Origin of the sequence: Nitrosovibrio tenuis (assembly GCF_900109785.1) — a bacterium.
Taxonomy (GTDB): domain Bacteria; phylum Pseudomonadota; class Gammaproteobacteria; order Burkholderiales; family Nitrosomonadaceae; genus Nitrosospira; species Nitrosospira tenuis_A.
Genome location: NZ_FOBH01000003.1, coordinates 288,358 through 403,700, shown reverse-complemented (window position 1 = coordinate 403,700; position 115,343 = coordinate 288,358). Strand labels below are relative to the sequence as shown.

The 115,343-nt window shown below is 52.1% G+C and carries 107 protein-coding genes, 1 tRNA gene and 1 pseudogene (2 of these 109 only partly in view); 49 read left to right on the top strand and 60 right to left on the bottom strand.

Annotated elements, in window-relative coordinates:
• From acpP to BMX00_RS06585, 7 genes are all read right to left on the bottom strand, one after another.
• Positions 1-96, bottom strand: partial view of an acyl carrier protein gene (gene acpP, locus BMX00_RS06615; protein ID WP_090828191.1) — the beginning only. It extends 141 nt beyond the left edge of the window; 96 of the gene's 237 nt are visible here — the first part of the coding sequence; the start codon lies at positions 94-96; the stop codon falls past the left edge of the window.
• Between the two features lie 205 nt (positions 97-301).
• Positions 302-1,045 carry a 3-oxoacyl-ACP reductase FabG gene (gene fabG, locus BMX00_RS06610; RefSeq protein WP_090828190.1) on the bottom strand — a complete coding sequence of 248 codons (744 nt, stop codon included), beginning with the start codon at positions 1,043-1,045 and terminating at the stop codon, positions 302-304.
• A gap of 71 nt (positions 1,046-1,116) precedes the next feature.
• Positions 1,117-2,076 carry an ACP S-malonyltransferase gene (gene fabD / locus BMX00_RS06605; RefSeq protein WP_090828189.1) on the bottom strand — a complete coding sequence of 320 codons (960 nt, stop codon included), beginning with the start codon at positions 2,074-2,076 and terminating at the stop codon, positions 1,117-1,119.
• Positions 2,077-2,233: 157 nt separating this feature from the next.
• Positions 2,234-3,193 (bottom strand): beta-ketoacyl-ACP synthase III, encoded by a 960-nt coding sequence (locus BMX00_RS06600; RefSeq protein ID WP_090828188.1) that lies wholly within the window; start codon positions 3,191-3,193, stop codon positions 2,234-2,236.
• A complete protein-coding gene (plsX, locus tag BMX00_RS06595; RefSeq protein WP_090828187.1) occupies positions 3,190-4,251 on the bottom strand; it encodes a phosphate acyltransferase PlsX in 1,062 nt (353 codons plus the stop codon). Before plsX ends, BMX00_RS06600 begins: the two co-directional genes overlap by 4 nt.
• Positions 4,252-4,314: 63 nt before the next feature.
• Positions 4,315-4,494 carry a 50S ribosomal protein L32 gene (gene rpmF / locus BMX00_RS06590; RefSeq protein ID WP_090828186.1) on the bottom strand — a complete coding sequence of 60 codons (180 nt, stop codon included), beginning with the start codon at positions 4,492-4,494 and terminating at the stop codon, positions 4,315-4,317.
• A 22-nt stretch (positions 4,495-4,516) separates the two neighbouring features.
• Positions 4,517-5,017 (bottom strand): YceD family protein, encoded by a 501-nt coding sequence (locus BMX00_RS06585; protein WP_090828185.1) that lies wholly within the window; start codon positions 5,015-5,017, stop codon positions 4,517-4,519.
• Positions 5,018-5,672: 655 nt separating this feature from the next.
• On the opposite strand from BMX00_RS06585, the gene BMX00_RS06580 reads away from it, so the two are divergent.
• Positions 5,673-6,269: a Maf family nucleotide pyrophosphatase gene (locus BMX00_RS06580; protein ID WP_177171786.1), complete on the top strand. Its 597-nt coding sequence runs from the start codon at positions 5,673-5,675 to the stop codon at positions 6,267-6,269.
• Positions 6,266-6,970 carry an SAM-dependent methyltransferase gene (locus tag BMX00_RS06575; protein WP_090828184.1) on the top strand — a complete coding sequence of 235 codons (705 nt, stop codon included), beginning with the start codon at positions 6,266-6,268 and terminating at the stop codon, positions 6,968-6,970. Before BMX00_RS06580 ends, BMX00_RS06575 begins: the two co-directional genes overlap by 4 nt.
• 59 nt (positions 6,971-7,029) lie before the next feature.
• On the opposite strand, the gene BMX00_RS06570 is transcribed toward BMX00_RS06575, so the two are convergent.
• Together BMX00_RS06570 and BMX00_RS06565 are read right to left on the bottom strand one after the other, a co-directional pair.
• On the bottom strand, positions 7,030-7,980 hold the full coding sequence (locus tag BMX00_RS06570) for a S49 family peptidase (protein WP_090828183.1): 951 nt from the start codon (positions 7,978-7,980) through the stop codon (positions 7,030-7,032).
• Positions 7,981-8,151: 171 nt separating this feature from the next.
• Positions 8,152-9,162, bottom strand: a complete 1,011-nt coding sequence (locus tag BMX00_RS06565; protein ID WP_425433872.1) for an RluA family pseudouridine synthase — start codon at positions 9,160-9,162, stop codon at positions 8,152-8,154.
• Between the two features lie 423 nt (positions 9,163-9,585).
• Here BMX00_RS06565 and BMX00_RS06560 point away from each other — a divergent pair, with 423 nt between their 5' ends.
• Positions 9,586-12,315: an Rne/Rng family ribonuclease gene (locus BMX00_RS06560; RefSeq protein ID WP_090828181.1), complete on the top strand. Its 2,730-nt coding sequence runs from the start codon at positions 9,586-9,588 to the stop codon at positions 12,313-12,315.
• Between the two features lie 94 nt (positions 12,316-12,409).
• Here the strand turns inward: BMX00_RS06560 and BMX00_RS06555 are convergent, their stop codons facing one another.
• The 5 genes from BMX00_RS06555 to glnE all read right to left on the bottom strand — a co-directional run bounded on the left by BMX00_RS06555 (position 12,410) and on the right by glnE (position 18,781).
• The gene (locus BMX00_RS06555) at positions 12,410-12,898 is read right to left on the bottom strand and encodes a low molecular weight protein-tyrosine-phosphatase (RefSeq protein WP_281245895.1); all 489 of its coding nucleotides are present in this window, start codon (positions 12,896-12,898) and stop codon (positions 12,410-12,412) included.
• Between the two features lie 173 nt (positions 12,899-13,071).
• The gene (locus BMX00_RS06550; protein ID WP_090828179.1) at positions 13,072-14,448 is read right to left on the bottom strand and encodes a phosphomannomutase/phosphoglucomutase; all 1,377 of its coding nucleotides are present in this window, start codon (positions 14,446-14,448) and stop codon (positions 13,072-13,074) included.
• A gap of 184 nt (positions 14,449-14,632) precedes the next feature.
• Entirely contained in the window at positions 14,633-14,839 is a 207-nt protein-coding gene (locus tag BMX00_RS06545; RefSeq protein WP_090828178.1) for a zinc-finger domain-containing protein, read from the bottom strand.
• 30 nt (positions 14,840-14,869) lie between these two features.
• A complete protein-coding gene (locus BMX00_RS06540; protein WP_090828177.1) occupies positions 14,870-15,790 on the bottom strand; it encodes a branched-chain amino acid transaminase in 921 nt (306 codons plus the stop codon).
• A 162-nt stretch (positions 15,791-15,952) separates the two neighbouring features.
• On the bottom strand, positions 15,953-18,781 hold the full coding sequence (gene glnE, locus BMX00_RS06535) for a bifunctional [glutamate--ammonia ligase]-adenylyl-L-tyrosine phosphorylase/[glutamate--ammonia-ligase] adenylyltransferase (RefSeq protein ID WP_090828248.1): 2,829 nt from the start codon (positions 18,779-18,781) through the stop codon (positions 15,953-15,955).
• A gap of 308 nt (positions 18,782-19,089) precedes the next feature.
• Between glnE and BMX00_RS06530 the strand changes: the two genes are divergently transcribed.
• The 3 genes from BMX00_RS06530 to tldD all read left to right on the top strand — a co-directional run bounded on the left by BMX00_RS06530 (position 19,090) and on the right by tldD (position 25,534).
• Entirely contained in the window at positions 19,090-22,914 is a 3,825-nt protein-coding gene (locus BMX00_RS06530; RefSeq protein WP_245727829.1) for a YhdP family protein, read from the top strand.
• A gap of 250 nt (positions 22,915-23,164) precedes the next feature.
• Positions 23,165-24,040, top strand: coding sequence for a carbon-nitrogen hydrolase family protein (locus BMX00_RS06520; RefSeq protein WP_090828247.1), 876 nt, complete (start codon positions 23,165-23,167; stop codon positions 24,038-24,040).
• A 33-nt stretch (positions 24,041-24,073) separates the two neighbouring features.
• Positions 24,074-25,534, top strand: coding sequence for a metalloprotease TldD (gene tldD, locus BMX00_RS06515; protein ID WP_090828174.1), 1,461 nt, complete (start codon positions 24,074-24,076; stop codon positions 25,532-25,534).
• A 105-nt stretch (positions 25,535-25,639) separates the two neighbouring features.
• Here tldD and BMX00_RS06510 read toward each other — a convergent pair whose 3' ends face one another.
• The 4 genes from BMX00_RS06510 to BMX00_RS06495 all read right to left on the bottom strand — a co-directional run bounded on the left by BMX00_RS06510 (position 25,640) and on the right by BMX00_RS06495 (position 27,475).
• Complete coding sequence (locus BMX00_RS06510; RefSeq protein ID WP_090828173.1) at positions 25,640-26,056, bottom strand: RDD family protein; 417 nt, start codon at positions 26,054-26,056, stop codon at positions 25,640-25,642.
• Positions 26,057-26,169: 113 nt separating this feature from the next.
• Entirely contained in the window at positions 26,170-26,559 is a 390-nt protein-coding gene (locus BMX00_RS06505) for a DUF3106 domain-containing protein (RefSeq protein ID WP_245727827.1), read from the bottom strand.
• The gene (locus BMX00_RS06500) at positions 26,541-26,906 is read right to left on the bottom strand and encodes a DUF3619 family protein (RefSeq protein WP_090828172.1); all 366 of its coding nucleotides are present in this window, start codon (positions 26,904-26,906) and stop codon (positions 26,541-26,543) included. The genes BMX00_RS06505 and BMX00_RS06500 overlap by 19 nt, the downstream gene beginning before the upstream one ends.
• Positions 26,903-27,475 (bottom strand): RNA polymerase sigma factor, encoded by a 573-nt coding sequence (locus BMX00_RS06495; RefSeq protein WP_090828171.1) that lies wholly within the window; start codon positions 27,473-27,475, stop codon positions 26,903-26,905. The genes BMX00_RS06500 and BMX00_RS06495 overlap by 4 nt, the downstream gene beginning before the upstream one ends.
• A 704-nt stretch (positions 27,476-28,179) precedes the next feature.
• Here BMX00_RS06495 and BMX00_RS06490 point away from each other — a divergent pair.
• The 6 genes from BMX00_RS06490 to BMX00_RS06465 all read left to right on the top strand — a co-directional run bounded on the left by BMX00_RS06490 (position 28,180) and on the right by BMX00_RS06465 (position 32,131).
• Positions 28,180-28,740: a TlpA family protein disulfide reductase gene (locus BMX00_RS06490; RefSeq protein WP_245727825.1), complete on the top strand. Its 561-nt coding sequence runs from the start codon at positions 28,180-28,182 to the stop codon at positions 28,738-28,740.
• Between the two features lie 5 nt (positions 28,741-28,745).
• Positions 28,746-29,387 carry an energy transducer TonB gene (locus BMX00_RS06485; RefSeq protein ID WP_090828244.1) on the top strand — a complete coding sequence of 214 codons (642 nt, stop codon included), beginning with the start codon at positions 28,746-28,748 and terminating at the stop codon, positions 29,385-29,387.
• 4 nt (positions 29,388-29,391) lie between these two features.
• Positions 29,392-30,144, top strand: a complete 753-nt coding sequence (locus BMX00_RS06480) for a MotA/TolQ/ExbB proton channel family protein (RefSeq protein WP_090828170.1) — start codon at positions 29,392-29,394, stop codon at positions 30,142-30,144.
• Positions 30,144-30,566: an ExbD/TolR family protein gene (locus BMX00_RS06475; protein WP_090828169.1), complete on the top strand. Its 423-nt coding sequence runs from the start codon at positions 30,144-30,146 to the stop codon at positions 30,564-30,566. Before BMX00_RS06480 ends, BMX00_RS06475 begins: the two co-directional genes overlap by 1 nt.
• Before the next feature lie 76 nt (positions 30,567-30,642).
• Positions 30,643-31,239 carry a FecR domain-containing protein gene (locus BMX00_RS06470; protein WP_245727823.1) on the top strand — a complete coding sequence of 199 codons (597 nt, stop codon included), beginning with the start codon at positions 30,643-30,645 and terminating at the stop codon, positions 31,237-31,239.
• A 187-nt stretch (positions 31,240-31,426) separates the two neighbouring features.
• Positions 31,427-32,131: a type 1 glutamine amidotransferase gene (locus BMX00_RS06465; RefSeq protein WP_090828242.1), complete on the top strand. Its 705-nt coding sequence runs from the start codon at positions 31,427-31,429 to the stop codon at positions 32,129-32,131.
• A 94-nt stretch (positions 32,132-32,225) separates the two neighbouring features.
• Here BMX00_RS06465 and BMX00_RS06460 read toward each other — a convergent pair whose 3' ends face one another.
• The 5 genes from BMX00_RS06460 to BMX00_RS06440 form a co-directional block, all read right to left on the bottom strand.
• Positions 32,226-32,711, bottom strand: a complete 486-nt coding sequence (locus BMX00_RS06460) for a YajQ family cyclic di-GMP-binding protein (protein WP_090828168.1) — start codon at positions 32,709-32,711, stop codon at positions 32,226-32,228.
• 121 nt (positions 32,712-32,832) lie between these two features.
• Positions 32,833-34,077 carry an argininosuccinate synthase gene (locus tag BMX00_RS06455; protein WP_090828167.1) on the bottom strand — a complete coding sequence of 415 codons (1,245 nt, stop codon included), beginning with the start codon at positions 34,075-34,077 and terminating at the stop codon, positions 32,833-32,835.
• Positions 34,078-34,134: 57 nt separating this feature from the next.
• On the bottom strand, positions 34,135-35,055 hold the full coding sequence (gene argF, locus BMX00_RS06450) for an ornithine carbamoyltransferase (protein ID WP_090828166.1): 921 nt from the start codon (positions 35,053-35,055) through the stop codon (positions 34,135-34,137).
• Positions 35,056-35,538: 483 nt separating this feature from the next.
• Positions 35,539-36,711 (bottom strand): aspartate aminotransferase family protein, encoded by a 1,173-nt coding sequence (locus tag BMX00_RS06445; protein ID WP_090828165.1) that lies wholly within the window; start codon positions 36,709-36,711, stop codon positions 35,539-35,541.
• A 202-nt stretch (positions 36,712-36,913) separates the two neighbouring features.
• The gene (locus BMX00_RS06440) at positions 36,914-38,902 is read right to left on the bottom strand and encodes an aminotransferase class I/II-fold pyridoxal phosphate-dependent enzyme (protein WP_090828164.1); all 1,989 of its coding nucleotides are present in this window, start codon (positions 38,900-38,902) and stop codon (positions 36,914-36,916) included.
• 360 nt (positions 38,903-39,262) lie between these two features.
• On the opposite strand from BMX00_RS06440, the gene BMX00_RS06435 reads away from it, so the two are divergent.
• Together BMX00_RS06435 and BMX00_RS06430 are read left to right on the top strand one after the other, a co-directional pair.
• Entirely contained in the window at positions 39,263-40,660 is a 1,398-nt protein-coding gene (locus BMX00_RS06435; protein ID WP_090828163.1) for an NfeD family protein, read from the top strand.
• 15 nt (positions 40,661-40,675) lie between these two features.
• A complete protein-coding gene (locus BMX00_RS06430) occupies positions 40,676-41,434 on the top strand; it encodes a slipin family protein (protein WP_090828162.1) in 759 nt (252 codons plus the stop codon).
• 145 nt (positions 41,435-41,579) lie between these two features.
• Here BMX00_RS06430 and rpsT read toward each other — a convergent pair whose 3' ends face one another.
• Entirely contained in the window at positions 41,580-41,843 is a 264-nt protein-coding gene (gene rpsT / locus BMX00_RS06425) for a 30S ribosomal protein S20 (protein ID WP_090828161.1), read from the bottom strand.
• A 447-nt stretch (positions 41,844-42,290) separates the two neighbouring features.
• Here rpsT and murJ point away from each other — a divergent pair, with 447 nt between their 5' ends.
• A complete protein-coding gene (gene murJ / locus BMX00_RS06420) occupies positions 42,291-43,829 on the top strand; it encodes a murein biosynthesis integral membrane protein MurJ (RefSeq protein ID WP_090828160.1) in 1,539 nt (512 codons plus the stop codon).
• A 314-nt stretch (positions 43,830-44,143) separates the two neighbouring features.
• Here the strand turns inward: murJ and BMX00_RS14860 are convergent, their stop codons facing one another.
• Positions 44,144-44,473 (bottom strand): hypothetical protein, encoded by a 330-nt coding sequence (locus BMX00_RS14860; protein WP_245727820.1) that lies wholly within the window; start codon positions 44,471-44,473, stop codon positions 44,144-44,146.
• A gap of 52 nt (positions 44,474-44,525) precedes the next feature.
• Between BMX00_RS14860 and BMX00_RS14855 the strand changes: the two are divergent.
• Positions 44,526-45,155, top strand: a pseudogene (locus BMX00_RS14855) (MlaA family lipoprotein); the annotation flags it as partial.
• 168 nt (positions 45,156-45,323) lie between these two features.
• Here BMX00_RS14855 and htpX read toward each other — a convergent pair.
• The 5 genes from htpX to xseA all read right to left on the bottom strand — a co-directional run bounded on the left by htpX (position 45,324) and on the right by xseA (position 50,113).
• Positions 45,324-46,202: a protease HtpX gene (gene htpX, locus BMX00_RS06410; protein WP_090828158.1), complete on the bottom strand. Its 879-nt coding sequence runs from the start codon at positions 46,200-46,202 to the stop codon at positions 45,324-45,326.
• A 129-nt stretch (positions 46,203-46,331) separates the two neighbouring features.
• On the bottom strand, positions 46,332-46,823 hold the full coding sequence (locus BMX00_RS06405; RefSeq protein WP_090828157.1) for a disulfide bond formation protein B: 492 nt from the start codon (positions 46,821-46,823) through the stop codon (positions 46,332-46,334).
• Between the two features lie 2 nt (positions 46,824-46,825).
• The gene (locus BMX00_RS06400) at positions 46,826-48,028 is read right to left on the bottom strand and encodes a THUMP domain-containing class I SAM-dependent RNA methyltransferase (protein WP_090828156.1); all 1,203 of its coding nucleotides are present in this window, start codon (positions 48,026-48,028) and stop codon (positions 46,826-46,828) included.
• A 42-nt stretch (positions 48,029-48,070) separates the two neighbouring features.
• The gene (locus BMX00_RS06395; RefSeq protein WP_090828155.1) at positions 48,071-48,445 is read right to left on the bottom strand and encodes a DUF423 domain-containing protein; all 375 of its coding nucleotides are present in this window, start codon (positions 48,443-48,445) and stop codon (positions 48,071-48,073) included.
• A gap of 285 nt (positions 48,446-48,730) precedes the next feature.
• Positions 48,731-50,113, bottom strand: a complete 1,383-nt coding sequence (gene xseA, locus BMX00_RS06390; RefSeq protein ID WP_177171785.1) for an exodeoxyribonuclease VII large subunit — start codon at positions 50,111-50,113, stop codon at positions 48,731-48,733.
• 300 nt (positions 50,114-50,413) lie between these two features.
• Between xseA and BMX00_RS06385 the strand changes: the two genes are divergently transcribed.
• The 4 genes from BMX00_RS06385 (at position 50,414) to BMX00_RS06370 (ending at position 52,777) form a co-directional block, all read left to right on the top strand.
• Entirely contained in the window at positions 50,414-51,022 is a 609-nt protein-coding gene (locus tag BMX00_RS06385; protein WP_090828154.1) for a MotA/TolQ/ExbB proton channel family protein, read from the top strand.
• Between the two features lie 62 nt (positions 51,023-51,084).
• On the top strand, positions 51,085-51,501 hold the full coding sequence (locus tag BMX00_RS06380) for an ExbD/TolR family protein (protein WP_090828153.1): 417 nt from the start codon (positions 51,085-51,087) through the stop codon (positions 51,499-51,501).
• 71 nt (positions 51,502-51,572) lie between these two features.
• Positions 51,573-51,755 (top strand): Trm112 family protein, encoded by a 183-nt coding sequence (locus tag BMX00_RS06375; protein ID WP_090828240.1) that lies wholly within the window; start codon positions 51,573-51,575, stop codon positions 51,753-51,755.
• 65 nt (positions 51,756-51,820) lie between these two features.
• Complete coding sequence (locus BMX00_RS06370; protein ID WP_090828152.1) at positions 51,821-52,777, top strand: ADP-ribosylglycohydrolase family protein; 957 nt, start codon at positions 51,821-51,823, stop codon at positions 52,775-52,777.
• A gap of 224 nt (positions 52,778-53,001) precedes the next feature.
• Here the strand turns inward: BMX00_RS06370 and BMX00_RS06365 are convergent, their stop codons facing one another.
• On the bottom strand, positions 53,002-53,229 hold the full coding sequence (locus BMX00_RS06365) for a sulfurtransferase TusA family protein (RefSeq protein WP_090828151.1): 228 nt from the start codon (positions 53,227-53,229) through the stop codon (positions 53,002-53,004).
• Positions 53,230-53,732: 503 nt separating this feature from the next.
• Here BMX00_RS06365 and argJ point away from each other — a divergent pair.
• Complete coding sequence (gene argJ / locus BMX00_RS06360; protein ID WP_090828150.1) at positions 53,733-54,971, top strand: bifunctional glutamate N-acetyltransferase/amino-acid acetyltransferase ArgJ; 1,239 nt, start codon at positions 53,733-53,735, stop codon at positions 54,969-54,971.
• Between the two features lie 142 nt (positions 54,972-55,113).
• On the opposite strand, the gene BMX00_RS06355 is transcribed toward argJ, so the two are convergent.
• Positions 55,114-55,647: an EF-hand domain-containing protein gene (locus tag BMX00_RS06355; RefSeq protein WP_245727809.1), complete on the bottom strand. Its 534-nt coding sequence runs from the start codon at positions 55,645-55,647 to the stop codon at positions 55,114-55,116.
• A 313-nt stretch (positions 55,648-55,960) separates the two neighbouring features.
• Between BMX00_RS06355 and BMX00_RS06350 the strand changes: the two genes are divergently transcribed.
• On the top strand, positions 55,961-56,833 hold the full coding sequence (locus BMX00_RS06350) for an ATP-binding protein (RefSeq protein WP_090828238.1): 873 nt from the start codon (positions 55,961-55,963) through the stop codon (positions 56,831-56,833).
• Between the two features lie 19 nt (positions 56,834-56,852).
• The gene (locus BMX00_RS06345; protein WP_090828149.1) at positions 56,853-57,824 is read left to right on the top strand and encodes a Nudix family hydrolase; all 972 of its coding nucleotides are present in this window, start codon (positions 56,853-56,855) and stop codon (positions 57,822-57,824) included.
• A 34-nt stretch (positions 57,825-57,858) separates the two neighbouring features.
• On the opposite strand, the gene yacG is transcribed toward BMX00_RS06345, so the two are convergent.
• Complete coding sequence (gene yacG / locus BMX00_RS06340; protein ID WP_090828148.1) at positions 57,859-58,092, bottom strand: DNA gyrase inhibitor YacG; 234 nt, start codon at positions 58,090-58,092, stop codon at positions 57,859-57,861.
• 423 nt (positions 58,093-58,515) lie between these two features.
• Here yacG and petA point away from each other — a divergent pair, with 423 nt between their 5' ends.
• From petA to BMX00_RS06310, 6 genes are all read left to right on the top strand, one after another.
• Positions 58,516-59,118 (top strand): ubiquinol-cytochrome c reductase iron-sulfur subunit, encoded by a 603-nt coding sequence (gene petA / locus BMX00_RS06335; RefSeq protein ID WP_090828147.1) that lies wholly within the window; start codon positions 58,516-58,518, stop codon positions 59,116-59,118.
• Positions 59,119-60,366, top strand: coding sequence for a cytochrome b (locus tag BMX00_RS06330; protein WP_090828146.1), 1,248 nt, complete (start codon positions 59,119-59,121; stop codon positions 60,364-60,366). It abuts the gene before it with no gap.
• Complete coding sequence (locus BMX00_RS06325) at positions 60,363-61,100, top strand: cytochrome c1 (protein WP_090828145.1); 738 nt, start codon at positions 60,363-60,365, stop codon at positions 61,098-61,100. The genes BMX00_RS06330 and BMX00_RS06325 overlap by 4 nt, the downstream gene beginning before the upstream one ends.
• A 61-nt stretch (positions 61,101-61,161) precedes the next feature.
• Complete coding sequence (locus BMX00_RS06320; protein ID WP_090828144.1) at positions 61,162-61,761, top strand: glutathione S-transferase N-terminal domain-containing protein; 600 nt, start codon at positions 61,162-61,164, stop codon at positions 61,759-61,761.
• Complete coding sequence (locus tag BMX00_RS06315; RefSeq protein WP_090828143.1) at positions 61,758-62,189, top strand: ClpXP protease specificity-enhancing factor; 432 nt, start codon at positions 61,758-61,760, stop codon at positions 62,187-62,189. Before BMX00_RS06320 ends, BMX00_RS06315 begins: the two co-directional genes overlap by 4 nt.
• 70 nt (positions 62,190-62,259) lie before the next feature.
• A tRNA-Thr gene (locus tag BMX00_RS06310) sits at positions 62,260-62,332 on the top strand.
• Positions 62,333-62,495: 163 nt separating this feature from the next.
• Here the strand turns inward: BMX00_RS06310 and BMX00_RS06305 are convergent.
• From BMX00_RS06305 to BMX00_RS06270, 8 genes are all read right to left on the bottom strand, one after another.
• Entirely contained in the window at positions 62,496-62,846 is a 351-nt protein-coding gene (locus tag BMX00_RS06305) for a hypothetical protein (RefSeq protein ID WP_090828142.1), read from the bottom strand.
• A gap of 2 nt (positions 62,847-62,848) precedes the next feature.
• Positions 62,849-63,253, bottom strand: coding sequence for a hypothetical protein (locus tag BMX00_RS06300; protein ID WP_090828141.1), 405 nt, complete (start codon positions 63,251-63,253; stop codon positions 62,849-62,851).
• 10 nt (positions 63,254-63,263) lie between these two features.
• Positions 63,264-64,643: a hypothetical protein gene (locus BMX00_RS06295; protein WP_090828140.1), complete on the bottom strand. Its 1,380-nt coding sequence runs from the start codon at positions 64,641-64,643 to the stop codon at positions 63,264-63,266.
• Positions 64,644-64,771: 128 nt separating this feature from the next.
• On the bottom strand, positions 64,772-65,728 hold the full coding sequence (gene kwaB / locus BMX00_RS06290) for an anti-phage protein KwaB (protein ID WP_090828139.1): 957 nt from the start codon (positions 65,726-65,728) through the stop codon (positions 64,772-64,774).
• The gene (kwaA, locus tag BMX00_RS06285; RefSeq protein WP_090828138.1) at positions 65,725-66,315 is read right to left on the bottom strand and encodes an anti-phage protein KwaA; all 591 of its coding nucleotides are present in this window, start codon (positions 66,313-66,315) and stop codon (positions 65,725-65,727) included. Before kwaA ends, kwaB begins: the two co-directional genes overlap by 4 nt.
• A 64-nt stretch (positions 66,316-66,379) precedes the next feature.
• The gene (locus BMX00_RS06280) at positions 66,380-67,207 is read right to left on the bottom strand and encodes a DUF7946 domain-containing protein (RefSeq protein WP_090828137.1); all 828 of its coding nucleotides are present in this window, start codon (positions 67,205-67,207) and stop codon (positions 66,380-66,382) included.
• A gap of 307 nt (positions 67,208-67,514) precedes the next feature.
• Positions 67,515-69,455, bottom strand: a complete 1,941-nt coding sequence (locus BMX00_RS06275; RefSeq protein WP_090828136.1) for a replication endonuclease — start codon at positions 69,453-69,455, stop codon at positions 67,515-67,517.
• Positions 69,452-69,655, bottom strand: coding sequence for a helix-turn-helix transcriptional regulator (locus BMX00_RS06270; RefSeq protein ID WP_090828135.1), 204 nt, complete (start codon positions 69,653-69,655; stop codon positions 69,452-69,454). The genes BMX00_RS06275 and BMX00_RS06270 overlap by 4 nt, the downstream gene beginning before the upstream one ends.
• 392 nt (positions 69,656-70,047) lie before the next feature.
• Here BMX00_RS06270 and BMX00_RS06265 point away from each other — a divergent pair, with 392 nt between their 5' ends.
• On the top strand, positions 70,048-70,332 hold the full coding sequence (locus BMX00_RS06265) for a DUF8087 domain-containing protein (RefSeq protein WP_090828134.1): 285 nt from the start codon (positions 70,048-70,050) through the stop codon (positions 70,330-70,332).
• Positions 70,333-70,539: 207 nt separating this feature from the next.
• Here BMX00_RS06265 and BMX00_RS06260 read toward each other — a convergent pair whose 3' ends face one another.
• From BMX00_RS06260 to BMX00_RS06180, 14 genes are all read right to left on the bottom strand, one after another.
• Positions 70,540-70,890, bottom strand: a complete 351-nt coding sequence (locus BMX00_RS06260; RefSeq protein WP_090828133.1) for an HVO_A0114 family putative DNA-binding protein — start codon at positions 70,888-70,890, stop codon at positions 70,540-70,542.
• A complete protein-coding gene (locus tag BMX00_RS06255; RefSeq protein WP_090828132.1) occupies positions 70,875-71,249 on the bottom strand; it encodes a toxin-antitoxin system TumE family protein in 375 nt (124 codons plus the stop codon). Before BMX00_RS06255 ends, BMX00_RS06260 begins: the two co-directional genes overlap by 16 nt.
• 15 nt (positions 71,250-71,264) lie before the next feature.
• Complete coding sequence (locus BMX00_RS06250) at positions 71,265-72,464, bottom strand: tyrosine-type recombinase/integrase (protein ID WP_245727799.1); 1,200 nt, start codon at positions 72,462-72,464, stop codon at positions 71,265-71,267.
• A 297-nt stretch (positions 72,465-72,761) separates the two neighbouring features.
• Positions 72,762-73,073 (bottom strand): hypothetical protein, encoded by a 312-nt coding sequence (locus tag BMX00_RS06245; protein ID WP_143053051.1) that lies wholly within the window; start codon positions 73,071-73,073, stop codon positions 72,762-72,764.
• Between the two features lie 95 nt (positions 73,074-73,168).
• Complete coding sequence (locus tag BMX00_RS06240) at positions 73,169-74,047, bottom strand: GGDEF domain-containing response regulator (RefSeq protein ID WP_090828129.1); 879 nt, start codon at positions 74,045-74,047, stop codon at positions 73,169-73,171.
• Positions 74,044-77,373, bottom strand: a complete 3,330-nt coding sequence (locus BMX00_RS06235; protein ID WP_090828128.1) for a response regulator — start codon at positions 77,371-77,373, stop codon at positions 74,044-74,046. Before BMX00_RS06235 ends, BMX00_RS06240 begins: the two co-directional genes overlap by 4 nt.
• Before the next feature lie 1,079 nt (positions 77,374-78,452).
• Positions 78,453-78,650, bottom strand: a complete 198-nt coding sequence (locus tag BMX00_RS06220; RefSeq protein WP_090828237.1) for a YegP family protein — start codon at positions 78,648-78,650, stop codon at positions 78,453-78,455.
• 575 nt (positions 78,651-79,225) lie between these two features.
• Positions 79,226-79,624, bottom strand: a complete 399-nt coding sequence (locus BMX00_RS06215) for a hypothetical protein (RefSeq protein ID WP_090828125.1) — start codon at positions 79,622-79,624, stop codon at positions 79,226-79,228.
• A gap of 617 nt (positions 79,625-80,241) precedes the next feature.
• Positions 80,242-80,562 carry a hypothetical protein gene (locus BMX00_RS06210; protein WP_090828124.1) on the bottom strand — a complete coding sequence of 107 codons (321 nt, stop codon included), beginning with the start codon at positions 80,560-80,562 and terminating at the stop codon, positions 80,242-80,244.
• 179 nt (positions 80,563-80,741) lie between these two features.
• Positions 80,742-83,144, bottom strand: a complete 2,403-nt coding sequence (ppsA, locus tag BMX00_RS06205; protein ID WP_090828123.1) for a phosphoenolpyruvate synthase — start codon at positions 83,142-83,144, stop codon at positions 80,742-80,744.
• Between the two features lie 39 nt (positions 83,145-83,183).
• Entirely contained in the window at positions 83,184-83,801 is a 618-nt protein-coding gene (locus BMX00_RS06200) for a hypothetical protein (protein ID WP_090828122.1), read from the bottom strand.
• A gap of 396 nt (positions 83,802-84,197) precedes the next feature.
• Positions 84,198-86,609, bottom strand: a complete 2,412-nt coding sequence (locus tag BMX00_RS06190) for a phosphoketolase family protein (protein WP_245727796.1) — start codon at positions 86,607-86,609, stop codon at positions 84,198-84,200.
• Positions 86,610-86,681: 72 nt separating this feature from the next.
• Positions 86,682-87,806 (bottom strand): acetate/propionate family kinase, encoded by a 1,125-nt coding sequence (locus BMX00_RS06185; protein ID WP_090828119.1) that lies wholly within the window; start codon positions 87,804-87,806, stop codon positions 86,682-86,684.
• The gene (locus BMX00_RS06180) at positions 87,803-88,738 is read right to left on the bottom strand and encodes a universal stress protein (protein ID WP_090828236.1); all 936 of its coding nucleotides are present in this window, start codon (positions 88,736-88,738) and stop codon (positions 87,803-87,805) included. Before BMX00_RS06180 ends, BMX00_RS06185 begins: the two co-directional genes overlap by 4 nt.
• Before the next feature lie 269 nt (positions 88,739-89,007).
• On the opposite strand from BMX00_RS06180, the gene BMX00_RS06175 reads away from it, so the two are divergent.
• The 9 genes from BMX00_RS06175 (at position 89,008) to BMX00_RS06135 (ending at position 97,672) form a co-directional block, all read left to right on the top strand.
• The gene (locus BMX00_RS06175) at positions 89,008-89,889 is read left to right on the top strand and encodes a Tim44 domain-containing protein (RefSeq protein ID WP_090828118.1); all 882 of its coding nucleotides are present in this window, start codon (positions 89,008-89,010) and stop codon (positions 89,887-89,889) included.
• 18 nt (positions 89,890-89,907) lie between these two features.
• Positions 89,908-90,483 (top strand): ubiquinone biosynthesis accessory factor UbiJ, encoded by a 576-nt coding sequence (locus tag BMX00_RS06170; RefSeq protein WP_090828117.1) that lies wholly within the window; start codon positions 89,908-89,910, stop codon positions 90,481-90,483.
• A gap of 171 nt (positions 90,484-90,654) precedes the next feature.
• The gene (gene ubiB, locus BMX00_RS06165) at positions 90,655-92,169 is read left to right on the top strand and encodes a ubiquinone biosynthesis regulatory protein kinase UbiB (RefSeq protein ID WP_090828116.1); all 1,515 of its coding nucleotides are present in this window, start codon (positions 90,655-90,657) and stop codon (positions 92,167-92,169) included.
• A gap of 319 nt (positions 92,170-92,488) precedes the next feature.
• A complete protein-coding gene (locus BMX00_RS06160; protein ID WP_090828115.1) occupies positions 92,489-93,574 on the top strand; it encodes an ABC transporter ATP-binding protein in 1,086 nt (361 codons plus the stop codon).
• An 82-nt stretch (positions 93,575-93,656) separates the two neighbouring features.
• The gene (locus BMX00_RS06155; protein ID WP_245727849.1) at positions 93,657-94,553 is read left to right on the top strand and encodes an ABC transporter permease; all 897 of its coding nucleotides are present in this window, start codon (positions 93,657-93,659) and stop codon (positions 94,551-94,553) included.
• A 1-nt stretch (position 94,554) separates the two neighbouring features.
• Positions 94,555-95,349, top strand: a complete 795-nt coding sequence (locus tag BMX00_RS06150; RefSeq protein WP_090828114.1) for an ABC transporter permease — start codon at positions 94,555-94,557, stop codon at positions 95,347-95,349.
• Between the two features lie 34 nt (positions 95,350-95,383).
• A complete protein-coding gene (locus BMX00_RS06145; RefSeq protein WP_090828113.1) occupies positions 95,384-96,514 on the top strand; it encodes a polyamine ABC transporter substrate-binding protein in 1,131 nt (376 codons plus the stop codon).
• Between the two features lie 127 nt (positions 96,515-96,641).
• Complete coding sequence (locus BMX00_RS06140; RefSeq protein WP_090828112.1) at positions 96,642-96,953, top strand: (2Fe-2S) ferredoxin domain-containing protein; 312 nt, start codon at positions 96,642-96,644, stop codon at positions 96,951-96,953.
• A gap of 2 nt (positions 96,954-96,955) precedes the next feature.
• Positions 96,956-97,672 carry an alpha/beta hydrolase gene (locus BMX00_RS06135; protein WP_245727794.1) on the top strand — a complete coding sequence of 239 codons (717 nt, stop codon included), beginning with the start codon at positions 96,956-96,958 and terminating at the stop codon, positions 97,670-97,672.
• A gap of 501 nt (positions 97,673-98,173) precedes the next feature.
• Here the strand turns inward: BMX00_RS06135 and BMX00_RS06130 are convergent.
• Positions 98,174-98,575, bottom strand: coding sequence for a beta/gamma crystallin domain-containing protein (locus BMX00_RS06130; protein WP_245727792.1), 402 nt, complete (start codon positions 98,573-98,575; stop codon positions 98,174-98,176).
• 470 nt (positions 98,576-99,045) lie between these two features.
• Between BMX00_RS06130 and BMX00_RS06120 the strand changes: the two genes are divergently transcribed.
• Both BMX00_RS06120 and BMX00_RS14555 read left to right on the top strand, forming a co-directional pair.
• Positions 99,046-99,249: a DUF2905 domain-containing protein gene (locus tag BMX00_RS06120; protein ID WP_090828109.1), complete on the top strand. Its 204-nt coding sequence runs from the start codon at positions 99,046-99,048 to the stop codon at positions 99,247-99,249.
• A gap of 36 nt (positions 99,250-99,285) precedes the next feature.
• Positions 99,286-99,426 carry a hypothetical protein gene (locus BMX00_RS14555; protein WP_218141506.1) on the top strand — a complete coding sequence of 47 codons (141 nt, stop codon included), beginning with the start codon at positions 99,286-99,288 and terminating at the stop codon, positions 99,424-99,426.
• 184 nt (positions 99,427-99,610) lie between these two features.
• Here the strand turns inward: BMX00_RS14555 and BMX00_RS06115 are convergent, their stop codons facing one another.
• Positions 99,611-102,688, bottom strand: coding sequence for a transglycosylase domain-containing protein (locus BMX00_RS06115; RefSeq protein ID WP_090828108.1), 3,078 nt, complete (start codon positions 102,686-102,688; stop codon positions 99,611-99,613).
• A 324-nt stretch (positions 102,689-103,012) separates the two neighbouring features.
• Between BMX00_RS06115 and BMX00_RS06105 the strand changes: the two genes are divergently transcribed.
• The 4 genes from BMX00_RS06105 to BMX00_RS06090 all read left to right on the top strand — a co-directional run bounded on the left by BMX00_RS06105 (position 103,013) and on the right by BMX00_RS06090 (position 107,327).
• Positions 103,013-103,822, top strand: coding sequence for a carotenoid biosynthesis protein (locus BMX00_RS06105; RefSeq protein WP_090828106.1), 810 nt, complete (start codon positions 103,013-103,015; stop codon positions 103,820-103,822).
• Positions 103,823-103,933: 111 nt separating this feature from the next.
• Positions 103,934-104,239: a c-type cytochrome gene (locus BMX00_RS06100; RefSeq protein ID WP_090828105.1), complete on the top strand. Its 306-nt coding sequence runs from the start codon at positions 103,934-103,936 to the stop codon at positions 104,237-104,239.
• A 137-nt stretch (positions 104,240-104,376) separates the two neighbouring features.
• Positions 104,377-104,865, top strand: coding sequence for a DUF1499 domain-containing protein (locus BMX00_RS06095; RefSeq protein WP_090828104.1), 489 nt, complete (start codon positions 104,377-104,379; stop codon positions 104,863-104,865).
• Between the two features lie 68 nt (positions 104,866-104,933).
• Positions 104,934-107,327 (top strand): penicillin acylase family protein, encoded by a 2,394-nt coding sequence (locus tag BMX00_RS06090; protein ID WP_090828103.1) that lies wholly within the window; start codon positions 104,934-104,936, stop codon positions 107,325-107,327.
• A gap of 57 nt (positions 107,328-107,384) precedes the next feature.
• On the opposite strand, the gene BMX00_RS06085 is transcribed toward BMX00_RS06090, so the two are convergent.
• Positions 107,385-107,936, bottom strand: a complete 552-nt coding sequence (locus tag BMX00_RS06085) for a macro domain-containing protein (RefSeq protein ID WP_090828102.1) — start codon at positions 107,934-107,936, stop codon at positions 107,385-107,387.
• 347 nt (positions 107,937-108,283) lie between these two features.
• Between BMX00_RS06085 and BMX00_RS06080 the strand changes: the two genes are divergently transcribed.
• The 4 genes from BMX00_RS06080 (at position 108,284) to BMX00_RS06065 (ending at position 113,385) form a co-directional block, all read left to right on the top strand.
• Positions 108,284-109,543, top strand: coding sequence for a PQQ-dependent sugar dehydrogenase (locus BMX00_RS06080; protein WP_177171783.1), 1,260 nt, complete (start codon positions 108,284-108,286; stop codon positions 109,541-109,543).
• A gap of 458 nt (positions 109,544-110,001) precedes the next feature.
• A complete protein-coding gene (locus BMX00_RS06075) occupies positions 110,002-111,042 on the top strand; it encodes a phytoene/squalene synthase family protein (protein ID WP_090828100.1) in 1,041 nt (346 codons plus the stop codon).
• A 222-nt stretch (positions 111,043-111,264) separates the two neighbouring features.
• The gene (locus BMX00_RS06070; protein WP_090828099.1) at positions 111,265-112,917 is read left to right on the top strand and encodes an MFS transporter; all 1,653 of its coding nucleotides are present in this window, start codon (positions 111,265-111,267) and stop codon (positions 112,915-112,917) included.
• A 222-nt stretch (positions 112,918-113,139) separates the two neighbouring features.
• Positions 113,140-113,385, top strand: coding sequence for a hypothetical protein (locus BMX00_RS06065; RefSeq protein WP_245727789.1), 246 nt, complete (start codon positions 113,140-113,142; stop codon positions 113,383-113,385).
• Positions 113,386-113,491: 106 nt separating this feature from the next.
• Here BMX00_RS06065 and BMX00_RS06060 read toward each other — a convergent pair whose 3' ends face one another.
• Together BMX00_RS06060 and BMX00_RS06055 are read right to left on the bottom strand one after the other, a co-directional pair.
• Positions 113,492-113,938 (bottom strand): hypothetical protein, encoded by a 447-nt coding sequence (locus BMX00_RS06060; RefSeq protein ID WP_090828097.1) that lies wholly within the window; start codon positions 113,936-113,938, stop codon positions 113,492-113,494.
• A 363-nt stretch (positions 113,939-114,301) separates the two neighbouring features.
• Positions 114,302-115,343, bottom strand: partial view of an ABC transporter permease gene (locus BMX00_RS06055; protein ID WP_090828096.1) — the 3' portion only. Its footprint extends 158 nt past the window's final position; only the last 1,042 of its 1,200 coding nucleotides appear in the window; the start codon falls outside the window, past its right edge; it ends in the stop codon at positions 114,302-114,304.

Genomic DNA, 115,343 nt, shown 5'->3' with positions numbered 1-115,343 from the left:
GTCATCTACAAAGGAGGATTCATTCTTGACTTCGGCCTCATTCACTCCCAGTTGTTCAGCCACAATTTTTTTTATACGCTGATCTACATTTTCCATCTAACTACCTCTTCTCCGGTAAGAAAAATGCCGCCATTCTAACAAGTTTTCCATATTAATAAAATCGAAACCGCCCAGGGTGAAAACGGGAAAAGCAACGAAGAGCCATCCGGGGTAAATCGTTCCTGGAAATAGCTGCCGGGAACGGACTTGCGGACGTGCGAGATGCTGGGGCTCGTTCAGAGATTTCGCAAACAGTTATTGATTAATCCATATGCATGCCGCCATTCACATGAAGCGTCGCGCCAGTGATGTAGCCTGCGGCTGGCGAAGCAATGAATGCAACGACTGAAGCGACCTCTTCGGGACGGCCCAATCTTCCCACCGGCACATGCTGGATCAGGTTTTGCTGCTGCTGACTGGTGAGGGAACGCGTCATATCGGTCTCTATGAATCCGGGTGCAACACAGTTGACGGTAATGTTGCGGCTGCCCACTTCACGCGCCAGGGATTTACTGAAGCCGAATATTCCAGCTTTGGCGGCCGCGTAATTGGCCTGTCCCATATTGCCGATAGAGCCGACTACGGAAGAAATATTGATGATACGCCCGTAACGGGCTTTCATCATGGGGCGCAGTACACCTCGGCTCAAGCGAAATACCGATTTGAGATCGGTTTCAAGGATATCATCCCATTCCTCATCTTTCATCCGGATAAGGAAATTATCGCGAGTAATGCCGGCATTATTCACCAGTATGGCGATATCCCCAAACTCGTCATGCACCGCTTTAAGAATGCTTTCAATCCCAGCGGCATCATTAACGTTCAGCGTCATGCCGCTACCCTTGATTTCGGTCTCCTTCAGGTAACGACTGATGGTTTCGGCGCCCTCCTGGGTGGTGGCGGTGCCAACAACTGTGGCGCCCTGTCTGCCCAGTTCAAGGGCAATGGCGCGGCCAATGCCGCGGCTGGCGCCCGTTACGAGTGCTACTTGATTTTGCAATGCCATTCCCCAATACTTCGATCATTAATCACACAAATAAAAACTCTGAAAACTCTACAAATAAAAACCACCGAATATCATTCCCTCGGCACTAATATACTGCTGGCACTCCGGATCGCCGCGCCGTCTGTCATTGCCAGGCTCTGCAAATTTGCGGAGATACGTTTGTTAAGTCCGGAAAGTACTTTACCCGGGCCGCATTCCACCATATGAGTTACCCCTGCGGCAGCAAAAAAACGGATGATTTCGGTCCATCGCACGGGACTGAACAATTGCTTGATCAGAACCTTCTTTATAGTTTCGGGATCTTCATGCTGTTGCACATCCGCGTTTTGCAATAATGGAATTTTGGGTGTGCCGAGTGTCACCCCCTGCAATCGCTCACGCATCCTTTCGGCCGCCTGCCTCATCAAGGAACAATGCGAAGGAATACTCACGGGCAACATTATAGCCCGCTGGGCACCCTTCGATTTCGCCATCTCCATTCCCCGCAGCACAGCATCCTTATGGCCTGCAATAACGATTTGACCAGGTGAGTTGAAATTGGCCGGTTCCAGCAATTGGCCATTTGAAGAATGAGTGACCTCGTCGCAGATTGCTCGCACCACCTCATCCTCGAGTCCGAGAATTGCGGCCATGGCGCCCGTACCTTCCGGCACTCCCTCCTGCATCACTTCGGCGCGAAAACGTACAAGCGCCAGCGCATCCTCGAAAGCGAGCGCCCCGGACGCCACCAATGCAGTGTATTCCCCTAGACTATGACCGGCCATGAATACCGGGCTTACGTTTCCCAAGGTGTTCCAGGCGCGATAAACCGCAACGCCAGCCATCAGCATTAACGGCTGGGTATTCACGGTCAGATTAAGCCTGTCCGCCGGACCATCGTGAACCATTGCCCAGAAATCTTCTCCGAGAATGTCGGAGGCTTCAGCGAATGTTTCGCGCACCACGGGAAAATCGGCGTATCCATCCATCATTCCCATCGATTGCGACCCTTGGCCAGGAAAGATACAGGCAAATTTTTCAGGGAGATTCATCAATGCCGCGTTATCAGTTCATCAAAGTAAATTCTCAATCAGCCTTCACATATGGGAAGCCGATGACGAAAATGGAAGCGTGGACGGTGAGCCGTTCGCGCAAACAGGGCTTAAAAAAATCGAAACGAATCTCCAAATTGCCGGGACGCAACATTTATCACCATCGGATCAATACCGCACCCCAGGTGAATCCGCCGCCCACGCCCTCCAATAGCACATTCTGGCCTGTCTTGATCCGCCCGTCGCGAACGGCAATATCCAGCGCAAGCGGAATGGATGCCGCGGAAGTATTGCCTTGCCCGTCCAAGGTGGCGACCACTTTCTCCATAGGCAAACCTAATTTTTTGGCGGTGGAGCATATGATCCGGATATTGGCCTGATGCGGAATCAGCCAGTCGATATCAGATATCTGTAAGTTATTTTCGACAAGAACCTCATATACCACTTCTTCCAGAACCTTTACCGCAAATTTGAAAACTGTATTGCCTTCCATCACCACGAATGGATTACCTTGCGCCTTCCCGCCGCAGAAATTCCCGGGCGCTGCCAAAATGCTGCTGTAACTTCCGTCAGCATGCAGGTGGCTAGAAATTATTCCCGGCTGGTCGCTTCGGGTCAGTATCACCGCGCCCGCCCCGTCGCCAAACAGTACGCACGTGCTACGGTCTGTCCAGTCGAGAATGCGCGAATATATTTCAGTGCCAACCACCAGCGCCGTACGGCACCTGCCAGCACGAATATACAAATCCGCTGTAGCCAGGGCGTAAATGAAACCGCTGCATACTGCCTGCACGTCGAACGCAGGGCAACCCTTGACGCCAAGCTTATTCTGAAGAATGCAGGCAGTGCTGGGAAAAATCATATCGGGTGTCGTCGTGGCGACGATAATCAAATCGATCTCTGCGGGGGAAATTCCCCCCGCCTTCATCGCTTCCCGGCTGGCATTGAGTGCCAGATCACTTGCCATCTCGCTATCGGCTGCGATATGCCGCTGCACAATACCGGTGCGGCTGCGTATCCACTCGTCACTGGTATTCACCATGCGCTCAAGATCATGGTTAGTTAGGATTTTTTCCGGCAGGTAGCCACCTGTTCCAATGATTTTGGAATACATCATGCGGGACGCTCTTCCGCCAGGGGCCGATGATAGGAAGACGAATTTTTGAAATGATGAGGCAATTGCGCCACACGTTCGCTGATATGGCGCAGCATCCCGCCGCGTACCTCATCCACCGCTCGCGCGATCGCAAAACCAAACGCAAGACTGTCAGCCGATCCGTGGCTTTTAATGACGATGCCACGCAACCCCAGCAGACTTGCACCGTTGTAACGGCGGTGATCGATCCGGCGTTTGAACGCTTTGATAACCGGAATTGCGATGAGGCTAGCAAATCTGGTGAGGAGATTGCGTCTGAATTCCTCCCGCAGAAAAATGGAAAGCATCTGCGCAACCCCTTCTGAAGTTTTCAGCGCAACATTTCCGACGAACCCGTCACATACCACTACGTCAGTCGTTCCTTTATAAATGTCATTTCCCTCGATATTTCCATAAAAATTCAAGCCGCTGTCACGCAGCAGCTCCGCCGCCTGTTTAACTACTTCATTGCCCTTGATCTCTTCCTCGCCTATGTTCAATAAGCCGACGCTGGGCTTCTCCTTATTTTCCACAGACGATACCAGTGTCGCTCCCATGACGCCGAATTGAAGCAGATGCTCCGCCGTGCAGTCCACATTGGCGCCCAGATCGAGCACGTAAGTATGTCCTCTGATCGTGGGCAATACTACGGCAAGAGCCGGACGATCGATGCCAGGGAGCGTCTTGAGTACAAACCGCGCGGTTGCGATCAATGCGCCAGTATTGCCCGCGCTGACACATGCTTGAGCTTCGCCGCTCTTGACAAGATTAATAGCAACGCGCATCGAGGAATTTTTTTTACCGCGCAATGCCAGGGCGGGCGACTCATCCATCCCGATAACTTCGCTTGCCGCCTGAACCCTCATCCTGGGACTGGGCGCAAACTTGTGCGAGCGCAACTCCAACTCGATAACATCAGGCAGGCCTACAAGAATGATGTCGGTTTCGGAATGACTCTGGAGATAATTGATGGCTGCGGGAACAGTTACACGAGGGCCATGATCGCCACCCATGCAATCTACGGCTACAGTAATATTCAATTTTGGCGCCCTTGAGGCCGGGATAAGCTGAAAACCCTGATCTCCGGAAGGATGAGGCTAAATTCAATCTCCTTTTGTTTTGATAACCTTCCTGCCGCGGTAAAAACCATTCGGGCTGATGTGATGGCGCAAGTGCACCTCGCCGCTGCCGGGCTCTACCGTCAACGGAGGATTGGTCAGCGAATCATGCGAACGATGCATGCCACGTTTTGATGGGGATTTTTTATTTTGTTGAACTGCCATAATCAACTCCTCAATATATAATTTAATGCAGTTTTTTTAATGCCGCCAGCGCGGCAAAATGCGGTTTTTGCTCTGCTGTACTAACGTTGTGCTGACTCCCGATCGAGCATTCGCTCTCATCATGACGCGGTGAGATTGGCAGGCTCAGTATTATTTCATCCTCAATCAGAGCAAAAACATCCAGGTCGGGCTCAGCCAGAATACCATCAACCGATTCATCTTCATCAAGAGAAGTGAGTTCCTGTTCATTCTCTGCCAATAGCAGCTCCGTTCGAAGATCCAGCATATGCCCGAGCTCGTCCAAACAACGCTGGCATCGCAGTTTTATCAATCCCTGAACGGAAATCTGCAAGATCGGCTTGGCATTCCTGTTTAGTGCGCCAGTGATCTCATACCGTAACTCGCCAGAATTTTCGGCCAGGTAATCCTGGAGACGCCCTAGGCCGGAAAGGGCTATTTTACCATGCTGCGCCCCGGCATTACGGGCAAAATCAAGGGCATCGATGATGGGTCGTACAGACATATGTGAATCTTAATGATAAATTGCGGTCGCGTTTATATATTATGGGTATATAAAGTGTTTGCAATATATATTTGTTTGCGAGTCCGTATGCGAGTGTGCGAGCGGCATTATGGTGGTGCCCGTCTGGGCGAACCCTTTTAGAGCAACCACCGATCGATACTTTTGACAAGAATTTCGGGCAAATCATTTATAGCAGTGCGGAGTTGCCAATTGAGGATAACCGGGTCAAGGGAACCGCTAAAGGATCGCCAAGGGGATGCCACGGGATAATCACATGGATCTATTACAGATCCAGCAACCTCGTACGCAACCTCACGGCGGCAGGCTGCTGCCGGAGTCCCTGCTGAGCTTCTGTCCGCCTCTTGTTGTCAGACTCTTCTTTTCAGCCTGTTAGTGAAGTTGATCTGACGTCCGCTTCTTCTGCTTCCCTGCAAACCTCCGGGCGGGCGGGATCTTGTTGCCACCCCTGCTGATAAAATATCAGCAATTCAGAAACATCTTGATCATTCTTCCGTGCGCACCATGCTTCTAAATTGATAAGTAATCGAAATTTGTATTAAAATTTCAGGGGCATTCAGGGGCACCGCACGGCGCGCATCATATATTTTTTACTCTCCAGTGTCAAAAACCTGTCTACAGAAAACCTTGGAAAACTTTGAAAACTCAAGAAATTGCTCAGCAGCTTGTTTTGGGGTCCAGTTCCGTTTATCGCCATGAATTACTCCGCCGTCTGCAAATGCCCTTTGAAGTATTTAGCCCGGAAATAGATGAGACTCCTCTGGTAAACGAGCGCCCCGACGCCACTGCTCTTCGTCTGGCGACCGCCAAGGCTCGTGCCGTTGCCGCGGTTTATCCGGACGCCCTGGTTATCGGTGCTGATCAAGCAGCGGTGCTAGAAGGCATTCAGCTTGGCAAGCCGTTGAACCATATGAATGCGACCAGGCAGCTACATGCCATACGCGGAAAAAAGGTCACGTTTTATACAGCACTGAGCCTTTTCAATGGCCGTAAGGGCCGCATTCAGGCGCGACTTGTCGCCTCTGAGGTCAAATTCCGCCATTTCACCGATCGTCAAATCGAAAATTATCTTCAAAAGGAACAGCCTTATCACTGCGCGGGTAGTTCCAAATCCGAGGGATTGGGTATTGTATTGATCGAGCGCGTAGTGAGCGACGATCCGAGTGCGTTGGTTGGACTGCCGTTGATTGCGCTGGTTGAGATGCTTGCCAGCGAAGGTGTAGAGATAGTGTGACCACGGGAACGCTCTATCTTATTCCAGCTCCACTGGGCGAAGGCAATATTGACTGGACGACCACCATCGCGGTGCGTCAATGCATAGCAAAGCTTGATCATTATATTGTCGAGCATCCCAAAACCGCCAGGCGATTCCTCAAACAAGCCGGGTGTATAGCATTGCAAAGTATTAGTATGCAGACATTGGATGAGCATACGCACATCAAGGAATTTGAAGGTCTACTCGAACCTCTGCTTGCGGGACGCGATATCGGGCTACTATCTGAAGCCGGTTGCCCGGCTGTAGCGGACCCAGGCGCGGGTTTAATCCGTCTCGCTCATAAAAAAAATATTCGGGTCGTGCCGCTGGTAGGCCCTTCCGCCATATTATTGGCTCTCATGGCATCGGGATTGAATGGTCAGCGCTTTGTATTCCACGGCTACCTTCCCATCGATCAAAGCAAGCGCGTCAATAAAATTATCGAGCTGGAGAAAGCATCGATAATCCGTGATCAGACGCAAGTATTCATTGAAACACCCTACCGCAATCAAAAACTGCTCGAGTGCATCATCTCTACCAGCCGTGATGATACGTCGCTCTGCATTTCTTCCAACCTCACTCTGGAGAGCGAGTCCGTTTCCACCCAAACAGTTAAGGAATGGCGGCGCGCTTTGCCGGATCTAAATAATAAACCCACTATTTTTTTATTACATGGATAGAAACTTCCAAAGCACACGGGAGATAATTTTCGTTTGGCGCACCGCAAAAGGTGAACTTTTTACCGCAGCGCCAATCCGATTCCCGAGCTAACCAGCACTTCCGCCGCCACAGCACCCAAACGTTTTGCGAAGCGCTCTGCGAACCCTTCACGGGTGGTGTAATCCACGATGTGCTCCGCCTTGATAACTTCGCGGGCCACATAATCCGCACTTCCCATCGCATCGGCAAGTCCAAGCTCAACGCTTCTCTCACCGGTCCACATAATCCCGCTGAATATCTGCGGGTCTTCTTTCAAGCGTTGACCTCTACCTTGCCGCACGACCTCCATAAATTGCTGGTGAATCTCGCCCAACATCTTCTTGGCGTACTTCTCCTGTTCAGGATTGATGGGGGAAAAAGGATCAAGAAAAGCTTTGTTCTCACCCGCAGTCAGCAGCCGTCGCTCGACACCAAGCTTTTCCATGGCACCGGTAAACCCAAATCCATTCATGAGCACACCGATGGAACCGACCATGCTGGCCTTGTCCACAAATATTCTATCGGCGGCTGCAGCAACGTAATAACCACCGGAGGCACAAATGTCTTCGACCACAGCGTAAAGCGGGATGTCGGGATATTCTGCGCGCAGGCGCCTGATTTCATCGTTGATATAGCCTGACTGCACCGGGCTGCCCCCTGGACTGTTAATGCGCAATATCACACCCTGGGTTTTCTTGTCCTTGAACGCATGCTGCAAGCCCGCATTAATGTTCTCCGCACTGCTAATGGTATCGGGAGAGATAACACCCCGCAGATCGACCAGGGCAGTATGTTTGCCGGAAATGGATATTTCGCTTTGGGAGAACCACCCTAACCAATAAAAAAGCAATATAAATAGATAGATAAATGTCAGGGATTTGAAAAATATACTCCAGTGACGCGCTCTGCGTTGTTCATGCAAAGAAGAGAGCGCCAGTTTTTCGAGTACCCGCTTTTCCCAACTTTCGTCGCGATTTTCTGAATCAGCCATTTATTAATCCTTCGAATGAAATAAAGCGCACTCGCGGCGATATCACTCTGCAGAAACCGCGAGCCTTTCTTCGCCTGCGAAGCCTCTCTTTGAATAAGCCGCAGTCTTAATAGGGCCGCGGCAGAAGGCCTGCCAGAAGGAATTCGCCACAGCCAATGGGATTATGTAGCGCTATGGATGAGATGGTCCACCTTCGGCCTCCAATCCTTGTAAAAACTCCTGCAAATCTTCCGGTAGTGGTGCTTCTAAGCAAAGGATTTTGCCTGTCGAGGGGTGCAATACCGTGGCTATGGAAGCATGCAGAAACATGCGTTCCAGGCGCGGCAGGGAGGTCCGCCTTGCCAATTCCTTGTTTAGCGCAAAATCCCCGTACTTGTCGTCGCCTGCTATGGGAAAGCCCAGATGAGCAAGATGAACGCGAATTTGATGAGTGCGTCCGGTTTTTAGTTCCGCTTGCAGCAGACTGAAATTCCGCCAGGCCTTTTTCAATGTAAAAACCGTGTGAGCAGTCATTCCGTCCTGTTCTTCACCGCGACTTGCAACCGCAACCCGTCGTTCCCCGGCAGGCGTCACATATTTATTGAGCGGCAGCTTCACGCTCTGTCTGGCGTTGCGCCAGATACCCTTCACCAGCGTTAAATATTCCTTTTTCATCGTGCCTGCCCGTATCTGCCTATGCAGTTCGACCAGTGCTGAGCGGTTTTTAGCGAGAAGTAAAACCCCGGAAGTTTCCCTGTCAAGGCGGTGAACCAATTCCAGGAATTTCCATTCGGGATGCTGAGCACGCAGTTGCTCGATAACACCCAAGCTTATGCCGCTGCCACCGTGAACCGCGACACCGGAAGGTTTGTTGACTACCAGGAGAGCTTCGTCCTGAAACAGCACTTCAAATGAAATGAACCGGCCCCTGGCTGCTGCGTTTCGTTTAGGCGACAGATCCCTTTCGATCATTTTTACGGGGGGAATGCGTACAATATCACCCCGCTGGAGATGATGCCCTGCTTCGACGCGTTTACTGTTAAGCCGCACCTGCCCACTGCGCAGTAGCTGATAGATGTGGCTTTTGGGAACGGTCTTCAGGCGTTTGATCAGGAAATTGTCGATGCGCTGACCATTACTGTCCTCGGCTATTGTTTCTTTAACAGCCGCCCGCGAAGGAAATTCTTTGCCCAAATCCTTAATTCTACTTATACTTGTCAACTCGGAGTTCCAGCCTATCCTTTATCCGGTGCGCGAACCAGCAGCACTGTTGATGAGATTTATCCGGCAGTGGCAAGAGCCAACCCCGAAATCTGGTTAACGTCGCTCACCAATAAAGTAGCGATAGTAATTGATTTGCGCGCTCAAAGCACACGTAGATTTCAGTTTCAGTTTCGTAGCGTCCAGTTGCGGATAGCCATAGTCGAAGCTTGATTGAAACTTGATTTTTCGGCCCTGCTTAGAAAAGCAGGGCCCTATTGACAAGCCAGAGAGATAGTCATTCTTTTACAGCAGCCCTGGATACCATGATCAAGTTGCCTGACTAAAAAGTTCTCGTATACGCGCTGGGATATGTTTCCTCGTGCGTAGGCTGTCTGCCCGTGACCAGAGCGCGGGAGGCATAAAATGAAACGCATGCTATTTAATGCGACACAGCCGGAAGAACTGCGTGTCGCTATTGTCGATGGTCAAAAGCTTATTGATCTCGACATTGAATCGTCCGGCAAGGAACAACGCAAGGGCAACATCTATAAAGGTGTAATTACCCGGATTGAGCCCAGCCTTGAAGCGGCTTTTATTGAGTATGGCGGTGAACGCCATGGTTTCCTCCCCTTCAAGGAGATTTCCCGTTCTTATTTCCGCGAAAGCTCAGATCCGGCCCGGGCGCGCATTCAAGATGCGCTTCGTGAGGGCCAGGAGCTTATTGTCCAGGTGGACAAGGATGAACGCGGGACCAAGGGCGCGGCGCTCACAACCTATATATCGCTGGCCGGTCGCTATCTGGTTCTGATGCCCAACAACCCCCGCGGCGGAGGTGTGTCGCGTCGCATAGAGGGTGAGGACCGCGCGGAACTGCGCGACATCATGGCACAGCTCAGTATTCCTGCCGGCATGAGCATCATCGCGCGCACCGCTGGGATAGGCCGCAGTGAAGAAGAGTTGCAGTGGGATCTGAATTATCTTCTACAGCTGTGGCGTGCAATCGAGGACGCTTCCAACAGCCAAAGTGGCGCTTTCCTGATTTATCAGGAAAGCAGTCTGGTCATACGCGCCATACGTGATTACTTTCATCAGGAGATTGGCGAAATCCTGATCGATACGGAAAGTATCTACGAGCAGGCGTGCCAGTTCATGAGTCATGTCATGCCGGCCAATGTGGGCCGCGTCAAGCTCTATCGCGACGATGTACCGTTATTTTCCCGTTTTCAGATCGAGCACCAGATCGAAACGGCTTATTCACGCCAAGTTACATTGCCTTCAGGCGGCGCCATTGTTATCGATCATACCGAAGCCCTGGTGTCGGTCGATGTGAATTCCGCGCGAGCCACCCGGGGTTCCGATATCGAGCAAACAGCTCTCAACACCAATCTGGAAGCGGCCGATGAAATTGCGCGGCAACTCCGTTTGCGTGATTTGGGCGGGCTCGTAGTGATTGATTTTATCGACATGGAAATCGCCCGCAACCAGCGTGAGGTGGAGAATCGGCTGCATGACTCATTACGTTACGATCGGGCGCGCGTACAAATGGGCAAGATTTCCCGTTTCGGCTTACTGGAATTATCGCGCCAGCGCTTGCGGCCGTCTTTGGGTGAAAGCAGTTATATTTCCTGCCCGCGTTGCCACGGCACCGGCCATATTCGTGGCACCGATTCTTCGGCCTTGCACATCCTCAGGATCATTCAGGAGGAGGCAATGAAGGAGAACACCGCCGTGCTCCACGTCCAACTGCCTGTTGATGTCGCGACATATTTGTTAAATGAAAAACGCGCTGAAATTCATGCCATCGAAGCGCGGTTAAAGGTCAATGTGGTATTGATCCCTAATGTTTATTTCGAAACGCCAAACTACAGCATCAATCGTTTGCGTCACGACGACGTGAAGCTGGCGGAAGTTCAAGCCAGCTATCAAAGGGTTGAAAAACCAGCAGAAGAAGCCGCTCTTCCATCAGTGGGGCCGGAAGTCAAACCGGTGCGCCAACAAGCCGCTGTACGAGGCATTACCCCATCACAACCTGCCCCGATACGTGAGCAAAAGGCGTATCAGCAACCTGAGCCGACATCCTTTCTGGACAGAATATTTGGCTGGTTCAAGCAAATGGGAGGTGAAGAAAAGGCGCAGCCGGAACAGGCCGCGAGCCACCCCGCCCGGTCTGAGCGCGGACGCCCCCGGCGCGACCGGGGTGATCGCGCCGAGCGGAGCACCGAAGCGAGCGGTGGGCTAGCTCATGCAGAAGCTTCACCTCAACGTTTGGAAAAGCGTGGTGAACCCAAGCCTCAGAGCGAACGAACCGCTCCAAAAAAGCAGTCGCGTGCATCGCGCGATGGAAAAATCAGGGCTGAAGTCAAATTACCAGGGGAGGGAGAACAGCCTGGGACTGAAGAAATTCCTCATCAAGAGGATGGCTCGCGCCGGCGGCGCCGTGGTGGAAGGCAGCGTGAACGAGGCGACCGCCCAGAGCGTGCTTTGCGTGAAAATAAACAAATGGATGCGAAACAACCCCATCCGCAGCAAACAACGAGCGAGCTAATGCATGAAGAAAAAAATGTGCAAAGTGCCGTAGCAGAACCTGTTCCGGCTTTGATACAAGAGACGCCGGCTCTTGTTCTGACTTCCTCCCCTCAAACAGCAGAGGTGACTCCGGAATCGGGTGCTGCCGCCCCTTCCGAGTTATTGCATGCGCATGAAGTCTTGCCATCAGCGGCGCCGATGAGACCAGCCGCAGCATCCGAAGTGCCGGAAGCCGCAAGCAGTGCGCTGTCTGCTCAGCTGCCTGCTGATTTGCCTGCTCATCTGCTTAGTGAGGAAATAACCTCTGAAAAATTGATTTCCTCCCCTGTTCCCGCCACGACAATAACTGCCCAAGTGGAAGTTTCAGGAACAGATGAGGAGTCAGGGGACTTACTGCCCGCAAGTCAGCATCAGGACGTTCAACAACCTCAGCCATCGGCTGGAATCGAGGTACCCGACCTGGCGGTAACTGGACTGGTAATGGTTGAGACTCTTCCCGAAAGGATAAAGCCAAGTGACACCGAGGCTGGAGCAGAATCGATATTACCGCAACGGCGAAAACGACCAGCGCCTGTGCCAGTGGTAGAGCACGACGAACCAATGGTACAAATCGAAACTCATAAGTAAAATTGTTCTTTGCAAAACAAAGCGGGGCGATTGGGCCCGGCTTCTTATTGACCCCGCTTCTTGTTCCTGCTCTAGTTTATTTTACAAAATATAGTTATCTTCTGTTTCGAATGTGATCAAGCAACCCCTTTCCGGCCGCTTCCACCAAATTCAGCACATGCTCAAAACCTTGATGCCCTCCGAAATAAGGATCAGGTACTTCTTTCACTCCTTCGAAATTATTGCTGTACTGCATGAATAAGCCTAGCTTGTGGCTGTATTGAGGCGGGCATTCCTCTTCAAGTATCTTCAGGTTCGGCTTATCCATTGCCAATATATAATGGAAAACCTCGAAATCCTTTTCATGTACGCGCCGGGCACGCAACCCCTCTGTGTCATAGCCTCGCCTCATTGCGGCTTTCTGAGCCCTTTCATCGGGAGGTGCGCCAACGTGATAGTCATGTGTCCCCGCCGAATCGACGTAAATCTCTTTCTCAAGACCAGCGGCCTGGACTTGATGCCTAAACACCGCCTCTGCAGTAGGTGAACGGCAGATGTTGCCCATGCAAACAAACAAAACACTTGTTTTGATATTTTCTTCCAATTTCGCTTTATTCCAAGTTACGTCATCTGCAGACCAGCGTTCGCCTCGCCAGGGTTAAGGCAAAGCCTCAAGTACCTTGAGTACGTTGAATATCTTGAATCTTATAATCCCTCCCGGCCGTGCATATTGAAGAGGTGCCAAATAGGGCAGAGGGCAGGAAGGGTCTAAAGCATCTAATATGGCAGGACCGCATCCGGTTTCGCCTGCAGGATAACTCTGCTGAAGTCTCGCTGTATATGCTTCAGTGCGGCTTCGTTGTCCGCCTCAAAACGCAGCACGATCACCGGCATTGTATTGGATGAGCGGGCCAAACCGAAACCCTCCTTATATTCCACCCTCAACCCATCAGTGGTAATAATGCGTTCAGGGTTATCAAAATGGGCATTTTGCTGTAATTGCGCGATCAATGCGTAATTTTCGCCCTCTTTCAACCTGATCTGCAACTCGGGTGTACTGATCGCATCAGGAATGGCATGCAGAACGCCATCGATATCCTTTTTCGGACTGAGTAGTTCGAGCAGGCGCGCACCTGCGTAAAGTCCGTCATCGAATCCGTACCAGCGCTCTTTAAAAAAAATGTGACCGCTCATCTCGCCAGCCAGCAGCGCACCGGTTTCCTTCAACTTACCCTTGATAAATGAATGTCCGGTTTTCCACATGATGGGCTCACCGCCGTGCCGCTCGATCCAAGGCGCCAGATTGCGCGTACATTTCACATCAAAAATTATCCGGCCGCCTGGATTTCTGGATAACACATCGGCAGCGAAGAGCATTAACTGTCGATCGGGATAAATAATGGCGCCATTCTTCGTGACTACGCCTACGCGATCCCCGTCACCGTCAAAAGCCAGACCGATTTCAGCGTCCGTAGTTTTCACTGCGTGAATCAGATCTTGTAGGTTTTCAGGTACTGACGGGTCGGGATGATGATTCGGAAAATTGCCATCGACATCGCAATAAAGTTCGAGGACCTCGCACCCCAGTCTGCGATATAAGGTTGGCGCATACATGCCCGGAACACCGTTACCGCAATCGACTGCGATTTTCATCGGACGTGCCAGCCTGATATCGCTGGTTATGCGCTGGAGGTATCTTTCAGCAATGTCGTGCTTGCGATAACTGCCGTTACCATACGCAAGGTCATTATTTTCGATACGCAGACGCAAGCTCTGGATTGCCTCCGCCGCAAGCGTTTCACCGCCCAGCACCATTTTAAGGCCATTGTATTCCGGCGGATTATGGCTGCCTGTAACCATTACACCGGAGTATTCACATAGTGTATGGGCTGCAAAATAGAGCATGGGTGTAGCGACCACACCGACATCTATCACATCAATGCCGCTTTTCTGTAAACCCTTCGCCAGTGCCAGTGCCAGTTCCGGACCCGATAATCTGCCGTCGCGCCCTATCGCAACCGATTGGATCCCACGAACCCGTGCTTCCGTACCGATCGCGTGACCAATGGCCTCAACAATTTCAACAGTCAGCGTTTTCCCAAATATGCCCCGGATATCGTAGGCCTTGAAAATTTCCTGAGGTGGCTTGCGCATGAGAAAGTATGAGAATGAATATAGAGATGCTTAACAATAACTCAACGAGGGCTTTGCGCATTCCCATCCTATTCCCACCCTATTCCCACCCAAGTAAGCGCTGAAAGCTGCGTCAAGATGGACATGGGGTTGTTTTTGGGATGTCTTGGAAAGCTCTTGATTGCCCCGATTATAATTGTTCTGTTTAGTGATGCCCAACCATCGCGCCGCCCTTGAGTATGTAGCGCGTACCGCAGTATGGACACATAGCCTCGCCCGTATTTTCTATTGGAAGGTAAACTTTCGGGTGCGAATTCCACAATAACATCGATGGCATGGGACAATGTAACGGCAAATCGTCACTGCTGACTTCGATTTGGCGACTCTTGTTATCGGTAGCTTGGTTCTGCATCGGCTGGTTCCTCAAATGTACCCCATCAAATCAGACATAGGTGAGCCAGGAGGCGTGTTTCTCAGCCTTGCCGCTCACACAGTCAAAAAACATGGCCTGCAGTCTCGCAGTAATCGGACCGCGCTCGCCGTTGCCGATGCGCCGATTATCGAGCTCTCGAATCGGCGTAACCTCCGCTGCCGTACCGGTGAAAAAAGCCTCGTCAGCACAATAGACCTCGTCACGAGTGATTCGCTTCTCTATTACCGGGACGCCGATCTCTCCCGCGAGTTCTATGATGGAAGCGCGGGTAATCCCTTCCAGACAGGACGTCATGTCCGGCGTATAAAGCTTGCCGTGCTTGATTATGAATATATTTTCGCCCGCCCCCTCCGCCACATACCCGTCAACGTCTAATAGCAGTGCTTCATCATAGCCATCATGGGCAACTTCCTGATGAGCCAGAATCGAATTGGCGTAGGTGGTGACCGACTTGGCGCGGCACATGTTGACATTGACATGATGACGCGAGAATGAGGATGTCTTAACTCGAATTCCTTTTTCCAATCCCTCCGACCCCAGGTAGGCGCCCCATGGCCAGGCTGCGATGGCCATATGCACCGAAAGCGTTGTTGCCGAAATACCCATGGCTTCCGAACCGTAAAACGCAATCGGCCGGATATAACAGGAGTCAAGCTTGTTCTGCTTAACCATATCGCATTGCGCTTGCATCAGCGTATCCTTGTCATAAGGCATTCTCATCATGAAGATATGCGCCGAATTGAACAAGCGGTCGGTATGGTCCTGAAGACGAAAAATAGCGGGACCCCGAGGCGTCCGATAGGCCCGCAGCCCTTCAAAAACTCCGAGCCCATAATGCAGAGTATGGGTAAGCACATGGGTGGTTGCCTCGCGCCACGGAATTATTTTTCCATCGCTCCAGATCACCCCGTCGCGGTCAGCCATTGACATTTAGAACACCCCGGAGAGAATTTAAACCGCTTATTCTAGCAAATTTCCATGCGAAAAATTAAACGTTCTCCGCGCCTACAGGGCTGGCCGTGACCAAAAGGATAAAAGACGAGAATTGTGATTTCTCACTCCTCCCAATGCCTGCCGCCCGATCCCAAGCAATCAATTGCCGGATTCAGATTGGTAGGCTTGTACACCAGTTTGTACACCAAATACCTCATCCCATAATTGCATCACAGCGGTAATGCCGCTTCGCAGATAATCTGCTTCGATTCGCGCAAATTTTTGCAATTTGCCCTGCGTGGGCGGGATACCTGTCACCTCCGAATCGCCACTCAATCTTAACCGATGTTGGATGCGCCGGAATTCCCTGTAAGCGTTGAGCGCCCGTTCCGCGATTTCACCATGAACAAGGCCCAATTTTGCAGAAAGCTTCAGTAGCGCGATGTTGCCTATATTATGTGTCAATTCCGGATAATTGCATGCATGGCCCAGGATCAGATACTGCACGATGAATTCAACATCAATGATGCCACCACGGTCATGCTTTACATCGAATAGTCCGCTAGAGTTAGGATGAGCTTCAAGCATTTTTTGCCGCATCATCAAAACCTCTTGTTTCAGGCGGGGCAAATCGCGCCGCTGGCAGAGGACATCTTTACGCGTCCTCTCGAATGCGTCTCCCACGTGTCTATCTCCCGCCACGAAACGAGCCCGCGTTAACGCCTGATGCTCCCAGACCCAAGCCTGATTTCGCTGGTATTGATCAAAGGCCTCGATGGAACTCACCAGCAAACCGCTGCTGCCATTGGGGCGCAGTCGCAGATCGGTTTCGTATAACACTCCGGCCGAAGTGTAGCTGGTAAGCCAAGAGTTGATGCGCTGGCTCAGTCTTGCATATATCTCCGGTGCATCGGGATGGACGTCGTCATAAAGAAAAATGATGTCAAGATCAGACGCATAACCTAATTCCTTCCCGCCCAATTTCCCGTAGCCTATAATGGCGAACGCAGGCTCATGCCGGTGCTTGCGCCTCAACCCCGACCAGGCAAGGTGGCGTACCCGGTCCAGTATCAGATCGGCCAAGTCAGTCAGGTGGTCGCTCAATGTTTCGAGTGGCAACAGCCCTTCCACATCCCGTGCCAGCAACTGAAATACCTGAGCATGGTGAAAATGCCGCAGCACATCCATTTGCTGCTCAATATCCTTACCACCGGGGCCGCCGGCCTCATCCAGCTCCTGGGTCAGCCTTGCCCTTGCGCGAGACCAGTCCGGCATGCTCTGGAAATCGCTGGGGTTAAGCAATTCATCCAGCAAGATGGGGTGACTGCTCAGATATTCGCTGGCCCATTGACTTGTGCTGGCAAGCTTCGCCATCCTTTCCAGCGCTTGAGGATGCTCTCGCAATAACGCCAGATAGGCTGCCCGCCGGCTTATGCTTTCCAGTAATTGCAGTAAATGCTCCAGGGTAACGTCCGCAGCCGGGAATTTGGCCGCCGCTTCAATCAGAGCGGGGACGAGCGCATCGATACGTTTTTTGCTCGATTCGGGCAGCTGCCGATAACGGGTGCCGGCGTAAAAATCCTGCAGGCGCTGGATAATTTTTTGCGGGCTGGAATATCCCATCCTGATCAGTTGTGCGGCCGTGGCTTCGGCTTCTATCCCATCCTGGGGTCCCTCCTGCGATTTCGCTTGCCCCAACCATGCGAACGCATCCAGCGTTTGGGATTCCTGCGGAGTAGCGAAAATATGTTCAAAGTACCGGGTGATATTACGGCGGTGACTATCGAGCTGGTGCAAAAAACCGGCATAGGTAGCAAAACCCATAGCGGTCGCTATCAATACCTGATCCGTAGGGTTTTCCGGCAACATCTGAGTTTGTTGGTCGTCCAGATACTGCAAGCGATGCTCAAGAGTGCGAAGAAAACGGTAAGCGTCCGAAAGTTCCGCCACTGCTTCATGCGATAACTGCTGTTTCTCCCCCAGACGCTGCAATACAGCCAGCGTGGAACGGATGCGCAGGTCGGGATCGCGCCCGCCGCGGATCAGTTGAAATACCTGCGCGATAAATTCGACCTCGCGGATGCCCCCTGGCCCCAGCTTGATATTTTGGTAGATTTCCCTGCGCTTGACCTCCTGCCGGATTTGCGAATGGAGGCCACGCATGGACTCATAGGCACCAAAGTCAAGATACTTTCGATATATAAACGGCCGCGTTATTTCCATCAGCTCAGATGCCTCCGCATCAGGACCAGTTATTGCCCGGCTCTTGATCCAGGCATAGCGTTCCCACTCACGCCCCTGAGTCAAAAAATACTCTTCCAGCATAGCGAAGCTCATGACCAGCGGACCGCTTTCACCATAGGGACGCAGCCGCATATCCACCCGAAAAACATATCCATCCGGCGTCATCTCGTTGAGGCTTGCAATCAGTCTTCGTCCAAGTCGCACAAAAAAATCATGGTTTGCTATGGATCGGTATCCGCTGGTCTCACCGTCTTCCGGATAGACGAAAATCAGGTCCACATCCGATGATACGTTGAGTTCACATCCCCCCAACTTGCCCATGGCGATTACCAGCATTTCCTGCGGAGATTTACTCACGGCACCGGTAGGCCAGCCGTAGCGGCGTTGATCGGTGAGCCACATCTTCTGGCGATCCAGAGCGAAACCGATACTGACTTCGGCCAGATCGGTCATGGTTCCCATAACCTCGGCGAGGCTTGCCAATCCCCCCAGATCTCGTGTCGCCAGGCGCAGCATTGCTTTTTTACGCAGTCTGCGTAGCACAGCCTGCAGGCCTGCCTCATCTGTTGAGGCAAGGGCGTTTGCGCTCAGAAAGGCCTCCATTTCCTCTCTAAGCAACGGACGATGCAAGTTCTGCCCCAGCTCAGCCGATAATTCAGGTTCGCTTTCCAGCAAACGTTGCACATAACGGCTGAACGGCAGAATCGAGCGGATAATTTCTTCCGCAGAAGTATGTTCATGCATGGTTAAGAATTCGGAGTTAAAATAGATCGAAGAACTGCTCTTTCGAAGGCATGCACGCATCCTTACCTGTTCTGTACTGTTCCCGGAACGAAGTACAGCGGGCGGTATCTAAAAACTTTTTGCTCAGGCGCCCGGACTCTGAAAATCAGCGAACTCCTCAAGAGGAGATTCGTTTAGGAAACCCCTAAACTTTGCTGCCTACCTTATTCCCATCAAGGCTATTTTACGCTTGCATCGTGTCCTATCACGGGAAAACCAAATCATCCCAAGTATAAAACTGGAACTCTTTATTGAACTTATCAGTAATTTTGTCGCTTGCACACCGAGGCAGTACTTTCGCCCGATGGTTTACATGGGCTTTGATTTTCCTTGCAGCATGTTTTTCTCTGCTGCTGTTGTCGCTCCGCTACTGGTTGTTACCGGATATCGAACGATATCGCGAAAACATCGCATCTGCGATCAGCGACGCCTCTGGGCAATATGTCACCATAGGAGAAATTAGCGCGAACTGGGATGGCTTTCGTCCCCACATGATGCTGGGCATGATTCGGGTGCATGATAAGGAAGGTAATACAACCCTGCTGTTGCACCGACTGAAGGGTACGCTCTCATGGCGCTCGATATTACACGGTAATTTTCATTTTCGAGAAATGGAGATCGAACGCCCCGATCTGGTCGTGCGGCGCGATACCAAGGGCGTGATCCATGTCGCGGGTTTTGCTCTTGACCCGAAGGTGACTGAAAACGAGAACGGCTTTTCCGACTGGCTATTGCGCCAAAGGCGCGTTACGATCAATAACGCCAGTATTCTGTGGCACGACGACCTGCGGGCTGCGCCAGAGCTGGAACTGCTGGTCAACCTGCGCCTTGAAAACCACGAAAATCACCATCGCTTCGGCATACGCGCCATTCCTGCTGCCGGGCTCGCCGCACAGATGGATATGAGGGGGGATTTTACCGGCGACTCGCTAAGCGTTCCTGAACAATGGCGTGGCCGGCTGTTTGTCCAAATCGGCCACGCGGATATCGCAGCCTGGTACGCCTGGTTACCGGTCCCCCAGCAAATCAACTTACGCCGCGGAATCGGGGCCCTGCGTATGTGGGTGGGAATAGATGGGACGGATATCAAAAAAATGACGGCTGACATGCGCTTGCAAGATGTCAAAGCCCAGCTGGCGGAAAACCTGCCGGAATTGGACCTCACCCGATTGAAGGGTAGAGTCGGATGGCAAAAAACAAATGACGAAAAGAGTGAGGGCGCTAATTGGTATGCGCGAAAATTGCTTACCGCGATTCGCGGAAAACGGGAATTGGAGCCGGTCAGTTTTTCGCTGCAGATTATGCCAACCCATGGTGAGAAGGCTGGTAGCGGAAAATTGAGCGTCGATAGCCTGGATTTAAAAATCCTTGGGGATTTGGCGGAATACCTGCCAATCAACCAACCTTTGCGCGAGCAACTCAGCGCAGTATCGCCGCGTGGAGAAATACAATCTATGCGCGCCCACTGGAATGGTGAATGGTCAACACCTCTGCACTTCAATGCAAGAGGGAAATTTACCAATCTAAGTATGAGAAAATCTCAATATCTGCCGTCATTCAGCGGTATTACGGGAAACATGGATGTTACCGAAAAAGGGGGCTCGCTGAATCTCAACTCTGAACACATCAAACTTGAAGTTCCTGATGCCCTCCATGAACCGCTGATGCTGAACACCCTTACCGGCCAGGCAAGCTGGAGCCTGTCCCCAGACAAGTCTGTCGCATTCAAGTTCAGCAATATTTATTTTTCCAATAGCCATGCCGCCGGGTTAGCGTATGGAACTTACCATAAAGAACCGAATGTTCCCGACAAAATCGATCTCGTCGGTCATCTGACCCATGCGGACGCACGCTATCTGGCGGATCATATCCCAAGTGGAATCGGGGGTTCTTCCAGAGAATGGTTTGAGAAGTCGGTGCTTGAGGGAAAATTTACCGATATCCGGCTCCATCTCAAGGGAAATCCAGCTGAACTTCCTTTCTCCCGTGATGGCACATCCATTTTCAAGGTACAAGCGAAAGCATCGGGCGTCGCACTGGATAACCTTCCGGGCTGGCCTAAAATAGAAAACATCTCGGGGAATTTACAGTTGCACGGCAGCCGTATTGAGTTTGACGTGTCCAGCGCAGATACCTTCGGCACTCAATTAAGCAAGGTCAAGTTGCACATCGCGGACATGGCTGCCCCCGAGGCAGTACTGCGAGGCCAGATTGAAGCAGATGGCGCTACTCAGCAATTCCTGAAGGTCGCCGCCAAATATGCGGGCGATGACTACGGTATGGTTCTTCAGGATAATATAAAAATTGCAGGAAACGGCAGGCTGCTATTGAAGCTTGATATCCCTTTGTCTGACGCCGGGCCTCCCAGGCTGGCGGGAAACTATGAGTTCATCGATAATCAACTTGATCCCGGCCCAGGCATGCCTAGCCTGAACAACATCAATGGCATCCTGGCTTTTGGAGATTCGAAGATCAGGATAGAAAATTTGACCGGCCGGCTCCTCGGTGGACCGTTGGTCATCAACTCCGCTGACACGCCGGATGGAAGTTTTCATCTTTCCGCCGCTGGCAAGATTAACCTCGATAACCTGAATGAACAGACGCCGAGCAGGAACGCCGATTCCTTACAATTATGGAAACGGTATTTGCGCGGCAGTACCACCTGGCGAGCATCCGTTCGCATGCGCGACAAGCTGGTAAACATGTCCATCGAATCATCACTTCAGGGTATTACCTCGAATTTTCCCGAACCATTTTCCAAGACCGCCGCGGACGTCGTCCTCACGCGTGTTGAGAGAAAAGCAATGGGCCCGGGCAGAGATGAGGTAACCCTGAGCTATGACGGACGGATCGCTGCAAGATTCAAGCGTTTCCAAACCGATGCGGGCAATTACCGCATGGAGCGCGGTGTAGTAAATTTCGGCACAGCAACGATGCCTTCGTCCGCAAAGGCGGGCCTAACCGTAGGTGGCACGCTGCCACTACTCGATCTGGATCAGTGGCTCGGCTTTCTCAAGCAGCTCAATCCTGAAGTCGAGTCTTCACCCGGTTTGACCGGTATCAATGTCCAGGTGGGAGCACTCGACTTTCTGGGGAGACGGCTCAATGATGTCACGCTGAATGCCAGCAAGGAGAATGGATCATGGTATTGCGGCGTCATTGCTGAAGAAATTAACGGTAATATTATGTGGGACCCGTCGGCCAATGGCAGAGTCGTGGCACGATTGAACAGGTTGATAATTCCCTCTGCTTCCCCCAAGCCAGGCATTGCCACGCAAACGCGGCAGCAGGAAAAAGACCTGCCTGCACTGGACGTGATGGCAGATAATTTTGTCTTCGGTGAGAAGCAATTAGGTCAGTTGGAACTGATAGCAAGTCCCCATGCAAGGAATTGGCGCATCGAAAAACTGCATATATCCAATCCTGACAGCTCCATCGCCGTAAAAGGAGTGTGGCAAAATCAGGCTACACCTCCTCGCGTACAAGCCGCTCTTACGCTGGAATCAAATGATATCGGGAAATTTCTTGCGCGTCTCGGCCATCCTGATCGCGTCAAACGCGGCAGCGGCAGGCTGGAGGGCTCATTGTCGTGGTATGGCAGCCCGCAATCACTAGATTATCCCACGCTGTCCGGCAGCTTTAAAATAAACGCCAGGCGAGGGCAATTTCCTAAATTTGAGCCAGGGATTGGTAGGCTATTCGGCATTTTTGATTTGAGGACGCTGCCAAGAAGGATTACCTTGGATTTTCATGATGTTTTCAGTGAGGGCTTCGGCTTTAACGACATCTCTGGCGACATTAAAATTGCCCGGGGCATAGCAGTTACCGACGACCTGAAAATCGAAGGGCCCGCTGCAAAGGTCATCATGAAGGGGGAAATAAATCTGGAAGCAGAAACTCAAAACCTGCAAATGCTGGTCACGCCTTCACTCGGATTGGCTACCCCCGTGGTGGGTGTCGCCTCCATGATTGTAAGCAAGACATTGCAAAATGCCACTACGTCCAATGAATATAATATTACCGGTACCTGGGCTGATCCGGTGGTAACTAAAACATCGGAAAATAGAAAAGACTCGGCGGGACAGGAACAATAATCCACTGATTCATGATACCGCGAGACCGGCCACAACCTGCATCCATGAATTTGGGTAAAACTTTCGGCTTGAGCGCACTGCTTGCGGAGATCAAGCAAAAGCGAGAACAAAAACGCAAACCTTGGGGTCTACTTCTATTCAGCTTTGAAATTTATTGTTACATGGCGCTTCAGGTTACTGATTCTCTGCAGATCAGGATCCCGATACCCCGGCGCGGATGCCGTACTCATGAAAATCAGGAATGCTAATTATGCGAGGTAACTCAATCAATCATGCCCCGGCCGCATCGGCAGACACGCAAAATGCCCCAGTAAACGGCTCTATCCGTGTCGCTGCCATTCAAATGACTGCAGGCCCGGATATTCCTCGTAACCTGGAAGAAGCCCGGCGGCTGCTCGAAATGGCCGCCTCTCAAGGAGCGAGACTGGCGGCGCTTCCAGAATATTTTTGTTTAATGGGAATGAGAGATGCTGATAGAGTAGCCGCGCGCGAACAGAATAAGTATGGACCCATACAGGAATTCCTCAGCGATACAGCCAAATGCCTCGGCATCTGGCTGATTGGGGGTTCGGTTCCACTGGCATCTTCAAGGCCGGACAAGGTGAGGAATAGTTGCCTCGTGTATGACGATCAAGGCCAGCAGGTTGCGCGCTATGACAAAATACATTTGTTCGGCCTGGAGCTTGGCGATGAACGCTATGCCGAGGAAGAAACCATTGAGGCAGGCTGCGGCGTGGTTTCACTGGAATCGCCTTTTGGGCGCATTGGTCTGTCCATTTGCTACGACTTGCGTTTTCCCGAGCTTTACCGTTCCATGGGAAGGGTGGACATCATTTTCGCCCCTGCCGCATTTACCGCGACCACCGGCAAGGCACACTGGGAAACGCTGATCCGTGCCCGCGCTATTGAAAATCTCGCGTATGTGGTGGCGCCCGCTCAGGCTGGTCATCATCTTAATGGGCGTGAAACTCATGGCGACAGCATGATTGTGGATCCGTGGGGAATTGTGCTCGACCGGCTTCCAAGTGGATCCGGAGTGGTAATCGCGGACATAAATCCTGAATATCAAGCCAGCTTGCGCGATAGCTTGCCAGCATTGAATCATCGAATCCTGCGTCACTGTTGAGTCTTAACCGTCACTTTTCTCGACCTAAATATTATGATTACAGAACAAATCATCCAGCCTAACGATCTCTTCGCCACGGCCAACCGCTGTCTATTAGCGCCGTATGAGATTGATACGACCGGGTTACAGCATGTGTTCGGGCAAATACTTGCACACCGGATCGAATATGCCGACATCTATTTTCAATATAACCGCGCCGAAGGCTGGGCTCTGGAGGAAGGCATCGTCAAATCCGGGAGCTTCAACATCGAGCAAGGTGTGGGAGTGCGCGCGGTAAGCGGCGACAAGACCGCATTCGCTTATTCTGATGACATCAGCATGCCAGCGCTGGTCTCCGCGGCGCATGCCACGCGTGCCATTGCCCGCCACGGCATAACACAACCGGTCCAGGCGGCCAGGCGCAGCAAAGGTCGCGAACTTTATTTGCCCCACGATCCCATTGCCAGCCTTAAAGATACCGAGAAGGTTGCGCTGCTTGAAAAACTTGAAGGCTATGCCCGCGCTCTTGACAAGCGCGTTATCCAGGTCATGGCCTCTCTTGCCGGAGAATATGAGGTCGTTCTGGTCGCGCGCAGCGATGGGCTCGTGGCAGCTGATGTGCGGCCTCTGGTGAGAGTTTCATTGCAAGTCATTGCGGAGGAGAACGGTAATCGCGAGCAAGGCATGGCGGGGGGAGGCGGACGCTTCGATTATGCATATTTCACTGATGACGTTTTACGCGATTACGCCGCAAAGGCAGTGCATCAGGCCGTCATCAACCTCTCGGCAAAACCAGCGCCGGCCGGCACCATGACAGTTGTACTGGGCGCCGGTTGGCCGGGAATTCTACTGCATGAGGCCATCGGGCATGGGCTGGAAGGGGATTTTAACCGCAAAGGCAGCTCTGCATTTTCGGGCCGCGTCGGGGAGCGCGTGGCGGCTGAAGGCGTAACGGTAGTGGATGATGGCACGCTTGCACGGCGGCGCGGTTCGCTCAATATCGATGACGAGGGAAATCCCACACAGTGTACAGTATTGATTGAAAATGGCGTGCTCAAGGGTTATTTGCAGGATAGTCTGAACGCACGGCTGATGAATGTGCCGGTAACGGGCAACGCAAGACGTGAATCCTTTGCCCATATACCAATGCCGCGCATGACCAACACCTATATGTTAAATGGCGACAAGAGTCCCGAAGAAATCATTGCTTCAGTGAAGCATGGCTTGTATGCAGTGAACTTTGGTGGCGGCCAAGTGGATATTACCAGTGGAAAATTCGTCTTTTCCGCTGCTGAAGCTTATATGATCGAAAATGGAAAAATTTCTTATCCAGTAAAAGGCGCCACTCTGATTGGAAACGGCCCCGATGTACTGACGCGGGTGTCAATGATTGGCAATGATATGTCACTCGACCCCGGCGTGGGCACTTGCGGAAAAGAAGGTCAGAGTGTGCCGGTAGGAGTTGGCCAGCCGACCCTCCGCATAGATGGGTTAACGGTAGGGGGAACCGCGTAGGGAACCGCCGAATCCTGGAGAACGTGAATAAGTCAGAGTCAGCGTTTTATCAGAGTCAGCATTTTATTATTGGGGCCGCGTCGAGCGGCCCTTTCTTTTGAATTTTCATACCTTAACATTCACGACTTTGGTGCCCGCCAGCCTGTCATGCAGGAATAGGCCATCGCGGTCGAACAATGCCCAGAGAAATCCGCAGCCAAGCAAGAAAATACCGATCACTGCAAATAAATAGCGGGCAAGCGCCTGCTTCAAATAAATGCGCTGGCCACCAGCACTGGTCACGCGAAGTTTCCAGGTTTGCATTGGCAGCGTTTGTCCGCCATGGGTCCAGAACCAGGTGAAATAGATACCTGCAACGACGAGGAGATAAAGCTGAAACGCGGGGCGAAAAAAAACAGAACTTGTGTCCCGGAACACGAGGTGAAAGATAAAACTGGCAATAAACAGAACTGCGACCAAGATCAGCGATTCATAAATCATGCTAAGCATCATCCGCCAGAATCCAGGTGCGAACGCTTTCATCAGATTACCAAAACCCGGCTGGTAATCAATTGAAGCACTTTTCCGTTTGAAAATAACTCGACGGGGCCGAACAACAGAGAGCCGAGCAACCTCTGGCACATATTCATGACCGTCTACTGCCCACTCTGGGCTTCATACTTTTGCCCATATTCGCGCCATTTCTGCTTTATTTCATCACGTTTGTCTGGGGGCAATTTTTTTATCGTCTTATATTTTTCACGTACTATTTCGCGCTGCTCGGGAGTGAGCGAATACCAATCCCGCATCTGCAATTGCGTGCGGTGTTGTTCGGAAGCTGTCATCCCTGGATACCGTTTGGCAATGCCCAGCCATTTTTTTCTTTTTGCAGCGTCCATATTGTTCCACTCTTGCGCAAGCGGAGCCAGGACTTCTCTTTGCTGAGGCTTCAACTGCTCCCATGATGGCTGAGGGGCTTCAGCCGAAGCATGAGCGGATAGTGCCAAGCATAGATAGAGCGCTACTGTTACGAACCGTCTAGCCATGCATCGAACTCATTGTCGAGATAGGCGTTTACGGGCAGTTCATCAACGAGAAGCATTATATCGATTTCCTCGTTCTCATCACCCTGCTGAAGAGTCTGCCAGTAGGTCGCACTCGCGATAGCAAATAGCAAGGCTATCAGGGATAGCAGCTTGCGGGTTCCGAAGTGCCAATCATGTCCATGCGCGGAAGCGCCCTGGCCAACGCTCACTAGCGCTTCCGCCACCTGATAATGTTCAAGGGAAGCTCTGCGCGCCAATTGTAGCCGGTTTAACGTGCTTTGCTTCATGTCGTCCAGGCCACGATCCAGCAGTTGCGCAACCTTCCGTTCAAATTCCGATTCGCTCATAAGTCAATTCCTTCTTTTTTCAATGCTATAGCAAGGGTATGGGTTGCGCGCGAGCAGTGCGTTTTCACGCTTCCCTCGGAACATCCCATAATCCTTGCAGTTTCGGTGACGTCCATTTCCTCCCAGTAACGCAGCAGGAAGGCCTCCCGTTGACGCGGGGGAAGGGCCTCAATAGCTTTCTCGATCAGATTGATAAGTTGTGATTGTTCTAATTGCTTATGCGGGCTATGGAAATTCGACGCACCTTCCGCCTGTAAAGTTTCCAGTGGATCGTATTCTTCATTTTCGCTCTCCGGGTGGGCGGGCGTGAACGATGAAAACAAGGTAGTCCATAAAGATCGGGTTTTCTGCCGTCGATAGAAATCCCGTATAGTATTTTGCAGAATGCGCTGAAACAAGAGGGGCCATTCTTCCGGTGGCCTGGCAGCATATTTCTCGACAAGTTTCGTCATGGAATCCTGAACAATATCGAGCGCTAAATGTTCATCGCGCACCGCGAACAATGCCTGTTTATAGGCACGCCGTTCGGTTTCAATCAGAAAATTGGAAAGTTCCTGTTGGGTAGCCAGGACAATTGCCTATAGAAAGCGACAACTTTGATAGAGGACCAGACGTGATGAATTTTCTCAGCCCAGCAATATTAACAAATTTTGTTGATTCGCCGGAATAGCTTGCTAGCAGCGGCAGCGGCGCAACCAAACGTCAAGGGGAATTAAAGAAGGTTCGCAAATAAAACTTGCAAGGGCAAGTCGACCAATTGCGCCACGGATCAGTAAACAATATGAGCCTGCCTGTATCCCGGGTATTGATTGGTGAGAACCAAACGCTTGAATTCGAGTCATCCCCTGAAATTATATTTCGAGATCCGAATTATATTTCCAGATCCCTTCGCCTGCGACAATTTGTCGCATTGTATGAATCGTTTTTCCCCTCTACTATTATGGTCTTTCAGTTCTTTGAGGACCCGGCCAGGGAGCCGCCCGGAACACGGCAACGCCTTCCCCCCCGAAAGTTGCGGGCGTGGCAACACAAGTGTACCGCGCAGATACCACGGTAAGCGGTCGAGGCATTTTCTCCCCGCCCGATCCGACTTCGTTATAAAAAAGTGCTAAACAATACTATATATATATGACGGTTAGTGCTAAAATTCTAATGCGAGTGATTCTTAATTAGATTTACAATTACTAGTGTTCAGTATCCTCAAGGCACGCCCCTGCAGATCCGGTATTCGGCAAAATCTTCGTTAAGAGACTTATTGAGAAACAACCGCGCAATGCAGCTTATTATCAACGCTATTACCACAAGGACACGCGTGTTCGGCCAGTTTGGCATGACGGACGTGGTTGCCCGCTGCTTATTTTTTATGCTGATGCTGGGGTGTATAAACACTACCATTGCGGCAGAAAGCATTCGTCCTTTTACGCTAGGGAGTCTTGCCCAGGTTCTGGGGTCCCGCGAGGGCAAACCTTTCATTCTGGTTTTGTGGTCGCTTGAATGCCAATATTGTCCGACCGAGCTGAAAACGCTAAGCGAGCTCAAGCGCAGCCATCCCAAACTTGATGTGGTGCTGATCGCGACCGATACAGTAAGCGATATCCCGCAATTGGCATCCCGGATGGAAAGCTACGGGATGAGCAAGGTTGAGCAATGGGTTTTCGCAGAGGATGTACCCGAGCGTTTGCGTATGGAAATCGATGGTCGCTGGTATGGCGAGGTGCCACGGACCTATTTTTACGATCGTAAGCATCAACGCGAGGTCAAGACCGGCCTGGTCAACAGGAAATTTTTTGAAGACTGGCTGGCTCGGAATATTGTTTCCGGACCGGGAAGTTAATGGAAATGATAATCAAGCGTAATCCTACCTTCCTGCCCGGCCTCATGTTTGTCATTGCGGCCCATGGCGCGCTATTCTATTTCCTGCTCAAGCAGCAATTCATAGCTCCGCCGAAGCAGTTGGAAACGCTACTGGTCAATTTTATCCCGGCAGCCAGACCGAAGGAAGAGCCCAAACCTGAACCTCCTGTACCACCCAAATCTCAACCGGTTAAAAAACCTCAGTCGCGTCAGTTGGTTGCTGAAACGCCGGCGATATCCGAAAGCGAGCCGGTCGCACTACCGCCTCAGCCTGAACCGGAGCCGGAACCCGTCGCAGTGGCGGAACCGCCCCCCGCACAGATGCCAGCGGGGCCTATTACGCTTTCCTCCGAGTTATCCGTTGCCTGCCCTGAATTAAACGCGCCTGCTTACCCAGCCCTTTCGCGGCGGCTTGGCGAAGAAGGCAAGCTGATGCTACGGGTGGAACTGGATGAAAAAGGTCGCGTTAATGTAGCACAGGTCATAAATAGCAGTGGTTTCAAACGTCTTGACGAAGCCGCGATGGCTGCGGTGAAGACCTGGCGCTGCAATCCGCCCGTACGTAATGGCCAGCCGGTGCGAGCCGTTGCACTGCAACCCTTCAATTTTGTACTGCAAGGAGATTGATCTCATGGAACAAGGCCTCGGATTCTCACATTTCCTGACTCAGCTCGATGGAGTGGGTACCGCTGTACTGGCATTACTGCTCGCACTCTCGGTGGCAAGCTGGTACCTCATACTCACCAAGGGTCTTAACAATTTTCTGGCAGGACGGCGGGCGGACGCTTTTCTCAAGCGTTTCTGGAGCGCAAACTCGTTGCAGGAAGTAAACTCGACGCTAAAGGAAGGCGCTGACGATAATGCGTTTGCACAGCTTGCGCGACTGGCTATGAATGCTGCAGCGGACTCTGAAAAACATGGTTTACAGAAACTTGCCGCAGCCGGCGGGGCAAGCGAGTTCATTACACGCGTCCTGCGCAACGGCCTCGACCAAGAGGCTACCCGGGTTGAAAATGGTCTCACGGTGATAGCCTCAGCTGGTTCGGCTGCTCCTTATATAGGCCTGTTTGGTACGGTGTGGGGCATTTATCATGCGCTGGTTCAAATCGGCCTCTCCGGGCAGGGCACCCTGGACAAAGTTGCAGGCCCGGTGGGTGAAGCCCTGATCATGACGGCGCTCGGATTGGCCGTGGCCATACCCGCAGTGTTGGCCTATAACACGTTTGTACGCCGCAACCGCATCTGGCTGGCTCGCCTGGACGCCTTTGCACATGATCTCTTTGTGTTGGTGGCCGTTGGGTCCAAAACGAATAGCTCGGCTGGGGATGAACGGGCACTTCGGGTCGTTTCCCCGGTGATCACCCCGAGCGAAAGGAGATCATAATGGCATTCGGCAGCATGGATAGCGGCAATAATCGTCAGACCCCGACGGCTGAAATCAATGTAGTGCCGCTGGTCGATGTCATGCTGGTGCTGCTGGTGATATTCATCATTACGGCCCCTTTGCTTACGCACTCGGTTAAAATCGATCTGCCAAAGGCAGCAAGCAGCCCGAACATCACTCAGCCGGATCATATCGAGTTCGCCCTTCGCGATGACGCCAGCCTTTACTGGAATGGCGAACCGGTCACCATGGACCAGTTGGCGCCGCGCTTTGCCGCATCCGTAAAGGAAAACCCGGACATCGAGCTTCATATACGCGCCGATAAACATGTTCATTATGAATATGTGGCGCGCGCCATGTCGATTGCGGCAAAAGCCGGGCTCGTAAAAATTGGATTTGTTACCGATCCTTCCCAACAGTAGCCATTATGTAGCGCTCTGTAGCGACGCGACTTTAGTTTTCCTCACCGGAAATTGATCGCCTGCGGAAACCTGATGAATGCCTGATGGTCTGATTGTGTATCGCTTACGCTTTCGCATGCCGATGCATTCACCCAAAACTCCCACTCCCCCCAGCACATCGAAAACGCACGCCTTCAGTTGGTCGCGTTTTTTTGTGCATTGTTCCATAGTCGTTGCGGCCGTGTCTTTAGGCTTCGCGTCATGGTTCATCGCGAAGCCGACGGCGACCCGGCTTCACCAAACGATACCGGGACAGCGCCTGACCATAACGGCAACACCGGACATCGACATCAGCCTTGATACCGACAGCACCGTTACTGTCACCAATACCGAGCCTCCACGAATCGAATTGCTGCGGGGAAATGCTTACTTTGACATCAAAAGTAAAAGCGCCGACAAACTGCAAGTGAAGGTAGGTACAACGTACATCAAGGATATCGGCACACGTTTCAGTATCAGGAAGCAGGCAGACGGCGGCAGCGTCGCGGTGGCCGAGGGGCAGGTTGAAATTCAGGTGGAGGCTGGAACGTATCTGGTCAGCTCGCGTGAGCGGGCGGATTTTGACGGCACGCGCGTCACCGGGCATAAAATGATTGCCGAAGCAGAGGTGGCTCCCTGGCGAGTCAATAAATAGCGTATCACCTTCCTACGCTGCCACAGTCCCGTGCCTATGGATCATTCTGCACACAGCTGCTCGGTCCCATGCGTACCTTCTGATTTCCGATGCCCTGGCTCAGCATTTGTTTTTTAGCTGCGGTATTGCCGGAAGCAAAGTGCGTTCCCAAGCCTATTACAAAAAGTTAATCTGGAAGGTAAGACGCATGAAACCGGTGGCAATCTTTAGGCATTTTCCCATTGAAGGTCCGGGTTATTTCGCCACCTTTCTTGATCTCCATTCCATTCCATGGCAGCTCGTCAAAATCGATGCGGGCGAGGAAGTGCCTTCAACCCTCGATCCATTCAGCGGACTGGTGTTCATGGGTGGACCCATGAGCGTAAATGACGATTTGCCGTGGATCGCGCCAGCGCTTGAATTGATCCGTCAGGCGGTGGTGAACAATGTTCCGGTGCTGGGTCATTGTCTCGGTGGCCAATTGATGGCGAAGGCGTTGGGAGGAACTGTAAGTAACGGTCCAGTCAGGGAAATCGGCTGGGGTGAAGTCAGTGTCGCCGGTAATCCCATCGCGCGCACATGGTTCGGCGAGTTTTTAAACTTCAATGCCTTTCATTGGCATGGCGAGGTCTTCACTATTCCAGAAGACGCAACCCATCTGCTTTCCAGCCCTTATTGCAAAAATCAGGCGTTCGCGCTGGACATCCATTTGGCGCTGCAATGCCACGTCGAGATGACGGATGAAATGGTGAGAACCTGGTGCGCTATCGGGGCTGAAGAAATCGCCACGAACCTTGGTCCATCGGTACAGTCCGTGGAGGCGATACAGGCGAATTTAGCCGAGCGAGTGCCGGCATTGAACAAGGTTGCTGGTCGCTTGTACGAGAAATGGATTTCCGGACTAGAGAGTTGAAAGACTCCTGTCTTCCCGCTTCCGCTGAAAAGACGAGGGGTTCTTATTTGAAACCCGGCTGATGAGGCGTCCGTCGCAGACTAGAGGCTGCGAGTCAGTCCCGAAAATTCTGGAACTGGAGCGGAAATTCGGTGATGGATTTTTTAACCAGCTGTATGGCTTCCTGTAAAGTATCGCGCTTCGCCCCGGAAACGCGCACCGCGTCCCCCTGTATGCCGCCCTGAACCTTGAGTTTGCTATCCTTGATGAGCCTGATAATCTTCTTTGCCAACTCGCTTTCAACCCCTGTTTTAATCGTGACCTGTTGTTTGACCTTGTTTCCGCTGATTTTTTCTACTTGCCCCTTGTCCAGGCATCGTACGTCAACGTTACGCTTGGCAAGCTTGACCATGAGGATGTCCAGTATTTGGCCCAGCTTGAATTCATCATCTGCAAAAACGGTCAGGATGTAATCCGCCTGCTCCACGCGCGCATCCGATCCTTTGAAATCAAAGCGCGTGTTGACTTCCTTGTTTACCTGGTCAACCGCATTTCTGACTTCTTGTTTATCCACTTCCGAAACGATGTCGAATGACGGCATGGGCACTCTCCTGAATCACTTGGTCTAGCCTGGATCAACTTGGACTAACCTGGACTAACCTGGACTAACTTGGATTAACTTGGACTAACTTGGACTAAAGGACACCTCTATCTCGTTAGCGCTATTTATTTCGCTTTTTCAAGTTGGCGGCAATACGCATCCGTAGCGCATTCAGCTTGATGAATCCTTCCGCATCAGCCTGGTTATACGCGCCTTTGTCGTCCTCAAAGGTGGCAATGTGAGGATCGAACAGCGAATCTGTTTTTGAATCACGCCCGACCACAATAACGTTGCCTTTGTAGAGTTTCACGCGTACCCAGCCGTTCACATGCGCCTGGGATGCGTCAATCATCGTCTGCATCATCCTGCGCTCGGGGCTCCACCAATAACCGTTGTAAATCAGCTCGGCATAACGCGGCATCCACTCATCCTTCAGGTGAGCCACTTCCCGGTCGAGCGTGATGGATTCGATTGCCCGGTGAGCGCGCAACATGATCGCGCCACCAGGCGTCTCGTAACATCCCCTGGATTTCATGCCCACATAGCGGTTCTCGACAAGATCGAGACGTCCCACCCCATGCCTGCCGCCCAACTGATTGAGCTTGGCGAGAACGCGAGCGGGTGGAAGTTTCTTTCCGTTCAGGGCCACAATGTCACCCTGCTTGAATTCAAGATCGAGGTATTCCGCCTGGTCGGGTGCCTTTTCCGGGGAAACGCTCCATCGCCACATTGATTCTTCAGGTTCCTGCGCAGGGTCTTCCAGGATGCGCCCCTCGTAGGAAATATGCAGCAGATTGGCATCCATGCTATAAGGTGAACCGCCCTTTTTCTTCATTTCCACCGGAATGCCATGCTGTTCCGCGTATTTCAGGAGCTTTTCCCGGGAAGTAAGATCCCACTCACGCCATGGCGCAATGACCCGTATATCGGGTTGCAACGCGTAATAGCCAAGCTCAAAGCGCACCTGATCATTGCCCTTGCCAGTGGCCCCATGTGCGACCGCATCTGCTTTAGTTTTTCGGGCGATCTCGATCTGGCGTTTGGCAATCAGCGGACGTGCGATACTGGTACCCAGCAGATATTCGCCTTCATAAATGGTATTGGCACGAAACATGGGAAAAACAAAATCGCGTACGAATTCTTCGCGCAGATCTTCGATGAAGATTTCCTTCACTCCCAACTGCCGGGCCTTGGCGCGCGCCGGCTCGACTTCCTCCCCCTGACCAATGTCCGCGGTGAAAGTGACGATCTCACACTGGTAAGTATCCTGTAACCATTTCAGAATGACGGAGGTATCCAAGCCGCCGGAAAATGCCAGAACGACTTTCTTGACTTCAGCGCCATCGGCTTTTTTTGCTTTTCTCATGTTTGACTCATTGATAAAAATGCATGAACTGCGTACTTTGGGATATAGCTTTACGTTTTATGCTCTTATCTTTCCCAACAATAAATATTCGATAAGCGCCTTCTGTGTATGCAGCCGGTTCTCGGCTTCTTCCCATACGATCGATTGCGGACCATCAATGACCTCCGCTGCCACTTCTTCCCCCCGATGAGCGGGCAGGCAGTGCATGAACAGCGTATCCGCCTTGGCACAAGCCATCATTTCCGGATCAACCCGAAAATTGGCAAAATGTTTTTTTCGCTCCTCGGTTTCCGATTCGAAGCCCATACTGGTCCAAACATCGGTAGTAACGAGATCTGCGTCCTTCACCGCGTCATGCGGATCGGAAAATTCCTCATAATGATCGGTGCCATAAAGTCCGGCACGTTCCGGCTCGACTTCATAACCGGGCGGCGTTGAGACGTGGACGTTGAAATCGAACACTTCGGCCGCCTGGAGCCAGGTATTGCAAACGTTGTTCGAATCGCCTATCCAGGCGATGGTCTTGCCTGAGATGTCCCCGCGTTGCTCAATAAAGGTAAAAATATCACCCATGATCTGGCAGGGGTGGTATTCGTCGGTCAATCCATTGATCACAGGGACCCGTGAATGGGCAGCGAAACGCCTGATAATGTCATGTTCATAAGTACGAATCATGACTATATCCACCATTCGGGAAATGACACGGGCCGCATCTTCCACAGGTTCGCCACGCCCCAGTTGAGTATCCCGTGTCGAGAGATAGATCGCCGCGCCCCCCAGTTGGTGCATGCCCGCTTCAAACGACAATCGCGTACGCGTTGAATGTTTATCGAAAATCATTGCCAGGGTGCGGTCTTCCAATGGCCAATAGCGCCGGTAGTGCTTGAACTCATGTTTGATCCAGCGCGTGCGCTCGAATAGATACTCGAATTCCTCCCGGCAAAAATCGTTAAACTGTAAAAAATGCTTGATTTGCATAAATTCGTGAACTAACGATCGATGAGCCCGCTTCTACAAAACATGAATCGAGAAAAATGCTTCACGATCCGCTTTCGGCGATTGGACGCTGCTTCAATCTAAATCCGGCAGTTGGACGGGGTGGAGTGTGCAGTTTTTGGGATGCAGGGCAAGGCGCAACCACGCGGAATGGCACGACCGCGCGGGACGGAGCAGTGCCTTCCGCAGGAAGATGCGACCCCGCAGTGGGATGCCGGGCGCCCCAGTATCCATAAGCGCGGCCGCGGCATCCCCGCCGCTGCCCGATTCCCCCTTCGTGGGGCCCCTCGGGCAACGCTTTGGGGCGCTCCCATTCCAAGGAGTTGCAACGCAGCCATGTGACTCAAAAACGTACTATCCATCCTGTAGCGAACTCACCAAAAAGGTGAAGGCCAAATATTATAAAAATCCTTGTGGCTCACAGTCCTAAACTGAAAAATGAGCGGTCAACTGTCGGATTTAGGTTCAGGCCAGCAGAAACTTCCTGATTAAGGCAGACAACATATTTACTACCTGCTCTGCCTCGCTTCGTTGCATGACAAGGGGCGGTAACAGGCGCACCACCCTGTCCGAGGTCACATTGATCAGGAGTCCTTGTCTTAAGGCCTCCCGTACCAGGTCACCACAGGGCCTGGAAAGTTCAATGCCTATCATCAATCCCTGGCCTCGAATTTGGTTGATATCCGGCAGGCCTGCCAGTTGCGCTTTAAACATCATACGCATGAAATCGCCCAGTTCCAGCGCGTTTCTCAGCAGATCCTCTTCCTCGATTACCTCGAGCGTCGTCAGCGCAGCGGTACAGGCCAGCGGATTTCCCCCAAACGTGGAGGCATGGTTACCGGGCTTGAATACGTCCGCTGCAATGCCCTTCGCAAGACACGCACCGATGGGCACACCTGAGCCCAGGCCTTTCGCCAGGGTTATCACATCGGGAACGATGCCGCTGTGCTGGAAAGCGAACCATTTGCCGCTCCGACCTATCCCGCACTGCACCTCGTCGAGCATAAGCAACCAGCCATTCTGATCACAAAGATGGCGCAAGCCCTGCAAATAATTTGCCTCAGGCACGTTAACGCCGCCTTCCCCCTGGTATGGCTCCACCAGTATGGCTACAACATTTTTATTGTGAACCGCGACTTGTGATACTGCTTCCAGGTCATTGTATGGAACTCGGGCGAAGCCCGTCAGCAAGGGTTCGAAACCGGCCTGTACCTTGCGATTGCCACTTGCTGTCAAGGTCGCCATGGTACGGCCGTGGAATGATTTTTCCATCACAATGATGGTGGGCAAATCTATGTTTTTTCCATGACCGTACAGCCTTGCCAGCTTGATTGCGGCTTCGTTTGCTTCCGCGCCCGAATTGCAGAAAAATGCATTATCCATTCCTGACAAAGCCGCCAGCCTGCTAGCCAGCTTTTCCTGCTTGCCAATATGGTAAAGATTGGACGTATGGATAAGCGTACCCGCCTGGTTGCAAATTGCCCTGACAAGCTTTGGGTGACAATGGCCCAGACCGCATACCGCAACCCCCGCAAGGGCATCAAGATACCGCTTGCCTCCTTCGTCCCACAGCCACACGCCCTCCCCCTTCGTAAACGTGACGGGTAGCCGGAGGTAGGTGTTCATCAGGTTTGACATAGCATCTCTACAGATATGGACTCGTGACGTTATTGCTCAGGAAAATCTTATTACTTACGTGATAAAGGTCGCGCCTAAAAATTTCCTGTGTACGCCTGCCCGAAAGGCTGCTCTTAAAGAGGTTTTTGGGGGTCAAAATGCAGGACGGCGGCATGAGCCGCCGTGCGCCGATAATGATTTATCATGCATTCGTTATCTTTACCTATTTGACCAGCTTTTTCAAGCCTTTTTCCTCGGCAGCGGTCAGCAATCTCAAGCATGGCAGGTAGCCATCGTAAACGATTCCGTGCACTTCAACACGTTTTTGCGAACGCAACATACCCACCAGATACTGCACGACCTCGTCCGTGATGGCCTGTCCCGGAACCAGCACGGGTATGCCAGGCGGGTACGGCGTGATTTGATCCGCGCATACTCTGCCATTCAGCTCATCATTCAGCCGTTCCTGCTCGTCCAGCAGCGGCATCAGCTCACCGCCGCAATAATATGCGTCACGCGGCAGGTATTTGAGCTCGGTAAAACGCGGAATCTCAGGTATCCGATATAACCTGCGAGGCGCGCGGCCTTCCCGCGCGATGCGCATGAGCGCGTCATAGAGACGCGAAACTTTGCTACGGGTGGTGCCGATGGTGAGAAGCAAGGTAAGGGTATTGAACGTGGATTTTTCCACCTGAATGTTATATCGCTCGAACAATTCGCGGATTAAATCCTCGACTGTAAAACCGCAGCGGGAGATATCCACAGTCACCTTGGTGAAATCGAGCTGGATATTGTCCGACTTGACTTCGTCGGGCAGCAGATCAGGAAGATCCAATACCTTGAAAACACCGGTGGAATTGATCTGAGCGCGTACTTCCTTCGCCAGCTCCAGAGTGCGCGAAAGCAGCTTGTACCCTTCCATCATCGCCTGCTTGCGTGCCACGTCGAGGCTCGCAATCATGCTGTACTGCGGGCTGGTGGAAGTATGCATGTTGAAATTTTCCCGAAAGAGGTGCTCATTGAAGTCGGGATCGTTGATGTGGATCATGCTGGATTGCGAAAAAGCCGACAACACCTTGTGCGTGCTCTGGGTGGCATAATCCGCACCCGCCTCCATCGCAGTTGGACGGAAAGCAGGGTGAAACCGGGCGAAGGCGTACCATGCTTCGTCGATGATAACTTTTATGCCTTTTGCATGAGCCGCCGTAATGATTGGCGGCAGATCGTAACGCAGGCCATCGTATGTACAACTGGTGAGTATCAGTGCCTGTGCATCCGAATGTTCTTCAATTGCCTCAAGCAGGGTCTGTTTTGGTACCGGCCCGTAAATGCTGAATTTTTTGTTTACCGACGAATCAAGATAAATCGGATAGGCGCCAGACAGCACGACCCCATGGTGCACCGATTTGTGGCAGTTTCTGTCCAGTAACAGCTTCTCGCCTGGGGCGAGCAGCGTCTGGAATATAACCTTGTTGGCGGTGGAGGTGCCATTTGTCGCAAAGAAGGTGCGGCGCGCGCCAAATGCTTTTGCCGCAATCTTTTGTGCTTCTGCGATCACCCCGGAAGGCTCCATCAGCGAATCGAGCATGGGCACCGACACTGACAAGTCGGCGCGAAAAATATGCTCGCCCACGAAGTGATAAAAATCGCTGGCCCAAGGGCTATCGCGGACCGAGTCGCCAGAAGAATGCCCGGGCGTATGCCAGGCATCCTTTGCCATCAATACATAATTTTTGAGCTGATCGTAGAAGGGCGTACGCGCTTTTTCCTGAAGCTGAGCATTGAGGATGCGATACATGCCGCGGTAATCCCGCTCTTCCCGGTAGAAATAACCATCAACAGTCTCGGAAAAGAGCGCATCCACTACTTCATCCTCTTTCTCCTGCGCGATCAGGATGTATATATCCAATTCAGGACGGAACCGGTTGATTTCCTGCACCAGCTTTAACGCCGACATTTGCAGGTTGCGCGAACCTTTTCCGCCGTTTTTCGGCGTATCCAGCGTGTACAACGTATCGTCCACCACCACCGACTGGATGTCGCCGTCATCCTGGATGGTTTGCAGCGCTTCGCGTGCCGTGGTAACGCCACTAAAAGTGATACCCAACGGATTTTCCAGAGACTTGGCGGCAGCATTCAATCCCTTGATGAGTTCCCTCAATATCAGTTTCTCGTCGTTGATGACAAGAATCCGGCTGATCGGTTTCTTCATGAGACGCCGCTTCCAATATAAAAAGCGCTTTATGCGCTAAAACAGCATTGATTGCAACCCTTTAGCGCAAACCCGGCAGTTGGCCGTATATCTTTTTTGAGTGCCATAGTCCGCAATGAATTTTTGCACCGCTTAACCTTCACCTTTTGGGTGAACCCGCTACAGGGCGGACTGAACGGTTTTTGCACACATGGCTGCGTCGCAATTCTTTTGAAATGGCGACTCCACGTTGGGTCTCCTCCCTCAAGCCCATCACTTCGCCCTGTTCAACTGCCGGATTTAGGGTTTGACGCCAGAGCGCAATAAACGACGTTCTTTGTGCCGAAGGCAATCCAGACTGAAACGATCTATAGTGACACTATGAAATTGTTCACACGGGTTCTGCGCAACAGCGCGGCGGCGGTGCTGCTTCTGCTGCCACTTTTCGCTATGGCCGCACCAGTAGTGGTATTGAACATACAGGGGCCTATCACGCCGGCGAGTGCGGATTTTATCGAGCGCGGCCTGCAACATGCCGCCGCCGAGGGCGCGTTACTCGTAATACTTCAACTTGATACGCCAGGCGGCCTGGATACGTCAATGCGGCAGATCGTACGCGATATTGTGGCTTCACCGGTGCCCGTAGCCGGCTTCGTGGCGCCGGGGGGAGCGCGCGCAGCGAGCGCGGGAACCTACATTCTTTATGCCACCCACATCGCTGCGATGGCACCGGGCACCAACCTCGGCGCAGCCACTCCGGTACAGATCGGCGGCTTGCCAGACTCGGAGCCCGAGCCTAAAACCAAGCCGAGGCCACCCCCGGGTTCACCTGAGCCGAAACCAGACGAAGGGCGCGATCAGAATGTCGCCAAGGACGATAACATGTCGACGAAAAATGCAATGTCGCGTAAAGCGATCCATGACGCTGCCGCATATATTCGCGGGCTTGCGCAAATGCGCGGGCGTAATGCGGAGTGGGCCGAGCGGGCTGTGCGCGAAGCGGTCAGCCTATCAGCATCTGAAGCGCTGAATCTCAAAGTCATAGATTATGTGGCGACCGATGTGCCCGATTTACTGGAACAGGTCAATGGCAGGCGAATGACCATACTTGGCCAAAACCTTACCCTTGACACGGGCTCAGCCACACTGGAGATCGTCGAACCGGACTGGCGCACACGGGCGCTGGCCGTCATTACCAATCCCAGCGTGGCGTACGTACTGATGCTTATCGGCATCTATGGTTTATTCTTCGAATTTTCAAATCCTGGCTTTGTGCTGCCGGGTGTGGCCGGCGCCATCTGCCTGCTGCTTGCCATGTACGCGTTCCAGTTGCTGCCGGTGAGCTACGCCGGCCTTGCCTTAATTCTCCTCGGCATGGCGTTCATGGTGGCGGAAGCTTTTTTGCCAAGCTTCGGAGCGCTCGGGATCGGCGGCATTATTGCTTTCATTGCCGGGTCAGTGATGCTGATCGACATTGATATGCCGGGCTATGGTATTCCCTGGCCCATGATTGCGGCGACATCCCTGGCGAGTGCTTCATTTCTCGTTTTTGTCATCGGCATGGCGTTAAAGTCGCGCCGCGCCCCTATTGTCAGTGGACGTGAAGAGCTGTTCGGCGCCGTGGGAGAGGTCCTGGAAGATACGCCGGGTGAAGGCATGGCGCGCATCCGTGGTGAATTATGGAGCGTGCGTTGCACGCAGCCGCTGGTCCGCGGGCAGAAGGTGCGTGTGACAGGGATCGACGGTCTGGTGTTACAGGTAGATCCTGTGGAAAAATAATCGAAGGAGACAGTTATGCCCGTCCATTTCAGTTTTGCCACCCTCCTCATTATCCTGTTGGTGGTGCTGTTCAGCGCTTTTCGTATCTTGCGCGAATATGAGCGCGGAGTGGTGTTCATGCTCGGCCGTTTCTATAAGGTAAAAGGCCCCGGCCTGATCATAATCATCCCCGGTATCCAGAAAATGGTTCGGGTTGACCTGCGCACCGTTGTGATGGATGTACCCAGCCAGGACGTGATTTCACGGGACAACGTCTCGGTGAAAGTCAGCGCGGTAGTGTATTTCCGTGTGGTTGATCCGCAGCGAGCCATCATCCAGGTGGAGAATTTTCTGGCCGCGACCAGTCAATTTGCACAAACCACCTTACGCTCAGTACTCGGAAAACATGAGCTTGACGAAATGCTCGCGGAACGCGAGAAACTCAACATGGATATCCAGAAGATACTGGATATTCAAACCGATGCCTGGGGCATCAAGGTTTCGAACGTGGAGATCAAACACGTCGATATTGACGAATCCATGATACGCGCCATTGCCCGGCAGGCCGAGGCGGAACGCGAGCGGCGCGCCAAGGTGATCCATGCTGAAGGCGAGTTACAGGCCTCCGACAAGCTGATGCAGGCGGCGCATATTCTTTCCCAGCAAGGAGGGGCAATGCAATTGCGCTATCTCCAGACCCTTACCAATGTCGCCAGCGACAAATCCAATACCATCATTTTTCCGATACCGGTGGATCTGCTGTCGTCACTGATGGATGCTGTCAAAAAACCGTAATTCGTACTCTTGAATAATTGCCGGATGAGATCCTGTGGTGCAGGACTGCGCAGGAAATTTTGCAGCTTGCGGGCAAGATTCGCTAGCGCAAGAAGTCAGAAACAAAAAAGCCCGGAATACCGGGCTTTTTTCTGCGAGTGATTGTTCAGGCCATCGCCTTGATGGCTGCTGACAGGCGGCTTTTGTGACGGGCTGCCTTATTCTTGTGAATGATTCCCTTGTCTGCTATCGAATCTATAGTGCTGGCGGACGCCTTGAACGCGGTCTGGGCAACTGTTTTGTCGGTTGATGCAATGCCTTTTCTCACATGCTTGATAGCCGTGCGCAACTCGGAGCGAAGGCTCATGTTGCGATGATGTTGACTGATGTTCTGTCTCGCGCGTTTTCTGGCTTGTGCACTGTTAGCCATTAAGATTCCTCATCGTTAGGGCTTTGAAGTCGCCGTTAGGGCTTCGAAGACGCGAGATGATACGGATATTTTATGTTTATTGCAAGGAAAACATCGGCATACTTGAGGTCGTTGCATAACTCCCCCGGGAGAACGCGCTGTTCATGCAACCTCTTACCGGCTCTTCGGGGTTAGGGAACCTCTGAATAAGTCCTCGCAGAGCGCGTTGCTGGTAAAATCGAAGTGATCACAAGATGCACCTGAGTCTACGACGCCAAGAAGTGCAACGCAGTGGGCGCCCGATTTTACCCTAACCCCTCGTGGGACGAGGCTTTGCGGGCGGTCTGCTTTGTCAGGCTCCTGGCGAAGGGAATCGACCATTCGCTTCGTCGCCTTTCATGCATCCCCTCCCGCAAAGCCGCCGTCGCACCCGCGAGGATTTATTCAGAGGTTCCTTAATACTCATCCATGAATTTGCTCAAAGCTCTCGCTACGGTCAGCAGCATGACCCTGGTCTCCCGCATTCTCGGGTTTGTGCGTGACATGCTGGTCGCCCGCGTTTTTGGTGCAAGCATCGCGACCGACGCCTTTTTTGTCGCTTTTCGCATCCCCAACCTATTGCGCCGCCTGTTTGCCGAAGGTGCATTCTCGCAAGCGTTCGTGCCGATATTGGGCGAATATAAAAATCGACGTACTGAGGAGGAGACGCGCAGACTGATCGATCACATCACCGGGCTGATGGGCGTCGGGTTATTTATTATTACGCTCATCGGCATAATTGCCGCACCAGTCATTATCTATGTCAGCGCGCCCGGATTTTCAAGCAATCCGCAAAAGTTCGAGCTGACGGTTGAACTGTTGCGCATCACCTTTCCTTATATTCTGTTCATCTCACTGGTATCGCTGGCGGGAGGTATACTCAACACGCACGGCAAATTCAGCGTGCCTGCGTTAACCCCCGCGCTGCTGAATCTCTCATTCATCGGCTGCATCCTCTGGCTGGCGCCACTGATGAACCCGCCAGTCTTGGCGCTGGCCTGGGCGGTATTCATTGGTGGCGTGCTTCAGTTGGCTTTTCAGGTGCCCTTTCTGATGCGCATCAAATTAATGCCGCGGCCGCGCCTCAGATCGAAGGACTCAGGTGCATGGAGAGTCATCAAACAAATGGGCCCGGCGGTTTTTGGCGTATCGATTGGCCAGATCAGTTTACTGATCAATACTATTTTTGCTTCGTTTCTTGTTACCGGAAGCGTTTCGTGGCTCTACTACGCCGACCGGTTAATGGAATTTCCCGCAGGTCTGTTAGGTGCGGCGCTTGGGACAATATTACTGCCGTCATTATCCCGGCATTATGCCGACAACAGCACTGAAGAATATTCCCGCCTGCTCGACTGGGGTTTGCGTTTGACCGTGCTTCTTACGCTTCCCGCAGCGCTGGCATTGGCGCTGCTTGCCACTCCGCTTGTTGCCACGCTCTTTTTTCATGGCGAGTTTTCCATCCATGATGTATGGATGACGCGCAATGCCCTGATTGCTTATAGCCTGGGCCTGTTAGGACTGATTCTGGTTAAGGTGCTGGCACCCGGATTTTACGCACGGCAAAATATCAAAACCCCAGTAAAAATAGCGCTCATTACGCTTGTGGCCACGCAATTGATGAATCTCGCGTTTATTGTGCCATTGCGACATGCCGGGCTGGCGCTTGCGATCGGTCTGGGCGCGTGCCTTAACGCCGGAATGCTCTATTACAAATTGCGCAGCCATAAAATTTATCAACCTCAGCCAGGATGGGCAATTTTTATGGCAAAGATATTGATCGCGCTGGCGGGGATGGGAAGCGTGTTGTGGATCGCCTCGGGTAGCGATGCATCATGGCTGACAGATTCCACTTCTCAGCGCGTCCTTCGGCTGACAGAGATTGTGGCGATGGGCGCAACCGCTTATTTCATCATGCTGTGGCTGCTCGGTTTCCGCCTCAAGAATTTCTCACAGCGCGGTGCGCCGTGATCATCTAGAAATAGCCATAACAGAGGTAATCGATGTGATGTACTCAGATGGGCCTCGATTGCGTCCGATGACTTAATCTACAGCCTCGGCAAGGGTTAAAAATTATGGCTAACCTCTTTTTTAATTTTTATCCTTTTAAATTCGTTTTATTATTTCCAAACTCCAAAGAGCCTATCCCAAGCATTGCGAGCGTGCAGTAATTTCCTTTTCAAAAAAGAACGTTTGATGAGAAAGACTAAACACGAGGAAAAATCAGGTTCCGCGTTGCAAAAAAAAGTTCATTTTGAGCTTCGATAGCCATATAATGGCGGCGGTCAATTCCTGCTAACACGTTTATTCCAATAAACCATGACTCGCTCTGTCAGACTTTCCAGCTTATTAATATTACTTCTGGCATCTTTTCTCAACGGCTGCGCTACGACTAATAAAAATACCACAGCCAGTGATGCGAACACTAACGCAAGCCCTGTGGCGAGCTCAAGCACTGCAGCGGACTCAAATACTGCAGCCGGTACCAGCGCGTCCAATGGGAGTGCCTCATCCAACAACACCAACAATAATAAAAATGCGTCCGCTGATAATAGCGGCGCTGCTAATAATGGTGGAAAGAAAGGGGCGGAATCATACAACGGTCCCGTATTCAAAAATGGCGCTCCTCCGGCTAGCTACCCGGCTGTTAATAAAAAGGACCCATGGGAATCCATGAACCGCTCGGTATTTTCGTTTAATGAGACGCTTGATACCAATGTATTGAAACCGGTGGCAAAAGGCTACAAGTGGATAATGCCCGACCCCATCGAAACGGCCATCGGAAATGTTTTCTCCAATTTGAACGACATACCGGTCACGTTCAATAATATCCTGCAGCTCAAGTTCAACAATGCGCTGCGCAGCAGTGGGCGATTTCTAGTGAACACCACCGCCGGCTTGGGGGGGATGCTGGATATCGCCAGCGATATCGGCCTGGAAAAACAAAATGAAGATTTTGGTCAGACTTTGGGCTACTACGGGGTTTCATCCGGGCCATACCTCGTCCTCCCGGTTCTCGGCCCCAGTTCGACCCGCGATGCGGGTGGTCTCGTGTTTGACTTCGCCTCAGATCCCGTTGCGGTAGGCAGCTTTTTCGTAGCCCCCTTCATAGGTCCGGTCGTAGGATCAACCCGCTTTGCCGATACACGCGCCCGGTTGCTGGAAAACGATAAAACACTGAATGAAGCTGCGCTGGATAAATACGAATTCATGCGCGAAGCCTACCTCCAGCGACGCCGCAATTTGGTGTATGACGGTAACCCGCCGCCAAGCAAGGATGATCACGATACTGAGTGATCCATATCAATATTGAGAGCCTCAAGGCTCAATGCTTATCCCAAAGCTGAGCACTTATCTTGCGTATCCTCAAGATGAGTTTAAATTAAGACTCATTCTGTTCATGTAGTAGGGCGAAAAAAAACGGCAGAGCAACAATGCTCTGCCGTTTTTTTATTTTCAATTGAATCAGGACGTCGCCCGTAGCGCTGCGATACGAACATCCAGCGGCGGATGCGACATGAATAGATTCATGACGCTGCCTTGGCCTCCCGAGATACCGAATGCCGCCAGCCTTTCCGGCAACTGTGCGGGTTCATGCCATTGTTTCAGGCGTTCCAGCGCAGCAATCATCTTGTTTCGGCCAGCCAGCTGTGCTCCACCTGCGTCGGCGCGGAACTCGCGCTGCCGACTGAACCACATGACTATCATGCTCGCCAATATTCCCAACACCATTTGCGCCACCAGAGTCATGATCATGAAAGCGGGGCCGTGTTCCCGCTCGGTTTTGAACACAACCCGGTCCACCAGGTGACCGATCACTCTCGACAGGAAAATCACGAAAGTATTGACCACGCCTTGAATCAGCGCAAGTGTGACCATGTCGCCATTGGCGACGTGGCTGATTTCATGTGCCAGCACACCCTCAATTTCATCTTTGCTCATGTTGTGAAGCAATCCGGTGCTCACCGCGACCAGGGAGTCATCACGATTCATGCCGGTGGCAAAGGCATTCAGGTCGGGTGCGTCATAAATGGCAACTTCCGGCATGCCGATACCGACACGCTCGGCATGGCGCCGGACCGTTTCCACCAGCCAGCGCTCGGTCGGATCGGAAGGCTGTTCGATCACCACCGCTCCTGTCATATTTTTTGCGCTCCACTTGGACATGGCGAGCGAAATGAATGAGCCGCCAAAACCGATCACCGCTGCCATGATAAGGAGAGAGTTGAAATCTATGCCGCCTTGCTCATTCAGGATGCGATCTACCCCCAACAGCCGTAGCGTAATGCTCAGCATCAACAGGATAGCCAGGTTGGTAATTAAAAATAAAAGAATTCGTTTCATAGATCGGTTCCGTTCTTCCTTTCGTTTAAACACAGGGTATAAATAGGGTTGCTGGCTAGATTTTCAAGAACTAAGGCGCCTCATTTGATCAAAAAATCCGGACAAAGCCTATCCTGGCAAACTCCGTTGCTAGTAGTAATTACGCCTGGCTAGCAACACATAAACCGCCAGGCTGCCAAAAATGATAAAAAAAATTGCCGACCAATCGGGAAGCGTGAGGGAAATGAATTTCCAGGACACGTCGGCGCAATCTCCATTTGCTTCGAACATGCTGGGCCACCATCGAGCAAGCGGCAGGGCGTTCAGAAATTCTTCTTCCGGGCTGATACCGCATTCGAACGCCTCGGGATAGCGAACCAGCCAGGCTTGACGTAATGCAACTATTGCGCCCAAGCAAGCGAAAGCTGCCATCAATCCGCCGTATATCCGGCGTGCCGCCGGGGAGGAGTGAAAAAATCCTAATAGTGCAGTTAAACCCATGAGCCAGTATGCGATTCGTTGTACGACACAGAGCGGGCAAGGCAAGAGGTCTTTTACCAACTGTAGATAAAGCGCGTAACTTATCAGGCAAACACAGCCCAGAAATATCAATAAGAAACTTGCCCTGATTCCCAGCGTCATCACTAACCCGATTGTTTTATTCCATTCGGCTGATCCGATGCCAGCTGTTTATTGTTTGTTCTGGTTTTCCGCATCCCGCCCGCCACCATCCTGTATTCCAGTAAGCGGCATTCCAACGCGCCGTTAAAGAGCGGAATACGGCGTGCTGGAGTCAGGCGTATATATTTTGGCAGAAGCGAATCAGCGGTCACAATATATGCGTTCCAGCCGCTGAATTTTTTCTTGAGCACATCCCCAAGCTTCGGATAAAAGTCGTTGAGGCCTTGTCGCTCGCCTACGCGTACTCCATAGGGGGGATTGGTAACAATAAAACCGGTAGGTGCGGGCGCAGAAATTTCCAGTACGTTTGCCTGCTTCAGCATAACGATGTCGGAAAAACCCGCGGCTGATATGTTTTCGCGGGCAGCGGCCAAGGCGTCGCCGTATAGGTCGCTGCCGAATATCGGTTGGCGTATTTTCGGCTTTTGTTGCATCAAAGCGGCTTCCTTAAGCTGATCCCAATGTCCTTTATCGAAATTGCGCAGCTTTTCAAAAGCAAAGTTCCGTCCCAGTCCCGGAGCGATATTCAGTGCGATTTGCACGGCTTCGAGCAAAAACGTGCCGCTGCCGCACATTGGATCGAGGAGCGGAATGCCCGGTTGCCAGCCTGCCAGGGATAAAATTCCGGCAGCAAGGTTTTCTCGTATTGGAGCTTCTCCCGCAACTTTCCTGAGGCCGCGTTTGAATAACGGATCGCCGGATGTGTCCAGGTATAAGGTAAATTTCCGCGCATCGAAAAAACCGTGAATACGTATATCAGGCCGCACGGTATTTACGCTGGGGCGGTCTCCCGCGGTTTCGCGGAATTTATCGCAGATGGCATCCTTGATCTTGAGAGTGACGAAATCAAGGCTGCGCAGCGGACATTTGATGGCGGCGACGTTGACCCGAATAGTGAGTGACGAGTTAAACCATTCATTCCACGGCGATGCGTGAGCGACATCATAGACATCGGTTTCATTCGCATAAGGTCCGCTTGCTACCCGCCACAGAATGCGACTGGCAATACGACTTTGCAGATTTGCGCGGTAACAGGTGCGCCAATCGCCCTGAAACTGCACTCCTCCGGCATATTCCTGCACAAACGAAGCGCCGAGGTGCACCAGCTCGGCAACAAGCGCGGATTCCAGCCCGCGCGGACACGGAGCGAAAAAGAAAAGGGTCACAATGAAATCGACATAATCGCAATGGCCATGCCCGGCGGCTGGCTATTTTTCGACCCAGGCCCCGTAGGCGAGCATGGCCCATGCGCTCAGGAATGCGACGCCGCCGAGCGGCGTGATGGCCCCGAGCCCGCGCATGCCGGTCAGGCTGAGTGCATAAAGACTGACGGAAAAGAGAACAATCCCCGCAAGCATCAGCCAGCCAGACAATCTCATGGGTTTCGATGCGGGATAATGCAGCAGCATGAGGCCGACCGCGACCAGGCCCAAGGCATGGTAAAAGTGGTACTGTACACCCGTCTGATATACGACAAGCATTTCAGCGGAAAGCCTCTGTTTCAAGCCATGTGCGCCAAATGCGCCGAGAACGACGCAGAGAAATGCGTTAACAGCACCGAGCGTGAGAAAGATTCTTGACATTGAAAAAATATTTTCCTGATGAAGAGAACTTGGGAGTTGGCGTCCGACCGACGCTCCATGAACTCCGGATTATTATCCTGATCTGATTTGCATAGGCAAAAACTGCAAGCCCGTGCTCCAAGCCCGCCTGGAACGATAGGATAAGCGAAATCGGCGGGGACGATGGATAGTTTTGCGCTCTTCCAATTCCGGTGTACCTCGGAATGGGCCTTACGGGATGCGAGGGAGCGCTATTCAGAGTTTCCCTGATCACCTGTCCATTACTTCCGCCCCTTACTCCTGCCCTTACTCCTGCCCATTACTCTTCCCCTTTCTCCTCCCGTTCTCCTCCCCTTTCTCCACTATGCTTGCCTTGCTCCATCCTTTGGCAAATGTGACGTGGATCGTATCACCCGGGACAATCTGTGCACTGTTTCTCAGCACCGTGCCATCGGCGGTATAAGCGATACTATACCCGCGCCCCAGCACTGACTCCGGGTTAAGATGGGCCAGATTGGCCTGCTGGCGTTGCAAGCCCATCCGACGCGATTCGAGTTGGGCATCGATTGCCCGGCGAAAACGTAAACGGAGGTCATGCTGGCGCTCAACCATGCGATCAATATCGGGTCGTAAAACGGTCAGGCGCTGGTTAAGCTCACGCAAATGCCAGTGCCTGCTCTCGGATTCCCGTCGCCATGATCGAGCAAGGCGCTCGCGCAAACGCTGGAGCCGGGCAAACTTGTCATCAATTTGCTTGCCAGGATGGATCAGACGGCACCCCAGCATATCGCTGTATTGCATGCGGCTTTCGATACCGCGCCGCATCTCTCGCCGCAGATGTCCCCGCGCGAGCTCAACACGATGCGATAATTCCTCGCGAGCCGGGCAGACAAGCTGGGACGCGCCCGTAGGTGTGGGCGCGCGGATGTCGGCAACAAAATCAGAGATGGTAAAATCGGTCTCATGGCCTACGCCGCTAACAATGGGAATGGAGCACTCGGCGATTGCGTAGGCCACAACCTCCTCATTGAATGCCCATAAATCTTCAATACTTCCTCCGCCGCGGCATAGAATCAGTACGTCGCACTCGGCACGGTTCGCCGCCCGTCGAATAGCCTCCGCTAATTTTATGCCGGCACCGGCGCCCTGCACGGGGGCGGGATACACAATGACCGGTATGGAAGGCATGCGCCGCTTGAGCGTGGACAACACGTCATGCAATGCGGCAGCGGCAGGAGACGTGATGATACCGATCTGCTTTGGAAAAACCGGCAACGGTTTTTTACGGCCAAGGTCAAACAACCCTTCTTTTCGTAACCTTGCCTTGAGTTGTTCGAAAGCTTCGAACAGCGACCCGCGGCCGGAACGGCGGATGGTCTCGACGCTCAGTTGAAAATCTCCACGCGCCTGGTACAAGGTGACCAGCGCGCGCACTTCCACCCGCATGCCATCTCTTGGTTCCCAGTCCAGGTATTGATTTTTATCGCGGAACATGACGCACCGTACTTGAGAACTTTCGTCCTTGAGCGAAAAATACCAGTGACCGGAGCCATAACGCTTGATATTCGAAATTTCCCCACTGACCCACAACAATGGGAAGGCCTGCTCGAGCAAGTCCTTGGCACTGCGGTTTAAATCGCTTACGCTTAAAACCTCGCGAGCGATCTCCATTTCCATGATTAGATTCATTTTGACATTCTACAATAATCCACATCGGCTATCAAAATTGCATAATTACACGGAAAAGGCTCGTGTGAATTTGAAATAATCTAGCAATACCTTGTTTTATAACATTTATTTTAAAGACTAAAATTAGTCTGATCAGAAAAAACTGTTATTAAAGGGTAACTTATCCACTCTATCTCCAAATTTTCCACAAACTTATCCACAGCAATTGTGGACAAAAAATCATGAGCAATTGTTGCTGAAATTCCATCAGCAAGCTACATTACGGCTCTGATTATGATCGCCTGTTGAGGAGATTGTGGCGTGTTCGCCCTGATTCAAGCTGCCGGCTGGCCGATCTGGCCCATTATCCTCGCTTCCGTAGTCGCTGTAGCCATCATTGGTGAACGGATATGGGCGTTGCGCCTTAATGTAGTTACCCCAAGAGATCTGCTGCCGAAAGTGCTGCACGAATACCGGAAAAACGGCGTCAGCGAGGATATGCTTGCGCGCCTCCAAAAGCATTCTCCACTGGGCCAGATTTTCGCCGCCGGTTTGAGAAACGACAAGAGCACGCGCGAAATCATGAAAGAGTCGATCGAGGAAGCTGGCCGTGCCGTCGCTCACAACCTTGAACGCTATCTCACTACGCTGGGAACGATTGCCTCGTTGAGCCCCCTGATGGGCCTCTTTGGAACCCTGGTCGGAATGATCGAAATTTTCGGCACAAATTCGCCCGGTAATAGCAACCCGGCACAGCTTGCTCACGGTATTTCGGTGGCACTTTACAATGCCGCGTTTGGTATCCTGGTAGCCATCCCAAGCATGATTTTTTATCGTTATTTTCGTGCCAAGGTGGACTCACTGGTTGTGGAAATGGAATTACAAGCATTGAAATTAGTGGAAATAGTGCATGGCGAACGGCAGGATTGATTTTCAGCAATTAGAAATTATCGAGAACGCATAACTTCTATTCAAAGCATAGCGAATCATCCATGAACTTCCAGCGCGGTAGGCAAAAAGAAGATCCGGAAATCAATCTGGTACCGATGATCGACGTATTGCTGGTCATTCTCATTTTCCTCATGATTACTACCACGTACTCAAAATTTTCCGAACTGGAAATCAACCTGCCGCAAGCAGCATCCGACCAACCCCCTGAACGTAACAACGTTATCGATGTTGGGATTACTGCGACCGGCAATTACGTGATCAATAACACTTCTATTAAATTGTCGAGCAGCCAGGCGCTCAGCAATGCCCTCCGTACAGCGGCGGGTGACCGGCCCGATCCCATAATTGTGATACACGCGGATGCCCAGGCCACGCATCAGTCCGTTATAGCGGTTATGGAGGCCGCACGGCTGGCTGGTTACCACCATATCACCTTTAGTACGGAAAACCCCAAATAGGCGCCGAATCATTATAGGAAGTAATGCCGGCCGGGTTCAAGCAAGCTATCAACATCGGAGTAAGACTCTTTATGGACGCAAAACTGCTCGACATTCTGGTGTGCCCGCTATGCAAGGGGCCATTGCTATATAAAAAAAACGAGAATGAACTGATCTGCAAGGCAGATCGCCTGGCTTTTCCCATTAAGGACGGCATCCCCGTGATGCTGGAGGATGAGGCACGAAAATTTCCTCCCGAGGTGGAAATTAAGTGAACCGCTGAATGGATTGGACCGGTACTTCCTCAACAAAACAGGAAAATAGATGAAGAGTGAAACAGATGAAGAGTGCAGGTAGCGCCGCAATACTGGGTGCGCTTGTCGCTGATTCAGCCGGGCTTGGCTTGCATTGGCTTTACGATCCGGCACGTATCGCGGAAATTGGAAAATCCAAAGGATTGGTATTTTTACAGCCCGAGGCGGCCCACTATGCCGGGACGAAAGGGTATTTCGCGCACAAGACAAAGAAGCCTGGTGATTCATCCGCATATGGTGAGGTCTGCCTGCTTATGCTCGAGCATCTGGCCAGGCACGGCAATTTCAACCGTATACAATATCAAACGGAATATCGTGCCTACTTTGGACCGGGCGGCGAATTTGTCGGGTATATCGATTCGCCTACCCGGCTGACGTTGCAGAAACTGTTACCGCTTGATCCAGGCGATTTCCCTGCCCGATCAGGAGCCAATGACGACCAGCACCCCGCGCTGGCAGCGCTTCCGGCACTGGTTGCAACGCATGCCGGAACTCTGGAGGAGTTGCTGGGTCGGGTCGAGGAAGTGGTATGTGTGACGAATAATAATGATCTGGCGGTTACCGCTGCACAGTGTTCAGCGGCGGTTCTATTTCAGTTGCTGCAGGGCCTGCCTGTTGCCCAAGCCCTGGCGGATGCCCTGCCCTATGCCGGAAAAATCCTTAAACCGCTGCTCGAGGGGGCACTTGTCTTACCCGCCCTCGATAGCGTGGCCGCCTCCGAGCGCTTTGGCAGGGCATGCCACGTCGCGGAAGGCCTGCCGGTAATCTTTCATATCGCGCAACACGCAACGGATTACGTCATTGCGATCGAGGCCAACATTCGCGCCGGAGGAGACAGTTGCGGCCGTTCCATCATGCTCGGCGCCATCGTTGCAGCGCATATGGCACAGCGCAATGACGCAGCCTTTCCCGTTCCGTTGCCTTGGCTGGCGCGATACAAAAAGCTGTCCTCTGCAGCCGACGCATGCGCCGCACTTCGCTAAGAAACTCTATCAAAAAACTCTATCAAGAGGCTCGGCGTACTCATAGTGAAGCGGTGCTGTTTTTACTATACAACAGCCGTGAAACCCGTTGAAACCCTTGGGATGCGCCCAAGGGTGGCGATCGGATCTTTCCGGCTAAACGCCCTGTTCCCCGCGATGGCGGGGTATGGGTTGATGGCGTTTATCGATTACTAGATCGGCCACAGTGAGTTCGCCTCCGCCGATCATTTCTTCTTCATATAGAACATAAATTCCCCAGCCGTTTCTGACGAGGATAGCAGTTCATTGCCCGTCTGATCAGCAAAAACCTGAAAATCAATCACGGAACCGGGATCCGTGGCCACTATTTTCAGCACTTGGCCGGTAGCCATATCGACCAGAGATTTTTTAGTGCGCAAGATAGGCAAGGGACAGTTCAGGCCACGCACATCCAGTTCCTTGTCGCAATTCATGGATTTCTCCTCAATTCCCTATGAAAATACTGTTCGTGATGAAAATGAAACACGGAGGCGCAAGCTAAAGATGAGTCAGGGAACCCCTGAACAAGTCCTCCGCGGAGCGCGTTGCTGGTAAAATCCGGATGATCACAAGCGCAATGCAGGTCATAGCTTGAAGCGCAACGCAGTGTATATCCAAAACATCCCCAGAGGGGCTCCGCAAAACGGAGATCAGGCAGCGTCGGGGATGCGGCGATTACGCTTATGGATTGTTGGGCGACTGCCTCCCGCTGTGGGTCGCGCGCCCCTGGGAAGGCACTGCTCGGCCCTGTGCGGTCGCATCCCACGCGTCGTTGCCTTTCGCGCCTACCCTCCGGCAGAGCCGCATCGCATGCGCGGGACTTATTTAGAGTTCCTTATAGAGTACTTGATCAAAATCGGGCAAGACCACGAAATAATACCATTGTGTCGTTTTGGTTGAGAATGAATCAACGTTTTTACATTACGGTTTCGTCATTATGCCTGTCAATTTGATACCCCCACTACCGGAACAATTGCTGCCAGTAAAAGGCGTAGCCTTGGGTATTGCTGAAGCCGGAATCAAGAAGCCCGGCCGCAAGGATTTGCTTGTGATGGTATTGGATGAATCCGCAAAAGTTGCCGGCGTGTTTACCCAAAACCATTTCTGCGCCGCCCCGGTAACAGTTGCCAAGGAACATCTTGCCAACCAGAATCCTGGCAACCCGATCCATGCATTGGTCATCAATACAGGCAACGCCAACGCCGGCACGGGTGAAGATGGGCTCGCGCATACGCACGCCACTTGTGCGGCGCTGGCACGCTTGCTCGGTTGCAGCAATCGGCAAATCCTGCCATTTTCCACCGGCGTTATCATGGAACCGCTGCCGGTGGAAAAAATCATCGCCGGTTTACCCCTCGCGATAGCCAACCTCAAAGTGGACAATTGGTTTACTGCCTCTCAGGCAATCATGACAACTGATCTCGTGCCCAAGGCAGTATCCAAGCAGATTTCGCTCGATGGCGCCACAATAACCATTACCGGGATCGCCAAGGGCTCTGGGATGATTCGCCCAAACATGGCAACAATGTTGAGTTACATTGCAACCGATGCCAATTTGAGCCAACCGCTTCTCGAAGAAATCGTGCGGCACGCAACAGACAATTCGTTCAATCGTATTACCGTGGACGGAGATACTTCCACTAACGACGCGTTCGTTTTGATCAGCACCGGCCGCGCCGGGAATTCATCTATATCCGACAAAACCAGCGCAGCATTCAATACCCTGAAAACGGCGATAACGGATGTTGCGACACAGCTCGCGCAAGCAATAGTGCGTGACGGCGAAGGCGCGACCAAATTCATTACCGTCAGGGTCGAGGGCGGCAAAACATCGGATGAGTGTACTAAAACAGCCTATGCCATTGCCCACTCGCCCCTGGTTAAGACCGCTTTCTTTGCATCTGATCCGAATCTGGGCCGGATACTGGCGGCAATCGGCTACGCCGGCCTGGATGGGCTTGATGTAAACAAGCTACGACTGTACCTCGACGATGTGCTGGTTGCTGAGAATGGCGGCAGGGCCCGAGGCTACCGGGAACAGGACGGTCAACAAGTGATGAAGCAGTCTGAAATCACCATCCGGGTCGTACTTCAGCGGGGACAGGCGTCGGCCACAATCTGGACATGCGATTTATCCCACGATTATGTGACGATCAACGCAAGCTATCGGAGTTAGCAACATAGGGAACAGGTTGCGCGCATCCTCGTCATACGCGCAACCAGCCGAATTTGACGCATAAATCTTGTAATCTCCGACGCTTCCGTCGCGGTAGGGATAGCCCAACCTGGGCGCAACCATTTATTGCGTAAGAAAGTATTTACTCGCCCATGGGTTTCATGTGCGGCAGCTCGCGGTCACCCGCCCGTTCTCCGTAATCGTTATAGCGCCCGCCGTAGCCCGACCGATCGCCTGAGTCCGAGCGCTCTCCATATCCCGACCGGTCACCGGCCCGATGCCCATGGCGATGGCCGTGCATCTTTCTCATTTTTGCTGCCTCATCCTTATCTATATATCCGTCTTTATTGGTGTCCATCTTGTCGAACATGACTTCGCAATGGCGGGCGTGCTCGTCCCTGCTCACCCGGCCATCCTTGTCGGTATCCGCCATGGACATTCCACATCGGCCCTCGCCCGATTTGTCGTAACCCCTCTTTTCACCATATTCATCGCTCTTCCCGCCATAGTCATCCTTCTTTTCATACGCTTGCGCCACCATGTAACCTTTATCAAGGGATTGCACAGCAAACGGGGTGTCCCCCGCCGACACAACGGATGCGGTACCGAGCGTAGCGGCAAAGGCAGAACCCAGGGCGAGAGACATAAGTGACTTTTTACTAGGCATATTGTTCATGATTTATCTCCTCAATGTTGTGCTTGGTTTTAACAAGTGTCTGGAATGCACTCGCTTGCCGATGCAGTAACTCATCCAGCAATTGATTTTTATCTTGTGTTAGCAATCGCGCGAGCAATCCATTACGATATGAACTCCGGTATCCGCCGCCAGGTATACGCTTGACGTACCGGACTCATCATCACCTCTTTTAGCTGAACGGTTCAGTGCGTTAGCACACATAATTGGTCATGGGCCCGCGTGTAACGATCGGGATCATCTTCGGGATCATCTTTTACCTTCTCAGTGATAGCAGTTGCAAGGTTATATATTCATGAACGATTGGGACAAGTTATACAGGCGGGCTGAAGGTCTGCTTTCCCGTCTGGAAGCGCTATTGCCGGCTCAGCAATCCAATAGCGGATGGGATACCGCCGTGGCATTTCGCTGGCGAAAATACGGCCGCGGGACAGGCTTCATACAACCTGTAGCACACCCTCATCACATTACCCTCGACGCCCTGCGGGGAGTAGATGCGCAAAAAAAACTCATAGATCAAAATACGCATCAGTTCGTGCGGGGCTGTCCCGCCAATAACGTCCTGCTGACGGGGGCGCGCGGCACGGGCAAGTCATCGCTGGTCAAAGCAATGCTGACCAAATATGCGGCGTCAGGATTGCGCCTGATCGAGGTGGAAAAACACCATCTCACCGATCTGCACGATATCGTTGAGCAAATCTACCGACGCCCCGAGCGCTTCATTCTTTACTGCGACGATTTATCTTTTGAATCCGGCGAGCCTGGTTACAAGGCGCTGAAGGTCGTACTGGATGGTTCGGTCGCCACGGCCTCGGAGAACGTTTTGGTCTATGCCACTTCCAATCGCCGCCACCTGATGCCCGAATCCATGCAGGACAATCGGGAGACCAGGCATATCGGGGAAGAGATTCATCCAGGCGAAGCAGTCGAAGAAAAAATCTCGTTATCGGAACGATTCGGTCTATGGGTGTCTTTCTACCCCTTCGATCAGGACCAATATCTTGACGCTGTGGGCCAATGGCTCACTTATTATGGCATGGGGGAAATGACCCCGCCGGTACGCGAAGCGGCGCTGCGATGGGCGCTGGGACGCAGTTCCCGAAGTGGACGGGTAGCGTGGCAATTTGTCCGCGACTGGGCAGGAAAAGAGGAAACGCGGCAAATCTGATTGCCGATTTCGACACGCCATGCCATTGCATTCTCCCATTGTTGAAGTCGCTGTCGCGATCATTAACCGCGCTGATGGCGCCTTTCTTCTGGCAAGCCGGCCTGAAGGAAAACCGTATGCAGGGTATTGGGAATTTCCTGGAGGAAAGGTAAAGCCAGGCGAACCCCTGTTGCATGCGCTCGGACGTGAATTATTGGAGGAATTGGGCATTACCGTTGTACAGGCCTATCGCTGGATTACGCGCACTTTTAGTTATCCCCACGCCACTGTACGCCTCTGCTTTTTTCGCGTGATCAAATGGCACGGCGAACCTCGGCCAATGGAAAGCCAGGAACTGTCATGGCAATTCTGGAACAACGTTGAAGTTGAACCGGTGCTTCCCGCAAACGCACCGGTATTGCGCGCGCTCGGATTGCCCACGCAATATGCGATCACCAATGCCGGGGAAACAGGACTGAAAGGCGCGCTGACCCAGGTCGAACGCGCGCTGCAAGGGGGGATACGGCTGCTGCAGGTACGAGAGAAAGAAATGGATCGAAAAGCACTGCGCGACTTCACTCGTAAAATAGTTACCCTCGCGCATCATCATGGCGCCAAGGTATTGGTAAATGGCGATGGCGATACGGGCGGCGTTCAGTCATGCTCTAACTTTTGCCAAGAGACCGGCGCGGACGGAATACATCTTCCTTCCTCAGAGTTGATGAATCTTGCGACACGGCCGGACACCGACTGGTGTGGCGCATCGTGTCATAACGCGGAGGAGCTCTTTCGAGCCGAGCAGTTGAATATGGATTTTGCGGTGCTTGGGCCCGTATTGCCGACGTTGAGCCATCCTGGATCTTCGACACTGGGGTGGCGGAAATTCGATACGCTCATCCGTAACTGTTCCATCCCGGTATTTGCGCTGGGTGGTTTGCGGCCTGAAGATTTAAGCACCACTTGGGAACATGGCGGCCATGGAATCGCCATGATGCGGGGCATCCGCGCCTGATGCCCAGGGAATAACCTGGTCGTTAATCAACGCCTTACCATTCGTCTTTCTTTGTGTCTTTCTTTTTATCTTTCCTTTCGTCCTTCTTGTCGTCTTCGTGCGGCTCATCTTCCTGCTTTTCGTTTTCAGGGATGCGATAGGACTCTGCCGCCCACTGTCCCAGGTCGATCAGCTTACAGCGCTCCGAACAAAACGGACGGAAGCGATTGCCGGTCTCCCAGACAACAACCTTGCCACACTGGGGACAATTGACAATGGTTTTCTTCATATTCCGTGAACCCCGGTTCAATTAGACTCTGACATACCTCAGCCTGTCGTCATCATCAGTGCTCAGCCAACTTCCTACACCCCCCAAAATGCGCTAACCGCCATGGAAGAGCGCCATGGAAGAGCGGCGATAATGCAAACCCGGATCAGAAAATTATATGCTTAAAAAACAAAAAGACTACCTGGCAATAGTCGCTTCCGTTAATGGTCAAGCTGGAAACGACTCTCTGCCGCGACAGACAGAGTAATTCGAATATTTGTTTTGGTCCGTTTGATTCACGAGTTGAGTTATAGCGATTTTTACCGTCCAATCAATAAGTTTTAACATGGGATGTTTATTTTCCAATACTTACTATGTTAAAATGGTTAAGTTTTTTTAAGCCCCAATCTCGGGAATCCGAAGCGAAAAACGGAACTGCAAAATATGGCAGATATTGATAAAAAACAGGAAATGAACGGGAGAAGACGCTTCCTCGTTGCCGCGACTTCTATCGCGGGTGGGATTGCGGGCGCAGCGGTCGCCACACCTTTCGTACTGAGCATGATGCCCAGTGAGCGTGCGAAAGCGGCAGGGGCTCCAGTCGAGGTTGACATAAGCAAGATCGAGCCGGGGATGCTGCTTTTGGTGGAATGGCGCGGCAAGGTGGTGTGGGTGCTGGACCGCACCCCCGAAATGCTGGCTAATCTCAAGAAACTTGATAGCCAGGTGGCCGACCCGAAATCGGAAAAACCTCAGCAGCCTCCTTATTGCAAAAATGATACACGCTCGATCAAACCAGCGATTCTCGTGGTCGAAGGCGTTTGTACTCACCTGGGATGTTCTCCGGTATATCGTAAGGATATTGCTCCAGCGGATCTCGGTGCTGACTGGCTGGGCGGCTTTTTCTGCCCCTGCCACGGCTCCAAGTTCGACCTCGCGGGTCGTGTTTACAAAAGCGTTCCCGCTCCGACCAACCTGGTCGTTCCGGCCCATATGTATTTAAGTGACACCCAACTGTTGATTGGATCCGATAAGGAGTCCGCATAAATGGGCAAGCGACTCGAGTCAATGATGGAATGGATAGATGCGCGTTTTCCCCTGACTTCCACCTGGAAGGCTCATCTTTCCGAGTATTACGCGCCGAAAAACTTCAATTTCTGGTATTACTTCGGCTCGCTCGCCATGCTCGTGCTGGTGAATCAGCTTCTTACCGGAATTTTTCTCACCATGAATTACAAGCCGGACGCCAGCATGGCATTCGCATCGGTCGAGTACATCATGCGGGATGTGGACTTCGGCTGGCTGATCCGCTACATGCACTCCACGGGCGCGTCCATGTTTTTCGTAGTGGTCTACCTGCACATGTTTCGCGGGATGATGTATGGCTCTTATCGCAAGCCACGCGAGCTTCTCTGGCTGATCGGCATGGGCATTTTCTTCGTCCTGATGATGCTGGCGTTTACCGGATACATTCTGCCGTGGGGGCAGATGTCCTATTGGGGCGCTCAGGTGATCATCAGTATGGTCGGCGCGATCCCAGTGATCGGGCAAACCCTTTCGAACTGGATCTTGGGCGACTTCATGTTGTCGGATGCCGCGCTCAACCGGTTTTTTGCCTATCATGTCGTGACCCTGCCCGTGTTGCTGGTGACTCTGGTATTCGTCCATATCATCGCGTTGCATGAAGTCGGCTCAAACAACCCGGACGGTATCGAAATCAAGGCCAACAAGGATCCCATAACGCATATTCCGGTGGATGGCATTCCCTTCCACCCGTATTACAGCGTGAAGGATATTGTCGGTGTGGTGGGGTTTTTGATCGTATTCTGCGGCATCATATTTTTTATGCCTGAGATGGGCGGTTATTTCCTAGAGTACAATAATTTCATTCCCGCCAATACGTTGCAGACCCCCGATCATATCGCGCCCGTCTGGTATTTCACCCCCTACTATTCGATGCTGAGGGCGGTCACGGTCAACTTTCTCTGGGTGGATGCAAAAATCTGGGGCATCGTGCTGATGGGTGGCTCGGTCGCTATCTTTGCCCTCCTGCCGTGGCTGGATCGAAGCCCCGTGAAATCCATTCGCTACAAGGGTCCCTATTTCAAGATCGCCCTCACGCTCTTTGTCATAAGCGTTTTTGTGCTGGGATGGCTCGGGACGAAATCGCCCACACCTCTGTATACGTTGCTCGCGCAGATATTCACGGTCATCTACTTCGCCTTTTTCGTTCTTATGCCGTGGTACAGCAAGATAGATAAAACCAAGCCTGAACCGAAAAGAGTGACGGGATGAAAAAAATAAAATATATTTTGTTTGTTTTGTGCCTGGTTCCGCTTGCCGCGTTGGCCAGCGGATCTGAAGTAAAGCTCGACCATGCACCCCTTCGTCCAGACGACAAGCTTTCTCTACAACGCGGCGCGCATACTTTTGTCAACTATTGTCTGTCGTGCCATAGTGCTGAATTCATGCGCTACAACCGGTTAAGGGATTTAGGCCTTAGCGAAAATCAAATCAGCGATAATCTCATATTTACCGGACAGAAAGTCGGTGAACTCATGACGGTCGCCATGAAAAAGAAAGAGGCCAAGCAATGGTTCGGCGTGGCGCCGCCTGATCTATCCGTGATTGCCCGCTCTCGTGGTCCGGATTGGCTATATACCTATCTTCGCAAATTCTATCGGGATGAATCCACCGCAACCGGCTGGAACAATGTGGTATTTGACAAAGCTGCGATGCCGCATGTGCTCTACCAGTTGCAGGGTGAGCAATCGCTTGTGACAAAAACGGTGGACGATGGCCATGGTGGCAAGCATGAGGTCAGCGAATTGAAACTGGACAAGCCCGGGACACTTTCAAAAACAGAATATGATGCGTATGTTGCCGATCTGGTAAATTATTTGGTTTATTTAGGTGAACCTGCGGCTACAAAACGTGTCCAGATTGGAATCGTTGTGATGCTCTTCCTATTTGTTATGTTGGGATTGGCCTATGCTCTGAAACATGAATACTGGAGGGACATCCATTGATTAAAAGCAACCCTCATCGTTCAAAAGTATTTGCTCCAAATATGCCGGGAAGTAATCCATTATGATGACGCTGTACTCAGCCACTACCTGTCCGTTCAGCCATCGCTGCCGCATTGTGCTGTACGAGAAGGGTATGGATTTTCAGATTATTGATGTGGATCTGCACAATAAACCGGAAGATCTGGCGGTCATGACTCCTTATAGCCGGGTCCCGGTCCTGGTCGAACGCGATCTTATTTTGTACGAATCCAATATCATCAATGAATATATTGATGATCGTTTTCCACATCCGCAATTAATGCCGGCAGATCCGGTGATGCGCGCGCGCGCGCGGTTATTTCTCCATCGCTTTGAGCAAGAGCTTTTCTGTCATATTGATGCAGTTGGGCACAGTAACCCGAAAACCGCGGATAAGGCGCGGGCCACGATCCGCGATAATTTGACTGTGATTGCGCCCGTGTTTGCCAAACAGAAATATATGCTGGGCGAGGAATTTTCCATGCTCGACGTATCAATAGCGCCACTGCTGTGGCGGCTGGATCATTACGGCATTCAACTACCCAAACAGGCGGCGCCGCTGCTGAAGTTTGCCGAACGGTTATTCAGCAGGCCCGCGTTCATCGATGCATTGACGGCTTCCGAGAAAGCGATGCGCAAATGAAAGAACTTTCCACCAAACCATATCTGATTCGCGCTATTTATGATTGGTGTTCCGATAGCGGTTATACCCCCTACTTATCCGTTAAAGTAGACGACCAGACTCGGGTCCCGGATGAGTTTGTGAAAAACGGCGAGATCATACTTAACATCAGTGACGACGCGGCGCATCATCTTACGCTGGGCAATGATGTGATTCAGTTTTCGGCGCGGTTTAATGGCGTTTCGCGGGAAATTTCAGTCCCCGTTAACGCGGTCCAGGGAATATTTGCCAAGGAAATCTCGCAGGGCATCCTTTTCCCACCCGAAGGTAATGCCAATACAGCCGTGGCTGAAGCCGGTACAGAAGATTCCCCCAAGCGGCAATCTTCGTCGCAGGGCTCGCAACGCTCTCAAAGTGGCGACAAACGACGCTTTCAGATCGTCAAATAGTCCCACGGTTGTCCTTCTCAACAACCACAAGGTTTACTCCCGCGCTTCCTCATCTCTATAATGTATCAACGCCGGCATAGCTCAGTTGGTAGAGCAGCTGATTTGTAATCAGAAGGTCCCGAGTTCGAATCTTGGTGTCGGCACCCAAAAAAACAATGACTTATGCGTATAAAAGCATAAGTCATTTATTTATGTAGACATAGTGTAGACATAAAATAGGGATAAATAAGGCCCCGATTCACATTCTGTCCCGTTATACATTTACTAGTGTTTGGCAAACTCCATTGTGGGCCGCCCATAATAAGATTAATTTTCTGTGCGCCACTGATTTTTATGACCATTCCATTCATAGTATTTACTCCTAAATCCATTCATGGCGGCAACGTATTGAGATAGAATCAAGGTGACATCGCTTGCCTGTGGAATATCATCTTCATCAATAAGATCGAGAAATTCTATTGACTCTTCATCTTCTAGTATCAATCTCATCTTGTGAAGTAAGCGATTTACGATAGTTATTTTGTTCTTGTTTACTGCCGCGTCGGGCTTCTTTTTGGATAATTCTTTAAATTCTTGGTACATCGAATCTAATAACGGCATTGTTGTGTCGTAAGTTTTTACTTTCTGCGTTGTAGTTACAAGCGGATTATTTTTCATATCTAGCCAATCAGTTTTTTAGGTTGAGTTGTTTTTATATAAACAAGACCACTCTCATCTACACCATCGCCTTCATTACCCTTGACGCTCCAACACCATGAGTGGTGCTTCCAACTGACGTTATCGGCCTTCAATTTTTCGAAACACTTTAAATATTGTGAAACAATAAATATCACATCACTATTTTGTGGAATGTCGTCTTCCTCAAAGCTCGAAAAGTCGTCAAACGGACGATATTTATTTGAGAGAAAATCATTGCTGTCGGTAATGAGCTGATTGATAAATTTGAGCTTAAACTTATTTACTGCATCGTTTGGCGCTTTTTTGGAGAGCAATGAAATTTCTTCATACACGCCCGCTAACTGTCCAGAAAGTCTCTCAAAACTATCTACATCACTTTTGTTCATGTCTTCCCTTTCATGATGGGCAAGCTCTCTTAAATTGAACATATTTTTTCTTTAGAACTTCAATTGGAGCCCTTTGTTTGCTCTCATAAACTTCCACCATTAACTTGAGATCGTCATCAGTTAGCGCAATAATGCATTTGCGCTGCGATGACCAGAGATCAACAGTGTTCTCGAACATTGGCTTAGACAGTGGATTCCTGGTCAGAAATACACCAAATCTACCAATCGCATCGTGAAGATATCGATTTAGCTGGTTAATATGTTCTCTCTCTATTGATCTAACGTTTTTCATTTCGATTATCAGCTGGCGGTTTCCATAATCGGTAAAAATATCATTTAAAAAGTCTAGGTCTCTGTTGTTGTAAAAAATGAGGTCCCTAATATGTCGGCCCGAATCTGTGCGACTTTGTGTTTGCGCAAAATCTAGATGGGGATAGAGTAGCGATGCTAAAAGCTCCGAGGATAGATTCTCATATCTCCAGTCTGCACCGTCTTCTTTTCCTGTATTTAATTTCAGGATTTCACTTAGCTTCCTGCTAGCGGAGAGAACCGGTATTTGGCTGAACAGAGGATCATTTTTGCAATCTCTAGACGTTTTATCTTTATACTTAATGTACTCCTCAACTACGCCATAATTTTCCCTATTGTAGTTAAGAACCTTAACCCTACTTTCTTCTAGCTCCTCTGGATTAAATATCTCGTCTTTTGGGCAATACGAACGAAAATAATCATCAAAATTTATCCATGGCGTATAACGCAGCCATCGTTTTGGTGTAAATAGTATTGGACTTTTGGTTTGAGGATTTACAGGAAGATAAGCTTTTTGATTTATGTCTAGCCGGTGTTCTTTGTAATTATAGATTCCGTCAAGAATAACGCTTTCGATGGGGATTCCATGTATTTCACACTGCTCGATTGTGTAATCAATCAAGAAGGATTTGATATAGTTGCATGCAATATCACTAACACGGTCTTTACTAATGCCCGAAATATATAATTGAACCGCTTCGAAATGCGTGAAGCCGAATTGGCTATACTCGGGAATATCACGAAACAAACTCAATACCTGTTGCGCTTGCTTCTCTCCAATTTTTTTCCCCTTTCTAGTTTTCGCGACGCCAAGCCCTACTTCTGAGCATTCAGAAATGCCAATCAAGATATTTACAGCGTCAGTTTCTCGCTTCTTTTTGAGTAAGTAATTAAGATAGTTAAAGGAGTTGGTAATAGCGGTATGCAGCGCTTGATCTTGTTGAGAAGGCGACTTCCACAACAAGAAGGGGTCAACATATAAAGGAATATCTTCATCGAAAAACTGGATCGCAAAATCCAGATCCGCCTGACATTTGCTAATTCCGTGATAGTCAGTAATTCTTGGTCTAATTAATTGCATATATGCCAACTAATTATTGGAGATCTAACTTGACAGGACCGTGCTATGTTCGAACTCCGCTGAAGTCAGTGGCAGTCAGAATCTGCCATGTGTGGGAGAAAATCGAACTACAATATATTATTAATAGGCTAGGCTTGCGCTAATTCTTCAACTTTATCTTTAGCCACGCTGTCATAAAATCTTTTCGTAAGCTCCGAATGCAAGAGATCATCATTTAATAACTTCATGAATAAATCCTGAGAAGCCTTCGTTCTTAGATCTAACCTCGTTCCCTCAGCATTGACCTTAAACTTTCCTTTTAGCAAAGGATGGCTGCTAGCAAAACCAACAATATCTTCGAGGGGAATAATTCCTAGAACAGGAGAATTTTTGGCGGCTTTTAAGAGTTTTTTTGCGAAATTGATATTACTAAGTCTATTAGTTAAGACAGTGATGTCGTCTATTAAATTAGACGCATTGATAATATCTATTCCAGCCCGAGCACCGTTCATTATAGCCTCGTGAAACCCACAAACTCTTTCTAGGAATTTCAAATTAAATACGTAATAATGGTTATTAATATATAAGAGTTCAAATGTTGGATTAATCTTTAACACGTCTTCATCTAACTTTTCAAATCTATTCTGATTCTTCATTCTTATCAAATTAAATGCTTTTTTATTCAGCAAATAAATTGGATATTGATGCTTATAAATTACAAGTTGTTTTTCATGGTTACCAATTACTATAAGAATTCCTTCTAAGTCAGAAAGACTATCCCTATCAAAATTAAATTCGGGAAAGTTATTTGAGTCTTTAACCTGCTGCAAACAACTAAGCTTTTCGGGTATTTCAGCTAAATCGTATTTATAAATCACATCAGTTCTAGAATCCGCTTCAGAAATATTTATAAGCGCTAATTCTTCATTTAGGATGGATTTTCCTATCGAATCTTTGCACTGCTCTAAAATTTGAATTTGTGAAATTTTATCTAGATCAGCCTCTTTTATTTGATAATCCTCTGAAACCTTTAACACAAAATAGACCTCTGCTGATACCCCACGTAAATTAAGAATTTCGGTAATATCTTCTTTTAATTTATTCATTCTCTTACTTTCCCGGCAAAAGAAACTTTTTCGTCAAGCTCTTTGTAGTTAACTAAGTCATTCATCGATAATTTATCCTTAGATATCAGAATCAGGTTCTCGACATTATTGGTTCTTGTATGCATATCGACTTTATAGATTTGATATCCGAGCATCGCAAGCGTTGGATTTGCGTAAAACTTGTCTGTTTTGACGTAAATAACCCCAATAACAACCAACAGCAAGCCCAAAGCTAGCACATATCTTGTGCTGCTTAAGTTAAAGCAAATCAGAGGGATTATATAAGTAGTTAAAAAAGTAAGATGTTCGTAGTTTACGTCCTGAATTTTTGTAATTCTTGCAGGGATTCTTTGACTACCCGAAATCCTATATTCAAATCGTAAGTAAAAGAAAAGCCCAGCGGTGACAAAGGCGAAAGCGACAATCGGGATAATATTTTTTCTAATTACATCTTCAAGATTAAGAAACTCCCAGTCTGGCTCCAGATAAATCGGAATATCTATGGTTATGACAATAATTAAGAAAAATAAGAACCATAATGAAACTATATATAGCTCGATTTTCCCCCCCAAACCGCCCTTATGCATATTGATTCCCGCTTCTTGTTGTATATATATAGGTTTGCGTGTGACGTTCCAATTGTTGGGTTTATCACATAGCGGCTGAAACAAAGAGGCGTACCAATTTCCCCTCCTTAAGTAATCCTTTTGCCAATACCCTTAGTGGTGACGCAGCAGCTAAACTGGACGCATAAGCGTTATTTTGAGTTTGAACAGTCGGATCCATTATTGTTATTGGTATGCGCCTATCAGGGGGCGCGAATTGGTCCACATAGGCTTTGCCGGTAAAACGTTCGAGGTCGAGCTCGGTAATTAAAACCGAAAACACAAGCATTTCCGTAATTTCATCCTTTGGGGACAATTCTGACGCTGCCTTATCGGCTTGATCGAAGGTGGTGGACTTTCCTCCAGCGCTAACGGTGAGAGTTCTGCAAGATAAACCAATGGGCTCGAATGCCTGTCGGGCGTTGCGTCGTTGGTCAATGACAAGTCGATCCACAGTGTCAAGTAAGCGCGACATTGTTGGCTGATCTCGTGAGGCAAGGCGCTCAATTGCTTTATCGAGCGAATCCTTGAGGTGAAGAATTTCATCTTTTTTTCGGGATGCGGTCGCTAATACCAACGGGATAATTGTAGCGACTAGCATGCCAAATGAGCCGGAAAGAATTTGATGTTGTAGAACAAAGTTCCAAACGACATCAATCGAGTAACAATTTGCTCGGGCTTCTTGCGCGGCTACCCGCACAACTTGGGAACGAAGGTATTTGGAATAACGGTGCGTAATAGCAAAAGTGCCTGCATGGGAAGAAATGCGCGCAAAGCCCTGCAGGGAAACGCCAAGTGAAAACAAGTCCAGCTCATGCTTTTCGGCATCCTTACCGTCGTATCGCAGAGACATTACTTGGTTAATATCAGCCATAAAAAATCTGCAATTTACGTTTTGAGAGCTCATTGACCCGTAGCAACGAGACCGCATGCACCGCCCGTTAGCGCAACATCTTACAGCTTCCAATACCAGTCACATATTGGACTTAGGTACACCTGCCAAACAATAGGGGTATTGCGTAGCTTGGGTATCTTAATCTGAGGAATCCACTTAATCTGAGGAATCCGCTAAAACAGTCGTCGGCAATGGCTATTTTTTACCTTAGGTGCCTTAGTCCAATCTCTTGCCGTACAGTTATTGACAGTACTCCAAGGGGCAGGACTAATCTCATGTAAGGTGATTATAGCCGAGCTTCGGTTTGAGGCCTCCTCATTTTATTCGGATCGCGTTTATGCTGAATGGTCCATCGATGAATACGGGTAGGGAATATTGCACTTGCCCAGGTTATCCCAATGATTTCCTCCCCTTTGGGTTCCCTGTAACGGTTGGGCTTGTCATTCCACTGCTTAGCGAGCGATATGGGAAAATCCTTGCGCTTCGCTTCCGGTCCGCCCATCAGCATCACAAAACGGTCCCATTCGCCCTTATCGGCCGCGTCTCTGAGCTCTTTCAGCTCTCCGGTTACTCCCATCTCGCCCATGCGGCGCAGCTCGCGCCATACCGTTACAGGCGGCCCGCCAATCTGCTGGAACTGATGTATACCCCAAGTGCTGGCCCATACTCTTACACGTTCAGCCGCACTCTTGGGCTCTCCGCCATCAATATCGCAATCCAGGCCAAAGCCATCGATATTCTTTGAAATGTATTTGGCGATATAACTAGCCGCTGTGCCTTTTGACCGGTCTATGCGTTCCTCTTTATAACGGTGCTTTGCCGCGCCGGGTTCGTCGCCATCCTCGCGCATGGCGTAGTCGCGTATCACGCTTCCGACTTGTTTGACGTGTTCTTTTGGCATGAAGAACAGCAAGTGCCAATGCGGTGTGCCATCGTGTTGAGGCTCGGCGACACGGATGCCATAGATGTGTAAGTCCGTACGGGCGAGCTTGGCCCGTATCCGACTCCATATCTTGCTCAGATAGGCTTGCGCTTCCCGTGGTGTGGTTCTGTCGTATTTCGGGTTTTCTTCTCCTGATACAGACAATCGGGCATGCATGCGGGAGGGGCAAGTGATGGTATAGAAGACGCCGACATGCCCCAGAGATTGAGCCACTGCATCGAACCCGGCAATGCGGGTCATCAATTCCGCACGGCGAATCTCTGGATTGGATACCGAAAGCTCGGCCAATTGCTGTAGGGTATATTCCTGCCCGGCCTCATTGATAGCTATGCAGTGTTCGAGAATGGCCCGGTTACGGCGGATTTGTTTCTGCCGCCTTCGCAACGTTTCATCACTGACATACTTGCCCTTGCGGCTGTGAACCAGCCCCAACCGTATAGCACCATGTTCGAATTTGCGCACCTGAACCTTGCGCAATGCCCGACGCCACCAGTGCTCATCCGCAAGGCGGGCTAGAATTCCCGTATGGGTAATTCCGGTATCGGTAACGGATACAGGAGGCGAAGGATCGGATTCTCCTGTTACCGTTACAGGAAGATTGGATTTCCCTGTTACTGTTACAGGAAAGGAAGGATTAGATTCTCCTGTTACCGTTACAGGAGCCTGTTTGTCTGTATCGGTTACCGTTACAGAGATTGGGAAAGTCAGCTTGCTTCCTATACCGGTAACGGTATCCGTTACCGATACCGGTCCCGGCCCAGCGCTTTTTCCTCCTGTTACCGGTAGCGATACCGGTACCGATACTGATACAGACGTGAGAAGCTTTGTTGCCGGTTCCGTTATTGGTAGCGATAGCGGTTTTGCTGATTGAAGTTTTGCCTTGCCCTTATCCCCCTTACCCAGCGGACTAACGCCGTATTTGCTTTCTGCCAAATGGCAAAGGAAAAGGGCTGCAATAGCAGAATTGCTGACCCAGCGTTGCAGGCGGAAAAATTGATCCGCTAGCTTTCGGGCAAACGCATCTATTTCCTCATCCGTCGCTGCAAGGCTCAAAGGCGTGCTGACAAGCTGAGCGGAAATCGCCTTAAGATATGCCTCTGCTTTCTCTTCCCCTTTAGCCAAATACAACCGCGCATATTCCTGTGCCATGGGCTCGGCCAGACAGTCGGGATGGCGGCTGAGAATATCGGAAGTGAAGGGTTCCTCTTCACGATAAAAGACAATGCCGTCTTCCCGAACGTATGCGCCTTCAGGGTGGGGAATGGGCCATATCGCCGCGCTCATTTGCGGCCCGTATCGCTGGTGGATTTGCGAATGCAGGACTCGATATAGCGTTCCAAGTCTTGCAAGCGGTAGCGCACCGCGCGCGAGCCTATCTTGATGAAAGGCACCTTTGCTCCGGCCCAGCGGTCGCGTTCGAGAAATGCTTCACTGACACTTAAGTAAACAGCAGCTTCTCTAGTTGAAAGTAAATTCCCTTGCACGATCTCTGTCTCCACAGGTTGTTAATTGAAGGAGACAGTATGAAAAAAATGGCAATAAAAAGGACGTCCTGTTACCGTCTATTGACAAACTCTTAATTTTAAGGGTCGAAAAATATTATCAGGATCACGGATAAGAAGTTGAATATTTGTGGTTTTTTTTATTCCTGCTTTGAGCAGTGTCATGCAATCAACGTGCCAAAAGCCGTTTTTATATGAAAAACGATAAGGAATAGCTTATTGTTATCAGATATTCTATAAAAAGAATTTATAGTTTTTTATAAAAAATATAAAAATCTGCACGAAATTCTCCAGCAGATGGGAAGTGATGTTTGTAATCCCATGGAGCTTGACTTAAGCTTGCCCCATAAAAATTCCGATGATGGGGCTTTCAAATGGGACAAGCAAAACTGCGGGGCAACAAAGAAGAGCGAATCGGACAAAGCAAAGCTAAAAGGCAGCCACCAGAAACAGGCTTGTATGTTTCCACGAGAAAGCCCTTGGGTATGCGCTTCGTGGTTGAAGACGTGATATTTGATGAGGATGAAGAGGGATTTTTTCTGGTTCAGTTGATAGATAAAGCTAGCGCTGACGACATGAGCGTGATGGGTGATGAGCTTGATCCAGACGAATGGTTCGCGTTAGTTGACCAATATGGATTGGTCAAAACTCGGAGTTAAAGCCTGTTTTTCACTTTCAAGACCTCCGCAACATTATGGTCTTTATTGGCTTCGATTAACTTGAGCATGTAATTTTCATATTTCTCTAATCACAACCTTAATCATTCCATCCCTATCTGAGGGGTAATAATATGATTCACTTCCCTTTCATACTATGTCCGAGCAGTGCTTTCAAACGGACACGCTGGACCATTAAGCTCCAATTTATTAAGCAGTCAATATTTGGAACTCGGTGGCGTTGACGATGGGGCGCACGTGTCGGTTCTCGCGCCGCATTTCCACAATCCCATAATGAGACATGGTTTTCAGAGTGCGCGAAAGATTGCTGGGTTTTCGCCCGGTAATCGTTGCAAGACCGGTAATCGATTCAGGCTGAGATTCGTGAATGATCGTGAGCAAGGCACGGTTATCGTCACTCAGGACTTCAGCAAGGGATTTCATCGAGGTAAACCATACTTTCGGTTCACCTGGCTTAGGCTTGTACGCACCTTTGGCTATTGCCAGCATGCGTTCACGGATTTTTTCTTGCGGCATGATGCCAATCACAATTCTTTCCATATTTTCATTTCCTTCAGTATACGATCCACTTCTTCGAAGAAATCGGCAAGCAGCTGGTAAGTATCCTTGAATTCGTAAGGGACTCCCTTATCCGAAATGTGGCGATGCTTATGGTCATACGCTAGCCGCTGCCCCGCATACTTGAATTTCTTCGGCGGCTTTATGGCATGGCTGTTGTCGTATCCCATGATTCGTTTTCCATAGGGTTCATGGAGCGTAAGCGCATAGCGGATACCGTGCGGAATTTCCGGGGTTGCCACGACCCGCCATGCCTCGACCTTGATCCAGCATCCCAAATCCTGATCGACGATATAGCCATTAAGATCAAGCAGGGCGTCGAGTCCCGTATCAGGCTCCATGGATTAATAATATCATCAGATGATATTCTTTGCATCAGATGGATTGACTCCCATGCATTTCAACAAATAATCGCTGATTTTTTGCATAGGCTCCCTTAGACGTTCCACGTCATTTACGATATAGCCCGCCGTCACATCATTGCTCATTTTGTGGTTCACCAGACGCTTTAGGGCGTAAGCCGAGATATCGATGCTTTCTGCAATCGTGATATAGCTGCGGCGCAGATCGTGCAACGTAAAGGAAACGCCCGACGTATTCCTGACTTGTTGAACCTGATGACGCGGCTCAATCAGATGCCCGGCCTTTCCGCCTCCTGCAAAAACATACTCAGAATCGGCGGTAGCCTTTCTTTTTTCCAATAAGCTGTAAACAAAATCCGTGAGCGGCAATGTGAGCGGTTCCCGATTCTTGGTATCCCTGATTGTAAACGAGCGGCCACGTAAATCGATATCGGACCATTTCAAGGTTGCGGCTTCCTGGCGGCGTAGCCCGGTAAATAGGAGGAAGAGCAGATAATCGGCAACGAGCGCAGACTGTTGAGACACTTTGTCATTCTTAAGCGTCATTACTCCTTCATACCACGGCTTGAGCTGATGAGATTTGATAATAGTTTGCCGACGTGCTACCCGATACCATGCGCGAGTCTGGGTAAGACGCACGACGGGGTTTTCTCGCAAAATGGCATTGCCGCTGCCGTCTTCATACTGTGCAATGGAGAAATTGAACAATGCGCGCAAAAAACGCATGGCTAGGTTGGCATAGGCTTCGCCATGTTCCGCGCCAATCTTGGTGTGACGCTTGGCAACCATTTCCTTACTGATATCAACCAGAGCCTTATTTTGCCAATCAGGGAAAGCAACTTTCATTAATCGCCGATAATCGTAAAGTGTGCGCGGCTTGAGGTTCTTTCTGGCAAGCAGGAAATCATCGAATGCTTTTTGCAGCGTTGTGGCTTGCAGCTCTTTTTGCTTTTTCTCGGCGGTAGGATTGCGCCCCGTAGCAATATGGCCCAAGAGCTTATGCGCTTCCTTTCTCGCTTGCTCTACCGTCAGTTCGGGATAGCGGCCAAGCGTTAGCCGTTTCACCTTGCCGTCGATACGTTTTTCCAAAATGAACGACTTGGCGCCAGAGGTCGTAACGCGGACCGCAAAACCTTTGAGTTCGGAGTCGCGGGTAAAGGTCTGCCCTGCTATGGGAGCATTCAGCCTATCCACGACAGATTTTGTGATCCTAACGGGGAGTGCTGAGGCTGGTGTAGACACGTTTTAACTCCCTTTCATGTAGACACAGTGTAGACAGGATGTGTCAAACTGTGGGAGGAAGTTTAAAACAATATAATGCTAAAAATCAAATTAAAACAAGCAGATTAAAGAGTTTTCGTACACGTTAAAACAAGGTAAAACGGGTAGAATTAGAATTTGTAATCAGAAGGTCGAGGGTTCGACTCCTTCTGTCGGCACCAATAAACAATGGCTTATGCTTTTCGCCCAGCGGCGATGTGGCCCAAGAGTTTATTGGCTTCCTTTCTGGCTTGCTCTATGGGTCAGTTCGAGGTTGACGTAGGCCGCCGCCGTCTTGGAGTGCCGTAAAATAATCGCGCTGAATATCGGGCCGACTGCTTCATTTCGAGTTTTCCACATTTCCAGCAAGGCGTTGTAGTTGGAAAAGATCGTGCTTATGTGGGCAATATTCGCAAAACTGGCCTGCTTTTTCACCCTTCTCGCCAGATAAGACAAACCAGAAAAGTCGGGATTAGATGGGCGACTTGCATCAATATCGGCGGAATACAAAGAAGGCGTTGATGTAGGGCGTCCGTCAGGCACCCGAGGTAGTTCTCTTTTACACCTGCAAATCTTAAAAGCAGACTACCGCTTCCAACAATACCACGGGAGCTTCCTCATAAATATCCGCCCCGATGCTAGGATTCAACCCGATTACGGCCCGCTTTTTTTGCCCGGTAGAGTGCCTCATCAGCGGCGGCGATCAGCGCAGCCGCGTCTTCGCCGACCTGATCACTACCGACCGCCGCCCCCAAGCTCACAGTCACAGGAAGTTCGCCAGAATGAATTGTGATAGGGTCCGCGCTCATGAAGCTCCGGATCCGTTCAGCCAGCGCCATCGTTTGGCTCAAATCACAGCCTGAGGCTATGAAGAGAAACTCTTCGCCACCGTAGCGCCCCAGCCGGTCATAGGGACGAAGGGCCAACTGCATGCGCCGGGCGGCTTCTTGCAAGACAGCATCGCCGGCAGGGTGCCCAAAGGTGTCGTTGATTCGCTTGAAGTGGTCGAGGTCGGCAATGATCACCCCAATATGGGTACTTTGCCGTCGTGCTCGTTCCACCTCTCCAAGCAGGTAATCCATGATAGCAGCCCGGTTCCACACACCGGTAAGATGATCACGCGTGGCCTGGATACGCAGTTTCCGGTGCAACGCAATTATTCGTTCGGCCACTCGGAGTCGCGCTGCCAGTTGTTCCTCATCGAAAGGCTTGGTAATAAAATCATCGGCGCCCGCGTCCATGCCTTCGAGATAACTACCTTTGCCGTCCATTGAGGTAAGAAGGATGATGTAGGTATATTGCAGGCTGGGCTGGGCTCGGATCCTCTTGCATAATTCCAGGCCATCGATATCAGGCATTATCCAGTCGGAGATGAGCAGTGAGTATTCTTCCTGCTGCCAGGCCTCCCATGCTTTTTGCCCATCTTCTACGGCCGTCACAGTGTGTCCCATTTTCCTTAGGGTGGCACCAAATATCAGGCGCGTGGTGGTATCGTCTTCGGCAATTAATATTTTCATGGCTGAGTCTCCCCCTGCGATGGGTCAAGTTGCCCCATAATCGCATTAATCTCGTTCTTCGCGCGTTCAAACTCGCTTTCCATTGCTTCTACTAATGCGATGGCTCCGGTCACTGAGGAGGTCCTGCCTAAAACTTCCAGTTGCCGGGCGATCTCTGCCATATGCGTAGCCCCCACATTGGCACTGGCGCCTTTCATGGCGTGAGCGGTGGCTTGCAGGCGCTCGGCATCAGCCGTGTTTGCCGCGCTTCTCAGGATACTGATACGTTCAGCACTGTCGCTCAGGAACGACGCGAACATCTGGTTGAACAAGGCTGGTTCCGTTGCCTGCGCCAATGCGCGCAAGCGCGTCACGATCTCGCTGCTCAATACCGACGAGGCGTTTATAGACGAAGCGCTTTGGGAAGATAAGAAATGCGAGGAATCGGCACCAGCTGTTTTCTCGTTCTGCGTTTTCTCTACCCGGCCAGCTTCATGTTCATCTTTCTTCAGCGACCACCGTTTTAAGGCAGCGGCGAAATCCTCGTGTTTCACCGGTTTGCTGATGTAATCGTTCATACCTGCGAGCAGACAGCGTTCCTTGTCGCCTTGCATTACCTGAGCCGTTACAGCGATGACGGGGAGCTGAGATTTACTGTCGGACCGGCGGCGAATCGCAGCAGTGGCTTCGAAGCCATCCATTTCCGGCATCTCGCCATCCATGAAGACAATATCGTAGGGGAATTCATCTATCCGCTGTATTGCTTGCCGGCCATCGGCTGCGATGTCGACCTCGCAGCCCAGACTGCGCAGCATCATCGCCGCGATGATCTGATTGGTAATGTTATCCTCCGCCAGCAGCACGCGTGTGCCAATAAATGTGCTTTCCGGGCTGTCAGTTTGTACCTCATGAGTTTGTGGAAGGGGCTGGGCATCACCGATGAGGTCTATTGTGCGTCGTTCGCAGTGTGCACCCCAGATATTTGTGAGTGTTGACAATAGTTCTGACTGGCGCGCCGGCTTGACCAGATAGGCCGCAAAACCGATCTTCCTGAGACGCTCCCGAACTTCGCTTTCCTGTCCCATGGAGCTGAGCATGATCAGTTCGATATCACGCAAAAGCGGGTCACGTTTTATGGCTTGGCCCAACGTTTCTCCATCCATCTCGGGCATCTGATAATCCAGGATGGCAATATGGTAGGGATTACCGGCGGCATGAGCTTCGCGTAGCGTCCGAAGGGCTTCTACACCCGATAAGCAGCTTCCGATACGCATTTTCCAGACGCGGACTTGCTCCTGCAGAACGAGACGGTTGACTGCGTTATCGTCCACAATCAGCAAACGAACACCTGCTAATTCCGCACGAGGCGTGATCTCTGCCGGTCGATTGCTTTGCAGGGGCAGCCGGAGGGTAAACCAGAACGTTGAGCCGATACCAATACGGCTCTTGGCCGTGATGGTCCCGCCCATCAATTTTACCAGCTGCTTGCTGATGGCCAGTCCCAGGCCTGTTCCGCCATGGCGCCGTGTTGTGGAGGTATCCGCCTGCGTAAACTTGTCGAAGAGGCCCTCCAATTTATCTGCCGCGATGCCGATGCCGCTGTCCTCGACACTGAAACGCAGCGTGGCTCCGTCTTCACCGATCGAATCGGTTTCGATATCGATGAGGACGTGACCTTTATCCGTGAATTTGATGGCATTGCTGGTCAAATTCGTCAATACCTGACGGATGCGCCCCATGTCACCAATCACGTAGCGCGGCACAGCCGGGGGATAACGTACGATGATATTGACATCATGCTTCCGGGTGGGCTGCATGGCGATCATGCTCGCCACCGCTTCAACGGTTTCAAGAAGATCAAAAGGCGTAGGAGAAATTGTCAATTTACCCGCCTCGATTTTTGAGAAATCGAGAATGTCATTAATTATGGCAAGCAGTGTCTCGCCGCTTGCGCGTGCCAGCCTCGCCAGCTCGCGCTGCGACCTGGTTAACGAGGTATTCAGAAGCAGGTCAACCGTGCCGAGCACGCCATTCATGGGCGTACGAATCTCGTGACTCATGTTTGCCAGAAACTCGCTTTTAGCACGGCTGGCAGCTTCCGCTGCTTTTTGCGCATTTTGCAGGTCGATTTCAGCATTCTTCCTTTGTGTAATGTCTTGGCCCGAAATATAGAATTCCTGAACCTCCGGTAGGGCGGTTATATTCCATAAGACCCAGCGCAACGACCCATCCTTGGAGGCCATCTGGATTTCGAACGAATCCTCACAATATGCCATGAGTTTATCCAGTTCTGCTGCAGCCTGTGTGCGGGAGCCGGGCGCGACGAAGTCAATGAAGGGTCGAGACAGCAACTCTTCCGGCGAGAACCCAAATTCCTTTGACCAGGCCGGGTTCAGGCGTTTGAAATGGCCATCAAAGTTGGCGATGGCGAGCAAGTTGAGAGACTGGTCGAAATAGCGGTCGCGCTCGGCCTGAGCGGCAATAAAGGCACGGGAAAGATTGCCTATCTCGTCATTGGAGTCAATCTTGAATTGAGAGACATAGTCCGCTTTTCCGATGTTCCTCGTCTCTTCTTCGAGTTGCACCAGATTTTGTACTTTTCGCCACACGATGCGGGACGAAAGAACGAGCCAGGCCACGAGGAAGACGAACGTGAGGAGGACGGCGTAGACATAGAGGTCCGTGCGCTGCTGGGCGGTAGCGACCGAATTGAGCGTGCGCGCGTCGAATAATTCATAAAACTCGTTTAGCGGCCGCATGGTCCTGACCTTTTTCTTGTAAAAGTTCTCGTCGTTCAAGAGGCGGCGGGCCAGCTCGGGGTCAGGGTCTCCCCTCACGTTGAATTGGCCATCAGGGCCTTGAAAGAACCCCTTCATCGCATTCAGTGCCGTGCTTTCCAATACCGCCAAATGGTTATCCTCCCTATGAGCTTCCGCAAGCTTTGCAAACTCTGCCTCGGTAAATCCAAGCTCCTCCATCCACGTTCGTAAAGAAATTTTTCGGCCTCCCGGGGAGGGCTGGAAGTCGGGATCGCCGATAACGAGATCCCAATAACTCCGTTCATAGTGCAGCGGCCGTGCCTTCTCACCATTGCGGATCGCAAGTATGTCCCAATACATTCGTTCATACTTGGGATTGCCGGTGTCGACATATGCGCGGGCCATGCGCGTCAGATCATCGGATGACTGGCGCAGCTCGTCGGCTGCAAGAAATGATTCATAGCGTGTCTCCCGGAAATGCTCTAACTCCCGCTGTTCGAAGAAACGAAGCCCGATGAAAAGGGTGAGCAGCGAAATTAATATCGCTGTCACGAGATAGAAGATAAAACTCAATTTCTGGATCGTCATGATCGCTCGTCTGGGAGGCAGCACATTACAGAGGGACAGCAGGGTCTTTCCGGTGACTACGCTAGGCCGGGCTTTTTTAACTATTCCGCTACCTGGGTCGATCGATCAGGCGTTATTTCAATACTTCCCGGTGGAATTTGAAGTGAGGCGCATCACGAATTGGCATTACGCGGCACCTAAATACAGATCCGCTGCACAGGCAACTTGGCAAGGGGATATTATTGCACAACTTTAATAGGTTACAGGTTGATCCGACCTAAATCGAAATCATTGCGACGGTCTAAACAGTAGTTTGCCGGATTGTTTCAGGTTTAATCAGTTCCAGCAGGCGAGGTCTCCAAGTAGTACCAGAGTTCAATAGGCAGGGCCACCAGAATATGTAATATATACGTACCGTTGGGTTGCCGGTGAGCAACCCGAATTCAGGAGAATTCATGCGTAAAATAGTTGGACGCGCCACTGCAGGGGCACTCTCTTTCTTGAACGATTGCATCGGAACCTTCATTAGCTTCAGCGGATCACCCCGGCTCTGCCCGCTGTATCTCAAATTGTCCAAGGCGTTGGCGGAGTTACAGGATTGGACGAGCCGATCTCGTAAAACAAGTGCCCCTATGGAGCACGAAGGTCTGGGCGTGGCATACGATAAACGCAAGTGGATGGAAAACTATTATGGGAATCGCCCAATACAATCATAGTCTTCCCTAGAATCTCGGATAGTCTTTTCGTAAAATCCTGCTGTGAGGGGTTGGCTACCAACTTTTCAGTCCAACGGGCACGTGGCCTGGGCTAACATACACCCCTGGCCGCTGCCATCAGGACATATGAAAGAACTGATAATCCGTTTCAGCGAAAAAGACCGCCTGTCAGTTATTCCCGCGCTAAATGATATGCTGTGGTTGGCGGGGAACAGTGTAAGGGGAAGGCGAGCCACGACAATTCTTCCGTGAAAGGAATGTGTCAAGCATAAGATAAGTACTTGTATCAGATCCCTTTCCTCCGCACTGGCAGGATGGGGTAGAAATAGCAATCTCTCCGGCAACAAAACCCGCTCGAGGCGGGTCATAAAATCAGGCAGCTCTTCAAACTATCCATTTTGCCAGGTAGTCGTCGTAGATTCCTGCTGTGGCCGCGTTTCCTTTCACCCTTTTGATCCCATATAGCGCGTCCTCCTTATTTACGTATCCCTCTGCGCCATCCGCAACCGGCTCATGGTTGTCTGCCCGGCATTGCCAATACCATTGGCTATCATCAACACTTTTGTAAAGTATGAAATACATATGCCGCCCCCGATAGATAAAAGTAATGACTGCCCACATTGGCAGCACGATCAATATCATACGAATTGAGGCATTATGCTATTGGACAGAGGTACACCTAAGAATCAGTGGGGTTATTGTTGGCTTATGCAAACGTCAATCGATGGTTCGAATCATTCAACTCTCAAGTTAGATCGTAACGAAAGTTTGGTAAAAATGGTAAACATTGACGCATGGGCTCACCGTCCCGCCCGGCATGGCTGTTTGTTCTAATCTACGGCCATCCATGCAATTGCTTGAGTTCAGGGGACTGTTTGGATAGGCTCGGATATCCGAATACTAAATAGATGTCATGCGTCCGCTTATCGCCGCGTTCCTGCAAAAAGGCCCGGGGCGGCGTTACCGTTACCGGGCCAGGACCATTACCGGAGGAGATAATGGCCAAGATGTTTACAGAAGGGGTGATGTAAATACCGTAAATGATCTTGCCACAACAATATTTCCAGCTTATGACAGCGTGTTGCTTCGGTGCCCCGGCCGCATTGTCATTATGCTATCCCGAGTCTCTTATTCATGATTCTCCGGGATTTCCAACATCACATCACCAGTACCGCCCCGATGATAAGGCCGAAAATGATTCTGGCCAGGATATTGTCTTTCAGCCAGCCATCCACGTTCTTCATGAAAATGGAACGTTTCTTTTCCATGACATTCTCGTCGAAGTACTTCTCTGCCCACATCTGATCGACATTCTCAACTTTGTCTTCAGGTCTTCCGAACTTTGCCACTAGTAACCGGGATACGCGTTCGGCAATCCAGCTGCTCCCGTATAACGCGGCAATAACAAGCAGCAGATACGGAAGAGCAACAAATAATCTAATGTCCTGGTATTGCTCCATTAAGGGAAAGCCAAAATTATTCAATGAAACAGCGATTACCCATAATACCGGGAGAAACAGGCAAACCATCAGAACATGAAAAAGCGACTGTTTCATTGCATCCCTCCGTTAGATCAGCATATATTTAAAATAACTACCGTGGAGTTACTGGCAGACAGAAATCGAAGCACACGAACTCATGAATTCCTTCCGTCCTCAGAATTTTTAGTATAGACCCTTGCTCTATCGTATAACTCATGGTAAGCAGACTGCCACAACGTATGTGAAGAAGACGTCACATAGATGTGATTAATTTGTGAAACCGTAAATTTGTTGGTTGGAGGTGGCTTCCGGCTTCAGCCGGGAATTACCGTTGCAGCTTCGGGGCCCGCTGGGGGGATCGGGCGGGCAATCGAGGGGGCCGGCTCCGCCAGGAAATGGAAGACGGCGATACAGGACATTTGAATAATAACTAATCCTTACAATGACTTATATGGTTACTTGCTGGGACCACTTGAATATGGGATATAAGGAATGAATATGGCTGGGCTTGAATTGCGTCAGGTATATGCTTGGGATAAGGAATAGCTTGAATTGGGATTTTTAAGTTGAAGCAATCCTGTCGGGAGGTGGGGGGCATGAAGCACAGGATTTGTGAAGAAAAAGCGGCGTCCCCCGAGATTAATCTGATGCAGAATGACGTAGAGACGCCGGTAAGTGCTCCAAGCAGCTCGTCAATAACCGCCAGAACCTGAGTCAGACCCGCCATCGCGTTTGCTGCCATAACCCTGGTTGGTATTCAATTTGTGGCGGGCGGCTTCTGCCTCGTTCTTGTCAAAGCGGTTCTTGCTTTCTGCTTCTTCCCCTCGGGTTGTGCCTTTCTCAAAAGGTTTTCCCGGAATTACGGGGGGTTGCATTGAATCTGACGGCCTCTGCATCGAATCGCCCTGGCCGGGCGTTTTGATCTGTGCATGAACTAAACCCGCCATACTTAAAAAGACTGCGCCCAACAATGATAGCGCCGTTTTACTTTTCAATATGGAATGGTGTCCCATGATGGCTCCTTTCGTCAATACAGCGATATTGCTGTACCAAAAAGATACACGGTAACGGCAAACTCTACCGTGCGACAGCGCACAAACACCCTCTGGTTTATCGCCACGGGACAGCTCCCCTCTGAACTTCCTGGTGCCTTCCCTGGGGTCGTCATTAGCAGCGAATGCGCGTCCTGCCGCTAACTTGCGGTCATACCGGTCTTCTTTGCCTCTTCTGCCAGATATAACCATGTTTCCACCACCGAATCGGGATTGAGCGACAGGCTCTCGATCCCTTCCTTCACCAGCCACAGGGCCAGATCCGGATGATCAGACGGCCCCTGCCCGCAAATTCCCACGTATTTCCCGGCTTTGCGACATGACTGAATGGCTGAGCGGAGCAGGGCTTTGACCGCCGGATCGCGCTCATCGAAGAATTCGGCGATGAGGCTGGAATCCCGATCCAGTCCAAGGGTGAGTTGCGTAAGATCGTTGGACCCAATGGAGAAGCCATCGAAGTATTCAAGGAATTGATCCGCCAACAGTGCATTAGAAGGAACTTCGCACATCATGATGAGCCGTAATCCGTTTTCCCCACGCTTCAGGCCATTCTCAGCAAGCAACTCCACCACGCGTTTAGCCTCGGTCAGCGTTCGCACAAAGGGAATCATGATTTCAAGATTGGTGAGCCCGATCTCGTCACGCGCTTTTTTGAGTGCCCGGCATTCCAGCGTGAAACAGTCCCGGAAGCTTTCTGCCACGTAACGCGACGCACCCCGAAAGCCGAGCATCGGATTTTCTTCTTTCGGTTCGTATTGCTGCCCGCCAATGAGGCTGGAGTATTCGTTGGATTTGAAGTCCGACATTCGCACGATTACAGGCTTGGGAAAAAACGCAGCACCTAGCATGGCGATGCCCTCGGTCAATTTCTCCACATAAAAAGTGACAGAATCGTGGTAGCCCGCGCTCTGGTTTTCCACCTGCTGCTTCAGGTCCGGAGGGAGATCGGCATAATTCAGTGCAGCCTTGGGATGTATCCCTATCATTCGCGCAATGATGAACTCCAGCCGAGCCAGCCCTATGCCATCATTGGGAATACGCTGAAAGGCGAATGCCAACTCAGGATTGCCGACATTCATAGTGATCTTGACAGGAGGCTTCGGCATTGTTTCCAGCTCAAGATCGATCACTTCAACCTCGAGAGTGCCTCGATAAATATTGCCGATGTCGCCCTCCGTACAGGATACCGTGACCATCTCGTTTTCAGGTAACACGCTGGTAGCGTTGCCACAGCCCACCACTGCCGGAATCCCCAGTTCACGCGCAATAATCGCCGCATGGCACGTACGTCCGCCCCGATTGGTGACTATGGCTGAAGCACGTTTCATCACCGGCTCCCAATCGGGATCGGTCATATCGGTCACCAGTACGTCGCCTTCCCGTACTCTGGACATTTCCTTTGCGCTCGGGATCAGCCGGACCGGGCCACTACTGATTTTCTGCCCAATGGCTCGACCCGACACCAATATTTCTGATTTACCCTTCAGGCGGTAGCGCCGCAGCGTGTCCATCCTGGCTTGCGACTGCACAGTCTCAGGCCGTGCTTGCAGGATGTATAACTTTCCATCCGCGCCATCCTTTCCCCATTCGATATCCATCGGTCTTTTATAGTGCCGCTCGATAACGAGCGCATGGCGGGCCAGTTCCTCCACATCCGCGTCGGTAATGGAAAACCGCTTGCGCTCAGCCTCATCCACGTCCACTGTTTCAACCGAACGGCCGACTTCGCGATGGGGGGTAAACTGCATCTTGATGAGCTTGGAGCCAAGGTTGCGCCGCAAGATTGCCGCCTTGCCCTGCGTCAACGCGGGTTTATAAACGTAGAACTCATCGGGATTCACAGCCCCCTTCACTACCGTTTCACCCAGGCCATAAGAAGCAGTTATAAAAACAACCTGTTCGAAACCCGTTTCGGTGTCCAGCGTGAACATCACGCCGGAAGCTCCGATGTCGCTGCGCACCATCCGTTGCACGCCGACGGATAGCGCTATCTCGGAATGAGTGAAGCCTTTGTGAACTCGGTAGGAAATTGCGCGGTCGTTGTAGAGCGAGGCAAACACGTTCTTGACCGCTTCCAGCAAATTGTCCAGTCCGTGTATATTGAGGAAGGTTTCCTGCTGCCCGGCAAAGGAGGCGTCGCTCAAGTCTTCGGCGGTTGCGGAAGAACGCACCGCCATGGAAAAATCGCCGGTCCCAGCTTCCCGCTTCATCCCCTCGTACGCGGCGGCGATATCCCTTTCAAGTCCCTGGGGTAATGGTGTTTCCCTTATCCAGGCGCGAATTTGCGCGCCAGTTGCCGCCAGCACTTCGACATTGCCGGTATCCAGAGTCGAGAGTGCTTCCTCGATACGCTGTGCAAGGCCGTTGTGCGCTAAAAAATCGCGGTATGCAGCGGAGGTCGTCGCAAAACCGCCGGGAACCCGAACTCCCGCCTGTGTGAGCTGGCTGATCATTTCTCCAAGCGAAGCATTCTTGCCACCGACACGACTCACATCGGTCATACGCAGCTTGTCAAACTCTATCACGTACGCTGAATCAGCCATTCTTACTCCTGTTCGGGTCGTCCCCTTCAACCGTCCAACTTAACTGGCCCAACTTGCACCATGGTCGTAACGATGATGTGCTAGCAGAAACTTCACGTCGCCATCTTCGGAAACCTGATTTGCGGACTCTTTCAGCGTCCCATCATCAGGGTATAGATCAGCGAATGCAATGATTGACATCGCGGCAAGTTCCCACTCTCTTCGTGAAGACTCATCATTACCGCCAACCCTGAATTCGGGATTGGCATATACCAGTCGCGGCCTGTCGACCCTGAGGCTCATCTGGTATAGAACATATCCGGCAAGGAACATGATCAGGCCGGCTACGAATGACTCCTTGGCAAAATAACAAGCGCACAGAAAAAAGGATGTGAGATACAAAGTTACGCTATTGCGGCGCTTTTTCCAGGACGTGGAAGGATAGGCCAGCGCCATCCAGTACTGAATAATATAGCGGCTCAAATCATCCGCATTATTCCATTTGGCAATAAGCGCTTTCGTTATGGCAGCGCGCGGCATGCCAGGCCTGCCGATCAAAGCGTGAGGCGCCACAACGATTGCATATAATACAGGCAGGATAGCGCCCCAATATATTGCATTCATGTGATTCAACGAAAATGAAGCATAGATTGCAGTTACATTGATGACGAATATCATCAATATTCCTCCGTTGCAGCAACCTGGAATGGTTCTAGTGCTCTAGCTAAATCCGGATCAGCCCGATCACTCGGAATTGCGTGCCAGTCGCCTGCCAGGCTCCTACCAGTGGCCTGCCCGGACCATGCGAGCGACCTACCATGAGCTCGGCTCCACGCGTGATCGAACCCGCTCCGATGCTGAGCCCACTTCCGAAATTGACCATTCCAGGTAGATGAAGCGATGTTGATCCAAATCGTCGGCCGTGACAAGATGCTTGCAGGGATCGCCCGCCATTGGTGAAACGTGGCCGGGCGAAAAGAGAATGTCCACCAGAATGTCCATCGGGTGGGCGCCCCATCAGGTCCGGAAATGGTCTTAAATGTTCGGCCCCAGCAGCCCGGCAATGCCTGCTGATTACGAATCGGACGAACGCCAGTGCCAATTCCTGATCTCCGGCATATCCTCGCCATAATGGGTAATGTACTGCTGGTGCTCGATCAACTTGTCGCGCATCAATTGCTTGAGATAAGCCGCTTTATAGCCGAGCTTCGGTACGCGGTCGATCACATCCATTACCAGGTGAAAGCGATCCAGGTCATTTCGCACCGTCATGTCGAACGGGGTCGTGGTGGTTCCTTCTTCCTTATAGCCCCGCACGTGCAGATTTTCATGATTGGTACGGCGGTAAGTCAGGCGATGAATAAGCCAGGGGTAGCCATGATAGGCAAAAATGATCGGCTTGCATGTGGTGAACAAGGTATCGAAGTCTCGATCCGAAAGCCCGTGCGGATGTTCCTGCTGCGGCTGTAAGGTCATGAGGTCAACCACGTTGATCACCCTCACCTTGAGTTCGGGTACATGGTGATGCAGCAGGTCAACCGCAGCCAATGTTTCGAGTGTTGGAACGTCCCCCGCACAGCCCAGCACCGCATCCGGCTCATCGCCCAGGTCATTGCTGGCCCAGGTCCAGATACCGATGCCAGCGGTACAGTGTTTGATGGCGGCATCAAGGTCAAGCCATTGCAGTTCGGGTTGCTTGCCCGCCACGATGACATTGATGAGATTACGCGAACGCAGGCATTTGTCGGTAATGAAAAGAAGCGTGTTGGTGTCCGGCGGAAGGTAAATGCGGATGATGTCCGCCTTCTTGTTGACCACGTGATCTATAAAACCGGGATCCTGATGGGAAAAACCGTTGTGATCCTGCTGCCACACATGCGACGTCAGCAAATAATTGAGCGAGGCAATCGGAGCGCGCCAAGGAATTTCCCGACTGGTTACCTTAAGCCACTTGGCGTGCTGATTGAACATGGAGTCGACGATATGGATGAAAGCCTCATAGCATGAAAACAGGCCATGGCGGCCAGTGAGCAGATAGCCTTCAAGCCAGCCCTGGCATATATGCTCGGAGAGGATTTCCATTACCCGTCCGTCGGGCGAGAGATGCTCATCCTCAGGCAGCGTTTTCGCTACCCATGTTCGTTCCGTCATCTCGAACAGGGCGTCGAGCCGGTTCGAACTCGTCTCATCGGGCGCCATCACCCGGAAATTACGACTACCCAGGTTGAGTTTCATCACGTCGCGGAGAAATTTTCCCATCTCCCGAGTGGACTCGGCCACCGTGGACCCGGGTTTTGGCACAGCGATAGCGTAGTCGCGGAAATTCGGCATTTCGAGGTCTTTCAGCAGCAGGCCGCCGTTGGCGTGAGGGTTGGCTCCCATACGGCGCTTTCCCTCGGGCGCAAGCGCTGCCAATTCGGGCACGAGGATGCCGTCCACATCGAATAGCTCGTCCGGCCCGTAACTCTTCATCCAGTCTTCAAGCAGCTTCAGATGCTCCGGCTTCGAGCCGATCTTCGCGATAGGCACCTGGTGCGATCGCCAATAGTCTTCGACCTTTTTACCATCAACTTCTTTGGGGCCGGTCCATCCTTTGGGACTGCGCAGGACGATCATGGGCCAACGGGGATACGTTATCGCAGAAGCCATGTCAGTGGCACGTGCTTCAGCCTGGATTGACCGGATTTTGCCGATCACGGTATCCAGCGTGCCTGCCATCGCTTGATGCATGACTGCCGGATCAGAGCCTTCAACAAAATAGGTTTGATAACCATAACCTAGTAGCAAGTCTTCCAGTTCCTCGTGGCTGATGCGCGAAAGCACCGTTGGGCTTGCGATCTTGTACCCATTGAGGTGTAGGATAGGCAATACGGCGCCGTCGCGGGCCGGATTGAGAAATTTGTTGGAGTGCCAGGACGCGGCAAGCGGCCCTGTTTCAGCTTCGCCATCGCCGATCACGCAGGCGACGACCAGATCAGGATTGTCGAAAGCCGCCCCGAAAGCATGCGCGAGCGCATACCCCAACTCTCCCCCCTCATGAATCGAACCCGGCGTTTCAGGAGCCACGTGACTCGGGATGCCACCGGGAAAGGAGAACTGCTTGAATAACCGCTGCATTCCCTTTGCATCCCTGGAGACGCGGGGATAAAACTCGCTGTAGCTACCCTCCAGCCAGGTATTGGCGACCATCGCCGGACCGCCATGGCCGGGACCGGCTATATAGATCATATCCAGATCATGTTTTTTTATGATGCGGTTCAGATGCGCGTAAATAAAGTTAAGCCCGGGTGTGGTTCCCCAATGGCCGAGTAAGCGAGGCTTGATGTCCGAGAGCGTGAGAGGCTTTTTGAGCAACGGGTTATCGAGGAGATAAATTTGCCCGACCGAGAGGTAATTTGCCGCGCGCCAGTATGCATGGATCTTGCGTAATCCGTCGGCGTCCAATGGCGCGCTTTCAGTTTCGGTTACCTGCTGAGCTTGATTCACGGGATTCTCCTTAAAACGTCTAACCGCTTGCATGGCTAGTACGCCCGTGGAATAGACCTGTACGCGGTGGAATTATCCGGGATGGTCCAATACTCTTGCCGCTTCGCGCGCCAGGATTGCCGCCTCGTCCACCGGAATAACCCACACTTCAACCTGGCTCGCATCGCTACTGATGCGCGATATGCCGGTGGAGTCGTGGTTTTTCTTCCGATTGATTTCGATCCCGCACCACTGCATGCCAGCCAGGATCTTTTCGCGGATTGCCGCCACATTCTCGCCCACGCCTCCGCCAAAAATAATGGCTTTAGCGCCGCCCAGTACCGCGAAATAAGCGCCGAGGTACTTGCGCGCCCGATAACAATACAGGTCTACTGCGAGCCTGGAATACACATCCACGGATTCCAGCAGTTGCCGGATGTCGCCGCTGCGTTGAGATAACCCCAGCAGACCGGAGCGCTCATTCAGCAACTCGTCCAATTGCTCTGGCGCCAGGCCTTCCTGACGCTGCAAATAGGTGATCAGACCGGGATCGATGTCACCCGAGCGCGTCGCCATCATTAATCCTTCCAGAGGTGAAAACCCCATGGACGTATCCCGCGGCATTCCGTTCTCGATTGCCGTAATCGAGCAGCCGGCGCCGAGCTGCATAGAAATAATCCTTTCCCTCCCGTCCGCTCCTTCGTTCGAAGTGTCCGGTTTCAGGTCACGCCATCCCAGCCACATAGCCTGATGCGCCAGCCCATGAAAGCCATAGCGGTACAGGCCGTGCTTTTTGGCAAGCTCATGCGGAATGGCATAAGTCCGCGCAATTTCCGGCAGAGCCGTAAAAAATGCCGTATCGAACACTGCAACCTGAGAAATGCCCGCACCCAGCGCCTCGCGTGTTGCCCGTATCCAGTGCAGGGCGATCGGGTTATGCAATGGCGCAAGCGGCGCCAAGCGGTCGATTTCCTGCTCCACTTCCTGGTCGAGCAAGCAGGATGTGGTCAGCTTGCGTCCCCCATGAACCACACGATGTGCGGCTGCATTTATTTTCGCGAGCCCATGCTCCTTCAGGAATTTACCGAGCATAGCCTGTGGCTCGCCTGCGGAGAGGTCATCACGTGCGTTCGCTATCTCCCTTGGCGTTCCCCCATCCCGGGTAAACGCCGCCAGACGAACCGATGAACTACCGGTGTTTACCGTTAAAATCGTCATTTATACGGGTTCGGCGGTTTCGGCGGTTCTGGAGATTTCTGCGGAGCTGGCGGGCTGACCACCAGCATATCGCATGTGGTCTCGTAGAGAACGTGCTTGGTCACCGATCCGAATAATGCATCGTCCAGTTCCGTTTCGCCGCGCTTGCCGATGGCAATCAGATCGATATCGAGAGATCGCGCTTTTTCCCGGATGATGGCGGATGGGGGGCCATGCTCGATGACAGGAGTCACCTGGATATGATTACGCGCATAGTCTTCAACGATTTTTTCGATACCTTGCAGGGCACGATTTAATATCCCGTTACGGTGGAGATCAACCCATTCCTCGTAGAGGCCGGTATGCTTCATTTTTTGTTCGAAGGGCACCTCCACTGCATGCAGCACGTGAATGGATGCCTGCATCGCCACTTTTGACGCCATGTCCAGCGCATCCAGAGACGACTGCGAAAAATCCACCGGCACCAGCACGTGCTTATAGGGGCCTTTTGGTTCCTGTTTGGTTATCAGAAGGGGATGACGTCCGGTACGAAGCGTTTTTGAGGCGGTCGTACCCAAAAAAAGTTCCTGAACGAATGTTTCGCCCTGGTCGCCCATCACAATCAGATCGGCGCGGTGGGACTCTGCATAGCGGTTGATCTCAATGTGCGCCCTGCCAATCGCTACGTGATGCTTGACCGGGATGTCACGCTTTGCCAGTGTTTCCGCCTCGTGTTGCAGTGCTGTCCTGGCTTGTTCATAAAGTCTCTGTTCCGCTTCCGGCAGGGTCTCGACCATAAGTCGCCTGATGGCTTTAAGCGGGATTGTGGGAAGGACATGTAAAAGATACAGTTCGGCTTTATGCTCCGCCGCCAATTGAGCCGCACGCCGTATTGCCCTGCCGGCGCGAGGCGAAAAATCCGTTGTAACAAGGATGCGTTGAATTTTCTCCACAGATATATCCTCCTGGCAGAGCAGGGACAATCCGTCAATAGACCCCTGGATCCAATTTATCAGCGGATTCTGGATCTCGCTTACACCCAATACCCGCCGAAATCAGTATAGGCCACACCCTGCTCCCCCGCAGGCTGACCGATGCGCTTACCCGCATATAAATAGCATTCTTCCAATTTTTAGCAGTAAATTTCATGATACTCTTCACCCATTCGGACTATCCGATGGTGTTATACTTTCCACTTTAACCCCTGTCTCTGGAGACCTTCATGAAGAAAATATTGACCCTGTTTACCTTGGCGATTTTTAGCTTCGGGCTGGGTACCTTTGATGCAGAAGCGAAACGCTTCGGGGGCGGCCAAAGTGTTGGCAAGCAACGTGAAGCCATAAGCCCTCAGGCGGCTCCGAAACATGCGCAGACACCTTCCGCCGCGCCCGCAGCCGCGGGAGGCAGTAAATGGATGGGACCGCTCGCTGGTTTGGCCGCAGGCGGATTGCTGGCGGCGCTGTTCATGGGCGGCGCATTCGAAGGCATTAAAATGATGGATGTGCTGATGCTCGCCGCTCTGATGGCAGCGATTTTCTTTGTGGTTCGTATGCTGCGCAAGCCACGTCAGGAACAACATTCGGCGCGACCCATGCAATATTCGGGTATGGGCTCCGGCTCTGCCGGAAGCGCGCCGGCAACCGGCCCCGCAACGGCACCCGCAGAAAACGCGGGGAGTTCGTCGGTGCGCGCGCAGACCGCGCCTGTTCCCGGCAGTGCCGCAAATATTCCCGCGGATTTCCAGGTTGAACCATTCCTGCGTAATGCGAAGACTTCTTTCATCCGCCTGCAAGCGGCCAATGATGCGCGCGACCTGAGCGACATCCGGGAGTATACAACGCCTGAAATGTTCGCCGAGATCAGCATGCAGATCAGCGAGCGCGGCAACGAGCCTCAGAGAACCGAGGTACTGAACATCAATGCGGACTTGCTTGAAGTCGTGACCGAAAATGATACGGCAATTGCGAGCGTCCGGTTTAATGGACAGTTGAGCGAATCGCCCAAATCATTGCCGGAAGCATTCGATGAAATCTGGCATGTGCAGAAGAATCTTAAAGATCCCGAAGCCGTCTGGTTGCTGGCAGGAATTCAACAAGTCGCCTGAATTTTTTAAGCTTCCCCCGTGCTCGCATCCGTTGCGATAGCCCCGTTTAACCACTTGCTCCGTGGAGAAAGCTGGGCACGCAAACGGCTGCAGCCCTGTGCTGGCAAGACAGCGCGTTTTCGGCTGCCTCCTTTCCCTGATCTCGCCCTGACCGTACAGGCCAGCGGCGAGATATCTCCCGCGGCAAAAGGTACGCCGGACGATGCTGTAGTTACGCTCGTCCCCGGCTTATTGCCGCGTTTGCTTGCCCGTGATGAAGATGCATACCGTGAGATCCGGATTTCAGGCGATAGCGAGTTCGCCGAAGAAATTATCCGCGTGGGAAAGAATTTGCACTGGGACGCGGAGCAGGACTTGAGCGTTGTAATGGGTGACATTCTTGCCCATCGCGTAGCGCAGGCTGGTCAGAGCCTGGTGCATTGGCATACAGACACGATCCGAAATTTATTGCAGACGCTGATGGAATATTGGACGGAAGAGCAGCCTCTGCTCGCGAAACCCGCCAAGCTGCACGAATTTATCCGTGAAGTGGACGCGTTACAGAATGAGGCGGCTCATTTGGAACAGCGGGTAAATGCGCTAGCCGCGAAATAACAGACTCCTCGACTCCTCAATAAACGGCGGATTACCTGGACGAACCGCAAGCATGGAGAGACAGCGGTGCGGTTCATGTGATTGTATTACTCGTCTCATCTCGAAGGCGCGGGCTACCTCCGCTGGTAAATCGCGGACAATTACGGACGAATTAACCGTTCATAAGAATAAATGCGTTTCTTTCGTCTCCTCAAGATACTCGCTGTAGCATTTCGTTTCGGCCTCGATGAATTTTTTCTAGGCCATGAGCGTTTACGTTTTGTGCGGCCTGTCGTCAAGGCCGCCACGTTCTGGCGGCGGCTGGACAGAGCACGTGGCGAACGCCTCCGTCTGGCGCTGGAAGCGCTGGGTCCGATTTTTGTCAAATTCGGCCAGATGCTTTCTACCCGCCGCGATCTCCTGCCGCAGGACATTGCCGATGAACTGGCGAAATTGCAGGATAGGGTTCCCCCCTTTCCGTCTCACATCGCCCTTAAAACGCTGGAACTGATCTATGGAAAATCCGTCCATGAGGTGTTCCTTATATTCGACGCCGAACCGGTAGCGAGCGCCTCGATTGCCCAGGTCCATCTGGCGGTACTGCACGATGGTACCGAAGTTGCGGTGAAAGTGCTGCGCCCGGGCATCGCCCCCATAATCGCACATGATGTAGCGTTAATGGAAACCGGCGCCTGGCTGGTTGAAGCGCTCTGGCCTGACGGCAAGCGCCTGAAGCTCCGTGAAGTAGTGAACGAGTTCGCACGCCACCTGAGCGATGAACTGGATCTCATGCGTGAAGCATCCAACTGCAGCCAGTTACGGCGGAATTTCCTCGACTCTCCACTGTTATTGGTACCGGAAGTTTACTGGGACTACTGCTATTCCGGCGTCATGGTTATGCAACGTGTAAAAGGCACGCCCATCAGCCACGTGGCGGAACTGCGCGAACAGGGCCTGGATATACCCAGGCTTGCACGGGTGGGGGTTGAAATTTTCTTTACTCAGGTATTCCGGGACGGATATTTCCATGCCGATATGCATCCAGGCAATATCTTCGTTGGCAGCGATGGCCGTTATATTGCGGTCGATTTCGGCATAATGGGAACGCTGACTGACGAGGACAAGAATTATCTGGCGCAAAATTTTTTGGCGTTTTTTCGGCGCGACTACAAGCGTGTGGCGGAAGCCCATATCGAAGCCGGATGGGCGCCAAGGAACACACGGGTTGACGAGTTCGAAAGTGCAATCCGTGCCGTTTGTGAACCCATCTTCGATAAACCGCTGAAGGAGATTTCCTTCAGCCGGATATTGCTGCGGTTGTTTCAGACATCACGCGAATTCAATGTTGAAATCCAGCCGCAGCTGGTATTGCTGCAAAAAACACTGCTGAATATAGAAGGCCTGGGCCGCGATCTTGATCCCGATCTCGATCTCTGGACAACCGCCAAACCATACCTGGAGAACTGGATGTCGGACCAGCTTGGCTGGCGCGGACTCACTCGCCGGCTCCGCAAGGAGGCGTCCGGTTGGGCGGTAATCATGCCGCAATTTCCACGTTTATTGCATCACGCCCTGCACGAAAGCCGTGCACAGGCAATGGACGAAAAATTAACCGGATTGTTAATGGAACAAAGACGCCAGAGCCGCTCGCTGACCATTCTGGCGCTGCTGCTAATGGCTTTGCTTCTGTGGCAGATCTTGCAATAGTGCATCAGGTCTTTAGCATTCCGTAAGTGATGGCCGTATGGCCGGTGGCACGATCCTCCTTGCCGTGCTTTCGTTAGCATCCTCACTTCCTTTGCCAGTCAACCTCCATCACGAACGGGGTCTCAGCGGAACGGGATCTCCGTGCGCCGCTGAGCTCAGGGCCCAGTTCCAGGCCCCGTTCCAGATTCGCGACGCGCATAATCCTGCGACCCGCCCCATCCCTGGACGGTCCGGCACCGGCATGATGGCTGTAATCCAGCTAATCCAATAATTATTTTGATAAAATTCCGTTTTTAATTGGCACGGCAACTGATAGACCATGGCGCTACTGGAAATCCGAGACGTGACGCGCCACTTTGGCGACTACACTGCGGTCGATCATGTCAGTATCAGCATTGAGGCAGGTGAATTTTTCACTCTGCTCGGCCCTTCCGGCTGCGGTAAAACCACGCTGTTACGGATGATAGCCGGGTTCGATCTTCCGGATTCCGGCCAGATTCTGCTGGACGGCGAAGATATGGTCGGTACCCCACCGGAAAAACGCCCCGTCCACACTGTGTTCCAGACCTACGCGCTGTTCCCCCATATGACTGTAGCGGACAATATCGCTTTCCCGCTCAGGATGGCGGGCAAGCCCCCGCAGGAAATAAGAGCCAGAGTCACGGAGGCCCTGGATGATGTGCGCCTGCCAAGCTTCGCCAACCGCTTTCCACATGAGTTGTCCGGCGGCCAGAAACAGCGGGTAGCGCTTGCCAGAGGGCTTGTCAACCGCCCCCGGCTATTATTGCTGGATGAACCGCTCGGCGCACTGGACGCCAAGTTGCGCGAGGAAATGCAGATTGAACTCATCAATCTTCAAAAGGAGATCGGCATCACGTTCGTGTTTGTCACCCATGCACAGGATGAAGCGTTGGCACTATCACATCGGATCGCCGTGATGAATCGCGGCAATGTCGAACAAATTGATGAACCATCCAAGATCTATGGTTTTCCGAGAAACCGTTTTGTTGCAGATTTCATTGGCAAAATCAGCATGATGGATGCGCAGGTGATGGAAGCGGCACCTTCGCATCTGAAACTTGATATAGGAGAGTTGGGGGAAGTCATAACTGCCGGGAAAGAAGGTGTAAAACCCGGTGACAAAGGCGTAATGGCCATTCGCCCAGAACAGGTCCGCATTTCCCATCCGTCGAACGGGGCACAGTTAAAAAACCACTTTCTAGGCACAGTGCACGATTTTCTATATATAGGCGACGTAACGACTTATATCGTGGAACTCTCCAATGGCACTCATATCGAGGCTTTACTGCCGAATTCGGCGCCGGGAAGAGCAACGTTTTTTGAAGTGGGCGATCTGGTCGGCGTTTCATGGCGTCACGATGCGGGTATTTTCCTCCATGACTAAGAAAGCAGAGCAGGGACGAACCGAAGGACGCGCTGAGGAACGAGCCGAAGTAGGAATTAAGGAAAGAACAGCAAGGCAGCGCATGGCGAAATTTTTCGTCGCCGGCCCGCCGCTGGTGTTCCTGACCGTATTCTTCGTCGTCCCCAGCCTGATCATGATTGCGACGTCGTTCCGCTTCCCGGGGGAGTTCGGTGGATTGGCACCCATTGCCGCACCTGTGGTATCGGCCCACGTCAGCCAAGGCTTGGAGTATGGTTTTACGCTGGAGGCTTATCAGTTCTTTTTCAGCGACATTCTCTATGCCAAAATCTTCCTGAAGTCATTCGCGGTTGCGGCAGCCACCACATTGATTTGCCTCGTTATGGCATATCCGCTGGCACTGCTGATCTCGCGCAGCAAAAAACATTTACGCAACTTGATGGTACTGCTGGTGGTGCTGCCTTTTGCCAGCAATTTCCTCATCCGCATTTATGCCTGGATGATCATACTTGGGCCGGAATCCGGGCTGAGTTATTTTATCAACGCCGTTCTCGGGGCGTTGGGAATTACCCCGATAACCTTGCTGTTCTCGCCATTCGCGGTGCTGGTAGGCATGGTTTATGTACACCTGCCGTTTATGGTATTGCCTCTTTATACCAACCTGGAAAAACATGATCCTGCGCTCCTGGATGCGGCGCAGGATTTGGGCGCTACCAGATGGCAGCGCTTCTGGCGCGTTACCTGGCCGCTATCTCTGCCTGGGGTGTTTTCCGGTGCTGCGCTGGTGTTCATCCCGGTGCTCGGCATGTTCGCGGTTCCCGATATACTCGGCGGCACCGGCGACATTCTCATCGGTAATCTGATCAAGGATCAGTTTCTGGGCACCCGCGATTGGCCTTTTGGTTCAGTGCTGGCAATCATGCTGACACTGGCAGTGTTGGCAATTGCCGGGCTGGCTGCATGGTTTGCACGTTCCGCCGTCGGCCAGAGGGCGACATAGCATGAGCCGCAGCACCCGCTGGCTGTGGTCCGCAGCAATATTGGCCTATGCCTTTCTTTATATTCCCCTTGCGATCGTGGTGATGTACTCGTTCAACGATTCCAGGCTGAATGCCGAATGGGTAGGGTTCACATTGTTCTGGTATGAAGCGCTGCTGAACAATAAGGAAATGCTCCTGGCGGCGCGCAATTCGCTGATTATCGCGCTCAGCGCGAGTTTCAGCGCGACCTTGCTCGGTACGATGGCTGGCCTGGCCATACATCGCTACAAGCTCAAGGTGTTGCCGGTGCTTGTATTTACCCCGGTGGCCATGCCCGAAATTTTGCTGGGCGTATCGCTGTTATTGTTCTTTTTGCAAGTGCTGAACTTAACGCTCGGCATGATTTCTATCATCATTGCGCACACCACATTTTGTATCGGCTTTGTCGCCGTTATTGTGCGCGCGCGGCTTCAGGGCATGGACGAGAGTATCTTTGAAGCGGCACGCGATCTCGGCGCCTCTCCGTGGCAGACTTTCCGTCTCATAACATTGCCGCTCATCATGCCGGCGGTGGTAGCCGGCGCACTGATGTCTTTCACCTTGTCCATCGATGATTTTGTCATTACGTTTTTTACGAAAGGCGTGGGCGAACCGATTCTCCCCATCCAGATCTATACCATGATAAAGGTCGCGGTCACACCTGAGGTCAATGCGGTTTCGACCCTATTGATGCTGCTCACGCTGATCATGATCATCATTGCAGGGAAACTCGAAGCGCGCAATATGGAGGCGGCGGGCGGGGAAGCGGGCAAATGAGCGTTCCGGGGGGCCGCGGGTGGAGCAGTGGCAAATGAGCATCCGGGCGAGCGCACGAACGCACCTCGGAGCAATTCTATTATTCTTGCTACCGGCCCTGATTCTGTTCACCACTGGCTGTGCCCGACAGGATGAGTCCGAGGCTGTACCCGGCAGAGGCGAAAATGTTCTGCACCTTTTCAACTGGAATAACTACATCGCGCCGGAAACGGTCAGGCATTTCGAGAAATTCTGCAATTGCAAACTCTCGCAGGACTATTATTCAGACAACGAGGAAATGCTGGCGAAACTGGCGGCAGGCGCGACCGGATATGATCTCATCGTTCCCACTGGCAATGCCATGGATACCCTGATTCGTCAAGGAGCACTACGTCCTCTGGATAAATCGCTATTGCCTAATCTGAGGAATATCAATCCCGCGTATCTCGAGACCGTATTCGATCCCGGCAATAAATATTCCGTTCCTTATGCGTATACGCTTACCCTGCTCGGCTTCAACGAGGAAAAAATAAGAGAGCTCGAGCTGCCTACCGATACTTGGGCAATCATTTTTGAGCCGAAATATCTAAAAAAAATAAAGGGCCGTGTAACCGTGCTCGATAGCCAGCGCGAACTGATGGCCGCGGCGCTCAAGTACCTGGGTTATTCGGTTAACGATACCGACGAGGAACACTGGAAGCAGGCTGCCGAGCTGATCGTGCGCGCCAAGCCTTACTGGGCGGCTTTCAGCAATACTAGCTATATCAAGGAACTGGCAGTAGGAAATCTGTGGCTGGCGCACGGCTATTCCAACGACATGTTTCAGGCAGCGCTTGACGCGAAGAAAACAGGGCGCGGATTCACAATCGGCTACTCCACCCCAAGGGAAGGAGCCGTTCTCGCGCTTGACAGCATGGTTCTGCAGCGCAGCGGAAATCGCCCGGATCTCGCTCATCAATTCATCAATTTCATGCTGGAGGGTAGGAACTCAGCCGAACTTACGAACCTTATCGGATCCGGCAACCCCAATATGGATGCGATGCAATATATCAGACCGGAAATTGCCAACAATAAAGCCATATTCCCGGATCCTGAACTGCTGGCGCGGCTGGAAATGCTGCGGGATCTGGACCGCAAGCAACGGCGATCGCTGAGCCGGTTGTGGACCGAGATCAAATTGAGATAGCATCACGAATTGATGAGATAAGCCTGTTCGAATTGATGAGATGTCTCACCCCTAGAAACCCTAGAAAGCGGTCGTCTGTTTAGGACATAATTTTTTCAGCCTTTTTTCAGCCAACTTAAAATTGCTTATGAGCTACTATCAGCGGCATGTATTTTTCTGTGTGAACCAGCGTGAAGCAGGTGCCATTTGCTGTAATAATCACGGTGCCCAAGCCATGCGTGATTATGCCAAAGCGCGCGTCAAGGCGCTCAAACTGGACAGCAAGAGCAAAAGGATACGGATCAACAACGCGGGGTGCCTTGACCGTTGCAATGAGGGCCCGGTCATCGTGGTCTATCCGGAGGACGTCTGGTATACGTATGTAGATAAAGAAGACATCGATGAAATTATCGAGGAGCATCTGAAAAATGGCCGTGTGGTAGAACGGTTGAGAATCTGAGGTTGGACTCCCTAGATATCGAGGGCGGTAATGACGCTGAAAACGCACCTGGTCCCCTCACCCCGCAAAGCTTCCTGATTGATGGACCAGCGGGAAAACTGGAGACTGTACTAGCCGAGCCGGATTCTGGTCACCCGCGCGGCATCGCAATTGTCGCGCATCCTCATCCGCTCTATGGCGGTACCATGAACAATAAGGTGGTCTACACGCTTTTCAAGACTCTACTGGAGCTGGGTTTCATCGCAGTCAAATTCAATTTTCGGGGTGTCGGGCAGAGCGGAGGCACGCATGACCCGAGCCAGAACGGTGCAGGGGAAACGGAGGATGTGGTTGCGGTAGCCGAGAACATCAAAAATCGGTTTGCCAGCCGCTTTGACGGACCTCCGCCATTATTGCTCGCGGGATTTTCATTCGGAGGCGCTATTCAGGCTTATGCCGCCCAACGGCTCAAGCCCCAAAGGATAATCATGGTAGCGCCTGCGGTTGAGCGATTGGGCGCTCCCCCCATCGTCTCTCCCAGCGATAAGCATGCCACTGAAAATGCTCCGGCCGTCCTGATCATTCATGGCGATCAGGATAACGTGGTGCCCCTGAAATCTGTTCTGGACTGGGCCGCACCCCAGGAACTGCCGGTAGTCGTAATCCCTGGCGCTGAACATTTCTTCCACGGCCGGTTACACATTCTCAAACGCATCGTGGCCCATTTCTCCAGGCCCTAAGATAGATCCCCTGAACGCGGCTTCGCCGGGCCCCTCGGGCAACGCTTCGGGGCGCGACCACGCAGGGCGGAGCAGTGCCTTCCACTGGAAGGTGCGACCCCGCAGTGGGATGCGAGCGCCCCACATAACACATACCCGCGATCAGGCATCCCCTCCGCTGCCCGATCCCGCTTCGCGGGCCCCTCGGGCAACGCTTCGGGGCGCGACCACGCAGGGCGGAGCAGTGCCTTCCACTGGAAGGTGCGACCCCGCAGTGGGATGCGAGCGCCCCACATAACACATACCCGCGATCAGGCATCCCCTCCGCTGCCCGATCCCGCTTCGCGGGCCCCTCGGGCAACGCTTCGGGGCGCGACCACGCAGGGCGGAGCAGTGCCTTCCACTGGAAGGTGCGACCCCGCAGTGGGATGCGAGCGCCCCACATAACACATACCCGCGATCAGGCATCCCCTCCGCTGCCCGATCCCGCTTCGCGGGCCCCTCGGGCAACGCTTCGGGGCGCTATATACAACTGACTATCATTGAGCGGAAATCGTCAAAAAAACCCATGGCTTTGGAAAGATTCGGGATTTGTTTACCTGGATCGACAAATTTGTCCTCGTCCTTGAAATCGCGATTGTCGAAAATAGTAAGGTTTGTGTTAGGGCCCGTTTCAAGGCTGCGCACTTTATTTTCCCAATTGACCCCAAACGGGCCGATCATCCGTCCGAGATTTACCGGACCCACGATCAGCAAGCTGTCGCCGTTAAAGTTCTTTTTATCATAAAGCTTCACCCAGCAGCCCTTTTCCATTGCCGCTTTGTCCGATATCCCTGCTGGAACCATCATGATGACCGGGGCTTCAATCATCTGCCTTTCTTTGGCACCTGTTTGTGAAGGTGGTTTGTTTTTTTCGCTGGACATTGACTTATCCGACGTCTTTGCCTTATCACCCGTTTGCTGTGCATAAACAGCGCCGGTCGCGGCGCAAAGGCCAAATAACACCGCGGTTGTAACCAAGGCATTTCGAATGCTCTTCCTCAGAATATTCATGACAAGCTCCTTAGAAAAGATTGCAGATTGTTGCCGATGGGATTGGCCGCAGGTACGATCCTATAAATTATCCCTCGGGGCACACCTCGCCCTATAAAGGCCCTGCGGATGGCCGCGTTCTTTCGATATTAACGGGTACTTCCCGAACGGTTCTGTACGCTGGCAAACCTACTTTAGAAAGCCGCTTGGATAAGTTGAGGATCAGCATGATCGAGAAGCGCCGAGAATGGCGCTTTCCATGGGCGGTCGCCGACAAGACGCGCGGAAGATGAATTGATCTTCCGTAAAAGGAGCGATTAAATTACAGTGGAGGTTGTTGTACCGGAAATGCCGGAGGGTTTATGCAACGTGTACTCATCCTGATCGGTGTGCTGCTGCTGATAGCGGGGCTTGCCTGGCCATGGTTATCGAGATTACCATTTGGCCGACTGCCGGGAGATATAGTCATCGAGCGCGAGAATTTCAGGCTCTACTTTCCTATAACCTCGGGCCTGCTGGTATCTCTGGTCTTATCGCTTCTGCTGTGGTGGTGGTCCCGGAAGTAAGCTTGGGAGACAATCCTTTTTTGAAAGAGGATGAAATTGGAATTATACGAATCGATGCTGTTGTGGTTTGTCAGGGAATTTGTAAAGGCCATCCTGGGCCTGGGGCTCGTACTGGGTATCGTAGTCTTTTTATGGTGGATCAATACTGATGATAAAGAGACCCCCGATGACCAATAGAATTTTTTCATAATCGTCTATCGGCATCGCAGCTGGGTCTTGACGAAAATGCGTAAAGCTCTCGTAGTGCTTCCAATACGGCAATGCGCCCCGAAGCGTGCACGAGGGGCGCCCGCGAAACGGAGATCTGGCAGCGAAGGCGATGCCGACGACCGCATCAATGCGCCGCGGGCGCCAGCAAAAATCAGGAACCTGCGCGTTTTTCGTTTTCTTTTGGCCGATCGGGTTTGAACGATGCCTTCGCCAGCATCTGCTCCGGCAGGGGCTCGGCCTCGTCAATAAGCGGCTTCAAGATAGGTAAAAGATGTTTCATGACCTGGGTTGAAAGAGCAGAAGTAAATTTGTAATTCCCCGCGTCCGCGCCGGGAACGAATGCGGTCATCGTTCCGAAAAAACGGTCCCCGATGAAGAACACAAAGGTGGCCGAACGGTTTAGGCTGCGGGATTCCTTGATAACACCAGGCGAAGAAAACGTCACATAACGGTGGTCTCCTGTTCCCGTCTTTCCGCCTATCAAAGTTTCAGCGCCGTCCTCTTCCACAATCGCACGCGCAAGCCGCGTTGCCGTTCCGGTTTCAACGACGCCGGTTAGCACTCCGCGCACCGCCGCGGCCAGTTCCGGAGAGAATATTCTTTCGCCCTGTACTGGCGTTCTTTCGACGAGAGTCTCAAACGGAGTGCCAGCGGCGAAGCGCAGACGTTCGATAAGCACGGGGGGTACCCGTACGCCATTATTGAGGACGATGCCCATCAGTTCCGCAAGCGCGGCGGGATGATCCGCCGAACTCCCGATGGCGGTGGCAAGCGACGGTACCAGCGAATCGAAAGGATAGCCGACGCGTTTCCAGTTGCGATGGATTTCCAGGAAAGCTTCAAGCTCAAGAAGTCCACGAATTCGAATGTCCTGCGCATTCTTGTGTATGGTCTTGAATAACCAGTGATACACAGCCACCCGCTCGTCCCCGCTGGCCTTGATCACGTCCTTGAATTCCGCTTGCGGATTATTGATCAGGTAGCGTACCAGCCACAGTTCCAGCGGGTGGACCGTCACGATATAGCCCTGATCGGCAAGTGAATATTTGCCCGGTGCATAGCTCTCATACAGGTCATTGAGCACTGTTGGGGTAATACCCCTGGTACCGGCGAAATGAGGCACCATGAATTTCTCGAACTCCGCGGGAACAGCCTCGGGGTAAAGATAACGGTGGGCCGCCGCCAGCCGGCGCGGTGTATGCCGGAAGCTGGAAAAGAATTTTTCCACCGTCGTGCCTGGCGTCGCGGTTTTGCCCCTGTACTTGAGATAGAACCGATTGATGAATTCCCTCCCCTCCTTGTCCGCGAAGCGCGTAAGGTATTGGGTACGATGGGTATCTGTCACATCCTTCAGTATTCTGGCGGATGAACCCCCGATCTGAAACATGTAATGCCGCACAATATCCCGCATGAGGCGGATATATACGAGATTGACCGAATTCAGCGTTGCATCGCGAATGCTCCAAATTTTGTGATCATCTTCGCGCTTGAAATTATGGAAAACGTGCAAGCCGCCGCCTGTGAAAAACCGTTCCTCCGGATTGCCCGAATATCTGCGTTCCAGAGCGGCTTCCAGCATGGTTCCCAGGCTCTTGTCGGTATTTTGCAGAAGATAATCGATGGCCCAGCGGCTGAGGACATCGCTGGGATCGACGTCCTGCTTGCGCAGCGCTTTCGGTTCGAGCACCGAATATTTTCGGTGCAGCGCCTCTATAATTTCCAGGTAGGTCACCAGCGTCCTCAGTTTGGCGGTGGAACCCAAATCCAGCTTGGTGCCCTTGTTGATATCCAGCGGCTGGTCGAAACTGTCGGCCTGGATGCGAAACTTTGCACCTTCCGGCGTCAACTCGGAAAGCGTGAAGCTATAGATGATCTTGCTCAGATCATCTTCATCACCAAGCAAGCGATGCCCATAAAGCCCGACAGTTCGCGCATACTCCGGTTCCCTGAGCCGCCGCAGCGCTTCGGTGGTTTTTTTCTGCAGTTCTCCATCCAATGTGCTTTGTACCGACAAATCCAGGCGATCCAGGTCATACATGCGCTGCAACCCGAGCTGAGATGCCAGACGCCCGCGCACCGCGTTGACAGCCTTCTGCGCAGCAAAGTTTCTACTTTCCTCCGGCGCGGCGGTATCCCTGAAATGTAGCGGCAGCTTGAGCGCAGCGTCTCTCAGGCCGGGTGGAATCACACCAGCCTGGGCTAATATCCGCAAATGGCTGTCGGTGAGTTCAGCGAGTTCTTTTCGCCCGGCAAGCAGGTAATAGGAGGGTCTGCGCTGCGCGATCATGAGGCTCAGCACATGCTTGTAGCGGGATGCCGCCTCGATAAGAGCGTCACCTTCGACTAATCTAGAATTCAGGAGGTGATTGGTTTCTTCGAAATCCAGACCGTACCATGCCCATAGCCCGTCGCCCAATCCGTTTGCTTCCCCGAACCCGGCCGCGGCGGCAAGCGGAACCGTATTAAGATAATCCACAAGGATGCGCTTGCGGGCGGGGAGCGTTTGTTCCCCTTCCAGATAAGCCCGCACAGAGGCGGACGCGACCTGTTGCAGCTTGTCTGTTGCAGTCAGCGTCATCCCGTTGGGAGAGTGCCGGTATTTTTCAATCTGCGTCGCAAGCGTGCTGCCTCCCGATACATCATGTTCGGCATCAACCAACTGCACTGATTTATCCAGCACCGCCTTGCCCAGACGGCTCCAATCGATAGCCGGGTTCTTGTTCGGATGAGCCAGATCCAGGAGCTCGCGGTTCTCAATGAAAAGCAGGCTGTCCCGCACCACAGACGGAACCGCTTCAAAATTTTCATACACCCGCGCTGGAAAGGTCGCGCGGTAGAGCGATTGGCCATTATTGGCGGTTATTTCCAGACCGGCCTGGGATTTTTCCCGATACGGAACAAACAGGCCCTGCTCGATGAGGTGCTTCATGCGTTCGGAAATTCGCGCCTGGGCATGCACTTGAAAACCATGTTTCGCCAGATGCTGTAGCAGTTCAGGAAGCTGACTGTAACCGAGGCGCACGTCATATGGCCCCGCCTGCGAAAGAAGCGGCTCATTGTTTGGTCCGTCTTTTACCTCCCAGTGCAGTTCATCCGCCAACCTGGCCAGGTGTCGCGCCTGGTATGCGGAAGTTTCAACCTCCCGATATAGCAGGAAGGCTGCAATACCGACTGCCACCAGAAGCAGAATCAGAGTGCCAAAAGCAAAAAGCTTGAGTATTCGCCTCACGATGAGTTGACGGAATAGTTTGACCGGAAAGATTTAGGGCAGGCAAGCAAACCGCAAGACGCGGCAGGACCTGATCGATTCGACTGATTCTGAGGCAATATCCGAATACTGGAAACGTTCTTTCATCCCTATCCAGCACACGTACAGAACTTTATTTATCCAATTTCGATAACCGAGGAATGCCTTCATCAAGTTATTTTTCGCATCATAGACAATGAGATAAATATCCGCAACGCCCGGCAAGCTATAATAGGTCTCCCTAAAAGAAGAGCTTGAGCTCGCATTAAGCACCGTTTCAGCTACGAAAGAACATAACGCTCAGTAATGGAATTCTTTAGCCTCCTGATCAAAACGATTGCACTTCGTCCTTATGTGTTCGTGTTTCGAGCCGCGTTCCTGTTCTCGGCGAGCAGACTGATCGGCGGGCGGCGAACCGGGTACTTCATGATAATCACTTTGATCGTGGCTTTTGTATGCGAGTTCTCATCGACGCGCACAGGCATTCCTTTTGGCTGGTATCACTATACGGGTTCAACCACCGGCCAGGAATTATATCTGTCGGATGTCCCGCTCATGGATTCTCTCTCCTTTCCGTTTCTTCTCTATGCAAGCTATTGCATGGCTCTCGCTTTTCTGCTTCCCTCAACCACGACTGGCTCGTCTCCCGGCCTGGTTCGGATGAAACTTCCGCTTGCCGCAAGAACGGGCTGGCCCATAATGCTGCTCACAATTCTCTTTTTCGTGTTCCTCGATATTGTCATCGATCCAGTCGCCCTTCGGGGAGAACGATGGTTCCTCGGCAAAATTTACTACTACCCCGAACCGGGCGCACATTTCGGGATACCCATCGCCAATTACATTGGGTGGGCCGTCGTCGGCTTCCTTTCACTTCAGACTTATCTTTCTCTAGACCGCAAACTTCCTCAGACCGGTCTTATCCTGAATGAGCGGGTAACCCGGCAGGTGCTCCTCGGTTGCGGTCTTTATTATGGCGTGTTGATATTCAATCTGGCGGTAACATTCTGGATTGGGGAATCCCTGCTCGGAATAACGGGTCTCTTTATTTATCTGCCTGTCACCATCCTGCTCGTCCTTCGGGTATTCGGTTATTTACCGGTCACAGCTGGCGATTAAAAACCTCGTTCACGCGACTCCTGCCTCTTAACAAACATAGAGATACGTGTTAAGAGATAAGGATATAATGCCGACTCGCGCAGAACATCATGTTAAAACTGGAGTATAAAAATGAAGAAAATGAGCTTATTGTTAACGACCATTGCATTGGTGAGCCTGGCAGGCTGCTCAAAGACCGATACTTACACGCCACCCGCGAATGCAACCGGAGAAGATATATTCTACGCAAACTGCACAAAGTGCCACAAGCCGGAAACCGGCAGTGTGATGACAATAAGCAGCTCGATGGCGAACAAGGATGCCATCATTCAGAAAGTCCAAAAAGGCAGTATGGGCATGCCAGCTTTCCCCAATATTAAAGGCGAGCCGGCCCAACGTCTGGCCGAGTTCATTCTGGCAAACAGCAAAACGAAGTAGACTACTGGCTAGCCTTACTGACGGATATGCCGTAACGTTAGCATGACGCCACTGGTTTCTAACAAGCGAGATGAAGGATGATTGCCCCATTGTTATCGTGATATCGCGTTGAAAACCGACAGTCAGCTCAATCTCTCATGATGATTATCAAGTGGGGGCTTATCGTCATTGCCGTTGTGGTCCTCACTGGGCTGCTTGCCGGCCAGCTCGGGTTTCTCAAGGGCTTCCCTCCCACCGATCTTGGCGTACGCGACGGAAAACTGAAGCCACCCTCGAAAACACCTAACAGCGTCTCCAGCCAAGCCTTGCTCTACCCCGATCATCCACAGCTCGCGTATGCCGATATTGCACCGCTGCCATTGAAAGGCGATTCGAATGCTACGCTGAATCGTATTGCAAGCACTATCGAATCCATGGAAGGCGGGAAAATAATAAAAAGAGAGCCCGGGTACATCTATGCGCAGTTCACCACCCGGCTGATGAAATACGTGGATGATGTCGAGTTCTGGTACGACCCGTCCGCGGAAGTCATCCAGGTTCGCTCGGCATCCCGTTTGGGAAGTTCGGATCTCGGTGTAAATCGCAAACGCATCGAATTGGTCCGCCAGAAGCTTGGTTCCTTTTGATTTCCTGGTTTTCGCCCCATTTCTGATGCGCTAGCTGCGCATTCCGCTTTAATCCCGGTTTGCTCCGTATGATTCGTACGATCCGCCCGATCTACCGGCTTCTGCTTGGTTTGCCGCTTGCAATGCTTGTCCTGGCCCTGCTGCTGATGGCCGGAATATGGCTGACGCTGCGTGGCAGCCTGCCTCAGTATGAGGGTACGGTGAACTCAAATGGCCTCACTGCTTCGGTAACTGTCGAGCGTGACGCATTGGGGAGCGTGACAGTTCGCGCTCAGGATCGCCATGACATGGTGTGGACGCTCGGCTATGTGCATGCGCAGGAGCGTTTTTTCGAAATGGACCTGATGCGGCGCAGAGCAGCCGGCGAACTGGCGGAATTGGTCGGGTCCGCCGCCCTGCCTGCTGATCGTAAAGCACGGGGTCATCGCATGCGTGCCCGCGCAGTGGCGGCATTGGAAGTCTTGCCTGCGTCACAGCGCCACTTGCTGGATGCATACCGTGACGGGGTGAACCGAGGTCTCGAAGCGCTCAAGGTGAGGCCGTTCCCCTATTTGCTGACTCGCACCCACCCGCTGCCATGGCGCAGCGAAGACAGCATACTGGTTGTCAAGGCCATGTATTTTACGTTGAACGATTCAGGCAATCATAGGGAACTGGGTTTCTCGACAATGCGTGCGGCGCTGCATGAAGCCGCTTACCGGTTTCTCACCGCCAGCGGTGGCGCCTGGGATGCGCCGCTTCTCGGCATGGCATTCCGATGGCCAGATCCGCCTTCGGCTGAAGAACTCGATCTGCGGCGGGTTGACCCCGGCCCGATACGAAAAGATATCGATGAGCGCAGCGGCAGCCTGCATGGAAGCAACAGTTTCGCCGTTGGTGGTCAATTGACAGGTGGAGCTGCACTCATCGCGAACGACACGCATCTGGAATTGCGGGTGCCCAATATATGGTTCCGCACACGCCTGATCTATCCTAATTCACGCCGCCCCGGATTCATGAATGATCATATTGGCGCCAGCCTTCCGGGTACGCCGGCAATCGCCGTTGGCTCCAATCGTCAGATCGCGTGGGGTTTTACCAATAGTTATGGAGATTTCGCTGATTGGGTACGCGTCATGCTTCATCCCGCAGACGCCTTCCTCTATCGCAGCCCGGCCGGATGGAAACCTCTCACCGTTCACCGCGAGGTCCTGCATGTGCGCGGAGAACCGGATGAGACGCTGGACGTTTATGAAACCGAATGGGGCCCCATCCTGACCGCGGATCATGATGGCACGCCGCTCGCACTGGCCTGGACCCCGCACCGGCGCGGGACAGCGAATATGGAACTGACTCAGTTGGAGGAAGCGGAAACCATCGAAGAAGCAATCGCAATCGCGCAAAACTCGGGTATTCCGGCCCAGAACTTTATTGTTGGCGACCGGACGGGCAAAATCGCCTGGACGATTGCAGGCCGAATTCCTGTGCGAATGGGAGGCTACGATCCACTGCTTCCCGCGGACTGGAGCATGCCGGACACCGGCTGGAAAGGCTGGCTTGCGCCTGATCAATACCCGGTGATTGTTAATCCCCCGTCGCAGCGCCTGTGGAGCGCCAACGCGCGCGCCATCGATGGCCTTATGCTCGAACGGCTGGGCGATGGCGGCTATGACCTCGGCGCGCGCGCGAAGCAAATCCGCGACAATCTACAGCAACGCGAGCGCTTCTCCGCCCCCGACATGCTGGCGATTCAGCTCGATGACCGCGCGTTGTTCCTGACGCACTGGCGTCAGCTTCTCGAATTGACCCTGAACCAGGCCGAAGCCGCACCGTGGCGCGGAGATATGCAATCTGCACTCAAGGATTGGGACGGGCACGCCTCGACCCCATCCGTTGCCTACCGTTTGGTACGTGCGTTTCGCCAGGAGGTCATCGATAGCGTGCTCGATGGTTTTGCGGCGGCAGTCCGGCGTAGCGATCCGAATTTCGTTATGCCGAAATTGAATCAGGCTGAACACGCGGTGTGGAAATTGATCGGACACCGCCCACAACATCTGTTGCTGCCGATTTATACCAACTGGGAAGATTTGCTCGGCACTTGCGCCAGACGTGTAGCCGAGCGAATGCAAAATCGGCCGGACGGCATTGCAGCGCGCAGTTGGGGTGAGCGTAACACCGCGCGCATTCGGCACCCGCTCAGCCATACCCTGCCCGCTTTTATCGCGAATTGGCTGGATATGCCAAAGGATGCACTCCCCGGCGACAGCAATATGCCGCGCGTTCAGGCACCGGCCTTTGGCGCCGCGAACCGTTTTGCGGTCGCTCCCGGTGATGAAGAGCGTGGTTATTTCGAAATGCCTGGCGGACAAAGCGGGCATCCGCTCTCACCCTATTATGCTAGCGGGCATGCCGATTGGGTCGCGGGCAATCCCACACCCTTTCTTCCCGGCCCACCCCGGCAGGTACTGAATTTCAGCCCGTAGACCTAAGAATCACTGGCCAGCCCACCGCCTACCCCCAATCTTCCAACGGGGCATTGTTCAGAGATTGCTATTGTTCTGCCCGGTAAAACGCTTTTTCCTCTTAGCTCCGCCGTTATGGCTCAACCCCGGTTCGATGGCCTGCATGCCTTTCTCGAAAACAATATAGATATAGATGGGCAGCGCTAAATCGCCGAGGTGATAATCAATCATCGGCCGAACCATGTGCCAGTCCAGGCCGCCTGCGCCCGTGGCAAGGCGTGGCAAGGCCAGACTGGCGAATCGCTGACTTTCGAGCAGATGGCGCAGTTCACGCAGCGCATGATCGACATGCTCGGGACTGGCACGGCCGGGCTTTTGTCCCTTGCTACGGGGCGCTTCATTGACGAGAAGGTTGATGATGTGCTTGCTCATCGCGCCAGACCATACCCACGCATCGCCGGATTTCGGCCGCATGGCATGGTAGAAGTGGTGATAATCCTTGACCAGTGCAGGCCATTGCTCACGCAAACTCAATGCCAGACCCTGATCGAAATGTTCAAGCGGGGCAATAGCATGGGCGATGACTTGAGCATGACTCAACAGGATGTCTCCCTTGACTTCATGAATCATGGATCCTCCGACGATTGGTGATGAAGAAGCACAGCCTGTATTTCAGTATAGCAACGCGATTCATGTGCGATGCCGGGACCTCCGAAATGCCAAACAGTGTAGCTTGAATGTTAAAGCTCCAAATCTTCTCCTCAGTCAAAAAAACGGGGGAACGAACAGCGGTTGACAACAGCGTGAGCGTGACCTATAGAAATAGAAGGCCCTGGTAAATGCATTCTCAGCATGGAGAATTTACAGCCGCCAGGCCAAGCCTGCAGTTGCAAAGCCATAAACGGCTGATTGCGCTTCTAACGGCCAGATCCTCTTATGTAACCCAATCGATCTCTATTAGTCATAATGGGGCCATCATGATGAAAATAATTTTTGCCTTGTTCGTAACGGGGTTTGCCAGTATAGGATTTGCTGCGGTTCCGCCTTTGCAAACCCAGATCGTTGCCTCGGGACTCGATCGGCCTCTATTTGTGACCGCACCGAGCGGCGACTCTCGACTATTTATTGTCGAGCAGGGCGGGGCGATAAAAATACTTCAGAACGGGGCGGTGCAGCCAACGCCATTTCTCGATTTGTCCAACTCGGTCAATACTGAGGGGGAACGGGGCTTGCTTGGGTTGGCGTTCGATCCGAACTTCGCAACCAACCGGCGCCTCTATGTGGACTACATAGACAAGACCACCCTCAATACCGTGGTGGCAACCTACCAGGCAAACGCGGCACAGCCCAACCTCGCAGACCCCGCAAGCGGCCAGACCGTGCTAACCGTCGCACAACCCGCCGGCCTGAACAATCATAAGGCGGGCTGGATTGGTTTCCGCCCTGGCGAACCCACTGATCTTTACATCGCCACGGGCGACGGCGGGGGGTCCAACGACCCTCAGAACCGCGCGCAAAATCTTCACGATAACCTCGGTAAAATGTTGCGCGTCGATGTATCCGCCGATCGTTTTCCCGGCGATACCGCACAATATGGCTATGCGATACCAGCCGGCAATATGACGGGCGATGTTAACCCGGAAATCTTTGCTTACGGTCTGCGCAATCCCTATCGGGATAGTTTTGACCGGGAAACCGGCACCTTTTATATTGCAGATGTCGGCCAGAATGATCGCGAAGAAATCAACATCGGCGCAGCCGGAGCAAATTATGGATGGCGCACGTTCGAGGGCACGAGACTGAACGTTCCCACCGATCCTCCGATCCCTAACCATACGCTGCCAATCTTTGAATATGACCATAACGGCGCCGGCGCCTCGATCACAGGCGGCTACGTTTACCACGGGTCTGCAATCGAGGGGTTGGATGGCACATACTTCTTTGCTGACTTTATCACGAACAAGGTGATGTCGTTTCACTACACCGGCTCAGGCATTACCGAGTTGACCGACAGAACCGCGGAGCTGCTGTCGGCCACCGGCATTTCCGGAAGTATTTCCTCGTTTGGCGAGGACTCCTCCGGTAACCTGTATGTGGTAAGCCTCAATGGACAGGTGGGAATGATCACCGCTGTACCGGAACCGGAGGCTTGGGCAATGATGCTGGCCGGGATGGCGTTGCTTACGCTGTGGGCGAGAAGGAGAGGAGGAGTGGTCCTCTCCACGGTCGTACGTTAGCGTATATAGTCATCAAATTCATCATTTCTGGCTCGATCAGCAATCGGTGCTCGACGGCCGGTCCCTTTCGTAAAATATTCGGCGTTTGGCAAAGCCGAAAAAGCTTAGCCCCTCGCGCAGGCGTTGTGGTGGGGCGAACTGATACAGCGCGTCGATCCCGGCGGGCGACTCTTGTTTCAATCCTCGCCCGGCGCGGTATGCGCCATCCCGATGGGTTGATACGTTCCGCTACGCTCTACCCCTATTAGCCGAGCATAATACTGCGTCTGCTCAACTTAAACCCCGATTGCCTTCGTACGGTTCGCTGCCTCCATTCGCTTCACATTCCAAGCTTGGCGCGTGTAAAGCCAGATTCGAGAATATGATTCTTGACCTTGAGGTTCTATAACAGTTAATGTTCGCCCCTTGCCGCTTTTGCTGGTAGCCAGTTTTTCATAGTTAGTTTTGGAATTCCCTCGTTGAGTACTGATTCCGCAGCAGACGAACTCCTCCACGACATTCTCAAGCAGGTTTCCCGTTCGTTCTATCTGACACTGAACGTACTGCCGCTTGGCGTGCGCGACCAGATGGGGTTGTCGTATCTTTTTGCGCGCGCCGCCGATACGATCGCGGATACGGATCTGATCGACCGTGCGCAACGCCTGAAATACCTCAATCTGTTCCGTGCACAATTCACAACCGCTGCGATTGATTGGGCAGCCGTACGGGAAATCCAAACCGCGCTGATTCCCCATCAGCGGGATTCGGCGGAGGGCATTCTTCTTCAACGGCTGGAAGATTGTTTGAAGCTGTACGAAGGCTATTCTGCGGAGGACCGGGAGCGCATCCAGTGGTTGATGAGCGTACTGCCCAACGGGATGGAAATGGATCTGACGCGCTTTCCCGGTGAATCGAGCGGGCAGCTTGCTGCATTGGCCACGCTGGACGAACTGGATCAGTACACTTACTATGTGGCCGGTTGTGTAGGGGAATTCTGGACCCGGATGGTCTGTGCGCACCGACCCTTGATGGCCGCCTGGGATGTGGCAAAGATGAGCGCCATCGGAGTAAGATTCGGCAAGGGCCTGCAACTCACCAATATCGTCAAGGATATCGCCCGCGATCTGCACCACGGCCGCTGCTATGTGCCGACATCGCTTCTGGATGAAGCCGGATTGAAACCGGCCGACCTGCTGGAAGAGGAAAACCTGCCGAGGTTCAGGCCGATCCTGAACCGGCTCATCGGCCTTGCCATGGAGCATCTGGATGAAGGGTGGGTGTATACCATGTCGATTCCTGTGTCCGAGATACGCCAGCGGTTGGCGTGCATGTGGCCAATATTATTGGCAGGCGAAACATTGAAGCGTGTTGCAGCCGCGCCTGATTTACTCAGCCCTGCCGTAAATATTAAGGCTCCTCGTAGCGTTGTATATCGCGTCATGGCAATCACGACGCTTACCGGATCCAATGGGTTCGTGGCAACTTCGTACTGGGATAGCCTCAGAAAGCAGATCGCCTGAACCGGCAGGAGCGGGTCGGAGTGATGGGTTAATGTGGGTTACATGGGTTAATCATGGGTTAATTTATGGCCCGGTATGCTAGCGCTAGCGTCATTTAAAACAAGCGTCATCTAATGGCATAACATGCGATGACCCCAGACCTCTTCCCATGCAGGCTTATTCTTATTACATTACCGCTGCGCAGCCAGTGGCATTTGTCGCTGAAAATCTGAACTCATCGTTATGACGACCGCGCCTCCTTCTGCCGGATTCTTCAACAACGTCGGGCGCTGGCTCGATGCCAACATTCTGGCGTTGGGGCGGGAAATGCGGTTGTCGTATCTTCCGCCGCTCATGGTCTATGTTGCCGCGGGCATTTCCGGCCTGACGGGAATTGTCGGCACGTTTTACGTCAAGGAACGGCTGGGGCTCTCCGCCGAATTCCTGGCAGCGCTCGGGTTCTGGATGATGCTGCCATGGGCGCTGAAGATGCCGCTCGGCCATCTGGTCGATCTGATCTGGCGCTGGAAAGGCTTGCTGGTCTATCTGGGTGCGGGCCTGATCACGCTGAGCCTGTTGATCATGATAGGGCTGCTGGGGCACGTGAATGCGATGCGTGCTGTAGCCAGCGTGGAAACCTGGTATATCACATCGGCCATGCTTGCGCCCATCGGCTACGTCATTCAGGACGTGGTAGCGGATGCCATGACGGTCGAAGCCGTGCCGCGGGTGGATGAGAATGGCAAGCCGCTGGCGCCTGAAAAGCGTAAATCCATGCATGTCACCATGCAGACGCTCGGCCGGGTCGCCATTATCAGCGGCGGTGTTTTAGTGTCGCTAATGAACGTGTTTCTGCTGCAGGGCGTAGGTGAGTTACCGGAAGCGCAAAAGGCGGCCGCGTACCTGTTCGTCTATCAGCTCGCCCTGATTATTCCTGTAGTTTCAGTTGCAGGCGTCTTGTTTGCTTCGTGGCTGCGGCGGCGCGACATGGCGCGGCTCACAGCGCAGGGGCATGGCCGGCTGGAAGCTGCGGCAATGCTGGGGACGAACAGCGATCCACCGCCGGTCAACTGGTGGATTCTGGGCGGCGGGCTCGCCTTTACCATAGCATCTCTGAGTGTCGGCGTGAGCCGGATTCCCGGCGGAGAAGAAATCATCTTCGTCATATCCATGGCGATCGTACTGTTCCTGATGTGGCGGCTGACCGGCGAACTCGAGCCGCCAGCACGCAATGTCCTGGTGGGCACAGCGATATTGATATTCGTGTTTCGCGCCATACCCGGGCCAGGCCCCGGTTCGACGTGGTGGATGATCGACGATTTGGGCTTCGACCAGCAATTTCTTGCTGCCTTGTCGCTGATCGGTGCAACGCTGACGCTTGCGGGAATGTTCGTTTTCCGCCGTTTCATGGCTGAACGCTCGATCGCCTATATCATCGGTTTCCTCACCTTAGCCGGAACGCTGCTGTCCCTGCCCACCATCGGCATGTACTACGGCCTGCATCATTGGACCGCGTCCGTCACTGGCGGCGTCGTGGATGCGCGATTTATCGCCGTGATCGATACCGCACTGGAATCCCCCCTGGGCCAGATCGCGATGATTCCCATGCTGGCATGGATCGCCAACTCGGCGCCTGAAAAGCTCAAGGCGACTTTTTTCGCAGTGATGGCTTCATTCACGAACCTCGCCCTGTCCGCTTCGCAGCTTGGAACAAAATACATGAACGAAATCTTTTTGGTCACCCGTGAAGTGAAGAATCCCGATACGAGTCAGGTCACGATTCCCGCCGACTATAGTGAGCTTGGCCTGCTCCTGATCTCGGTTACCGCTATCGGTTTCGCGTTGCCACTACTGGCCATCCTGGTCGTTAAACACACGCGCTTCCGCAATGCATGAGCCACCGCTTAAATTTTTTTACCACGCCAATCGCAGTACTTCCAGTCTCCAGCATTAAGTTCCCGTCTGGCTTGACAAGGTTTCTGACGGGGCACATCATTTAAGCGGATACGCGGGCGGATACGCGGGATGGAAGGCTCATACCGTTTCCACTTTCAAAGAGCTGCAATAAGGATGCAACCGATGCCGCGACAAGATAGCCGGATAAGCCTCTTCGTACTAATGTTGATCTTGTTTACAGCGGCGATGGCATATTGGCTCTGGCAGGCCCATGCGCAGGTTTCGCTGGAGATCGAACTTTCGTGCCGTAATCCCGCTGCGGAGGCGTGCGTGTCAGCCAAAGCCCGCTACATGAACAGCTTTTATGCCGCATGGCTTGCGCAGATGTTCCCGTGGATTCTTCCGTTCGTCCCGGCTTTCATCTATGTGTTTTTTTTCCGCTGGCTGCGCAAAAACAAGCAGCCTTAACATTTCCTAGCTGCACGTGACCTGAAACGAATGGCTGAAGAGGTAAAGTGGAACTCGCCTACCCGGCTGGGATGAAACGCGCTACCGGCTGGGATTCCACCACGCCCTAGAACCGCATAAAACTGAGAAAACTGGGAAGTTTCGCGGTCTTGATAGGCTCATCATCAATGATGGAGCTGTCCGCCTTTCGTAAATCCTCTTCTTCCCGCCGGTTTTCCTCCTCCATCGTGACTTCCCTTTTCACCCTTTTCTTCATCGGCAGGATTTTGGATCTTACAGAAGCGTCTTTTTGCGGATAGTTTTTTTCCTCTGCCTTTTCGCTTAACGCCTTTTTCACCCTCTTCTTTATTGGCACGATCCGGGACTTGATGATCTTGTTATGCTCCTCGGCCAGCTTCTTCACAGCAAGGTTGTAATCTCCCCAGAGAGCATCGAGCTCCTGTGCATGACGCTCAAGCATCAAGGCGTAATAATCCTGATGCTGATCGCGCAGCGCGGTCTTGGCGCGGAGATAGGATTTATGGCATCGCATTGCTTCGGAATTTTTTTTCATGGCTCACAATTGCGAATGAATTGACGGGAATTTCAATTTACGTTCCTGTATGCACCCGCTACAAGGCAATGATTTTACTGATTACTTTGCATCAGGTGGTGTTGGCATCGTAGCAACTTTGGGAGGAAAAACAATTGGACGTTGGTACGTTGGACTTTAGTACACCTGCTGCCCCTCGAGCCATGATCTGCTTCAGATCCCGGACAGCAGGTTACTCGCAAAAGTCGAGCGCCCGCTGGATAATCATTCAGCGGAGATATCAGGCTGCACCGCACGGAGCCTGGCTCGCACTGCATGCCGGAACGTATAAAGCGTGAGGAACACCTCTACGCCACTGTTCTGAACTTGTGGAATATTTATTTGTCATTCCTCTCGGAGCGCATCGACCGGGTCCAACCGGGCCGCGCGCATGGCGGGAGCGACACCGGAGGCAAGACCTATCAGCACTGAAATACCCAAGCCACCCAGCGCATAATTCCATGGGGTATGCACGGGCAGGCCCGTCTCCATGACTTTCAGCAACCAGGCAATCCCCGCGCCGGTAAGCAATCCGCCCAGCCCACCCAGCGTGGCAAGCAAGGTGGACTCGATCAGGAATAAAACGCGGATTCGGGCCCGCGTGGCACCTAATGCGGTAAGAAGGCCGATCTCGGCGACACGTTCGGCGACGGCGATATGCATCAGCGTCACCATGCCGACCGCGCCCACCAATAAGGAAATGCCCCCCAGCGCGGCCACGGCGACGATCAACATATCCAGCACCGTGCCCAGGGTTTTAAGCATTTGCTGTTGTGGCGTGATCGTAAAATCCTCGCGGCCATGCCGCGCGACGAGAACGCGCCGCGTGTCTTCAACGACCGCTTGCAAGGGTGCGCCCGGCTGATAGGCAATGTGAATTTCCATTACGCCTTCGCGGTTGAAAATTTCCAGTGCGCGCGCGGTCGGTATAAACACTGTGTCGTTAAGATCGAGACCCAGCACCTGGCCCTTGGGCTCCATGACGCCAATCACGCGGAAGCGGGACATGCCCACCTGTAACGTGGCGCCCAGCGGATTAGCGTTGCCGAACAACTCGGTGCGCACCTTGGACCCCAGCACAGCGTATGCACGCGGGCTGCGAGGATCATCAGCGGGAAGAAACTGGCCGGTTGATACCTTGATGTTGAAGACGCGCGCGAAGTCGGGTCCTTCACCATAGACGGTGACGCGCCGGCTTCGTCCCTGGGCACGGATTTCGGCGTTACCCGTTACGCCGGCATTGACGTATTGCGCGTAGCGCGAACTCTTGAGTGACAGCGCATCCTCGATAGTGAGCAGCCGTGCACTCCCGATTGCGCCCAACGATCCCCCATGCGATCTGATCTTTCCTGGCGAAATAGTAATAATGTTTGCGCCGAACTGAGTA

Coding starts and splice junctions, on each gene's coding strand:
- fabG (WP_090828190.1), bottom strand. CDS start 1,045: ATGGCATTGCAAAATCAAGTAGCACTCGTAACGGGCGCCAGCCGCGGC.
- fabD (WP_090828189.1), bottom strand. CDS start 2,076: ATGAATCTCCCTGAAAAATTTGCCTGTATCTTTCCTGGCCAAGGGTCG.
- BMX00_RS06600 (WP_090828188.1), bottom strand. CDS start 3,193: ATGATGTATTCCAAAATCATTGGAACAGGTGGCTACCTGCCGGAAAAA.
- rpmF (WP_090828186.1), bottom strand. CDS start 4,494: ATGGCAGTTCAACAAAATAAAAAATCCCCATCAAAACGTGGCATGCAT.
- BMX00_RS06585 (WP_090828185.1), bottom strand. CDS start 5,017: ATGTCTGTACGACCCATCATCGATGCCCTTGATTTTGCCCGTAATGCC.
- BMX00_RS06570 (WP_090828183.1), bottom strand. CDS start 7,980: ATGGCTGATTCAGAAAATCGCGACGAAAGTTGGGAAAAGCGGGTACTC.
- BMX00_RS06560 (WP_090828181.1), top strand. CDS start 9,586: ATGAAACGCATGCTATTTAATGCGACACAGCCGGAAGAACTGCGTGTC.
- BMX00_RS06550 (WP_090828179.1), bottom strand. CDS start 14,448: ATGCGCAAGCCACCTCAGGAAATTTTCAAGGCCTACGATATCCGGGGC.
- BMX00_RS06545 (WP_090828178.1), bottom strand. CDS start 14,839: ATGCAGAACCAAGCTACCGATAACAAGAGTCGCCAAATCGAAGTCAGC.
- BMX00_RS06540 (WP_090828177.1), bottom strand. CDS start 15,790: ATGTCAATGGCTGACCGCGACGGGGTGATCTGGAGCGATGGAAAAATA.
- glnE (WP_090828248.1), bottom strand. CDS start 18,781: ATGCATGAACATACTTCTGCGGAAGAAATTATCCGCTCGATTCTGCCG.
- BMX00_RS06520 (WP_090828247.1), top strand. CDS start 23,165: ATGCGAGGTAACTCAATCAATCATGCCCCGGCCGCATCGGCAGACACG.
- tldD (WP_090828174.1), top strand. CDS start 24,074: ATGATTACAGAACAAATCATCCAGCCTAACGATCTCTTCGCCACGGCC.
- BMX00_RS06510 (WP_090828173.1), bottom strand. CDS start 26,056: ATGAAAGCGTTCGCACCTGGATTCTGGCGGATGATGCTTAGCATGATT.
- BMX00_RS06505 (WP_245727827.1), bottom strand. CDS start 26,559: ATGGCTAGACGGTTCGTAACAGTAGCGCTCTATCTATGCTTGGCACTA.
- BMX00_RS06500 (WP_090828172.1), bottom strand. CDS start 26,906: ATGAGCGAATCGGAATTTGAACGGAAGGTTGCGCAACTGCTGGATCGT.
- BMX00_RS06490 (WP_245727825.1), top strand. CDS start 28,180: ATGCAGCTTATTATCAACGCTATTACCACAAGGACACGCGTGTTCGGC.
- BMX00_RS06485 (WP_090828244.1), top strand. CDS start 28,746: ATGATAATCAAGCGTAATCCTACCTTCCTGCCCGGCCTCATGTTTGTC.
- BMX00_RS06480 (WP_090828170.1), top strand. CDS start 29,392: ATGGAACAAGGCCTCGGATTCTCACATTTCCTGACTCAGCTCGATGGA.
- BMX00_RS06475 (WP_090828169.1), top strand. CDS start 30,144: ATGGCATTCGGCAGCATGGATAGCGGCAATAATCGTCAGACCCCGACG.
- BMX00_RS06470 (WP_245727823.1), top strand. CDS start 30,643: ATGCCTGATGGTCTGATTGTGTATCGCTTACGCTTTCGCATGCCGATG.
- BMX00_RS06465 (WP_090828242.1), top strand. CDS start 31,427: ATGAAACCGGTGGCAATCTTTAGGCATTTTCCCATTGAAGGTCCGGGT.
- BMX00_RS06460 (WP_090828168.1), bottom strand. CDS start 32,711: ATGCCGTCATTCGACATCGTTTCGGAAGTGGATAAACAAGAAGTCAGA.
- BMX00_RS06455 (WP_090828167.1), bottom strand. CDS start 34,077: ATGAGAAAAGCAAAAAAAGCCGATGGCGCTGAAGTCAAGAAAGTCGTT.
- argF (WP_090828166.1), bottom strand. CDS start 35,055: ATGCAAATCAAGCATTTTTTACAGTTTAACGATTTTTGCCGGGAGGAA.
- BMX00_RS06445 (WP_090828165.1), bottom strand. CDS start 36,711: ATGTCAAACCTGATGAACACCTACCTCCGGCTACCCGTCACGTTTACG.
- BMX00_RS06440 (WP_090828164.1), bottom strand. CDS start 38,902: ATGAAGAAACCGATCAGCCGGATTCTTGTCATCAACGACGAGAAACTG.
- BMX00_RS06435 (WP_090828163.1), top strand. CDS start 39,263: ATGAAATTGTTCACACGGGTTCTGCGCAACAGCGCGGCGGCGGTGCTG.
- BMX00_RS06430 (WP_090828162.1), top strand. CDS start 40,676: ATGCCCGTCCATTTCAGTTTTGCCACCCTCCTCATTATCCTGTTGGTG.
- rpsT (WP_090828161.1), bottom strand. CDS start 41,843: ATGGCTAACAGTGCACAAGCCAGAAAACGCGCGAGACAGAACATCAGT.
- murJ (WP_090828160.1), top strand. CDS start 42,291: ATGAATTTGCTCAAAGCTCTCGCTACGGTCAGCAGCATGACCCTGGTC.
- htpX (WP_090828158.1), bottom strand. CDS start 46,202: ATGAAACGAATTCTTTTATTTTTAATTACCAACCTGGCTATCCTGTTG.
- BMX00_RS06405 (WP_090828157.1), bottom strand. CDS start 46,823: ATGACGCTGGGAATCAGGGCAAGTTTCTTATTGATATTTCTGGGCTGT.
- BMX00_RS06395 (WP_090828155.1), bottom strand. CDS start 48,445: ATGTCAAGAATCTTTCTCACGCTCGGTGCTGTTAACGCATTTCTCTGC.
- xseA (WP_177171785.1), bottom strand. CDS start 50,113: ATGAATCTAATCATGGAAATGGAGATCGCTCGCGAGGTTTTAAGCGTA.
- BMX00_RS06380 (WP_090828153.1), top strand. CDS start 51,085: ATGAACTTCCAGCGCGGTAGGCAAAAAGAAGATCCGGAAATCAATCTG.
- BMX00_RS06375 (WP_090828240.1), top strand. CDS start 51,573: ATGGACGCAAAACTGCTCGACATTCTGGTGTGCCCGCTATGCAAGGGG.
- BMX00_RS06370 (WP_090828152.1), top strand. CDS start 51,821: ATGAAGAGTGCAGGTAGCGCCGCAATACTGGGTGCGCTTGTCGCTGAT.
- BMX00_RS06365 (WP_090828151.1), bottom strand. CDS start 53,229: ATGAATTGCGACAAGGAACTGGATGTGCGTGGCCTGAACTGTCCCTTG.
- argJ (WP_090828150.1), top strand. CDS start 53,733: ATGCCTGTCAATTTGATACCCCCACTACCGGAACAATTGCTGCCAGTA.
- BMX00_RS06355 (WP_245727809.1), bottom strand. CDS start 55,647: ATGAACAATATGCCTAGTAAAAAGTCACTTATGTCTCTCGCCCTGGGT.
- BMX00_RS06350 (WP_090828238.1), top strand. CDS start 55,961: ATGAACGATTGGGACAAGTTATACAGGCGGGCTGAAGGTCTGCTTTCC.
- BMX00_RS06345 (WP_090828149.1), top strand. CDS start 56,853: ATGCCATTGCATTCTCCCATTGTTGAAGTCGCTGTCGCGATCATTAAC.
- yacG (WP_090828148.1), bottom strand. CDS start 58,092: ATGAAGAAAACCATTGTCAATTGTCCCCAGTGTGGCAAGGTTGTTGTC.
- petA (WP_090828147.1), top strand. CDS start 58,516: ATGGCAGATATTGATAAAAAACAGGAAATGAACGGGAGAAGACGCTTC.
- BMX00_RS06330 (WP_090828146.1), top strand. CDS start 59,119: ATGGGCAAGCGACTCGAGTCAATGATGGAATGGATAGATGCGCGTTTT.
- BMX00_RS06325 (WP_090828145.1), top strand. CDS start 60,363: ATGAAAAAAATAAAATATATTTTGTTTGTTTTGTGCCTGGTTCCGCTT.
- BMX00_RS06320 (WP_090828144.1), top strand. CDS start 61,162: ATGATGACGCTGTACTCAGCCACTACCTGTCCGTTCAGCCATCGCTGC.
- BMX00_RS06315 (WP_090828143.1), top strand. CDS start 61,758: ATGAAAGAACTTTCCACCAAACCATATCTGATTCGCGCTATTTATGAT.
- BMX00_RS06305 (WP_090828142.1), bottom strand. CDS start 62,846: ATGAAAAATAATCCGCTTGTAACTACAACGCAGAAAGTAAAAACTTAC.
- BMX00_RS06300 (WP_090828141.1), bottom strand. CDS start 63,253: ATGAACAAAAGTGATGTAGATAGTTTTGAGAGACTTTCTGGACAGTTA.
- BMX00_RS06295 (WP_090828140.1), bottom strand. CDS start 64,643: ATGCAATTAATTAGACCAAGAATTACTGACTATCACGGAATTAGCAAA.
- kwaB (WP_090828139.1), bottom strand. CDS start 65,728: ATGAATAAATTAAAAGAAGATATTACCGAAATTCTTAATTTACGTGGG.
- kwaA (WP_090828138.1), bottom strand. CDS start 66,315: ATGCATAAGGGCGGTTTGGGGGGGAAAATCGAGCTATATATAGTTTCA.
- BMX00_RS06280 (WP_090828137.1), bottom strand. CDS start 67,207: ATGGCTGATATTAACCAAGTAATGTCTCTGCGATACGACGGTAAGGAT.
- BMX00_RS06275 (WP_090828136.1), bottom strand. CDS start 69,455: ATGAGCGCGGCGATATGGCCCATTCCCCACCCTGAAGGCGCATACGTT.
- BMX00_RS06265 (WP_090828134.1), top strand. CDS start 70,048: ATGGGACAAGCAAAACTGCGGGGCAACAAAGAAGAGCGAATCGGACAA.
- BMX00_RS06260 (WP_090828133.1), bottom strand. CDS start 70,890: ATGGAAAGAATTGTGATTGGCATCATGCCGCAAGAAAAAATCCGTGAA.
- BMX00_RS06255 (WP_090828132.1), bottom strand. CDS start 71,249: ATGGAGCCTGATACGGGACTCGACGCCCTGCTTGATCTTAATGGCTAT.
- BMX00_RS06240 (WP_090828129.1), bottom strand. CDS start 74,047: ATGAAAATATTAATTGCCGAAGACGATACCACCACGCGCCTGATATTT.
- BMX00_RS06235 (WP_090828128.1), bottom strand. CDS start 77,373: ATGACGATCCAGAAATTGAGTTTTATCTTCTATCTCGTGACAGCGATA.
- BMX00_RS06220 (WP_090828237.1), bottom strand. CDS start 78,650: ATGTATTTCATACTTTACAAAAGTGTTGATGATAGCCAATGGTATTGG.
- BMX00_RS06215 (WP_090828125.1), bottom strand. CDS start 79,624: ATGAAACAGTCGCTTTTTCATGTTCTGATGGTTTGCCTGTTTCTCCCG.
- BMX00_RS06210 (WP_090828124.1), bottom strand. CDS start 80,562: ATGGGACACCATTCCATATTGAAAAGTAAAACGGCGCTATCATTGTTG.
- ppsA (WP_090828123.1), bottom strand. CDS start 83,144: ATGGCTGATTCAGCGTACGTGATAGAGTTTGACAAGCTGCGTATGACC.
- BMX00_RS06200 (WP_090828122.1), bottom strand. CDS start 83,801: ATGATATTCGTCATCAATGTAACTGCAATCTATGCTTCATTTTCGTTG.
- BMX00_RS06185 (WP_090828119.1), bottom strand. CDS start 87,806: ATGACGATTTTAACGGTAAACACCGGTAGTTCATCGGTTCGTCTGGCG.
- BMX00_RS06175 (WP_090828118.1), top strand. CDS start 89,008: ATGAAGAAAATATTGACCCTGTTTACCTTGGCGATTTTTAGCTTCGGG.
- ubiB (WP_090828116.1), top strand. CDS start 90,655: ATGCGTTTCTTTCGTCTCCTCAAGATACTCGCTGTAGCATTTCGTTTC.
- BMX00_RS06160 (WP_090828115.1), top strand. CDS start 92,489: ATGGCGCTACTGGAAATCCGAGACGTGACGCGCCACTTTGGCGACTAC.
- BMX00_RS06155 (WP_245727849.1), top strand. CDS start 93,657: ATGGCGAAATTTTTCGTCGCCGGCCCGCCGCTGGTGTTCCTGACCGTA.
- BMX00_RS06150 (WP_090828114.1), top strand. CDS start 94,555: ATGAGCCGCAGCACCCGCTGGCTGTGGTCCGCAGCAATATTGGCCTAT.
- BMX00_RS06145 (WP_090828113.1), top strand. CDS start 95,384: ATGAGCATCCGGGCGAGCGCACGAACGCACCTCGGAGCAATTCTATTA.
- BMX00_RS06140 (WP_090828112.1), top strand. CDS start 96,642: ATGAGCTACTATCAGCGGCATGTATTTTTCTGTGTGAACCAGCGTGAA.
- BMX00_RS06130 (WP_245727792.1), bottom strand. CDS start 98,575: ATGTCCAGCGAAAAAAACAAACCACCTTCACAAACAGGTGCCAAAGAA.
- BMX00_RS06120 (WP_090828109.1), top strand. CDS start 99,046: ATGCAACGTGTACTCATCCTGATCGGTGTGCTGCTGCTGATAGCGGGG.
- BMX00_RS06105 (WP_090828106.1), top strand. CDS start 103,013: ATGGAATTCTTTAGCCTCCTGATCAAAACGATTGCACTTCGTCCTTAT.
- BMX00_RS06100 (WP_090828105.1), top strand. CDS start 103,934: ATGAAGAAAATGAGCTTATTGTTAACGACCATTGCATTGGTGAGCCTG.
- BMX00_RS06095 (WP_090828104.1), top strand. CDS start 104,377: ATGATGATTATCAAGTGGGGGCTTATCGTCATTGCCGTTGTGGTCCTC.
- BMX00_RS06090 (WP_090828103.1), top strand. CDS start 104,934: ATGATTCGTACGATCCGCCCGATCTACCGGCTTCTGCTTGGTTTGCCG.
- BMX00_RS06085 (WP_090828102.1), bottom strand. CDS start 107,936: ATGATTCATGAAGTCAAGGGAGACATCCTGTTGAGTCATGCTCAAGTC.
- BMX00_RS06080 (WP_177171783.1), top strand. CDS start 108,284: ATGATGAAAATAATTTTTGCCTTGTTCGTAACGGGGTTTGCCAGTATA.
- BMX00_RS06070 (WP_090828099.1), top strand. CDS start 111,265: ATGACGACCGCGCCTCCTTCTGCCGGATTCTTCAACAACGTCGGGCGC.
- BMX00_RS06065 (WP_245727789.1), top strand. CDS start 113,140: ATGTTGATCTTGTTTACAGCGGCGATGGCATATTGGCTCTGGCAGGCC.
- BMX00_RS06060 (WP_090828097.1), bottom strand. CDS start 113,938: ATGAAAAAAAATTCCGAAGCAATGCGATGCCATAAATCCTATCTCCGC.